Source organism: Pseudomonas sp. Cab53, from assembly GCF_018325965.1.
GTDB classification, from domain to species: Bacteria; Pseudomonadota; Gammaproteobacteria; order Pseudomonadales; family Pseudomonadaceae; genus Aquipseudomonas; species Aquipseudomonas chlororaphis_E.
Genome location: NZ_AP021902.1, coordinates 632,231 through 747,573, shown reverse-complemented (window position 1 = coordinate 747,573; position 115,343 = coordinate 632,231). Strand labels below are relative to the sequence as shown.

96 protein-coding genes and 3 pseudogenes (2 of these 99 running past the window's edge) are annotated in these 115,343 nt (G+C 64.0%); 53 read left to right on the top strand and 46 right to left on the bottom strand.

What is annotated here, in order from left to right:
• The 4 genes in view from KI241_RS03165 to KI241_RS03150 are tightly spaced (at most 22 nt apart) and all read right to left on the bottom strand, a layout consistent with a single transcriptional unit that may run on beyond the window.
• Positions 1-415: the 5' portion of a DUF4136 domain-containing protein gene (locus KI241_RS03165; protein WP_053147914.1), read on the bottom strand. 143 nt of this gene lie to the left of the window's left edge; 415 of the gene's 558 nt are visible here — the first part of the coding sequence; its start codon is at positions 413-415; the stop codon falls past the left edge of the window.
• 20 nt (positions 416-435) lie between these two features.
• Positions 436-1,056: a DUF4136 domain-containing protein gene (locus KI241_RS03160; protein WP_047736008.1), complete on the bottom strand. Its 621-nt coding sequence runs from the start codon at positions 1,054-1,056 to the stop codon at positions 436-438.
• A 22-nt stretch (positions 1,057-1,078) separates the two neighbouring features.
• Positions 1,079-1,828 (bottom strand): methyltransferase domain-containing protein, encoded by a 750-nt coding sequence (locus KI241_RS03155; protein WP_123579476.1) that lies wholly within the window; start codon positions 1,826-1,828, stop codon positions 1,079-1,081.
• The gene (locus KI241_RS03150; RefSeq protein WP_053147918.1) at positions 1,825-2,130 is read right to left on the bottom strand and encodes a MazG-like family protein; all 306 of its coding nucleotides are present in this window, start codon (positions 2,128-2,130) and stop codon (positions 1,825-1,827) included. The genes KI241_RS03155 and KI241_RS03150 overlap by 4 nt, the downstream gene beginning before the upstream one ends.
• Positions 2,131-2,288: 158 nt before the next feature.
• Between KI241_RS03150 and KI241_RS03145 the strand changes: the two genes are divergently transcribed.
• Together KI241_RS03145 and KI241_RS03140 are read left to right on the top strand one after the other, a co-directional pair.
• Positions 2,289-2,582, top strand: a complete 294-nt coding sequence (locus tag KI241_RS03145) for a hypothetical protein (protein ID WP_042732630.1) — start codon at positions 2,289-2,291, stop codon at positions 2,580-2,582.
• A 255-nt stretch (positions 2,583-2,837) separates the two neighbouring features.
• Positions 2,838-4,187 carry an MATE family efflux transporter gene (locus KI241_RS03140; RefSeq protein ID WP_047736011.1) on the top strand — a complete coding sequence of 450 codons (1,350 nt, stop codon included), beginning with the start codon at positions 2,838-2,840 and terminating at the stop codon, positions 4,185-4,187.
• 4 nt (positions 4,188-4,191) lie between these two features.
• Here the strand turns inward: KI241_RS03140 and KI241_RS03135 are convergent, their stop codons facing one another.
• From KI241_RS03135 to KI241_RS03110, 6 genes and pseudogenes are all read right to left on the bottom strand, one after another.
• Positions 4,192-4,983, bottom strand: a complete 792-nt coding sequence (locus tag KI241_RS03135) for a DUF4123 domain-containing protein (RefSeq protein WP_042732632.1) — start codon at positions 4,981-4,983, stop codon at positions 4,192-4,194.
• Positions 4,980-6,293: a contractile injection system protein, VgrG/Pvc8 family gene (locus KI241_RS03130; protein WP_212803353.1), complete on the bottom strand. Its 1,314-nt coding sequence runs from the start codon at positions 6,291-6,293 to the stop codon at positions 4,980-4,982. Before KI241_RS03130 ends, KI241_RS03135 begins: the two co-directional genes overlap by 4 nt.
• A 412-nt stretch (positions 6,294-6,705) precedes the next feature.
• Positions 6,706-8,618, bottom strand: a pseudogene (gene speA / locus KI241_RS03125) (arginine decarboxylase).
• Positions 8,619-8,971: 353 nt separating this feature from the next.
• Positions 8,972-9,343 (bottom strand): translation initiation factor Sui1, encoded by a 372-nt coding sequence (locus KI241_RS03120; RefSeq protein ID WP_024781395.1) that lies wholly within the window; start codon positions 9,341-9,343, stop codon positions 8,972-8,974.
• Positions 9,344-9,511: 168 nt separating this feature from the next.
• Positions 9,512-10,069: an NUDIX hydrolase gene (locus tag KI241_RS03115; protein ID WP_212803352.1), complete on the bottom strand. Its 558-nt coding sequence runs from the start codon at positions 10,067-10,069 to the stop codon at positions 9,512-9,514.
• Between the two features lie 3 nt (positions 10,070-10,072).
• On the bottom strand, positions 10,073-11,140 hold the full coding sequence (locus tag KI241_RS03110) for a DUF2333 family protein (protein ID WP_212803351.1): 1,068 nt from the start codon (positions 11,138-11,140) through the stop codon (positions 10,073-10,075).
• A gap of 286 nt (positions 11,141-11,426) precedes the next feature.
• On the opposite strand from KI241_RS03110, the gene KI241_RS03105 reads away from it, so the two are divergent.
• From KI241_RS03105 to accC, 5 genes are all read left to right on the top strand, one after another.
• Positions 11,427-13,088, top strand: a complete 1,662-nt coding sequence (locus KI241_RS03105; RefSeq protein WP_047736014.1) for a PleD family two-component system response regulator — start codon at positions 11,427-11,429, stop codon at positions 13,086-13,088.
• Positions 13,089-13,140: 52 nt separating this feature from the next.
• Positions 13,141-15,087 (top strand): methyl-accepting chemotaxis protein, encoded by a 1,947-nt coding sequence (locus tag KI241_RS03100; protein WP_042729009.1) that lies wholly within the window; start codon positions 13,141-13,143, stop codon positions 15,085-15,087.
• 591 nt (positions 15,088-15,678) lie between these two features.
• Positions 15,679-16,134, top strand: a complete 456-nt coding sequence (gene aroQ / locus KI241_RS03095) for a type II 3-dehydroquinate dehydratase (RefSeq protein WP_042729010.1) — start codon at positions 15,679-15,681, stop codon at positions 16,132-16,134.
• A gap of 24 nt (positions 16,135-16,158) precedes the next feature.
• Positions 16,159-16,626: an acetyl-CoA carboxylase biotin carboxyl carrier protein gene (accB, locus tag KI241_RS03090; RefSeq protein ID WP_042729011.1), complete on the top strand. Its 468-nt coding sequence runs from the start codon at positions 16,159-16,161 to the stop codon at positions 16,624-16,626.
• Positions 16,627-16,643: 17 nt separating this feature from the next.
• Positions 16,644-17,999 carry an acetyl-CoA carboxylase biotin carboxylase subunit gene (gene accC / locus KI241_RS03085; RefSeq protein WP_042729012.1) on the top strand — a complete coding sequence of 452 codons (1,356 nt, stop codon included), beginning with the start codon at positions 16,644-16,646 and terminating at the stop codon, positions 17,997-17,999.
• A 63-nt stretch (positions 18,000-18,062) separates the two neighbouring features.
• Here the strand turns inward: accC and KI241_RS03080 are convergent, their stop codons facing one another.
• Positions 18,063-22,013: a DUF6543 domain-containing protein gene (locus KI241_RS03080; protein ID WP_212803350.1), complete on the bottom strand. Its 3,951-nt coding sequence runs from the start codon at positions 22,011-22,013 to the stop codon at positions 18,063-18,065.
• 191 nt (positions 22,014-22,204) lie between these two features.
• Between KI241_RS03080 and prmA the strand changes: the two genes are divergently transcribed.
• The 8 genes from prmA to KI241_RS03040 all read left to right on the top strand — a co-directional run bounded on the left by prmA (position 22,205) and on the right by KI241_RS03040 (position 32,549).
• Positions 22,205-23,083, top strand: coding sequence for a 50S ribosomal protein L11 methyltransferase (prmA, locus tag KI241_RS03075; protein WP_042729014.1), 879 nt, complete (start codon positions 22,205-22,207; stop codon positions 23,081-23,083).
• 30 nt (positions 23,084-23,113) lie between these two features.
• Positions 23,114-24,364, top strand: coding sequence for a DUF3426 domain-containing protein (locus tag KI241_RS03070; RefSeq protein WP_212803349.1), 1,251 nt, complete (start codon positions 23,114-23,116; stop codon positions 24,362-24,364).
• A gap of 186 nt (positions 24,365-24,550) precedes the next feature.
• A complete protein-coding gene (gene dusB / locus KI241_RS03065; RefSeq protein ID WP_042729016.1) occupies positions 24,551-25,558 on the top strand; it encodes a tRNA dihydrouridine synthase DusB in 1,008 nt (335 codons plus the stop codon).
• On the top strand, positions 25,555-25,875 hold the full coding sequence (gene fis / locus KI241_RS03060) for a DNA-binding transcriptional regulator Fis (RefSeq protein ID WP_003186237.1): 321 nt from the start codon (positions 25,555-25,557) through the stop codon (positions 25,873-25,875). The genes dusB and fis overlap by 4 nt, the downstream gene beginning before the upstream one ends.
• 83 nt (positions 25,876-25,958) lie before the next feature.
• Positions 25,959-27,566, top strand: a complete 1,608-nt coding sequence (gene purH / locus KI241_RS03055) for a bifunctional phosphoribosylaminoimidazolecarboxamide formyltransferase/IMP cyclohydrolase (RefSeq protein ID WP_212803348.1) — start codon at positions 25,959-25,961, stop codon at positions 27,564-27,566.
• A 155-nt stretch (positions 27,567-27,721) separates the two neighbouring features.
• On the top strand, positions 27,722-29,017 hold the full coding sequence (gene purD, locus KI241_RS03050; RefSeq protein ID WP_212803347.1) for a phosphoribosylamine--glycine ligase: 1,296 nt from the start codon (positions 27,722-27,724) through the stop codon (positions 29,015-29,017).
• Between the two features lie 99 nt (positions 29,018-29,116).
• On the top strand, positions 29,117-31,891 hold the full coding sequence (locus KI241_RS03045) for a hybrid sensor histidine kinase/response regulator (RefSeq protein WP_042729019.1): 2,775 nt from the start codon (positions 29,117-29,119) through the stop codon (positions 31,889-31,891).
• A gap of 61 nt (positions 31,892-31,952) precedes the next feature.
• Positions 31,953-32,549: a MarC family protein gene (locus tag KI241_RS03040; RefSeq protein WP_014336378.1), complete on the top strand. Its 597-nt coding sequence runs from the start codon at positions 31,953-31,955 to the stop codon at positions 32,547-32,549.
• A gap of 21 nt (positions 32,550-32,570) precedes the next feature.
• Here the strand turns inward: KI241_RS03040 and KI241_RS03035 are convergent, their stop codons facing one another.
• Complete coding sequence (locus tag KI241_RS03035; RefSeq protein ID WP_212803346.1) at positions 32,571-39,650, bottom strand: TcdA/TcdB pore-forming domain-containing protein; 7,080 nt, start codon at positions 39,648-39,650, stop codon at positions 32,571-32,573.
• 119 nt (positions 39,651-39,769) lie between these two features.
• Positions 39,770-40,594, bottom strand: coding sequence for a hypothetical protein (locus KI241_RS03030; protein ID WP_042730477.1), 825 nt, complete (start codon positions 40,592-40,594; stop codon positions 39,770-39,772).
• Between the two features lie 231 nt (positions 40,595-40,825).
• On the opposite strand from KI241_RS03030, the gene KI241_RS03025 reads away from it, so the two are divergent.
• Positions 40,826-41,476 carry a hypothetical protein gene (locus KI241_RS03025; protein WP_047736022.1) on the top strand — a complete coding sequence of 217 codons (651 nt, stop codon included), beginning with the start codon at positions 40,826-40,828 and terminating at the stop codon, positions 41,474-41,476.
• Between the two features lie 37 nt (positions 41,477-41,513).
• Here the strand turns inward: KI241_RS03025 and cobJ are convergent, their stop codons facing one another.
• The 4 genes from cobJ to cobG are packed head-to-tail and all read right to left on the bottom strand — an operon-like array spanning position 41,514 to position 45,877.
• The gene (gene cobJ, locus KI241_RS03020) at positions 41,514-43,208 is read right to left on the bottom strand and encodes a precorrin-3B C(17)-methyltransferase (RefSeq protein ID WP_212803345.1); all 1,695 of its coding nucleotides are present in this window, start codon (positions 43,206-43,208) and stop codon (positions 41,514-41,516) included.
• A complete protein-coding gene (locus KI241_RS03015) occupies positions 43,208-43,942 on the bottom strand; it encodes a precorrin-2 C(20)-methyltransferase (protein ID WP_185057686.1) in 735 nt (244 codons plus the stop codon). Before KI241_RS03015 ends, cobJ begins: the two co-directional genes overlap by 1 nt.
• The gene (locus KI241_RS03010) at positions 43,939-44,565 is read right to left on the bottom strand and encodes a precorrin-8X methylmutase (RefSeq protein ID WP_042730474.1); all 627 of its coding nucleotides are present in this window, start codon (positions 44,563-44,565) and stop codon (positions 43,939-43,941) included. Before KI241_RS03010 ends, KI241_RS03015 begins: the two co-directional genes overlap by 4 nt.
• Entirely contained in the window at positions 44,558-45,877 is a 1,320-nt protein-coding gene (gene cobG, locus KI241_RS03005; protein ID WP_280529455.1) for a precorrin-3B synthase, read from the bottom strand. Before cobG ends, KI241_RS03010 begins: the two co-directional genes overlap by 8 nt.
• Positions 45,878-46,406: 529 nt before the next feature.
• Between cobG and cbiE the strand changes: the two genes are divergently transcribed.
• From cbiE to ureC, 23 genes and pseudogenes are all read left to right on the top strand, one after another.
• Positions 46,407-47,618, top strand: coding sequence for a precorrin-6y C5,15-methyltransferase (decarboxylating) subunit CbiE (gene cbiE, locus KI241_RS03000; RefSeq protein WP_212803344.1), 1,212 nt, complete (start codon positions 46,407-46,409; stop codon positions 47,616-47,618).
• Positions 47,611-48,708, top strand: coding sequence for a cobalt-precorrin-5B (C(1))-methyltransferase (locus tag KI241_RS02995; protein ID WP_042730471.1), 1,098 nt, complete (start codon positions 47,611-47,613; stop codon positions 48,706-48,708). The genes cbiE and KI241_RS02995 overlap by 8 nt, the downstream gene beginning before the upstream one ends.
• Positions 48,705-49,433: a cobalt-precorrin-6A reductase gene (locus tag KI241_RS02990; protein WP_212803343.1), complete on the top strand. Its 729-nt coding sequence runs from the start codon at positions 48,705-48,707 to the stop codon at positions 49,431-49,433. Before KI241_RS02995 ends, KI241_RS02990 begins: the two co-directional genes overlap by 4 nt.
• Positions 49,417-49,550, top strand: a pseudogene (locus KI241_RS27670) (addiction module antidote protein); the annotation flags it as partial. The gene KI241_RS02990 and the pseudogene KI241_RS27670, both read left to right, overlap by 17 nt.
• Positions 49,551-49,836: 286 nt before the next feature.
• Positions 49,837-50,235: a DUF2946 domain-containing protein gene (locus KI241_RS02985; RefSeq protein WP_123579462.1), complete on the top strand. Its 399-nt coding sequence runs from the start codon at positions 49,837-49,839 to the stop codon at positions 50,233-50,235.
• A gap of 48 nt (positions 50,236-50,283) precedes the next feature.
• The gene (locus tag KI241_RS02980) at positions 50,284-50,763 is read left to right on the top strand and encodes a copper chaperone PCu(A)C (RefSeq protein ID WP_042730024.1); all 480 of its coding nucleotides are present in this window, start codon (positions 50,284-50,286) and stop codon (positions 50,761-50,763) included.
• Between the two features lie 56 nt (positions 50,764-50,819).
• Positions 50,820-51,212, top strand: a complete 393-nt coding sequence (locus KI241_RS02975) for a DUF2946 domain-containing protein (RefSeq protein WP_047736028.1) — start codon at positions 50,820-50,822, stop codon at positions 51,210-51,212.
• 80 nt (positions 51,213-51,292) lie between these two features.
• Positions 51,293-53,419 carry a TonB-dependent copper receptor gene (locus KI241_RS02970; protein ID WP_042730022.1) on the top strand — a complete coding sequence of 709 codons (2,127 nt, stop codon included), beginning with the start codon at positions 51,293-51,295 and terminating at the stop codon, positions 53,417-53,419.
• A gap of 191 nt (positions 53,420-53,610) precedes the next feature.
• Positions 53,611-54,990, top strand: a complete 1,380-nt coding sequence (locus KI241_RS02965; protein ID WP_212803342.1) for a PepSY domain-containing protein — start codon at positions 53,611-53,613, stop codon at positions 54,988-54,990.
• A 200-nt stretch (positions 54,991-55,190) separates the two neighbouring features.
• Positions 55,191-55,979 (top strand): ABC transporter ATP-binding protein, encoded by a 789-nt coding sequence (locus KI241_RS02960; RefSeq protein ID WP_123579461.1) that lies wholly within the window; start codon positions 55,191-55,193, stop codon positions 55,977-55,979.
• Positions 55,976-56,923 carry an ABC transporter substrate-binding protein gene (locus KI241_RS02955; RefSeq protein ID WP_212803341.1) on the top strand — a complete coding sequence of 316 codons (948 nt, stop codon included), beginning with the start codon at positions 55,976-55,978 and terminating at the stop codon, positions 56,921-56,923. Before KI241_RS02960 ends, KI241_RS02955 begins: the two co-directional genes overlap by 4 nt.
• Positions 56,920-57,930: an iron ABC transporter permease gene (locus KI241_RS02950; protein WP_123579459.1), complete on the top strand. Its 1,011-nt coding sequence runs from the start codon at positions 56,920-56,922 to the stop codon at positions 57,928-57,930. The genes KI241_RS02955 and KI241_RS02950 overlap by 4 nt, the downstream gene beginning before the upstream one ends.
• Positions 57,931-58,257: 327 nt before the next feature.
• Positions 58,258-59,523 carry an urea ABC transporter substrate-binding protein gene (gene urtA / locus KI241_RS02945; protein ID WP_212803340.1) on the top strand — a complete coding sequence of 422 codons (1,266 nt, stop codon included), beginning with the start codon at positions 58,258-58,260 and terminating at the stop codon, positions 59,521-59,523.
• Positions 59,524-59,681: 158 nt separating this feature from the next.
• Positions 59,682-61,184: an urea ABC transporter permease subunit UrtB gene (urtB, locus tag KI241_RS02940; protein ID WP_212803339.1), complete on the top strand. Its 1,503-nt coding sequence runs from the start codon at positions 59,682-59,684 to the stop codon at positions 61,182-61,184.
• A complete protein-coding gene (urtC, locus tag KI241_RS02935; RefSeq protein ID WP_212803338.1) occupies positions 61,184-62,263 on the top strand; it encodes an urea ABC transporter permease subunit UrtC in 1,080 nt (359 codons plus the stop codon). Before urtB ends, urtC begins: the two co-directional genes overlap by 1 nt.
• The gene (gene urtD / locus KI241_RS02930; RefSeq protein ID WP_212803337.1) at positions 62,260-63,132 is read left to right on the top strand and encodes an urea ABC transporter ATP-binding protein UrtD; all 873 of its coding nucleotides are present in this window, start codon (positions 62,260-62,262) and stop codon (positions 63,130-63,132) included. The genes urtC and urtD overlap by 4 nt, the downstream gene beginning before the upstream one ends.
• Positions 63,133-63,254: 122 nt before the next feature.
• Positions 63,255-63,953, top strand: coding sequence for an urea ABC transporter ATP-binding subunit UrtE (urtE, locus tag KI241_RS02925; RefSeq protein ID WP_212803336.1), 699 nt, complete (start codon positions 63,255-63,257; stop codon positions 63,951-63,953).
• A 30-nt stretch (positions 63,954-63,983) separates the two neighbouring features.
• Positions 63,984-64,826, top strand: a complete 843-nt coding sequence (locus tag KI241_RS02920; protein WP_212803335.1) for an urease accessory protein UreD — start codon at positions 63,984-63,986, stop codon at positions 64,824-64,826.
• 145 nt (positions 64,827-64,971) lie between these two features.
• Complete coding sequence (ureA, locus tag KI241_RS02915; RefSeq protein ID WP_042730011.1) at positions 64,972-65,274, top strand: urease subunit gamma; 303 nt, start codon at positions 64,972-64,974, stop codon at positions 65,272-65,274.
• A gap of 8 nt (positions 65,275-65,282) precedes the next feature.
• Positions 65,283-65,816: a GNAT family N-acetyltransferase gene (locus KI241_RS02910; protein ID WP_042730010.1), complete on the top strand. Its 534-nt coding sequence runs from the start codon at positions 65,283-65,285 to the stop codon at positions 65,814-65,816.
• A gap of 6 nt (positions 65,817-65,822) precedes the next feature.
• Positions 65,823-66,356 carry a GNAT family N-acetyltransferase gene (locus KI241_RS02905; protein WP_212803334.1) on the top strand — a complete coding sequence of 178 codons (534 nt, stop codon included), beginning with the start codon at positions 65,823-65,825 and terminating at the stop codon, positions 66,354-66,356.
• Positions 66,353-66,658: an urease subunit beta gene (locus tag KI241_RS02900; RefSeq protein WP_042730008.1), complete on the top strand. Its 306-nt coding sequence runs from the start codon at positions 66,353-66,355 to the stop codon at positions 66,656-66,658. Before KI241_RS02905 ends, KI241_RS02900 begins: the two co-directional genes overlap by 4 nt.
• A 124-nt stretch (positions 66,659-66,782) precedes the next feature.
• Positions 66,783-68,483: an urease subunit alpha gene (gene ureC / locus KI241_RS02895; RefSeq protein ID WP_042730007.1), complete on the top strand. Its 1,701-nt coding sequence runs from the start codon at positions 66,783-66,785 to the stop codon at positions 68,481-68,483.
• Positions 68,484-68,632: 149 nt separating this feature from the next.
• Here the strand turns inward: ureC and KI241_RS02890 are convergent, their stop codons facing one another.
• Together KI241_RS02890 and KI241_RS02885 are read right to left on the bottom strand one after the other, a co-directional pair.
• Positions 68,633-68,932, bottom strand: coding sequence for a chaperone modulator CbpM (locus tag KI241_RS02890; protein ID WP_042731803.1), 300 nt, complete (start codon positions 68,930-68,932; stop codon positions 68,633-68,635).
• 107 nt (positions 68,933-69,039) lie between these two features.
• Entirely contained in the window at positions 69,040-69,978 is a 939-nt protein-coding gene (locus tag KI241_RS02885; RefSeq protein ID WP_042731804.1) for a DnaJ C-terminal domain-containing protein, read from the bottom strand.
• A gap of 295 nt (positions 69,979-70,273) precedes the next feature.
• Here KI241_RS02885 and KI241_RS02880 point away from each other — a divergent pair, with 295 nt between their 5' ends.
• The gene (locus tag KI241_RS02880; RefSeq protein WP_042731805.1) at positions 70,274-71,539 is read left to right on the top strand and encodes an Hsp70 family protein; all 1,266 of its coding nucleotides are present in this window, start codon (positions 70,274-70,276) and stop codon (positions 71,537-71,539) included.
• Between the two features lie 109 nt (positions 71,540-71,648).
• Here KI241_RS02880 and KI241_RS02875 read toward each other — a convergent pair whose 3' ends face one another.
• From KI241_RS02875 to KI241_RS02865, 3 genes are all read right to left on the bottom strand, one after another.
• Positions 71,649-72,662 carry an AI-2E family transporter gene (locus tag KI241_RS02875; RefSeq protein WP_042731806.1) on the bottom strand — a complete coding sequence of 338 codons (1,014 nt, stop codon included), beginning with the start codon at positions 72,660-72,662 and terminating at the stop codon, positions 71,649-71,651.
• Between the two features lie 219 nt (positions 72,663-72,881).
• Positions 72,882-73,163: a PsiF family protein gene (locus KI241_RS02870; RefSeq protein ID WP_042731807.1), complete on the bottom strand. Its 282-nt coding sequence runs from the start codon at positions 73,161-73,163 to the stop codon at positions 72,882-72,884.
• A 65-nt stretch (positions 73,164-73,228) separates the two neighbouring features.
• Positions 73,229-74,119 (bottom strand): triacylglycerol lipase, encoded by an 891-nt coding sequence (locus KI241_RS02865; RefSeq protein WP_212803333.1) that lies wholly within the window; start codon positions 74,117-74,119, stop codon positions 73,229-73,231.
• A 190-nt stretch (positions 74,120-74,309) separates the two neighbouring features.
• Here KI241_RS02865 and KI241_RS02860 point away from each other — a divergent pair, with 190 nt between their 5' ends.
• Positions 74,310-74,840, top strand: coding sequence for a ferritin-like domain-containing protein (locus KI241_RS02860; RefSeq protein ID WP_042731809.1), 531 nt, complete (start codon positions 74,310-74,312; stop codon positions 74,838-74,840).
• 129 nt (positions 74,841-74,969) lie between these two features.
• Here KI241_RS02860 and KI241_RS02855 read toward each other — a convergent pair whose 3' ends face one another.
• Complete coding sequence (locus KI241_RS02855) at positions 74,970-77,045, bottom strand: AsmA family protein (RefSeq protein WP_212803332.1); 2,076 nt, start codon at positions 77,043-77,045, stop codon at positions 74,970-74,972.
• Positions 77,046-77,430: 385 nt separating this feature from the next.
• Between KI241_RS02855 and KI241_RS02850 the strand changes: the two genes are divergently transcribed.
• The 7 genes from KI241_RS02850 to KI241_RS02820 all read left to right on the top strand — a co-directional run bounded on the left by KI241_RS02850 (position 77,431) and on the right by KI241_RS02820 (position 82,550).
• Positions 77,431-77,856 carry a hypothetical protein gene (locus KI241_RS02850; protein ID WP_212803331.1) on the top strand — a complete coding sequence of 142 codons (426 nt, stop codon included), beginning with the start codon at positions 77,431-77,433 and terminating at the stop codon, positions 77,854-77,856.
• A gap of 155 nt (positions 77,857-78,011) precedes the next feature.
• Positions 78,012-78,644, top strand: coding sequence for a TetR family transcriptional regulator (locus tag KI241_RS02845; protein ID WP_042732582.1), 633 nt, complete (start codon positions 78,012-78,014; stop codon positions 78,642-78,644).
• A gap of 270 nt (positions 78,645-78,914) precedes the next feature.
• Positions 78,915-79,415 carry an urease accessory protein UreE gene (gene ureE / locus KI241_RS02840; protein ID WP_212803330.1) on the top strand — a complete coding sequence of 167 codons (501 nt, stop codon included), beginning with the start codon at positions 78,915-78,917 and terminating at the stop codon, positions 79,413-79,415.
• On the top strand, positions 79,412-80,086 hold the full coding sequence (locus KI241_RS02835) for an urease accessory protein UreF (RefSeq protein ID WP_042732584.1): 675 nt from the start codon (positions 79,412-79,414) through the stop codon (positions 80,084-80,086). The genes ureE and KI241_RS02835 overlap by 4 nt, the downstream gene beginning before the upstream one ends.
• A 9-nt stretch (positions 80,087-80,095) precedes the next feature.
• On the top strand, positions 80,096-80,710 hold the full coding sequence (ureG, locus tag KI241_RS02830) for an urease accessory protein UreG (RefSeq protein ID WP_042732585.1): 615 nt from the start codon (positions 80,096-80,098) through the stop codon (positions 80,708-80,710).
• A gap of 31 nt (positions 80,711-80,741) precedes the next feature.
• Entirely contained in the window at positions 80,742-81,314 is a 573-nt protein-coding gene (locus tag KI241_RS02825) for a HupE/UreJ family protein (RefSeq protein WP_047736045.1), read from the top strand.
• A gap of 102 nt (positions 81,315-81,416) precedes the next feature.
• Positions 81,417-82,550 carry an AGE family epimerase/isomerase gene (locus KI241_RS02820; protein WP_042732587.1) on the top strand — a complete coding sequence of 378 codons (1,134 nt, stop codon included), beginning with the start codon at positions 81,417-81,419 and terminating at the stop codon, positions 82,548-82,550.
• Between the two features lie 133 nt (positions 82,551-82,683).
• Here the strand turns inward: KI241_RS02820 and KI241_RS02815 are convergent, their stop codons facing one another.
• The 8 genes from KI241_RS02815 to KI241_RS02780 form a co-directional block, all read right to left on the bottom strand.
• Complete coding sequence (locus tag KI241_RS02815; protein WP_212803329.1) at positions 82,684-83,448, bottom strand: SDR family oxidoreductase; 765 nt, start codon at positions 83,446-83,448, stop codon at positions 82,684-82,686.
• A gap of 855 nt (positions 83,449-84,303) precedes the next feature.
• Positions 84,304-85,020, bottom strand: coding sequence for an ABC transporter ATP-binding protein (locus KI241_RS02810; protein ID WP_042732179.1), 717 nt, complete (start codon positions 85,018-85,020; stop codon positions 84,304-84,306).
• On the bottom strand, positions 85,017-85,889 hold the full coding sequence (locus KI241_RS02805) for an ATP-binding cassette domain-containing protein (protein WP_042732180.1): 873 nt from the start codon (positions 85,887-85,889) through the stop codon (positions 85,017-85,019). Before KI241_RS02805 ends, KI241_RS02810 begins: the two co-directional genes overlap by 4 nt.
• Positions 85,886-87,166: a high-affinity branched-chain amino acid ABC transporter permease LivM gene (livM, locus tag KI241_RS02800; RefSeq protein ID WP_042732181.1), complete on the bottom strand. Its 1,281-nt coding sequence runs from the start codon at positions 87,164-87,166 to the stop codon at positions 85,886-85,888. Before livM ends, KI241_RS02805 begins: the two co-directional genes overlap by 4 nt.
• 2 nt (positions 87,167-87,168) lie before the next feature.
• Positions 87,169-88,083 (bottom strand): branched-chain amino acid ABC transporter permease, encoded by a 915-nt coding sequence (locus KI241_RS02795; RefSeq protein WP_042732182.1) that lies wholly within the window; start codon positions 88,081-88,083, stop codon positions 87,169-87,171.
• Positions 88,084-88,263: 180 nt separating this feature from the next.
• On the bottom strand, positions 88,264-89,400 hold the full coding sequence (locus KI241_RS02790; protein ID WP_047736046.1) for a branched-chain amino acid ABC transporter substrate-binding protein: 1,137 nt from the start codon (positions 89,398-89,400) through the stop codon (positions 88,264-88,266).
• A gap of 386 nt (positions 89,401-89,786) precedes the next feature.
• Positions 89,787-91,070, bottom strand: coding sequence for an FAD-binding oxidoreductase (locus KI241_RS02785; RefSeq protein WP_123579452.1), 1,284 nt, complete (start codon positions 91,068-91,070; stop codon positions 89,787-89,789).
• A 165-nt stretch (positions 91,071-91,235) separates the two neighbouring features.
• Positions 91,236-92,726: an aldehyde dehydrogenase family protein gene (locus KI241_RS02780; RefSeq protein ID WP_280529454.1), complete on the bottom strand. Its 1,491-nt coding sequence runs from the start codon at positions 92,724-92,726 to the stop codon at positions 91,236-91,238.
• A 166-nt stretch (positions 92,727-92,892) separates the two neighbouring features.
• On the opposite strand from KI241_RS02780, the gene gcvA reads away from it, so the two are divergent.
• The 3 genes from gcvA to nadE all read left to right on the top strand — a co-directional run bounded on the left by gcvA (position 92,893) and on the right by nadE (position 95,993).
• Positions 92,893-93,801, top strand: coding sequence for a LysR family transcriptional regulator (gcvA, locus tag KI241_RS02775; RefSeq protein WP_042732627.1), 909 nt, complete (start codon positions 92,893-92,895; stop codon positions 93,799-93,801).
• A 133-nt stretch (positions 93,802-93,934) separates the two neighbouring features.
• Entirely contained in the window at positions 93,935-95,161 is a 1,227-nt protein-coding gene (gene pncB, locus KI241_RS02770) for a nicotinate phosphoribosyltransferase (protein ID WP_042731285.1), read from the top strand.
• Between the two features lie 4 nt (positions 95,162-95,165).
• Positions 95,166-95,993, top strand: a complete 828-nt coding sequence (nadE, locus tag KI241_RS02765) for an ammonia-dependent NAD(+) synthetase (protein ID WP_042731286.1) — start codon at positions 95,166-95,168, stop codon at positions 95,991-95,993.
• 230 nt (positions 95,994-96,223) lie between these two features.
• Here nadE and azu read toward each other — a convergent pair whose 3' ends face one another.
• A complete protein-coding gene (azu, locus tag KI241_RS02760) occupies positions 96,224-96,670 on the bottom strand; it encodes an azurin (RefSeq protein WP_042731287.1) in 447 nt (148 codons plus the stop codon).
• Positions 96,671-97,020: 350 nt separating this feature from the next.
• Here azu and KI241_RS02755 point away from each other — a divergent pair, with 350 nt between their 5' ends.
• The gene (locus KI241_RS02755; protein ID WP_042731288.1) at positions 97,021-97,608 is read left to right on the top strand and encodes a TIGR00730 family Rossman fold protein; all 588 of its coding nucleotides are present in this window, start codon (positions 97,021-97,023) and stop codon (positions 97,606-97,608) included.
• A 67-nt stretch (positions 97,609-97,675) separates the two neighbouring features.
• On the top strand, positions 97,676-97,858 hold the full coding sequence (locus tag KI241_RS02750) for a hypothetical protein (RefSeq protein WP_042731289.1): 183 nt from the start codon (positions 97,676-97,678) through the stop codon (positions 97,856-97,858).
• Positions 97,859-97,911: 53 nt separating this feature from the next.
• Here the strand turns inward: KI241_RS02750 and KI241_RS02745 are convergent, their stop codons facing one another.
• The 14 genes and pseudogenes from KI241_RS02745 to rnr all read right to left on the bottom strand — a co-directional run.
• The gene (locus tag KI241_RS02745; RefSeq protein WP_042731290.1) at positions 97,912-98,289 is read right to left on the bottom strand and encodes an NUDIX domain-containing protein; all 378 of its coding nucleotides are present in this window, start codon (positions 98,287-98,289) and stop codon (positions 97,912-97,914) included.
• A gap of 130 nt (positions 98,290-98,419) precedes the next feature.
• Positions 98,420-99,313, bottom strand: a complete 894-nt coding sequence (locus KI241_RS02740) for a transglutaminase family protein (RefSeq protein WP_042731291.1) — start codon at positions 99,311-99,313, stop codon at positions 98,420-98,422.
• On the bottom strand, positions 99,313-101,799 hold the full coding sequence (locus KI241_RS02735) for a circularly permuted type 2 ATP-grasp protein (RefSeq protein ID WP_042731292.1): 2,487 nt from the start codon (positions 101,797-101,799) through the stop codon (positions 99,313-99,315). The genes KI241_RS02740 and KI241_RS02735 overlap by 1 nt, the downstream gene beginning before the upstream one ends.
• 225 nt (positions 101,800-102,024) lie before the next feature.
• A complete protein-coding gene (locus tag KI241_RS02730) occupies positions 102,025-105,318 on the bottom strand; it encodes a transglutaminase family protein (RefSeq protein WP_212803327.1) in 3,294 nt (1,097 codons plus the stop codon).
• 167 nt (positions 105,319-105,485) lie between these two features.
• Positions 105,486-105,947, bottom strand: a complete 462-nt coding sequence (locus tag KI241_RS02725) for a hypothetical protein (protein ID WP_047736050.1) — start codon at positions 105,945-105,947, stop codon at positions 105,486-105,488.
• Positions 105,944-106,872, bottom strand: a pseudogene (locus KI241_RS02720) (NAD synthetase). Before KI241_RS02720 ends, KI241_RS02725 begins: the two are co-directional and overlap by 4 nt.
• Before the next feature lie 202 nt (positions 106,873-107,074).
• Positions 107,075-109,375, bottom strand: coding sequence for a YgiQ family radical SAM protein (locus tag KI241_RS02715; RefSeq protein WP_047736052.1), 2,301 nt, complete (start codon positions 109,373-109,375; stop codon positions 107,075-107,077).
• Positions 109,376-109,607: 232 nt separating this feature from the next.
• Entirely contained in the window at positions 109,608-111,005 is a 1,398-nt protein-coding gene (dnaB, locus tag KI241_RS02710) for a replicative DNA helicase (RefSeq protein WP_042729524.1), read from the bottom strand.
• A 133-nt stretch (positions 111,006-111,138) separates the two neighbouring features.
• On the bottom strand, positions 111,139-111,585 hold the full coding sequence (gene rplI / locus KI241_RS02705; protein WP_003186385.1) for a 50S ribosomal protein L9: 447 nt from the start codon (positions 111,583-111,585) through the stop codon (positions 111,139-111,141).
• Positions 111,586-111,603: 18 nt separating this feature from the next.
• Positions 111,604-112,494: a hypothetical protein gene (locus tag KI241_RS02700; RefSeq protein WP_042729523.1), complete on the bottom strand. Its 891-nt coding sequence runs from the start codon at positions 112,492-112,494 to the stop codon at positions 111,604-111,606.
• Between the two features lie 37 nt (positions 112,495-112,531).
• The gene (gene rpsR / locus KI241_RS02695) at positions 112,532-112,762 is read right to left on the bottom strand and encodes a 30S ribosomal protein S18 (protein ID WP_002551829.1); all 231 of its coding nucleotides are present in this window, start codon (positions 112,760-112,762) and stop codon (positions 112,532-112,534) included.
• 28 nt (positions 112,763-112,790) lie between these two features.
• The gene (gene rpsF / locus KI241_RS02690) at positions 112,791-113,219 is read right to left on the bottom strand and encodes a 30S ribosomal protein S6 (protein WP_003186395.1); all 429 of its coding nucleotides are present in this window, start codon (positions 113,217-113,219) and stop codon (positions 112,791-112,793) included.
• Positions 113,220-113,510: 291 nt separating this feature from the next.
• Entirely contained in the window at positions 113,511-114,272 is a 762-nt protein-coding gene (rlmB, locus tag KI241_RS02685) for a 23S rRNA (guanosine(2251)-2'-O)-methyltransferase RlmB (RefSeq protein WP_042729522.1), read from the bottom strand.
• Positions 114,269-115,343 carry the 3' end of a ribonuclease R gene (rnr, locus tag KI241_RS02680; protein ID WP_212803326.1) on the bottom strand. The gene runs 1,535 nt beyond the window's last position, so only the last 1,075 of its 2,610 coding nucleotides appear in the window; its start codon lies beyond the right edge, outside the window; the stop codon is at positions 114,269-114,271. The genes rlmB and rnr overlap by 4 nt, the downstream gene beginning before the upstream one ends.

Below are 115,343 nucleotides of genomic sequence, written 5' to 3'. Positions count from 1 at the left end.
CGATCTGCACGGTGCCGACCTTGTAGCTGATGTTGCGGGTTTCGTTGTACATCGGCCCGCCCCAATAGCCGTTCCAGGGGCCGCCCCAACCACCGCCATAGTTCGTGGTCACCTGCTGCTGGCGATCCTCGACGATCAGGTAAGCCTGGACCAACACATCCGCCCGACCACCTGCCGCCACCGGGCGCAGGCCGCGCTGGTCGAGTTGATCGGCAACGGCCTGACGGATGCGTTGTTCGGTCAGGTCGCTCTTGATGCGCGGGTCATCGGGGCGGTATTGCAGCGCCGGCTCTTTCCAACTCCAACTGCGGTACGCCGCGAAATCGCGGCTGGTGTCGAAGTCGTGATTGACCTGGTTGGAGGCACAGGCGCCCAGCAGCAGGGCAAAAGACAGTAAGGCAAGACGGCGCAACATGGTTTTTCTCCGTTGCAGGATCAACTGGGCGGATACGCCGACATGGCTTTTTCCACCGCTTCGCGGATAGCGTCCGTGCGTGCACCCTGGCTGCCGCGCTGGCTGGTTTCGGCGCTGGCGCTCCAGACCGGCTGGCCATTGCGCGCGTCGAACAGCTCGACACGCACGACCACCACCTGCTCCTGGTACGTGCGCACCACCGGCACCGTGTGATACATGCCGTACCCAGGGCCATAGCCGGGGCCGTAGCGGTTGTAGCCGCCGTAGTAGCCGGTGTCGTAGTCATCGCGTACCTGGCGCAGGCGGGTTTCCAGGCGCAGGTCGGCGCTGACGAAGAGGTCGGCCGGCCGATTGTCATGCAGCGGGCGCAGGCCGCGCTGGTCCAGCGCGTTACTCACTGCCTCGGCCACCTGGGCCGAGTCCGCCCACGCAGTGCCCGGCGGCAGTTGCCCGTTGCGCCAGGCCCAGCTGCGGTAGCGCCCGTAGTCCCGAGGCGGCGCGGGGTACGCACTGCGGTCGAACACCTGGGCGGCTTCCGGTGGTGCCGGCGGCAGCGGGTTGGAAGTGGCGACATACGGGTTGCTGCCCTGGCAGGCCGCCAGCCCCAGGCACAGCACCAATACCCCTGAACGACCTTTCATGTTGCTCTCCAGTGCCGCTGGATCAGCGCGGACGGCAGATCCAGTGCAGATAACGTCCCAATCCGGCAAACGCGGGATGGCGACGGTGGGCCAGCTCCATTTCCAACAACTGCGCCAGCTCCACGCGCCCTTGGAATTCCACGGGCATGTAGTCATGGAAAACCCGCACGCCACTCTGGTTTTCGACCTGCCACAGGCCTTCAAGTTGCGCCGCCAACGCGCGCGGATCAAGGGGTTGTTGCGGTGTCAGGCTCTGTTTTTCGCCGGCCATGTCATTTTTGCGCAACTTGCGGAAATGCCCCTTGAGCAGGTTGCGATAGACCAGCGCATCGCGGTTGTAGAACGCCAGGGACAACCAGCCGTCCGGCGCCGTGAGCTGATGCAGCACCGGCAGGATGGCATGGGGCTCGGCCAGCCATTCGAGCACCGCATGGCACAGCACCAGGTCGTAGGGCTCGGTGAGCTGGCCAAGCAGATCCTGCCACGGCGCCTGGATGAACGTTGCCTGCTGCCCCGCCACGGCGAAGCGTTGGCGGGCACCTTCGAGCATGGGCTCGGCCGGCTCGGCGAGGGTCACCTGGTGACCGCGCTCGGCCAGCCACAGCGACATATGGCCCAGACCCGCGCCGATATCCAGCACCCGCAGCGGGCGATCCGACAAGGTTTCCAACAGATCGGCCTGAAGCACCGCCAGGCGGATCGCGCCCTTGGCCCCGCCGTAGATTTTCTCGGCAAACCGCGTGGCCAACTGGTCGAAATGACGGTCGCTCATTGGCCGAACCGCCGCTCGCTGTCGGCCAGCTTGCTGCGCACCACGGCGTCCATGTCCAGGCCCAATTCGCTGCACAACAGCAACAGGTACAACACGATGTCACCGACTTCCTGCCCGGCATGGGCCAGGGTGTCTGCCGGCAACTGGCGGGACTGATCCTCGGTCAGCCACTGGAAAATCTCCACCAGCTCGGCCATTTCCACGCTGGCGGCCATGGCGAGGTTCTTCGGGCTGTGGAAGCGCCGCCAATCGTTACGGTCACGAATGGCGTGCAGGCGTTCGGTCAGTTCAACAAGGTTCATCGGGCTCTCCTGAATGCGCATAGCTTCGGGGGGATGACCGGGGAAGGCAAGCCTCTCGGTGCGCGTGGCAATTTGCCCCATAATCGAACCATCGCGACGCCAACAGCTCCTACAATCAGACACAGTTCAACCCGGATCCCCCTCATCAGGATGCACACATGCAGGTAGAAAGCTTTTTCGAATGGCTCGGCCAAGCGCTCGGTTCGGTGATCCGCTTCATCGTCGACCTGCTCAGCGGCCTGTTCAACACCCTGGCCCACGCAGGCGGCAACTTCGTCGACGGCCTGGCGCGCACCTTGGGCATGGACACCTCGATCATCAGCATCATCGCGCTGATCATCGGGTTGATGATGCTGTATTCGGCGATCCGCGCCTTTATGCGGGCCTCGATCATCATGGGGATTATCTGGTTGGTATTGGGGTTGTGGTTGTTGAGTTGGATCATTCACTGAGGTCGCACGAGCCTATGCAGGAGCACAGTTGTGGCGAGGGGATTTATCCCCGCTGGGCTGCGCAGCAGCCCCAAACCCAGGCCATGCGGTACATCAGGTGAACCGCGTTAGTCGGATTTACGACTGCTTCGCAGCCGAACGGGGATAAATCCCCTCGCCACAAAAAACGGGCCTGCGAAGTGCGGCGTGCTTCGCAGGGACTGGAAACGATCATCCAGAGAACTCGCTACAATTGCGCTCCATCAAGGAGCCCGCATGTCCCACCTGATCACCGACTGGCGCGACCGCCTTACCCATCGCCGGGTCTGGGCGCTGGCGGCGCCGATGATTCTCTCGAACATTTCCGTGCCGCTGGTGGCGCTGGTGGACAGTACGGTCATCGGCCATTTGCCCCATGCCCATCAGCTGGGCGCGGTGGCGGTCGGGGCGAGTCTGTATACCGTGCTGGCGTGGGCCATGGGTTTCCTGCGCATGGGCTCCACCGGGTTCGCCGCCCAGGCCGCCGGACGTGGCGATGGCGCGGCGCTGCGGCAGGTGCTGGTGCAAGGCCTGTTGCTGGCGATGGGGCTGGCGGTGGTGCTCGGCGCCGTCGGCGTACCGCTGAGTGGCGTGGCGTTGCACTTCATGCAGCCATCGGCCGAACTCGACCAATTGACCCGCGACTTTTTCCACACCCGGCTCTTCGGCCTACCGGCGGCGCTGGCCAGCTATGCATTGGTGGGCTGGTTCCTCGGTGCCCAGAATGCCCGAGCGCCGCTGGCGATCCTGCTGGTGACCAACCTGGTGAACATCGCCCTGAACCTGTGGTTCGTGATCGGCCTGGACTGGGGCGTGGCCGGTTCGGCCCGGGCCTCGGTGATTGCCGAGTGGACCGGTGCGCTGGTCGGCCTGGCCCTGGCACGCAAGACTCTGCGGGCCTGGCCCGGACAGGTGGCCTGGGCAGCCTTGGGGCGGTGGCAGAGCTGGCGCCCACTGCTGGCGGTGAACCGGGACATTTTCATTCGCAGCCTGGCGCTGCAAGCGGTGTTCTTCCTGATCACCGTGCAAGGCGCGCGGCTAGGGGACGCGACCGTGGCAGCCAATGCCCTGCTGCTCAACGGCCTGCTGCTGACCGCCCACGCCCTGGACGGCCTCGCCCACGCGGTGGAAGCTTTGTGCGGGCATGCCATCGGCGCCCGCGATCGCCTCGCCCTGCGCCGTTCGCTGGTGGTGGCCTGCGGCTGGTCGCTGATTGCAAGCCTTGGGTTCGCGCTGCTGTTCCTGCTCGCCGGCCACCTGTTCATCGCGATGCAAACCGACATTCCCGACGTGCGCGCCACCGCCGACCAGTATCTGCCTTACCTGGCGGCCCTGCCGCTGATTGCGGTCTGGAGCTACCTGCTCGACGGGCTGTTCATCGGCGCCACCCGCGCCCGGGAAATGCGCAACGGCATGCTGCTGACGCTGTTGCTGGTACTGCCTGTCGCCTGGGCGCTGCAAGGCTTGGGCAACCACGGGTTGTGGATCACCTTCCTGCTGTTCATGGCCTTGCGCAGCCTGACCCTCGGGGCCATCGCCTGGCATCTGCAACGGCGCGATCAATGGCTGGGCAGCCCCAGCCCATGACATCTCACCCCGGACCGCCCTGCCATGCCCGGCGTAGCTGATCGAGGTATTCCCGTGGCGACCGGCCTTCCAACTTCGGCACCGGCCGGGCATCGGGGTGTTGCAGGCGAAGCCACAACCAGTCATCGAGCAACGCCTGTTCGGTGAACCCCAGCCCCAGCCCCTCCTGAAAGCGCTTCCAGAGCAAGTGATAATCACGCCCGATGGCGCGCGACCAGCGCCAGGCGTGGCGCTCCAGCAGGCATTGCTGGAGTTGGCGTTGCTGCCGATCACTGAGGCTGTGTTCGTTCTCCAGCGCCGTCACCGGCAACCCGGGATTGGTCAGTTGCTGCCAGCCCAGGCTGCCGATGGCGCGGTCGGCCCAGGTGCCACCGAACCAACGCACCTGGCTGATGGGCCCCAGCCAGCAACTGAGTTCCTGCGGGTCGCAACCGTCGAAAAAATAGCTGGCGGTGTGCGGGTTGTAATAGTTCAGCAACGCTTTGTGGTGCAGGCCCAAGGTCACCGTCAGCATCCGCCGCAGATGCGCCAGCAGTTGTTCCGCCGACGCACTGCTGATCAACACCAGCCCCGGCCAGGCCTGCGGATCCAGATGACAGAGACTGACCAACCCACCCGCTCGCCGAAGATCCAGCAACAGTGGGCTGTGCTCCCCGAGGCCGTGCAACTCGGTGTCGTCGAACAGCACCTCAGCCTGAACCCCCGCGAACTGTTCTTGCAGGCGCCACGTCGCGTCGGGCGCACTCGGTACGTCGAGCAGCAACCAATGGGACCCGGCCAGGGCGCCGGCGCTCACGGCGCGATACCCGCGCCGGGCTGGGTGAGCAACCGGCAGGTGCACAACGCCTCTGCGCAATGGCTGAAACTGCCGCCGCCGGGTAGCAGGCACAACAAGACCAGCGGCTCGGCACTGCGGATCGCCGACAGGAGCATCGGGTCGGCAACCGCCGGCCCCGGTGCGCGGTCGGCGATCGGGGCGGCCGCAGGCTCAACCGGCGCAGCCAACGCGGGGCCGTCGAGAAAGGCACTGATCAACGGACGATCCGGATCGCCTTCGATAAAACTCACCAACACCTCGGTGCCCTCGCGCAACTCGTCCGCCCCCGCCAGCAATTCGGGCGCCAACGGCAGCCAACAATGGCTGGGACGGGCGCCCTCGCCCTGGTAGACCCAGTCGAACTGCACCGCCACGCGTCCGGCTTCTTGCATCACCGGCTCATCCACCGCGACCACCCAACCCCGTTGCCGGCTCGCCATGCGCGGCTTCGTCGCCCGCGGGGCTGTCTGCCACGGCGCGCCCTGGGGGATGGCCTTGAACTGGTTGCCATACACCCCCGCCTGGCCGCGGTGCTCGACGCCGGTCAGCAGCCAGCAGCGGTTCCAGCCCTCCAGGGGATGCGCTGCCAGCGTCACCGCTCGGCCAACGTGCAGGTTCTTCAGGTCGCTGCGCCCCCGGGCAACCTGTGCGCCCGGCAGCGTGCTCTGCACACTGAAGGCCCGGACGCCCGGCGCTGGCCGGTGGTCGCCATAAACCGCCTCGCCCACCAACGGGAAACGGTCTGGACTGTCGGTGAAAACCAGGCAATGTCCGTCCGGGGTCTGTTCGAAATGAAAATGGATGCCGGCTTGCGCGCACAGCCGTTGGAGAAATTGCAGGTCCGACTCCCGGTATTGGGTGCAGAAGTCTTGCGCAGGGTAGTCGCCGCTCAGGTCCAGGCACAGGTGCCGGCCGCCGATGCCATGTTCCCGGAGCACCTGGCGCAGGATCTGCGGCACCGAGCGAGCAACGAACACCCGTTGGCTGAAGCGCTGCGCCAGGCAAGCCAGCTTCGGCCCGATACGCACCCGGCAGCCGGCGCCCGGAGGCTGTTCGAGCAGTTCGTGCAATTGCCCATGAATGCCTCGACCCGGCGCGCCGAAGCTCAGCCACACGTTGCGGTACAGCAGCCCGGCCAAGTCCATGGGGGCGTCGGGGAGCAACAATTGCGCCTCATAGGCGAAGGGTTCGCTGATGGCTTCGCTGCCCGTGAAGGCCACGACGACCAAGGGTTCGGGCAGACCGGCTATCTCCAGACGAAAGGCTGACTCGCGGGCTGGATCGGACATCGGCGTTTCTCTACAGGAGGGGCGGCCGAGGATTCTCGCCGAGAGCCATGGCCGAGTAGAGGGCTGAAGTACAAGTTAGGAAAGGGACTACACGAAATTAGGACTACGCCGGTTATGTGCGCCGATGCGCGAAAATAACACCGGCACAAACAAAAATGCCCTTCAGGACTGTCCGAAAACTCCCGCAGTATGCGATGCAGTTTCTGACAGAGCGAAGGGCATTTGCCGTCCAGTTGAAAATGGCGCCGGAGCCCCTGTGGCGAGGGGATTTATCCCCGTTGGGCTGCGAAGCGGCCCCAGAACCCAGTCTGTGGAGCAACAGGCAAATCTCGTTAGCCGGTTTTACGGCTGCTTCGCAGCCGAACGGGGATAAATCCCCTCGCCACAGGTTCGGTGGACGCTCAGGCCCCCATCAAGAAGACAGATACGACGAACGCGTCAGGCCCAGGCGCAAGGCGTCCAGGAACTGGGTGCGCTCGGCAGCGCTGATCCGGGCGCTGGCGCACTTGTCGCGGTAGTGAGTCATCAACTCTTCCGGCGACAGGTGCACGTAGCGCAGCATGTCCTCGATGGTGTCGTGGGTCTCGATACCGGCGTGGTACACACTGCCGTCGGCGTTCTGGTAAATGTTCACCGAGTCGGTGTCACCGAACAGGTTGTGCATGTCGCCCAGGATTTCCTGGTAGGCGCCCACCAGGAAGATGCCCAGCAGGTAGTCTTCGCCCGTGTTGAGGGCATGCACCGGCAGGCTGGTCTCGATGCTCTGCTCGTCGACGTACTGCTTGATCTTGCCATCGGAGTCGCAGGTTAGATCTTGCAGCACGGCACGGCGCATCGGCTCTTCGTCGAGGCGATGCAACGGCAGGATCGGCAATACCTGGCCGATGGCCCAGGTGTCCGGCAGGCTCTGGAACACCGAGAAGTTGCAGATGTACTTGTCGGCCAGCTTGTCGTTGAGTTCGTCCAGCACCTGGCGGTGGGACCGCTGGCGAGCCTTCAGCGAATTGTGCAGGCGCCGGCAAACGGCGAAGTAGCACTGCTCGGCCAGGGCTTTCTCGGCCAGGGTCAACTTGCCGTCGGCGTACTGCGCGGCCACGTCACTCATGTAGTGGGTGGCACGCCAGTAGGTCTCGGTGACCATCTCGATGTCAGTCGGCCCCAACAGGTCCACCAGCCATTGCACGGTTTCCGGCAGCTCCAGCTTGTTGTCGATCACCGGCACGTCGTCGTTGTGCTTCTCGACGTCGGTCACCTGCACCACCAGCATGGCGTGGTGGGCGGTCAGCGACCGGCCGCTTTCGGAGAAAATGTGCGGATGCGGCAGGCCCTGGGCGTCGCAGAACTCCTTGAGCATGCCGACCACGACACCGGCGTAGTCGTCCATGTCGTAGTTGATCGAACTGGCATTGCGCGAGTGGGTGCCGTCGTAGTCCACGCCCAGACCACCGCCCACGTCGATGTGGTCCACCGGCAGGCCAAGGTTGCGCAGCTCGCCGTAGTAGCGGATCGCTTCCTTGAAGCCGTGCTGGTAGTCCGCCAGGTTGGCGATTTGCGAACCCATGTGGAAGTGCAACAGACGGATGCCCTGGTCCAGGCCCGCGGCGCGGAAGCGCTCGACCACCGACAACAGTTGCGCGGCCGACAGGCCGAACTTGGATTTCTCGCCGCCGGTATCGGCCCACTTGCTCGATGCCAGGGACGACAGGCGCACCCGCAGGCCGACCTGTGGCTTGACCTTGAGCGAGGTCGCCTCTTCGATCACCAGGCCGACTTCGGACTCTTTCTCGATGACGATGAAAACGTTGTGGCCCAGTTTCTGGCCCATCAGCGCCAGGCGGATGAACTCACGGTCCTTGTAGCCGTTGCAGACGATAGTCCCGCCCTTCGGCGCCAGCGCCAGCACCGCCAGCAGCTCCGGCTTGGAACCGGCTTCCAGGCCGATGGAAACGTTCTGGGTGGCGATGATGTTCTCGATCACCGCTTCCTGCTGGTTGACCTTGATCGGGTAGAGCGCGGTGTATTGGCTCTGGTATTCCAGACGCGCGATGTTGCTGTCGAACGCACCGGTGAGCTGGCGCACGCGGTCTTGCAGAATGTCGGGGAAGCGCACCAGCAAGGGCAGCGACAGGCCGCTCTGGCGCAGTTGCTCGACTTGCTCGAACAGGTCGATGGGCGAGCTGCCGGGACCGTTCGGACGGACTTCGACGCGACCGGCGTCATTGATCGCGAAATACCCGGCCCCCAATGGCGAATCCCGTAAACACTGCGGCTGTCCGCAACTGTCCATTGGCTGCCATCGTCTTTGCGTGTGCGTCGTACGGACATCGAAGTCCCCTATAAAGAAGTCAAAATGCACCATCCGGTCGGAGGCTGGGGCAGTCTAGAGAGTGAAAATGACGAATTGTCTGTCAGCAGGGTAGACCCTGCTGGCAGCGCTGAGTTTAGGCTCTGTCTGAAAAGCCTTGATACTCGTTCATGCTGCGTTGAAAACCGGCTCGGAATGCTCATTTACTCCAGTAAACTCCGCTTCCTCGCCGGTTTTCGCCTTGCCTGACCTTCGTCTCAAGACTTTTCAAACAGAGCCTGGAAACCCGTTCAGAACAGGCTCTGTGAAAACCATGCGGGCGACCGCGAACCGTACGTTCGGATCAAGCCGAGGGTGGTTTTCACAGAGGCTGCTAGCCGCCGGATTTCTTGGCCTTGAAACCGTGCTTGACCAATTCGGCCAGCAACAGCTCGACGTGATCGCCCTGGATCTCGATGACGCCGTCCTTCAACGCGCCACCGGTGCCACAGCGTTTCTTCAACGTCGTCGCCAATTCCTTGAGCGCGTCTTCGGCCAACGGCACACCGGTGATCGTGGTCACCGTCTTGCCGCCGCGACCCTTGCTTTCGCGGCGCACGCGGGCAATGCCATCACCGGCAGGGATGACGGTCTGTTTGCAGATGCAGGCATCCACCGGTTGACGGCAATCAGGGCAATGACGACCGGCGTCGGTAGAAAATACCAGGCCGCCCAAGGCGGCGAAGGATGCGGCTTTTTTGGCCACCGGCAATCCTCTCGGGAGGACAAAGACTGGTCGAGAGAGCAATGCCTCGACCGCGAAGCCCCACTCAGGCAGGGGCAGCGCTACTGGACCGCAGACGTCGGTTCAGCTTGAAAAGTCGCGCAGTGTAACGGCAAAAAGCCGACTTGCTAAGGGCCAATCGGCGCCAATTTATAGCTTCTTTGCGACGCCATCGCCGTGGGCGCGCAAATAGCGCTCCAACGCCGCCAGCGAGTCCGGGCAGTAAGGCTTGCGGCGGATTTCATCCAGCACCTGGTCGATGGGCATAAACCGCGCTTCGAGCACTTCTTCCGGTTGCAGCACCAGGGGGCCGTCCCACACCGCCGAGAACGCCGAGCACCACAGCCGGCTGCCGGTGTCCTCGAAATAGAAGTGGTCGTGGGCGGTCAGCGCGACGCCGCTCACGCCCAGTTCCTCGGCCAGCTCCCGGGCGGCCGATTCGGTGTAGGTCTCGTGGGCCTGCACCATGCCGCCCGCCGCCACGTCCCAGAACCCCGGGTAGATCGCCTTGCTCAACGTGCGCCGGTGAACACACAGTTCACCGGCCGAGTTGAACAACAGGATGTAGGTGCCGCGCCCGATCAGCCCGCGCTCACGCAGGTCCGAGCGCACCAGGCTGCCCAGCAGGTTGTCGTGTTCATCGACCCAGGCGATCAGCTCGGCATCCGAGGCCGCTCGGTGGGCGACCTCCCGGGCGCTTTCGCTCATCGATCAGCCCTGGTTCAGCAGTTGCCGCAGGTCGATGACCGCTGCGTTGGCCCGGGAAATGTAGTTGGCCATCACCAGCGAATGGTTCGCCAACACGCCGAAGCCGCTGCCATTGAGGATCATCGGGCTCCAGACCGGTTCCTGGGACGCTTCCAGTTCACGAATGATCTGCCGGACGCTGACGGTGGCGTTCTTCTTCGCCAGCACGTCGGCGAAGTCCACCTCGATGGCCCGCAGCAAATGCGACAGCGCCCATGCCTGGCCGCGCGCCTCGTAGAACACGTTGTCGATTTGCATCCATGGGGTCTCGACGACTTCTTCATCCACCTGCGGCACCTGGCCCGGCGCCGGAATTTCGGTTTTCAGCGACGTGTTGAGCTTGACCCGGCCCACGCTGGCCGACAGGCGCTGGGACAACGAACCCAGGCGAGTGCCGACATCCCCCAGCCAGTTGTTCAGGTTGTCGGCACGGGCGTAGAACAGCGCGCTCTTCTGGGCCGGATCGGACAGGCGTGCCTGGTAGCGGCTCAGGGAATTGATGCCTTCCTGGTACTCCGACTCACTGGAGGGCAGCACCCAACTGCGGTTATCGAAGTTGAAGCGCGGCTCGGCCTTGGCCAGATCGGCGTCTTCGGCGGACTGTGACTGGGAACGGGCGAAGTCCTTGCGCAAGGCGCGGCTCAGGTCGCGAACCTGCACCAGCACGCCGTATTCCCAGCTCGGCATGTTGTCCATCCACAGGCCCGGCGGGAAACGGTCGTTGGAAGTGTAGCCGCCCGGTTTGGTCAGCAAGGTGCCGGCCACGGTCTTGAGGGTCTCGACGGTGGTGTAGCCCACCACCATTTGCCGGCCGTCCCGCTCGGCTGCCGCCTGGGCGTTCTGCTGCACCGGGAACAGCGCCGGCTCCTGGCTCCAATACCAACCCAGGGCGATGGTCACCAGCAAGTACAGGCCGACCAGCGTCGCCAATGCCCGACTGAACAACAGCCCACCCAGGTAGCTGCGGGTGTCCGATTTCGGTTCGGCGGCACGTTCAGGCGCGCTGCCCGCGCGGTTTTTCCAGTCCAGCATGGCGATATCCCTTCAATCACTTGAGTTCTCGGTTCGACCACAACCCTACGCCATCGTGCCTGATTTGAAACGCGATAATGTGGCGGCCAATCAGGCCTGCCCTGGCAGGGTCGTCGAGCAGCCACTATAAATGAAGCGCCGCCGTCGGTCTTCGAAACTGGCCGGTCATTAACTGAATGTCGCGGTTGGACAGATTATTGACGTATGACACTGATGCAAGGGAAAAGAGGTGCTAGCATAGAGCCACCAGTCGACCTCAGCATGCAGCCTAACTAGTAGTCAGGATATGACCGAGCCAGAAGACCCCAGCCGCGAGCGCCTCAAGCATCACTTTGCCCAGCGGGTAATTCACCAGGCTCGTCAGATCCTGGAGATCTGGCAGCGCCTGCAGCGCAGCGAGTGGTCCAGCACCGATCTTTCCGAGCTCAGCGAAGCCAATCTGCGGCTGCTGCGTTTTGCCGAACGCTTCGAACAACCCGAACACACCCAGCTCGCCCAAGGCATCAGTCAGTCGTTGCAGGCAGTGGACGCCAACCGCGGACGCCTGAGCAGCCACCTGATCACCGAAATCAACCGCCTGATGCAGCGCCTGTCGCGCACCGGCCTGCGCCATGGCGACCAACTCGAACAGACCTTCCTGCCGCCGCTGCGCAAACCCATCTATGTACTGCTGCAAGACCACGACCGCGCCGAGCGCCTGGCCAAGCAATTGGAATTCTTCGGTCTCAGTGCCCAGGCCCTGGACAGCGTCGCGGCATTTCGGGCGACGATGGTCGAGCGCCTGCCGGCGGCGATTGTCATGGACGTGGATTTCAGCGGCCCCGGCGCCGGCCTGAAACTGGCCGCCGAAGCCCAGGAAGGCCTGGACCAGCCGCTGCCGCTGCTGTTCTTCAGTTTGCTGGAAACCGACACGCCGACACGCCTGGCGGCCGTGCGGGCCGGCGGGCAGGAGTTCCTCACCGGCACGCTCGAAGCCTCGAGCCTGCTGGAAAAAATCGAAGTGCTGACCTGCGTCGCCCAGTACGAGCCCTACAAAGTGCTGATCATCGATGACTCCCGCGCCCAGGCCCTGCACACCGAGCGCCTGCTCAACAGTGCCGGCATCGTCACCCGCACGCTGATCGAGCCGATCCAGGCCATGGCCGAGCTGGCGGACTTCCAGCCCGACCTGATCATCCTCGACATGTACATGCCCGCCTGCACCGGCACCGAGTTGGCCAAGGTGATCCGCCACAACGACCGCTACGTCAGCGTGCCGATCATCTACCTGTCCGCCGAAGACGACCTGGACAAGCAGCTCGATGCCATGAGCGAAGGCGGCGACGACTTCCTGACCAAACCGATCAAGCCCCGCCACCTGATCACCACCGTGCGCAACCGCGCGGCACGGGCGCGCAACCTCAAGGCGCGGATGGTGCGCGACAGCCTCACCGGGCTGTACAACCACACGCACATCCTGCAGTTGCTCGAAGATTGCAGTTTCCGCGCCCGCCGGGAAGGCAAGCCGCTGAGTTTCGCCATGCTCGACATCGACCACTTCAAGCGGGTCAATGACAGCCATGGCCACCCCATGGGTGACCGGGTGATCAAGAGCCTGGCGCTGTTTCTCAAGCAGCGTCTGCGCAAGACCGATTTCATCGGCCGCTACGGGGGCGAAGAGTTCGCCATCGTCATGCCCGACACCGACATCGAGGCGGCCTGCAAGGTGCTGGATGAAATCCGCCAGCGCTTTGCCGAAATCCACTACCCGGCCCAGCCCCATGACTTGTGGTGCACCTTCAGCGCCGGCGTGGTGGAGATGAGCGATGACTCCGACAGCCTGATGATGGCGAGCCAGGCGGACGAGGCGCTGTACCGGGCCAAGCACGCCGGACGCAACCGCGTGCAGGCGGCCAGGCAAAGTGCCACTTTTTCATCGGAATCCACCGATTCAGTCATAAACCTGTAACTCAAACGCAATAACTTCAGGCACTTACGATTCTGCCCTTGGTAGACCCTTGATGCGCCTGAAGCTGCTGACCAATCTCAATACCCTTCTTTTAGTTGCCGTGTGCCTGGGCCTGGGTGCCACGTTGTGGTGGTCGCAGATCGCCCTGGAACGCCCCTATCTGTTGATGGAACGCTACCTGGGCCTGTCGCGGCAGTTTCAGGGCGAGGTGACACGCAATATCGAGGAGTACCTGAACAGCGGCGATGCCTTGCGCCTGAGCGCCGCGACCCAGGCCTTGGAAACCCTGCAAAAGGAACTCGATGCGTTCCCGCCGGAGCTGGCCCAGACCCTGCGCCCGAGCCTGTCCAACCTCGACAGCTTCAGCAAGACCGACCTGCTGGGCGCCGGCAAGCTGGCCGGCGACCCCCAGGCCCTGTTGCTCCAGGCCGAACGTGAATTGAGCGCCAACCTCGACCAGCTCGCCCAATACGCCCAAGGCGCGCCGGCCTACCTGCCACCGCTGTTCGCCGCGTCGCAGCACCTGGGCCGGCTGTCCCTCACCCGGGACAAGCTGGTCAGCAGCGGTCGCAGTGAAATGGCCGCCGACGTCGAACGGGAACTGCAGAGCATCCGCACCCAGGCCGCCCAGCTCGATGGCTTGCCACTGCTCGGCGTGACGGCCAGTAGCGAAACCGCCGGCGATGATTTCGCTGCGCTGATGGGCCTGGAAACCCAGGAAAAAACCGCCGCCGAAGATGCCGGCATCGCTCTCAAACGCGAACTCAACAGCCTGCTTGGCCGCTACCCAGCGGAGCTGTCGCGCACTCGGGAACTGATCCAGAAACGCACCGAGTTGAGCAACGCCACGCACCTCAAGACCGCTGACGTGCAGCAGGCCATCGATGCCATGGAGCCTGCGGTGCGGGCCCAACACGGGCGGATCCAGGGCGAGGTGCGCTTGATCCAGGGCGTGATGATCGGCCTGATCCTGCTGATCGCGTTGCTCATCGACACCTTGCAGCGACGTCTCGCCCGGACCCTGACCCACCTGGCGCCCGCCTTGTCGACCTGGGCGGAGGGCGATTTCAGCCGCGACATCCGGGTGGGCGCCAGCAACCGCGAACTGCAGGACATCGAAGCGTCGCTCAATCGCCTGCGCGCCTACCTGGTGGATCTGGTGGGCACCATTCGCGTGAACGCCGAACAAGTGGCCGGCAGCAGCCGGACCCTGGCGGAACTGAGCGGCGAGCTGCACAGCGGCGCCGAGGACCAGGCCGACGACACGGCGCTGATCCGAGACTCCCTCAGCGAATTGGAGGCGACGATCCAGCAAGTCGCTGGCGACGCTAGCCAGGCCGCCGACGCCAGCCGTAGCGCCGGCCACGCGGTGGAACAAGGACAGAAAGTCATCGGCCTGAGCCTTACCGGTTTGCATGCACTGGTGGGGGAAGTGCAGGACAACGCGCAAATGATCGAGCAACTGGCCGAGGAGTCGGCCACCATCGGCGGCGTGCTGACGGTGATTCGCTCCATCGCCGACCAGACCAACCTGCTGGCCCTCAACGCCGCAATCGAAGCGGCCCGCGCCGGGGAAATGGGCCGCGGCTTCGCAGTGGTGGCCGAAGAGGTTCGCTCCCTGGCCCAACGCACGGCCGGCGCCACCGCCGAGATCCAGACGCTGATCGCCCGCCTGCAACAGGCCGCGCGCCAGTCGGTGGACGGCATGCGCGCCCAGGTCGAACATGCCGAAGCCACCGCCAACCAGGCCCAGGCCGCCGACGGTGCGCTGGATGAAATCGTCGGCGCCATCCAGACCATCGCCGACACCGCCGTGCGCATCGCTGACGTCACCGCCCAACAGAGCGGCGCCGTCAGCGAAATCCGCGACCACAGCGAACGCATCCACCAACTGGGCGGCGACAACCTGCTGCGCATCGGCCAGGGCCGGGAACAAGGCGACAACCTGCTGGTACTGGGCGGACGCCTGCACACGGCGGTGCAAGCATTCCGGGTCTAACCCCCTATCCCACAATCATTCAGGTTGGCCCCAGAATTAACGTCCGCCACCAACCCACTGTGGGAGCGGGCTTGCCCGCGAAAGCGCTGGGTCAGCTTGCAACGATGTCGGATGTACCGCGCCCTTCGCGGGCAAGCCCGCTCCCACAATCATTCGGGTTGGTCGCAGGATTAACATTCACCACAACACCCACTGTGGGAGCGGGCTTGCCCGCGAAAGCGCTGGGTCAGCTTGCAACGATGTCGGATGTACCGCCCCCTTCGCGGGCAAGCCCGCTCCCACAATCATTCGGGTTGGTCGCAGGATTAACATCCACCACAACACCCACTGTGGGAGCGGGCTTGCCCGCGAAAGCGCTGGGTCAGCTTGCGACGATATTGGATGTACCGGCCCCTTCGCGGGCAAGCCCGCTCCCACAAGGTTCAGTGCGGGCTTTCCGGCTGCAGATGACCGGATCCTGGGGCATGGTCATAAATTTCGCGCAAACATCGGTCATCGTGCTGGCTATTGCAGAGAACTGGACAGTCATTAAGGCTTTGCGGCATAGTCGCCGGGTTCTGACACCTGCGCACGGATAACAAGGAACAGCAGATGGCAACCCTTTTGGTCCTGCACGGACCCAACCTGAACCTGCTTGGCACCCGCGAACCTGGCGTCTACGGCGCCGTGACACTGGCGCAGATCAACCAGGACCTGGAGCAGCGGGCCCGCGCCGCCGGCCATCATCTGCTCTACCTGCAAAGCAATGCCGAATATGAATTGATCGATCGCATCCATGCCGCGCGTGGCGAAGGCGTGGACTTCATTCTGATCAATCCAGCAGCTTTTACACACACAAGTGTCGCATTACGTGACGCGCTGCTGGCGGTGAGCATCCCATTCATCGAAGTGCATTTGTCCAACGTGCATAAACGCGAACCTTTCCGCCATCACTCTTACTTCTCCGATGTAGCGGTGGGAGTGATCTGCGGCCTTGGCGCCAGCGGTTACCGATTGGCCCTGGAGGCTGCCCTGGAGCAGCTTGAACAACAAGCTACACGCCCCTGACCGACCCTTGGGAGTTGATGATTCATGGATATCCGTAAAGTTAAGAAACTGATCGAATTGCTGGAAGAGTCCGGCATCGACGAGCTGGAGATCAAGGAAGGCGAAGAGTCCGTACGCATCAGCCGCCACAGCAAGACGCCAGCCCAGCAGTTCTATGCCCCGGCACCGATGCAAGCACCCGCAGCCGCCCCTGCGCCAGCCGCACCGGCAGCCGCCACCGCCGCTGCTCCAGCCGCTGCCGCCGCTCCGGCACTCAACGGCACCGTCGCTCGTTCGCCCATGGTAGGCACGTTCTACCGCAAGTCTTCGCCAACCTCGCCGTCCTTCGTTGAAGTGGGCCAGACCGTGAAGAAAGGCGACACCCTGTGCATCGTCGAAGCCATGAAGATGATGAACCACATCGAAGCTGAAACCAGCGGTGTGATCGAGTCCATCCTCGTCGAAGACGGCCAGCCGGTTGAGTACGACCAACCGCTGTTCACCATCGTTTGAACCGCGGAGAGCCTTTGATGACTGCGAAGTTGGAAAAAGTCCTGATCGCAAACCGCGGTGAGATCGCCCTGCGGATTCTGCGAGCCTGCAAGGAGATGGGCATCAAGACCGTCGCCGTTTACTCCAAGGCCGACAAAGAACTGATGCACCTGGGCCTGGCAGACGAATCCGTCTGCATCGGTCCGGCGTCGGCTGCGCACTCCTACCTGCACATCCCGGCGATCATCGCCGCTGCCGAAGTGACCGGCGCCACCGCCATTCACCCAGGCTACGGCTTCCTGGCGGAAAACGCCGACTTCGCCGAACAGGTCGAGAACTCCGGTTTTGCCTTCATCGGTCCGAAAGCCGACACCATCCGCCTGATGGGCGACAAGGTATCGGCCAAGCACGCCATGATCGCTGCCGGCGTACCGACCGTTCCGGGTTCCGACGGCCCGTTGCCTGAAGACGAAGAAACCGCTCTGCGCATCGGTCGTGAAGTGGGCTACCCGGTGATCATCAAGGCCGCTGGCGGCGGCGGTGGTCGCGGCATGCGCGTGGTACACAAGGAAGAAGACCTGATTTCCTCGGCGAAACTGACCCGCTCCGAAGCCGGCGCGGCGTTCGGCAACCCGATGGTCTACCTGGAAAAATTCCTCACCAACCCACGCCACGTCGAAGTCCAGGTGTTGTCCGACGGCCAAGGCCAGGCCATCCACCTGGGGGACCGCGATTGCTCGCTGCAACGTCGTCACCAGAAGGTACTCGAAGAAGCGCCAGCACCAGGCATCGACGAGCAGGCGCGCCAGGAAGTCCTGGCCCGTTGCGTCAAGGCCTGCATCGACATCGGCTACCGCGGCGCCGGCACCTTCGAGTTCCTCTACGAGAACGGTCGTTTCTACTTCATCGAAATGAACACCCGTGTTCAGGTGGAGCACCCGGTTTCGGAGATGGTCACCGGTATCGACATCGTCAAGGAAATGCTCAGCATTGCCGCCGGCAACAAGCTGTCGTTCACCCAGGATGACGTGGTCATCCGCGGTCACGCACTGGAATGCCGGATCAACGCCGAAGACCCGAAAACCTTCATGCCAAGCCCAGGCACGGTCAAGCATTTCCACGCCCCGGGCGGCAATGGCGTTCGCGTCGACTCGCACCTGTACAGCGGTTATGCCGTTCCGCCGAACTACGATTCGTTGATCGGTAAGCTGATCACCTACGGTGCGACCCGCGACGAAGCCATGGCGCGCATGCGCAATGCCCTGGACGAAATCGTGGTGGACGGGATCAAGACCAACATCCCGCTGCACCGTGATCTGGTCCGTGACGAAGGCTTCTGCGAAGGCGGCGTCAACATCCATTACCTGGAACACAAGCTGGCCCACCAGGCTTGATGCTTCGAGTGATGTAAAGGACCCCGGCCCATTGGCCGGGGTCTTTTTTTGCCTGCCGATCGCTCAGCTCAGCAGCACCGTCGCGAAGGCCTGCGCTTCGACTTCCGCCGGCGTCGCCAGCCGCCCCTGCCCCGTGCTGATGGCACCGCTGGGATTGGCGACCAGGGGTTCGTTGCGCACGCGCCGCATGAACCCGCGGGCTCGCGCCGAAACCGGATCGGCGCTCTTCTTCGCCCGCGCCAGCACCGGGATGTAGTAACGCTCGACCTGGCCGCGCGAGGTCTTGAAGACCGATGTCACGCCATTGCGCAGGTCCAGCGCCAGACCGTAAGTGTTGCCAAAACAGGACGAGTACGACCAGTGATCCCACGTCGGTTGCAGGCCTTCGCGCCGCATCGCCGACCGGACCCGCCCGCCAATGTCAGTGCCGGTCAGCCAATCCCCGCCCACCAGGGTGGCACGAACCTCTTGCGCCGTCGTGTCCAGGCGCTGCATGACGTCCCGCAGGCTGCGCTCGATCAGCGCGCGGATGTTGTGATCGAAGTGAATGACGGCTCCGGTCCGGGTGGCCGGGCTGTACAACGCCGCGATCACGCAGGTCTGCGCGTTCAACGAGAACAGATAATTGTCCGCGACCGCCTCGCTGTAGCGCGCCACCAGCGCCTCGCCCTGCAACGCCCCCCTTGAGACATCCGGGAAGACATGACCGGGAAACGCCTCGCGCAAATCCCTCACGTGCCCGAGGACAAGCACCTCATCATTACCCCCACGCAGGCCGACTTCGTTACGTACCCATTTACCGTTCCCCAGCCGTCGGATGGGCACGTTGTACAAGGCGCCGGGGCGGCGGGCGTCCACCAGGCACAAACCGCCGAAATAGGTATTTTCCTTCACCTGGTAGTACCGACCCTGGTGGCGCACGTAGTAGAGGCTGCGCGGCTGCGAGGCGCTGGCCGGACTGCGATAGGTCCCGTTGAAAATTCCCTCCTTGGTCACGTACTCCAGGTGGTCAGGGGCCTTGCCCACCGCCTGTTTCGGCTTGAAGCGGATGGGCTGGAGCACCGGCCCGGCGTCCCTGGCCATCCGCGGGGGCAAGCCCGCCAGGCGCTGGGCGGACAGTGACAGCGGCCTGACCACCCGCTGGAGGCTGCTGGCCGCCCGCCCCAGCAATGCCACCAGGGTTGTAACGCCCAAGGCGGCGAACAAGGCGCCCCAGGAGGCCATCAACCAATGGCCCAACGCCCGTTCCGTATCCCCTTTCCCGTGAGACTCGGCTGCCTGCTTGACGCTGCTGGCGATCACGACTGCATCCAACAGCAAGCCCAAAGGTGGGTACACCAGGCACATAGGCGCCGACACGAACAGTAATCCCTTGATGACCTGTTGCCGGATCACCTCGGCGCGACTGCGGGTGACCGCTTCCACATCGGCGACAGCACGCTCGATGCAGGCATCGAACTCCGTCCGAACATCGCTTACCCGATTGAACTCGCGCAATGTATCCACGCTCACGGTGCCCGCCGCCAACGCCACCAGGGTGCGCCTGACCGCAGCGCGGGCGCCGAGGGCAACCCGCTCCAGCAGGTAATCGTGCAGGCGGGCAACGACGGCACCGGAGAAATCCTGGTAACGACGGAACGCGATACCGTCCGCAGAATCCGGCGTGTACAGCCAATACACGCCCCTTGGCTGGAAATAGGCGAACACATACACGCCGATCACGACCTGCCCGCCGAGGGTAAACCGGATCATCCCCTCCTGCTGCACGGCGGCCCCCGAATACCCCGGACCGACTGCCGGCGCCGGCTCGCCCAGCCGAGTGACCTGCCGGGTGAGCCACCAGAATTGCTCGGCATTCAACTGGGACTGTCCCATGGCGACACGCAGGTCGCGATCCATTCGGGTCAGCAGCAAATTGCGGTAGGCCATGCGGCGGGCGGTGTATTGCGCCGCCTCGGTATCGAGAAACCGGGCGCGGGTGTCCCGCCCATAGTGCTCCCCCACATACGCCCCACGCAGGTAAACCGCCAGGTCCGCGCTGCGCACTTGCCGCAGGTCCTGGCCGACCGATGAGCGCACGCCTTTTCGAGGGTCGTCGATTCCGCCGTTGTCGTCATACCCGTAGATGGCCAGGTCCAGCAGACTGGCGGTTATCGTCGCGCCTGTCAGCCCAGGCCTGTAGTCGATCAGCACCGTGGCCGGATCGACCGGCGCCTGCACGCCCTTGCTGCGCATGTACGGGGCAATCGCCTGGGTGACGACCCGCTTGGCGAAGTCCATGAAGACTTCGTAGCCGGCCATCTGCTCGATGAACACGCGCTGATGAACCCGCAACTCCTGGTTCAAGCTGCTGAGGTTGCGCCGGGAATCGAGCGACATCGCCGCGTACCAACGGGGCGACTCGTCCTGCTCCACCTGGGCCAGGTGGTTGTCCACGCCCCTGGCGACGCTGTCTTGCAGGCATTCGCTGAGACCGCTCACCGCCCGCCTGGGGTCGCGGCTTGAATCCCAGACCGTCGGCTTGTCCATCACGCGGCTGAAATACTCGCGGGCCGCGTCCCGATCCGTCGGGGAGATCCTCTGCAACAGGTACTCTCGGCCGGCCTCGTCGCGCGTCCACGCCCCCACCTCGACGCTCACGGCCCACAGCGAAGGCAGCTCGATCCACTCCTGGCCGTCCGGTTTTCCGGGGGCGTACAACAGCACATCGCCTTGCAGGTCCTGACGATGAAACAAGAGCACATCGTCACACCGCAAGGCATTGGGCAGCACCAGGCCACTCGCCCGCAGGGGGCCGGTCTCGCGGCCCCACAGGGCCTGGACCGCTTCATGGCTGGCCACCTGCAAATGACCGGCACAGCGGGCAACGAACGCACTTTGCTGCAGCCGCGCCAGGACCCAATCGAACAAAGCGTCCTGCAGGTCCCTTCGTCCATGGCGCTCCACCAGCGCTTGCCGATACCCGGCAGGTGCATCGACGTCCGCCAGCAACTGGCTGATGAACGACGGCGTCAGCGCCTGGTTGCGCAGCATCGCGCCGTTCTCCACCAGGAACACCGTGACGGCGTCCGGCCTGATCGGACCCGACGCCAGCAGTTGACTGAGACTGTGGACGCGCACCGGCTGGCCCATCACGCTTCGCCATTGCACCTGCACGCGAATGCTGTCGGGTTCGACCGTCATGTCCAGTTCACGCCTGACGTAATCCTTGGCCAGTCGCCGGGCGAAGGCTTGCAACGAACCCAGTTCATCGAGCAAGCCATCCACCAGCGCCTCGGCCTGGGAGGTCTGCTCCTCAAGCGCCTCCAGTCGCTGACGCTCGTCCTCGCCCAGCCCGCGCAACCACTCCGGCAGTTGCGCACGCGCGAGCGCCTCGAGCGGCTGACGCTGTGTGGCGCTCGCCAACCCGGCCAGCTCGCCGAACCGGCGCCAGTCCTGCTCGAACACTTCGAGCCTTTCGCGCAACGCTTCGATGCCAAGGCCAGCCAACGGCTGCGGTTGCAACAGCGCCTCGACGTCGCTCAGGTGCCCCTCGAGCCGCTGCCTGACCACCGCCACCAAGGGCTCATCGCCCCCGGCCATTGACCAATACCGGCGCAGATAATCCCGATAGTGCGCGATGAAACTCGACGCGACGCTCTCTATCACTTGCGCGATCCGTTCCTGGCGCTCGGCCGAAAATCCTCGGTCGGCCCCACCCGGCCAGCGGTACGGCGCCTCAGCCTCGTCGTCCGGGGCCACGGGCACCACCTCGATCATCCGTCGCAGCACCGTGTCGATCAGGGTGTCGATGAAATGCGGGTCGATATTGCCGTCGTGATAGTGGGTGCGCAGTTGCACCAGCAGGTACTCTTCCAGCACGTCCAGCACGCCCATCCGGGCTTGCAGTCGCGCCTCGATGACGGCCTGCCATTGAGCCAGTCTTTCCAGCACGACATGAGCCGCCGCCTCTGGCGGGGAAGAAAGCGGCCCCGCGCCGATCACAGTGTTTTGTCGCTTGGCGGTGTTGTCCATCACAGACCTCCCTGTTGTGTGGACCGGCACCTTATCCGCCGCACCCGACGCCCAGGGCATACATATATATATCGAAACACCCACCCGACGCTGCTCGACTCGCTTATCCACTTTGGGGGCGACCTGGCGTACACTGCGCGCCTTTGCAGCCCCACGCTGCCCCCTGTATTTTTTTTCCAAAGGTGCCCGCCATGCCTTGGCTGCAAGTACGCCTGGCCATCAGCCCGGAACAAGCCGAAACCTACGAAGACGCGTTTCTCGAAGTAGGCGCCGTATCGGTAACCTTCATGGACGCCGAAGACCAGCCGATCTTCGAGCCGGAACTCAACACCACGCCGCTGTGGTCGCACACCCACCTGCTGGCGTTGTTCGAAGGCGGCACCGAGGCGGCCAGCGTGCTGGCCCACCTCGAACTGCTGACCGGCAGCCCGTTGCCCGAGCATCACAGCGAAGTGATCGAGGACCAGGACTGGGAACGCAGCTGGATGGACAACTTCCAGCCGATGCGCTTCGGCCAGCGCCTGTGGATCGTGCCCAGCTGGCATGCCGCGCCGCAACCGGACGCCGTCAACCTGCTGCTGGACCCGGGCCTGGCGTTCGGTACCGGCACCCACCCAACCACCGCGCTGTGCCTGGAATGGCTCGACGGCCAGGACCTCAAGGGCTGCGACGTGCTCGACTTCGGCTGCGGCTCGGGGATCCTGGCCATTGCCGCGCTGCTGCTGGGCGCCCGTGAGGCGGTCGGTACCGACATCGACGTCCAGGCCCTGGAAGCGTCCCGCGACAACGCCGGGCGCAACCACATTGCCGAAGAACGGTTCCCGCTGTACCTGCCGCAAGACCTGCCGCCAGCGCAGGCCGACGTGCTGGTGGCCAATATCCTGGCCGGACCGCTGGTCTCCCTGGCGCCGCAACTGTCGAGCCTGGTCAAGCCGGGCGGACGCCTGGCACTGTCGGGCATCCTCGCCGAACAGGGCGAAGAAGTCGCTGCCGCCTATGCCGAGGACTTCGACCTCGACCCGATCGCCAATCGCGATGGCTGGGTGCGCATCACCGGACGTCGGCGCTAGAATGGCCGCCTGTATCAACCGGATTGCCGCATGACTGACAGCTTCGTCACCCAGTGTCCGCATTGCCACACCAGCTTTCGCGTCAACCATGCTCAACTGAGCGTGGCCCGCGGGGTGGTTCGCTGTGGCTCGTGCCTGCAAGTGTTCAATGCCGCTCGCCAGTTGCTCGAACAGCGGGCCGCCCGGGAAGCCGCGCCGCCCCTGGTGCCGGTCGCCAGGCCGGCCGCCGAAGCGCCGCCGCGAGCCATCAGCCAGAAACAATGGACCGCCGCCGAGCTCGACCTCGATGACCTGGACAAGGAACTGGCGCGCCTGGAGCGGCGCGACAATCGGGCGCCGGGCACCGCCGGACGCCGTCGCGAAGACAACCTGAGCGCGCAGCGCGAACCGCTGGCCGACGAACAGGCCGACTGGTCCGACAGCCTGTACAGCGATCCGCCCGACGAGCGCGCCGAAGCCGTGCTCCTGACGCCTGCCGAGCCTTTCGAACCCCACGAGCCGGCCCGGCCGCCGCGCACCGAACCGTCGCTGTCCCTGGCGCTGGAACCCCTGGAACCGGACGACGAACCCGTCGCCCCCATGCGCCTGGCGCCGCACGACGAGCCCGAGGAACACCTCGAGCGCCTGTCCGCCACCGACGATCACGATCACGATCACGATCACGATCACGACGAAGAGCCGGCGCAACCGGTCCCGCTGCGCAAGTCGCGCGAACGCCAGGAGCCCGGCATACGCGCCGAAGACCTCCAGGACCTGGACGACGACCCGTTGCAACTGGACTGGCGCAAGCGCCGCTCGCCGTGGGGACGACGCCTGCTGTGGGGCTTGCTGATCCTGCTGGCCGCCGCGGCCCTGGGTGGCCAGTACATCGCCTATCACTTCGAGGAACTGGCCCGCCAGGACCAGTACCGGCCATGGTTCCTGCAAATCTGCCCGACCCTGGGCTGCGACGTTCCGTCCAAGGTCGACATCGCCAAGATCAAGAGCAGCAACCTGGTGGTGCGCAGCCATCCGGAGTTCAGCGGCGCCCTGGTGGTGGACGCGATCATCTACAATCGCGCGCCCTTCTCCCAGCCGTTCCCGCTGCTGGAACTGCGTTTCGCCGACCTGAACGGGCACCTGATCGCCAGTCGCCGCTTCAAGCCGGGGGAATACCTGGGCGGCGATCTCGAAGGCCGCGGCGAAATGCCGCCCCAGACGCCCATCCACATCGCGCTGGACATCCTCGACCCAGGATCCAAGGCGGTGAACTACAGCCTGAGCTTCCATTCCCCCGAGTGAAGCCGCGCCAGGGCCGGCCGATTGACGGCAGCTTTCTGACTCAACCGACCCAGACCAAACCGCTGGCGATAACAAAATAGCTGTTCAGATTTTATCCAATTCGATCTTTATCCAGTCATCGAGAGCGGGTATCATGCCAACCCTTTTTCGAAGTCTCATGATCCGGCCCCACTTCAGGGAAGTCCTATGTCGGCGGTACGCATCGGCCCATATACATTGCAGAACGGCCTGGTTCTCGCCCCGATGGCGGGCGTCACCGACCAGCCCTTTCGTCAGCTGTGCAAGCGACTGGGTGCCGGCCTGGTGGTGTCGGAAATGGTCACCAGCGACATGAGTTTGTGGAACACCCGCAAATCGCGTCTGCGCATGATCCACGAAGGCGATCCCGAGCCCCGCTCGGTACAGATCGCCGGTGGCGACGCTCAGATGCTGGCGGAGGCGGCCCGGGCCAACGTGGCGCTGGGCGCGCAGATCATCGACATCAACATGGGCTGCCCGGCGAAGAAGGTCTGCAACAAGGCCGCCGGTTCCGCGCTGTTGAAGGATGAAGCCCTGGTGACCGAGATCCTGCAGGCCGTTGTCGGCGCAGTCGATGTGCCGGTGACCCTGAAGATCCGTACCGGGTGGGACCGGGACAACAAGAACGGCCTGACGGTGGCGAAGATCGCCGAACAGGCAGGTATCACGGCGCTGGCAGTGCATGGCCGCACACGCGCCGACCTGTACACCGGCGAAGCCGAGTACGACACCATCGCCGCGATCAAGCAGGCGGTGTCGATACCGGTCTTTGCCAATGGCGATGTCGATTCGCCCGAGAAGGCCCGGTACGTGCTGGACGCGACCGGTGCCGATGGCCTGTTGATCGGCCGGGCCGCCCAAGGGCGGCCATGGATTTTTCGTGAGATCGAACACTTCCTGCGCACCGGCGAAAAGCTCGCTGCGCCGCAATTGTCCGAGGTGGAACGTATTCTGCTAGAGCATCTGGCCGCGCTGCATGCCTTCTACGGTGAAGTCATGGGCGTCCGCATCGCTCGCAAGCATGTGGGCTGGTATCTCGCAACCCTGCCGGGCGCCAGGGAGTTTCGCGCCCGCTTCAATCGTTTGGATGGTACGCAAGCACAATGCGCCGACGTTCAGGCTTTCTTCGCTGAGCGTTACAAGAGCCTGACAGGGGACGAAGGGGTGGCCGCATGACGATGATGACCGAGACTTTAGTGAGTGGAACAACACCCGTGAGCGACAACGTGAATTTGAAACAGCACCTGAACACGCCCAGCGAAGAAGGCCAGACCCTTCGCGGAAGTGTCGAGAAGGCGCTGCACAATTATTTCGCCCACCTTGAGGGCGCTGCCGTCACGGATGTGTACAACCTGGTGCTTTCCGAAGTCGAGGCACCGCTGCTCGAAAGCGTGATGAACTACGTCAAGGGCAACCAGACCAAGGCCAGCGAGCTGCTCGGACTGAACCGAGGCACCCTGCGCAAGAAACTCAAGCAGTACGATCTGCTGTAAGCATTCAATCAAACCAGAAAGGCGCCCGCGTAAAAAACGGTCGCCTTTTTTGCTGACTTCCCTTGCTTGTGATGGAAATTGAAATGACCGACCAGACCACCCGCCTGCCGATCCGCCGCGCCTTGATCAGCGTCTCCGACAAGACCGGGATCCTCGAATTCGCCCGCGAGCTGCAACAGCTGGGCGTCGAGATTCTTTCCACCGGCGGGACCTTCAAGCTGCTGCAGGACAACGGCGTCGCTGCAGTGGAAGTCGCGGACTACACCGGTTTTGCGGAAATGATGGACGGTCGCGTCAAGACCCTGCACCCGAAAATCCACGGCGGGATCCTCGGCCGCCGCGGCATCGACGACGCCATCATGAACGAGCACGGCATCAAGCCGATCGACCTGGTGGCGGTCAACCTCTACCCGTTCGAAGCCACCATCAACAAGCCTGGCTGCGACCTGCCGACCGCCATCGAGAACATCGACATCGGCGGCCCGACCATGGTCCGCTCGGCGGCCAAGAACCACAAGGACGTCGCCATCGTCGTCAACGCCAGCGACTACGCCAGCGTCCTGGAAAATCTCAAGGCCGGTGGCCTGACCTACGCCCAGCGTTTCGACCTGATGCTCAAGGCGTTCGAACACACCGCCGCCTACGACGGCATGATCGCCAACTACATGGGCACCGTGAACCAGGCGGCCGAAACTCTTTCGACCGAAGGTCGCAGCGAATTCCCGCGCACCTTCAACATCCAGTTCATCAAGGCCCAGGAAATGCGTTACGGCGAGAACCCGCACCAGAGCGCGGCGTTCTACGTGGAAGCCAAGCCAGCCGAAGTCGGCATCGCCACCGCGACCCAGTTGCAAGGCAAGGAACTGTCGTTCAACAACGTGGCCGACACCGACGCCGCATTGGAATGCGTGAAGAGCTTCGTCAAGCCCGCCTGCGTCATCGTCAAGCACGCCAACCCGTGCGGCGTGGCCGTGAGCCCGGACGCCGAGGGCGGCATCCGCCAGGCCTACGAACTGGCCTACGCCACCGACACCGAGTCGGCCTTCGGCGGCATCATCGCCTTCAACCGCGAACTGGACGCCGAGACGGCCAAGGCCATCGTCGAGCGCCAGTTCGTCGAAGTGATCATCGCCCCGTCGGTGAGCGAGCAAGCACGCGCCATCGTGGCCGCCAAGGCCAACGTACGCCTGCTGGCCTGCGGCCAATGGTCGGCGGATCGCGCCCCGGCCTGGGACTACAAGCGTGTCAACGGCGGCCTGCTGGTGCAAAGCCGTGACATCGGCATGATCGGTAGCGCAGACCTGAAGGTCGTGACCCAGCGCGCGCCGAGCGAACAGGAAATCAACGACCTGATCTTCGCCTGGAAAGTGGCCAAGTACGTCAAGTCCAACGCCATCGTCTACGCCAAGAACCGCCAGACCATCGGTGTCGGCGCCGGCCAGATGAGCCGCGTGAACTCGGCCCGCATCGCCGCGATCAAGGCCGAGCACGCAGGCCTTCAGGTCCAGGGCGCGGTCATGGCCTCCGATGCATTCTTCCCGTTCCGCGACGGCATCGACAACGCGGCCAAGGTCGGTATCACCGCCGTAATCCAGCCGGGTGGCTCGATGCGAGACAACGAAGTGATTGCGGCGGCGGATGAAGCCGGCATCGCCATGGTCTTTACTGGTATGCGCCACTTCCGTCACTGATACACCGATCCACTGTGGGAGCGGGCTTGCTCGCGAATGCAATCTGTCAGTAACGCTGTAGTTGACTGACACATCGCTTTCGCGAGCAAGCCCGCTCCCACAGAAAAGCATCTCTGCGGTGCTCCACAGAATCAGCTTCATCCGAGGTTTTTGAAATGAATGTTTTGATCATCGGCAGCGGTGGCCGTGAACACGCCCTGGCCTGGAAAGTGGCCCAGGATCCCCGCGTGCAGAAGGTGTTCGTGGCGCCGGGCAACGCCGGCACCGCCATCGAAGCCAAGTGCGAAAACGTCGCCATCGACGTGCTGGCCCTGGAACAACTGGCCGATTTCGCCGAGAAGAACGTCGCGCTGACCATCGTCGGCCCGGAAGTGCCACTGGTTGCCGGTGTGGTCGATCTGTTCCGCGCTCGCGGCCTGGATTGCTTCGGCCCGACCGCGGGCGCCGCCCAGCTGGAAGGCTCCAAAGCGTTCACCAAGGATTTCCTGGCGCGTCACAAGATCCCGACCGCCGACTACCAGAACTTCACCGAGATCGAACCGGCCCTGGCGTACCTGCGCGAGAAAGGCGCGCCGATCGTGATCAAGGCCGATGGCCTGGCCGCCGGTAAAGGTGTGATCGTTGCCATGACCCTGGGCGAAGCCGAAGACGCCGTGCGCGACATGCTGGCCGGCAACGCCTTCGGCGACGCCGGTTCCCGCGTGGTGATCGAGGAGTTCCTCGACGGCGAGGAGGCCAGCTTCATCGTCATGGTCGACGGCAAGAACGTCTTGCCGATGGCCACCAGCCAGGACCACAAGCGTGTCGGCGATGGCGACAGCGGCCCGAATACCGGCGGCATGGGCGCCTACTCCCCGGCCCCGGTGGTCACCGCCCAAGTGCACCAGCGCGTCATGGACCAGGTGATCTGGCCGACCGTGCGCGGCATGGCCGAGGAAGGCAATGTCTACACAGGTTTCCTCTATGCCGGCCTGATGATCGACAAGGTTGGTAACCCAAAAGTCATCGAATTCAACTGCCGTTTCGGCGATCCTGAGACCCAACCGGTGATGTTGCGCCTGCAATCGAGCCTGGTGCTGCTGGTCGAAGCCGCGCTGGCCCAGGCGCTGGACAAGGTCGAAGCCCAGTGGGATCCACGCCCGAGCGTGGGTGTCGTGCTGGCCGCCGGCGGTTACCCGGGCGACTACGCCAAGGGCAGCGCCATCCAGGGCCTGGACGCCGCCGCCCGGTTGGAAGGCAAGGTCTTCCACGCCGGCACGGCGCTGAAGGATGGCCAGGTGGTCACCGCCGGCGGTCGCGTCCTGTGCGCCACCGCCATGGGCGCCAGTGTCGACGACGCTCAGCAGCAGGCTTACCGCCTGGCCGCCGAGATCGACTGGGAAGGTTGCTTCTACCGCAAGGACATTGGCTACCGTGCCATTGCCCGCGAGCGTGGCGAAAATCTGGAATAACCCGGCTATTGAGTCCGGCAAGGGTCTGTGGCCCTTGCCGGACTGTTCCGGCGCCGCGCATAGTTATAATCTGGCATCAACCTACGAAGGGATTTCGCCGTGCGCTGGCTCAGGATTGCCATAGGCTTTACCGTCACCCTGCTGACACTGCTCTGCATGCTCCCGGCCCAGGCCGCGCCAGGCAGTGGATGGGCGGTATTGCTCGACGAACAGGGCGACCTCAAGCTGAGCGACATCCGCTCTGCCCGCTACACCAATCAATTCAGTCCCATCGACCTCGACCGCCTCAAGGCCGCCGAAGCCGGCGGGGCATTGTGGCTGCGCTTCCGCCTGGCCCCCGACAAGCACGAACAGATCCTGCGAGTCTTCGCCCCCGACCTGTCGCGCCTCAATCTCTACGTGCTCGACGGCGACACCCTGGTGGACCAACAAACCACCGGCAATGAGCTGCCGCGCAACGAACACCCGGTGCCCAGCAGCGATTTCATGCTGGCGCTGCCCCACAGCGACAAGCCCCTGGACGTCTACCTGCGCCTGGCTTCGCGCCATGAGCTGCGCCCCTACGTCACCCTGCAACCGGCCGTCCTGGCCGCGGCCGACCAGAACCAGACGCTGATCTATGGCTTGCTGTTCGGCTGCATCGCCATGCTGATCCTGCATAACCTCACCCGGTACGCCTACACCCGTTCGCGCAGTTGCCTGTGGCTGGCCGCGTGCGAAGGCCTGCTGATGCTCAGCCTGTTGCTGTTGCTGAACCTGGCCGGGCCGTGGCTGCCGGACTGGCCGGAGGTCCAGACCCCGGGGGCCTACCTGGCCTTGCTGCTGACCGCCCCTTGCGGGCTGATGTTCGCCTACCGGTTCTTCGCCCCATTAGGGCCGCATCCGTTGAATCGGCTGCTGCTGGGCGACATCGTGTTCACCGTGCTGTGCAGCCTGTTGCTGCTGTTCGTCAACACGCTGCCGCTCAATATCATGACCTACGGGCTGGTGGCCCTGGCCGGCCTGAGCATGCTGTTCGTCAGCGCCTGGCACTGGCAGAAGGGCTACCGGCCGGCCCGGCTGTTCGTCGCGGCCATGGTGGTCTTCAACCTGGGCACGCTGATCATCCTCCCGGCGCTGCAAGGGCTCACGGAAGTCCCGCCCCAGGGCCTGATCATCACCCTGCTGGTCTTCATCTGCATCAGCGGCCTGTTGATGAGCGTCGCCCTGGGCGAGCGCCAGCGTTCGATCAACGAAAGCCGCTTCAGCATCAGCCGCGACCTGGCGGCCAGCAACGCCGAGATCAACGCCAAGGCCGAGTTCCTGGCGAAGATCAGCCACGAGATCCGCACGCCCATGAACGGCGTGCTCGGCATGACCGAGCTGCTGCTGGGCACGCCGCTGTCGGTCAAGCAGCGCGACTACGTGCAGACGATCCACAGCGCCGGTAACGAGCTGCTGACCCTGATCAACGAGATCCTCGACATCTCCCGCCTCGAATCCGGGCAAATCGAACTGGATGACGTGCAGTTCGACCTCAACGCGCTGATCGAGGATTGCCTGAGCATCTTCCGCGCCAAGGCCGAACAGCAGAATGTCGAGCTGATCAGCTTCATCCAGCCCCAGGTGCCACGCGTGATCAGCGGCGACCCGACGCGGTTGCGCCAGGCGCTGCTGAGCCTGTTGGAAAACGCCTTGAAAAAGACCGACGAGGGCGAAGTCTTGATCGTCGTGGCCCTCGACGAGCGCAGCGACCAACCGCGCCTGCGCATTGCAGTGCAAGACAGCGGCTCGCCCATGGACGCCCAAGAGCGCGACACGCTGATGCACGCCGAATTGCACAGCAAGAACTTCCTCTCGGCCACGCGCCTGGGCGGCAACCTGGGCCTGGTGATCGCGCGCCAGTTGATCATCCTGATGCACGGCGAGTTCGGCATCAAAAGCGGCAGCAACCAGGGCAGCACCTTGTGGCTGACCTTGCCGCTGGACCCTGATCGCCTCGAACACCCGACGTCCGACCTCGACGGCCCGCTGCAAGGGGCCCGGGTGCTGATCGTCGACGACAACGACACCTGCCGCAAGGTGCTGGTGCAACAGTGCAGCGCCTGGGGCCTGAACGTCAGCGCCGTGCCATCGGGCAAGGAAGCCCTGGCACTGCTGCGCACCAAGGCGCACCTGCGCGACTATTTCGACGTGGTGCTGCTGGACCAGAACATGCCGGGCATGACCGGCATGCAACTGGCGGCCAAGATCAAGGAAGACCCGAGCCTGAACCACGACATCCTGCTGATCATGCTCACCGGCATCAGCAACGCACCGAGCAAGATCGTGGCGCGCAACAGCGGGGTCAAGCGCATCCTCGCCAAACCGGTGGCCGGCTACACCCTCAAGACCACCCTGGCCGACGAACTGAACCAGCGCAACCGGGGCCAGGCGACGCACCCGCCAGCCAACACCGGCCCTACCGCGCCGGTGATCGTACCCAGCGACTTCCGTATCCTGGTGGCCGAGGACAACAGTATTTCCACCAAGGTCATCCGGGGCATGCTCGGCAAGCTCAACCTGCAACCCGACACCGCCAGCAATGGCGAGGAAGCCCTCAAGGCCATGAAGGCGCAGCGCTACGACCTGGTCCTGATGGACTGCGAAATGCCGATCCTCGACGGGTTCTCCGCCACCCAGCAGCTGCGCGCCTGGGAAGTCGGCAACCAGCGGACCCGCACGCCGGTGGTGGCGCTCACCGCGCACATCCTCGCCGAACACAAGGAACGCGCGCGCCAGGCCGGGATGGACGGGCACATGGCCAAGCCGGTGGAACTGTCGCAGTTGCGCGAGTTGATCGAGCACTGGGTGGCCCAGCGCGACCAGCAGAACCGCACGGCGCAGACGACCTGAGCCGACAGACGGCAAAACGCCTGTTAGACTCGCGTCGTCTCCCTTCGCCTGAGCCTCGACCATGCTCCACGTGCTGTTCAGCGTTTACCTGAAGATGCTGGTGCTCTACAGCCCCTTCTTCGTGCTCTCGTGCTTCATCGGCCTGACGCGTGGCTATTCGCGCAAGGAACAGCGGCGCCTGGCCTGGAAGGTCGCGACCGCGACGTTGGTGTCCAGCGTGTTGCTGTACCTGTTCGGGCGAGTGATCTTCAGTGTCTTCGGCATCACCGTGGATGCCTTCCGTATCGGCGCCGGCAGCGTGCTGTTCATCTCGGCGCTGGGCATGGCCCAGGGCAAATCGGCGGTGCAGACCGACAATGTCCAGCAGGACGTGACCATCGTCCCGCTGACCATTCCATTGACCGTCGGCCCCGGCACCATCGGCGCCCTGCTGGTGATGGGCGTGAGCCAGCCGCACTGGGACGACAAACTCATGGCCATCATCAGCATCGCCCTGGCGAGTTTCACCGTCGGCGTCGTGCTTTACCTGTCCAGCCGCATCGAGCGGATCCTCGGCGACCAGGGCCTGCAAATCGTCAGCCGCCTGATGGGCTTGTTCGTTTGTGCGTTGGCCGCGCAGATTATCTTCACCGGCGTCAGGGGCTATCTGGTCCCCTGACGGCCGCGCCCGCGCAAGCGATCAATCCACCGGGTGAGTGGCCACCGCCTTCGAGGCGCTGGCCAGGGCCTTGAGCGTTGCACTGCCCTGGGGGTCCCGCCAGGCGAGCAATACCTGCACCAACGTCGAGACGGCATACCTTCGCGCCTCTGCGAACGCCAGTTGCAGGTTATTGCGCACGGAGGCATCGCGAGCGTTCGCGTCACGCAGGATCACGCTGTGCCCGCTGTCCGGATCAATGATCACCAGGTGTTCCTCGACCAGGCTCAGCATCAGCCTGTCCGGCTCATCCACCTCCCAGACCAGGCTGACGGGACGCTTCGCCGGGGTATCCGGCAAATGCCAGCCGTCGAGGATGACTGACTCGAGTTTCAACCAGAGCGCCTTGGTCAACCGGCAACCGGTCGCCCCCTGCCCCATGCGCAAGACCAGGGTAGTGACATCGTCCGGCAACAGCGGCAAAACCTCATCGACCTTCATCGCCCCCTCGACAACCAACACCTCGGCATTGCGCTGGACATAATCGAGCGGCCCGGCGCTCGCCCGGTCGGGATAGGTCAACAACCGGCGATCCTTGTCTTCGTGCAGCAATACGTTGCGCCGCTGACGAGTGCCCAGCACGGCAAACGACTCGGGTATCGCGGCCCGCGGCACGCGGATCATCCGGCCGGTTTCAACCACCAGCCACTTCAGGCTGTCGTCAGTCTCGATCGACAACAGCGCGGCGTGGGGCTGGCCGTCCACCAATCGCCTGAGGTTTGCGGACAGCTCGCCCACCTGAGTGGCGACCCAGGCCTGGGTGACGCCGCAGATCATCGCCGGCTCCCGGTCACGCAAACGCATCACCACGCCGTCGAATGTGACACCCCGCAACCCCGTTCCCTCGACGGTGAGCCCGGCAAACTGACACGGCGCCCATTCGCGCGTTGCCACGGGCAGCGCGCCCGCCTGCAACAGCTTCGTCCCTTCGGCAAATGCGACCTCCAGGCCCTGCGGGTCGATAAAGCCCTGGCGCTGGACTTCACCACTGGCCACGTCGAATAACCAGGCCGCCTCGCTGTCCGGGGTCATGCCCAACAGGCGCACCTCCCGGCCCGAGCCCAGATCGGCCAGCACCAGCCGACCAGCGAGGTACCAGGCGCACAACGCCGCGTCGCCGCTGGCGTTGCGCAACCCGACGATGGCCAGGCGTTCGGCCGCGTAGTGCCGGGCCAGCGGCGCCAAGGCCTGCCACCAACGCGGGTGGTCCTTGAGCCACGTATCGCTGACACCGCCCAACGCCAGTTGGCCCTGTTCCGTCAGGTTGAAGAACAGGCCCTGCGAGGTCAGCGCCACGTAGCCGCTCTCGACGGCGACGACATGTTCGAGGTTTTCCGGCTGTATCCAGGCCTGCGACCACTGCCCCGTCGCCGAGCGCTGCTGGCGGCACAGCGTCTGGTCGAGCGCGTAGTAGATGACAAACACGTCATCGTCGCCGGCCGGCGTGAGCAGGGTCATGTCGGTCATGTGCTTGATCGAGTCGTTCCAGCCGCGATAGCGGTGCCCGGGGCTCGTCGAGGGACGGATGATCAACCGGTCGCTGCGGCGCACCCAGGCCATGTCGCGCCAATGGGTGCGGATTTTCCAGCACACCGACACGAACGCCGCCGGCTGCCAGTCGACATTCACGAATGCTTGGTCACCGTTGTCCGGCGCGAAGGCGTGATAGCTGCCGAGCACCTGCGACCAGTCGGCCAGCGTGTCACGGGCGCTGAGCAGCGCTTCCAGTTCGTTGTCCCGGTCGCGGATGATCGAGCTCAGCACCAGTTGCCCGTCATGAATCACATAGACCAGCACATCGCTGGCCCGGTCCTGGCGGGTGATTTGCTGCTCCACGTGAATCACCCCCTGGGCGTCAGCCTCGATGCGGGTGATCCGCATGGCGCCGGCGGCCACGCCGGTATTGACCAGCAAACGATACCGGTGGCTGAGCAGCCCGGTCGCGGCATCGACCTGCCATATTAGGAAGTTCTCCGGCTCGTAGAACCAGGCGTAGCCGCCTGCCACCGCGCCCAGCAACGCGTCCTCGGCCTCCAGCACATCCTCGTCGCGGATGTAGAGGAAACGGTCCTGCCCTGCGTCGTACCAGGCCGTGGTGGTGCGCGGTTCGTCGGGTTTCTCGAACGGAATCGGGTAATGGCGCACCTGCGTGTACGGCATCACCAGGCGATGGGCGCGGGCCATGGCCTTGAGGTGCGCCTGCAACGCCTGCCGGTCCATGCCCGGCGGCACGTCCTGTTCCACCAAGGCCAGTTCACGCTCGCCCAGCACAAACTGGAACACCTGGTCGTTGCGCAGTCGCAGCAACGTCTGGTGACGACCGGCCCCGGAGAACGTGACCGATACGCCCCCCACGAACAGTTTCCCGGAAGGCTCGATGCGTACGTCGCTTTCCTCGGCCCAGACTGCCTCGAGCACCCAACTCGAGGTGCGGGCCCCTGGCGACTCGAGGGTCAGGATCACGCCGGGATTGAGCGCCACGGTACACCGCTGGCCGCCCCCCTGGATCCGGTAGGTCACAGTGTCGCGCCAGGCCGGCGGGATGACCGGCACCGCCAGCGAGCGCTCGACGGCGTCGAGCAGCACGTCGATCACCGTAGGCCGGTAGGCCGGCACCGTCAGGCGATGGAGGATGTACTCGCTGGGAAACGAATAGAAGGAAAACAGGAACAGCCATTGCCCCTCAGCGTTCTTTTTCTCCAGGCGCCGCGCCACATCGAACCCGAGGTCATGGCGCAGCGTGGCGAAAGGCAGCGCCTTGTATTCATAGCCGTAGCAAGTTTGCGGCGTGCACGGCAGGACCAGGGCTTGTCCGGCCGGCACCGTGAACGGGACGCGCTCCGGCAGTGCCAGTTCTCGGCGAATGTCGATCGCCCGCGCGTAATCGGCATCAAACGTCGGCACACCGAAATGGTCTCGCAGCGGGTACAGTTTCGGGCCGTCCAGCCTCAGTTCGCCGCTCGCCAGGTCCAGCGCCTGGACGATCAGCGACGCCCGCGGCAGCCAGGCACGGTGGGTCGCCTCGTACCGATAGGCCTGGAGATGGGCCTTCGCCACGTCATCGAAAAACAGCCCGACCTGCCGGGCCTCTTCGGCAATGCCGGCGAAGCCCTGGGCCAGTGCGGCCACGCCCACCGCCAGGCCACCCAGGATGACGGCGGTGCCACCGAGCACCGCGCCAGCGGTGGCACCGGCGGCATAAGCCCCCACCGACAACAGCAGCCCGGCGGAGTCGAACGCCAGTTGCGTGCCGAACTGGGCACGGGCCACCTCGTCCTGGGCGGTGACCAACTGGTAGATGTCGAAGCCGACATTCGCCAGTTGCAGCAGCCCACTGGTCGCTTCACTGATGCTGCCGCCCACGGCGGCCTTGACCACAGGCGCCACGGTGTCGGCGATCAACCGATCCTCGGCCAGTGCCTGCCGGACCAGGCCGACGAGGCCGGCGATGTCAGCCACATTACCGTGCACCAGTTGCGCATAGTTGACATAGGCATGCAGGCGAACCGCCAGGGACAGCGGCCGGTCGGGCCCTTCCTGGGCCCTCAGCGCGTTCATCAGCGCCTGCACGGCGAAGCCGGCGTTCAGGGTGTGGACGCCGCCCACTTCGGTGGGATCGACCGGCACGGCGGGCCGGTTGGCCAGGGAGGTAAAACATTCCGCCAGATACTGTTTGATCCGCGGCAGGCGAGCGTCCTCCGTGCGGACCTGCACCAGGTGCTCGGCGCTCGACGGATCGATGAAACTCATGCGATAGGCGCCCACCGTCGTCACCTCCAGGGTGTCGAACAGCGGCACCAGCCCGGGCGCCAATCGATTGGCCTGCCGCAGGTCGGACGTCACCTGTGCCATCTGCCGCGCCCAGCCGTGACCGTCCAGCGCCAACAGGCAACTGCCCAGGCGCGGGTTGCTCATCAGCGACTGCCCACGGGCCGAGGCCAGCCGCTGCCTGACCGGGGGTTTCGACTGCTCCGGCAAGCCGCCCGGTTGCAGCAGGTCGACGACTCGCACCGCCCCCGGCAATGCCAGCCTGGACACCCGGGCGCCGTCCAGCTCGATCAGGTCGAACGTCGGCAATGCCGCATCGCCATAGGCCGCGTATTGGCCGGCCATGCCCTGTTGGACGAAGAACCGGTTCAACGCCTGCCCGAACCGCGCCGGGTGCTCGAACTCGAACACGCCAAAATTGGGATCGTAGAAGTGATAAGTGCCTTGCTCACCCTCGAAGGTTTTGGCCACCAGCATCGCGTGATTATCGGAATTGAGCATCAACGTGCTGGTGGCGGTGCGGGCCTTGAGGATCCGCACCACCTCGTCCAGGCTCGAACGCGCCAGGGCGCTGCCGACGTCGCCGACCTGTACGTCGCGCAAGGACTCCAGGCTGTTGAGGAAGGTCACCGAGTCGCTGCCCTCGGGTTCGAGCACCCCGAGGTAGAACCGCCCGCGCAAGGTATAGGCCGCCGACGCGCCTTCTGTCAGGGCGGCAGCCATGGCCAGGGCCAAGGGGTAGCACCGCCCGCCCACCCGATCGCCCGAGCCCTGGAGCAGCAGGTCCTGAGGCACGAGCTTGATCGCGGCGTTGTCGAAAACATCGAGGACGTTGCCCAGGCGCTCGGCGATCCGATCGCGATATTCCAGCTTGGCCACCTGCTGGATCCGTGCCGCCAGGCGGCCCCACTGGTGCAACGTCATCGGTTGCTCCAGGGCGTTTTTCTTCAAGTCCAAGGCCGTTTCACCATGGGCCGGCGGATCCACCGGGTGGCCCAGCCCGGCCAGAAATGCCGGCGCCTGGTGCTGGTACAGCAGGCGCTCGATCGTCGCGTAACGGCCGGCGGTGCCCAGTTCGACGAGGCTGTTGGCCAGGTTCTCGACCTGCGGCCGCAGCGCGTCGAAGCTGCGGTTGTCCAGGGATTTGGCCCCCACCAATGCACCGAGCTGCAAGCGTTGCAGCGGGCTCAACTGGGCGAATTCGAAAGCTCCTTTGGCAAACCGCGCCAGCAGTTCGTCGATGGACAACTGGCGGGTCTGCGAATCGCCCAACGAGGCGGGGGGCAATACACCCGCGTCCTGGGCCCGGATCGCCTGGCGCTCATCGAAACTAAGGGGGATGGCCTTGTTGAACGTCACCGCGCCGTCATAGCCCTGGCTCAGCCTGTTCACGAACGGCTCGCCCAGCTCATCGGCCAGGTGCTGCAACAACTCGGTCGATAACACGTGCCGGCCCTCGACCAGCGGCCAGCCATCGTCGAACTCCAGCGTCCGGTGCTGCAGCAGTTGCTTGAGGTCCCCCTGATAGCGGGCCTTGAATCGCCCGTCCTGCCAGCGCTGTTGTTCATCGGCAAGCCATTGCACGGTGTCGTTCTGGTTCTCTTTCCAGGAATGGTCCAGCTCTTCCTCGGTGGCCAGGTTGACCGTGTCGGCGGCGTCGATGGTCATCTGCCTGCGCCACTCCAGGGCCGTTCGCGGGGTCAGGTTAGCTCGCTCGTAGTCCGCCATGCCGTCGCGCATGGCGGCTGGTCCGGTGAGGTAGATCGTCACCTCGCTCTGCGGGCGGAGACCATCGCTGTAGTAGGTGGCGGCGGCGTGAGCCAGGAGCGACACCGCCAACTCATCTTCCGCCGTCAGCTCATGCAAGGGGCCGAACACTTGTGTCGCGACCTGGGTCGCCAGTGCGATCAAGCCCTCGACATCGGTCAGGCCGGTGTTCTGTTCATCGGCCAGGCGCGCGGTGGCCTCGACGATTTCATAGTTGAGCCGGAACCGCTCGATCACCGCTTCGAGCATGGCCGAGCCAGGGTGGGCCATCAGGAACGCATTGCTCAGGGTGTGTCGCTGGGCGACCGCCCGCAGCCCGTCCAGGGGCGCCAGGCGCTCCAGCGGAGCGCGGAACACCTGCTTGAGCTCGGGTCGGCTGGCGGCAAACCGTTCCAGTGCGGCACGGTGCTGCGCCGGAATCTGGTTGGAATAGCCGGTGTAACGATCGCGTATGGCCTGGCGGCCCGGCATCCACTCGGGGTTGCGATCCAGCAACAGTTGCAACACCCCCAGGCGCGCGTCAGTCTTGAACGCCCGGATGTCCACCTCGCCGAGTGAGTCCAGCAGCGGCGGCAGGCTATCGACGTCGGCGTAGCGCCCCCCTTCGATGAACAACGCCTCGACCCGCACGATATCGGAGGCTGCCGCGAAATTGCCGCGCAGGCTGATCTCGCGCTGGTAGAGCCCTTGCAGTTGCAGCGACACCTCACCACTGCCCAGGTCACGCAAGATCACGCCGCTTTCGCCCAAAGCCGCGACACTCTGTTGATTGGCCCGCTTCAAGGCACGCAGTCGTGCTTCATCCTGGCCGTAGGCGCGAACCAGCAAATCGATGCGCGCAGCGTCGGCGCTGCCGCCCTTTGCCACCGCTTGGGTGATATGTGCGTACATCTGCTGCTTGAGGACGATGGCGCGTTCTTCATAGCGATCACCCAGTTTGATCGCATCGGTAATGACGTCCCCACCATCGAGCATGGCATGGGCCTTGGCCGCTTCGACGATGATCCGGTTGGTTTCATAGGCCAGCAGTGCATCGCTGTCGTACCAGAGCCTGAGCGAGTGCCCCTGGGGCGCCATCACCTGCTGCCAGAGGTTGATGTAGTCGCGCTGGATGGCACCGACGCCGCCCCCCAGCCAGGCAAAATGCAGGTGCTTCGGCACCTCGGTGGCGGGCTGTTTCAACTGTTCCAGGCTGCTGTTCAGGCGCGCCTCGAACCCTTCCACACGGCGGTAGATGTGCGTCAGGCTGTCGAGGTTTTCATCCGCGCCCGCCGGCGGCGACGGCTCCGAGGCCCGGCGCTGGCGACGGTTGCCGCCCAACGCGCCCAGCGCCTGCTTGAGCAACCCCAAGGGCTCGAGCATCTGCGGGCTGTCCAGCGAAGCGATGCAACCGGTGTAATAACGCAACACGGCATCATATTGATCGGTGCCCTGGTAGGCCGCCAAGGCATGTTCAAGGTCTTTCAACTTGAACACATTCAGGAAACTGACAAAATCCTCGGCCATTGAATCATTGGCGCCACTCATAAAGTAAATACTTCCCTGTATCGTTCATCCACGGCCAGACGCCATTGAACAACCGCCTGCATGAACAAGCGGTTATTCAAGGCCGACGCAAAACTGTTAGTTATGAAGTGCGAGGATGATCAGGCCAACCGGCGCCGACTGAACCGTTGACGCAAGACTTGCCGACGATGTTCGCCAAGGTACTCTTCGATCTCGCCCCGAAACTCTTCATAGCGGGCCGGATTGAATGTCACGAACGACTTGCCGCGAAAAATATCCCGCGCCGAAGCCTGCCAATTCACAAAAAGAACACCGCCGTTGCTGGAAGTGCCGTGCTGGCGTATCGACGTCGACGAGGCAATGAGCACGCCATTGGCCAATTGTTCGCAGGGGATGACCGACAAGCGCGCGCCTTCGGCGGTCTTGACCTGGCCGTTGTACAAGGCAAGGGTCTTGTCGTCTTTCTTCAGGCCTTCGAGGGTGGTGTCCACCACGGCACCGAGCACCGAGACCGCCGGGACGCTGGCCTTCACGCCATCGATGATGCCCTTGACGATATCGCTGATCACGTAATCGATGTCCACCCGGGTCGAACGCTCGGAGTAGCGGGTATAGCCGTCATCGGCGATGAAGCAGCCGAGGTCGCGCAGGCACTGGATGAAAGCGTCATACCAGGCCAGGGTGTTCTTGCCGGTGGGGACTTCATAGTTGGCTTCCATGATTGCCATGGTCATCAGGTTCTCCATGATCGCCATGTTGTTGAGCGACATGTTGTGGCCATAGCCCAGCAGCGCGTCGCCCAGCATCAGCGCATCCAGCGCCCGGGTCGGGTTGTCATCGTGCTGCACGCCGACGCTGCGACGCATGCGTCGGCTGGTGGAAGCCAGGGGTTTGCGCCGGTTCAAGCGGCCCCTGATCAATTCAATGCTGTGGGCAATGTCGAGTTCACTTTCCAACGTATTCATACAATATCCTTATTGAGTTGATGACCGCTCCTGCGGTTCAGCGACAATCTAGTTCAGTCATTTAAAAAACCACAACTCCAGCTGATTACAACGTATGTAGATCAATTATTATTTTGACCGCTCATATTTACTCTCAAATAAAACCCTCCCATCGATTCAAACAATGCGAAGGCTGCGCTATAAAAAACATCGCAACCTACTCACGTTGTTATTTGTACTGGAGCAAACTTCATGAGCCCTGCAACTTTCTCGGGACTGGTCACAGGCCCGAACTTATTTTCTTATATCGGCGCTTTGCACCTGCAAGAGCACGATGACCTTGCCGACTGCCACAATATCGCGACGAAATCGGCGGACCTGGCCCACCACCGCTATCTCGCCGCCAAAGACTGGTTCGAAGAATACGTGCGCACCCTCTGGTTCCTCGGGTGGTCGCTGTACGGCGACGCCATCAACACCCGCACGGCCCATGTCGTCGCCGGTTCCGTGGCGGACTTCCTGGTACAGAGCGCGGCCGCGATGAAAGATGTACGCCAGGCGAATGCGATGATCGACACGCTGGACAACTTGCAGTCCGATCACGGGGCCCTGTCATCCTTCGATGGCGAAACCCGCCAGGGAGAAACCTTCCAGGTCATCCCGGCGCGATACGACGCACAGGGCCACCTGAACATCGCCCTTTACAAACTCGAACTGAAGGTTGAAACCAGGCGCAGCCGGTTCCTGTTCTGGCAATGGGAGAAACGCTCGGCAACGATCGTCCAGCAACGGGCCTTCCTGCAACTGGACAGGCGCGAATTCGAGGCCAAGCGGACCTTGATGAAAAAGCACCTGGAGGCCCACCGCATGCGCCGGTTTACCTTGAAGAAAACCGCCCCATGAAGCGGCCGGGCATCAAGCGATTGCGCCGGCCATTGGCTCACGCGCCGGGCTTTTCGCCATACCAGCGCGGCGTGTACACCCATTCGCCGCCCCCGCTGCGCGGGAACACACAGGTGGTGGAGGAACCGATCAGCACCATGGTGCGCATGTCCACCTGGTCCGGGGTCAACTGCCCCAGCGTCGTGACCCGCAGGGTCTGGCCCGGGCGGCCGATGTCACGGCCCAGCACCACCGGGGTCTGCGCGGTGCGATGCTGCGCGACGATCTCCAGCGCCCGCCCCAGTTGCCAGGGCCGGGATCGGGAAATCGGGTTGTAGAACGCCAGGGCCAGGTCCGCTTCGGCCGCCAGGTCCAGGCGCTTTTCGATGATCGACCACGGCTTGAGGTTGTCCGACAGCGACATCACGCAGAAGTCATGGCCCAGCGGCGCGCCCGCCTGGGCGGCCGTCGCCAGCGAGGCCGAGACCCCGGGAAGGATCTGCAGGTCGACCGCGTGCCAGCGGGCATCCGTTGCCTCGTGCAACGCTTCGAGGACGGCGGCGGCCATGGCGAACACGCCCGGATCGCCGGAAGAGACCACCACCACGGAACGCCCCTGGGCTGCCAGTTCGAAGGCATGGCGGGCGCGCTGCATTTCTTCGCGGTTGTCGGTGCAGTGCTGCACCTGGTCGGCCCGGAAAGGGCCGGCCATGCGCACGTAGGTTTCGTAGCCCAGCACATCGGTGGCGCGATCGAGCTCGGCGCGCACCGCCGGCACCATCAACTCGGCAGCGCCGGGGCCCAGGCCGATCACCGCCAGACGCCCGCGCGGGCGACCGATTCGCTGCGGGTCGACGGGCTGCTCGGCCACCGCGACGGCACGTTCGCCCCACACCCGGACCGACGCCGGCTGACCGAGGGTTGCCCCCAGCCATGGGCCAATATCGCCCTCGGCCGGCGCAAACCGCAGCGGTACATTCAGGGCTGCCGCCGCGTCATGCAATTCGCCACGGGCCATGTCGCTGTCCGCCGCCAGCAGGCAGGCCAGCGACTGCACCGCCAGGCCAGCCTCCTCCAAGGTCTCGGCGATGGCCGGTGACGCGCCCGCCGCCAGCGCGACCACGACCGTGCGCGGGTAGATGCGCAACTCGTCCGCCGCCGGCATTCCCGCGGCGCTGTCGACGCGAATCGCCAACCGTGCCTGTGGGTGCTGGGGCAACTGTGCCGGGTCCAGCCACGGCGCGGCCCCGTCGATACGCACCGACGCCCCGGCCAGCAGGTCGGACACGAAGCGCTTGCCCTGCTCCAGGTCGCCGAGGTGATAGCCGCTTGGCGGATTGAGCAGGCAGGTGCCGAAACGCAGTTCGCCGCTGGTGGTGATCGCCGGTGCCACTTGCAGCGCCTGGGCGATTTCCCGGGCCATGACATTGACCCCGCCCAGGCCACCCAACAGTGGCACCACGGCACTGCCATCCTCGGCCACCGCCAGCACGGGCGGCTCCTGGCCTTTTTCCAGCAGCAGCGGCGCCAGGGTGCGAATGACGATGCCGGCGGCGCACAGGGCGATGATCGGCGTGCCCTGTTGATAGAACGCGCGCAGGGTCGCGCCGAACTCGGCGTAGGAACGGTCCGCCCCTTCGACCCGCCCGGCCAGGCCATGGATCAGGGCGTGCGGGTAGCACTGCTGCAGACGCCGGGCCGTGGCGAGACTGCCCGGCCCCAGGATGACGATGGCGGGAGCGCTGGACGTCATCAACCCTGCCACCGTTCGCCCGGCACGATGATCAACGAGAAGTACGGCGAGGACATCGGTTCGACGTCATCCAGCGGCACGATCTTCTGGTTGGCCATGGTCGCCCGCTCGACATACAGCGCCCGCCCATCGAGGCCCAGTTCCTGGAGCACCTGGCGGACCTTGGGGAAGTTGCGCCCCAGCTTCATGATCACCGCCGCATCGGCGTCAGCCAGGCGGCGCTTGAGTTCTTCATGGGGCAACACGCCGGAGAGCACCGACAGGCTCTGGTTGCGGTACACCAGCGGCGCGCCGAGCACCGAGGCACCACCCAGCATCGAGCACACGCCCGGAATGACCTCGGCGTCGTAGCGCTCGGCCAGGCGATCGTGCAAGTACATGTAGGAGCCGTAGAAGAACGGATCGCCCTCGCAGATCACCGCCACGTCGCGGCCGGCATCCAAGTGCACGGCCAGCTGTTCAGCGGCGGTGTCGTAGAAGTCGGCGATGACCTGTTCGTAGGACAGCGGCGCCGGCAACGCTTCGGTGGTCACCGGGTAGACCAGCGGCAGTAGGGTTTGCGCGTCCTGCAAATGGGCTTCGATGATGCCGAAGGCGTTGCCTTTCTTGCCCTTGGCGACGAAGTACGCCACCACCGGCGACTCGCGCAGCAGGCGCAGGGCCTTGACGGTAATCAGTTCCGGGTCACCGGGCCCCACGCCGAGGCCGATCAGACGTCCAGGCTGCTGCATCATTCAACCTCCGTGGCGAGGGCGTTGACGGCGGCCGCGGCCATGGCGCTGCCGCCCAGCCGGCCCTGCATGATCACGAACGGTACGCCGCGACTGTTGGCCGCCAGCATTGCCTTGGACTCGGCAGCGCCGACGAAGCCCACCGGGAAGCCCAGGATCAGCGCCGGTTTCGGGGCGCCGGCGTCGAGCATTTCCAGCAGGTAGAACAGCGCGGTCGGCGCATTGCCGATGACCACGACGCTGCCTTCCAGATGTGGCCGCCACAGTTCCAGGGCGGCGGCAGACCGGGTGTTGCCCAGTTCGAGGGCCAGCGCCGGCACGCGTTCGTCACGCAAGGTGCAGATCACCGGGTTGTTGGCGGGCAGGCGGGCACGGGTCACGCCTTCGCTGACCATCCGCGCATCGCAGAGGATCGGCGCACCGGCGGCCAGCGCCTGGCGTCCGGCCGTGCCGGCACCTTCGGAAAACTGCAGACCGTCGACGGCTTCGACCATGCCGCAGGCGTGGATCACCCGCACCGCGAGTTTCTCCAGGTCGGCCGGAATGCGCGCCAGGTTGGCCTCGGCGCGGATGATCGCGAAGGAGTTGCGATAGATCTCCTGACCGTCGCGGATGTAATCAAGCATCAAGGGGGCTCCGGGGGCGAGCGGCGAGCCAGTGGCCGACCGCTTCAATAGTCAGATTGTGTGCCTGCAACGCGCCGAAACCCGGCAGCGTGGCGTCGCGAAGATACAGGTCGTAGCGACCGGGGGCGACCGCCAGCAAGGTGACGGGCGCGGTGTGGGCCGCCGCGCAGGAACGCGGGCACCCGGACAGGTGAACCTTCAAGCCCCGGCCATGGCGTTGCAGCCACCCGGCCAACTGCCGGGCATCGTCCTTGGTGTCGGCCAACGCCTTGCCGCATCCGCTGGAACCGGTGCAGGCGATCAGTTGTGCCAGGGGTTGGTCCACCGCGTTCAGCAGGCCAAACCCTGCGAGACGCGCCAGCACCTCGTCCGCGTCCTGGCGACGGACATTGGGCAGCAGCAGGCTTTGCCAGGGCGTGAAGCGCAGCGTGCCGTCCCCTCGCTCCCGGGCCAATTGCGCCGCGCCGCGCAACATGCCGGCGTCGAGCCGGCCGAGGGGCGCCGCAGCGCCGACATAGCAGCGTTCGTCGTGCTGGGCGTGAATGCCGATGTGCAGGCCATCGCTGGACGCCCCTCGCCGCCAGCCGCTGCACGGGTGCAACGAGATGCGGCGAGCCAGTCGCTGGATGAATTCAGCGTGGGGACATTCGGCCAGCAGATGACGCATGCGTATCTGGTCCGGGCGCGCCAGGTCGAGGAACAGCTCCAGCACCGCCACCACCAGGCCGTGCCCTTCGGCCAGGGGCACGGCGCCGGCCGGTTCGTCCCGGGGCGAACCGGCCAGCCCGAACGCCAGCCAAGGTTCGTCGCCGCGTACCCAGGCCGACAGCCACAGGTCATGGTGGTGATCGAGCATCGCCAGCGCCTCGCCGCCGTCCAGTTGCACGGCGAACTTGGCCGACAGCTCCGGGAAGCGTTCGTGGGTTTGCAGGGTGACGAGAATCTCGGCGGCCAGCGCACGGGTATCGAACAGCGCCTGTCGATCGATGCCGGCCGTGGGGCTGAGCATCAGGTTGCGCACGTCGTCGCCGGCCGGTTTGCGTGGGCCAAGGCCGGCGGCGAGCAAGCACTCGATCAGGGCGGCGTGCTCGGCACCGATTCCGCGGATCTGCAGGTTGGCCCGGTTGGTCGCCTCGATCACCCCACCGGCGAACCGCTCGGCCGCCGCCGCCACGGCCTCGGCCTGGTCGGCCTGGATGGCGCCGCCGTCGAGCTTGATCCGGCAGATCCCACCGTCCAGCGCCTGGACGACGCGCAGCAACCCCGGACAACCCGAGGGACGCATGACGCTGGAGGATGGATGTTCGTTCAAGGGACAACCGGTCAATGAGACACGCCGCATCGGCGAAGGAGCGCCATTATGCCTGCTTTGCCGGGGGGCATGAAAAGCTTGCCGGTCGGATTGTGCGCCGCGGCGTCAAGAATCCGGGCGTTCGGGCTGGGGCATCGCGGTTGAAGGTGCCGCCGTCTTCGCGGGCAAGCCCGCTCCCACAATGTTATTTGGCAGGCTCGATATGTGTGTGTCCGCCACAGATCCCCTGTGGGAGCGGGCTTGCTCGCGAAGAGGGTGGGTCAGTCGATGAAGAGGTTGACTGACCCACCGCCTTCGCGGGCAAGCGCACCCCCACAGTGTTATTTGGCAGACTCGAGATGTATGCCCACCACAGATCCCGTGTGGGAGCGAGCTTGCTCGCGAAGGCGGGCTGGCTGAGACGCTGATGTCGGATGGCAAGCCTTGCTCCCACGGGTTCGCATGCTGATCAGGGCGCGCGGTATGATGGCGGCCCGGTTTGCGGGGGCGAGACCTCGCCGACCCCATCCACCTGATTCGAGGAACAGAGATGACCCCCTGGCTGACCGTAGTGGGCATCGGTGAAGACGGCTTCAAGGGCCTGGGCCGCACGGCTCGCCATGCGCTGCTGCGGGCTTCGCACATTGTCGGCAGCCCTCGCCAGCTGGCGCTGTTGCCGGTGTGCATCCGCGGCGAACGGGCATCGTGGCCCAACCCGTTTTCCCTGGACTCACTGCTGGCGCGACGGGGCGAGCCGGTGTGCGTGCTCGCCAGTGGCGACCCCATGTTCTATGGCGTCGGCGCCAGCCTGTCCAGGCAGGTCCCGGGGGATCAGATGCTGATCATCCCGGCACCGTCTTCCTGCTCACTGGCGGCGGCGCGCATGGGTTGGCCGCTGCAAGAGGTGGTCACCCTGTCGCTGGTGGCGCGGCCCCTGGCGGCGCTCAATGCGCACCTGTCCACCGGCGTCAGGCTGCTGCTGCTGAGCAATGACCGCCACAGCCCCGCCGCCGTGGCGGCCTTGCTGCGCGAACGTGGGTTCGGCGCCAGCCGCATGAGCGTGCTGGAACACCTCGGCGGCACGGCGGAACGCCGCATCGACGCCACTGCCGAGCAATGGCCCGACGCGGCGGTTGCAGACCTCAACCTGATCGCCCTCGAATGCCGGGCCGAGCCGTCGGCGTTGCGCCTGTCGCGCCTGGCCGGGTTGCCGGACAGCGCCTTCGAGCACGACGGCCAGTTGACCAAGCGTGATGTGCGCGCCGTGACCCTGGCACGCCTGGCCCCCACGCCGGGTGAGTTGCTCTGGGATGTCGGCGCCGGCAGCGGTTCCATCGGTATCGAATGGATGCGCGCCCACCCCAGCTGTCGGGCCCTGGCGATTGAAGCCGACGAAGGCCGCCAAGGCTTGATCGAACGCAACCGCGACCGCCTCGGCGTGCCGGGCCTGCACCTGATCCGCGGCCGGGCCCCGCAAGCGCTGGAAGGACTGGAGCGCCCGGACGCGGTGTTCATCGGCGGCGGTGTCACCCGCGAAGGCGTGCTCGATGCCTGCTGGGCGCAACTCAAGCCCGGCGGTCGGCTCGTGGCGAACGCCGTGACGCTGCAAAGCGAGATGACCCTCATGGACTTTCGTGAACGCCACGGCGGCGAACTGACCCGGCTCCACATCGCCCAGGCCCAGCCACTGGGCGAGTTCGACACCTGGCGCCAGGCGTTGCCGATTACCTTGCTGGACCTGACGAAACCCCTCGATGCGTGACGAAACCGCCGAACAACCCGCGCCCCTGCGCAGCGGCCTGACCACCGGCAGTTGCGCCACGGCCACCAGCCTGGCGGCCGCTCGATTACTGCTGCGCGGCACCGAAGCCGATGCCGTGGACATCGTACTGCCCAAAGGCAAGCAGGTGCAGATGCGCCTGGAGTTCTGCCGGCTGACCGAACAAGGCGCCGAAGCCGGGACGATCAAGGACGCCGGCGATGACCCGGACGTGACCCACGGCGCCCTATTGTTTTCCCAGGTGCGCTTGATCGCCGAGCCCGGTGTACGTTTCATCGCCGGCCGCGGCGTCGGCACCGTGACGCGGCCGGGGCTGGTGCTGGCCGTCGGGGAGCCGGCGATCAACCCGGTGCCGCGCAAAATGATCAGCGATCACCTCGGCCGACTGGCCGAAGAGACCGGCTACACCGCCGGTTTCGAAGTCACGGTCAATGTCGAGGGCGGTGAAGCCCTGGCGCTGAAAACCATGAACCCGCGGCTGGGGATCCTGGGCGGCCTGTCGATCCTCGGCACCAGCGGCATCGTCCGGCCGTTCTCCTGCGCGGCCTACATCGCCTCGATCCACCAGGGCATCGACGTGGCGAAGACCAACGGCTACCTGCACATCGCCGCCTGCACCGGCAATGCCAGCGAAGACACCATGCGCCGGGTCTACCAGTTGCCGGAAATCGCCCTGATCGAAATGGGCGATTTCGTCGGCGCGGTGCTCAAGCACGTGCGCAAGGTCCCGGTGGACAGGCTCAGCCTCTGCGGCGGCTTTGGCAAAATCAGCAAGCTCGCCGCCGGCCACATGGACCTGCACAGCCGTCATTCGAGCATCGACCTGCCGCAACTGGCCGGTTGGGCCGCGGCGATCGGTGCCGACGAGGCCTTGCAGCAGGGCATCCGTGCCGCCAACACCAGCCAGCAAGCCCTGGCGATGGCCAGCGCGGCCGGCATCGCCCTTGGCGACGCCGTGTGCGAACACGCCCTGGCCTTCGCCCGCAGCGTGGTGCCGGCGCAGGTTCAAGTCGAAGTCTTTGCCATCGATCGCCAGGGCGGGATCGTCGGCCACGCCGGAGCCTTTACATGAAACGCATCCTGCTGCTGGGCGGCGTCACCGAAGCCCTGGCGATCGCTCGCACCCTCGGCCCGTCCCACATCTACAGCCTGGCGGGCGTGGGTCGCGTGCCCACCGACCTGGCGTGCCAGGTACGCGTCGGCGGCTACGGCGGTGCGCAAGGCCTGGCGCAATTCATCCGCGAGCAAGGTATCGACCTGCTGCTGGATGCGACGCACCCCTACGCCGCGCAAATCAGCCACAACGCCGCCCAGGCGGCACGCACCTGCGCCATTGCGTGCTGGGCCCTGCGCCGTCCGGCCTGGCAACCCCAGGCCGGCGATGACTGGCGCGAAGTGGCCGACTGGGCCGAACTGACCCAGGCCCTGCAACCCTTCCAGCGCCCACTGTTCACCCTCGGCCGCGAACCGCTGCAACATCTGCACGAAATTCCCCCCGGACAATTCTGGACCCTGCGCGCCCTGGACATGTACCCCGGCAACGAACGCTGCGAAGTCATCGGCGCCCGCGGGCCGTTCCACATTCAAGGCGAGCGCGAACTGTTCGAGCGACGGCAGATTGATGTACTGGTCAGCAAGAACAGCGGCAGCACCGCCACCGAACCCAAGCTGGAAGTGGCGCGCGAGCGTGGAGTGCCGGTGCTGGTGTTGAAGCGGCCTGTGTTGCCGGAGGTGGATCGAGTGTTCGAGACGGCAGATCAGGTGCTGCAGGGGCTGCGGCATTTGGTCGGACTATAAACACACAATTGTCGCGCCAAGTGTGATCCGGAGTTCGCGAAAATTCTGCTGGATGAAGCCGCTACTCTATTTTTGAACGGAGAGCAGGAGATGGCGAGGATGATCCTTCGCAATGTCTTCATTGCTATCTGAACCCTGTGGCGAGGGAGCTTGCTCCCGCTGGGCTGCGCAGCAGCCCCAAGCAGGCGAACGTTCTTTTCCTGATAGACCGCGGAGTTCAATTTCAGGGCCGCTTCGCGCCCCAGCGGGAGCAAGCTCCCTCGCCACAACAGCATGCACTTACAAAACTATTGCTACTGTTAATGCAAACCCTGCGACCCTACACCGCACATGGCTTTTTTACTTATCTCCCCCGATCAGGCTAAATACCGCCACCTGATCGCCCAACCGAGCGGATTCGCCCATGTCCCGACAACGGCTTGCATTTGCCTGGATCGCCTGCTTCGCAGTGCTGTTCAACATGCTTGCCATGCCGCTTTCCGGCAATGCGGGGGCGAAAGCGGAGGCCCCGGTCGAGCAGCTGTTGTGGGGCAGCTTCTGCTCCTCCAGCGGCACGAAGATGATGGCGATTTCCCTGGGCAAGCTTGAACAGGGCACACCCCGCAACGATGATCACTCCACCATGCAGCATTGCTGGTGCTGCGCAGGTTCGACGGTCCTGACGGCTCTGAGCGGGCATGTCCCGCAGTTGTACCTGGACGCGCAACCGGCCCACCGCACCGCCTCCCAACGCCCGCTCGACAGCCCCACGCCGCGCCAGCAATGGCCGAACCTCAACCCCCGCGCTTCACCCCTGGTGTGATGGCTGTGCACGACAACACCGTGTCCTGAATCATTCCGGAGAATCACCATGTTGAACCGTCTTATCCTGCTGGCTGCCCTGCTGCTTCCCGTTGGCCTTGCCCAGGCTCATCAATACAAGGCTGGCGAACTCGAGATCGCCCACCCCTGGTCCCAGGAACTGCCGCCCAACGCGCCGACCGTGGCCGCGTATTTCGTGATCCACAACGCAGGCGCAAGCGCGGACACCCTGCTGGGCGTCGACTCGCCGATCGCCGGCAAGGCCGAGCTTCACGAGCATGTGAAGCAAGACGACCTGATGAAGATGCAACCGGTGCCCAGCGTCACCATCGCCCCTGGCGCGACCGTTACGTTCGCCCCGATGGCTTATCACGTGATGCTGCTGGACCTGAAGGACCGCAGCCTGCTGACCGACGGCAAACGCTTTGCCATGACCCTGCATTTCGAGAAAGCCGGGGATGTCACGGTCGACGTGGCGGTGCAGAAGAAAGCCCCGGACGGGACTAAAACCGAAGCCCACACGCACTGATCGCACCGCCCATGCCCTTGTCCCGCGCCAGGCATCCCATGCCCCGTCGTCAGCCCATGAGCCTGACACGCGGCAGCTGGATCAGCCTGTTCGCCATGCTGATGATCTTTATCGGTCCACTGGTTTCCCAGTCGATGCCGATGGATCAGCGCATGCCTTCCTCCATGACCATGAGCATGGACATGGACATGTCGGCGAGCGCCCACGCCGGGCATGAAGCCCCCGCCGCCGAACACTGCCCGCCGCAAAGCGAGCATCACGCGCTGTGGGAGAAATGCGGCTATTGCAACCTGCTGTCCAACTGCCCGGCGCTGCCTGGCGGCCACGGTTTCAGCGTCTTCGACACGCCGCCGGCCCTGACCTTCACCAGCCCGTCCCCCCGCCTGGGCCATGCCCGGCCGTCGTTCTTCCCGGGTGCTCGCACCCGCGCACCACCCCTCGCAGCGTAAGCCCGACACCTCACCAACCGGTCGCACAAGAGCCACAGGCCACCCGACCGTGTCGTCTACGTCTGTTCGATGGAATCATCATGTCCAGGTTTTCTGCCGGCATCGCTTTGGGCTCCGCCCAGGCCAACTGCCCCCCGAATGAGCCACGGGTTCGTTTACCCTCCACAGTCGCCGCCCTGTGCGGCTTGCTACTGACCCCTCACGCCCTGGCCGATGAGCACGATCATCATCAAGGCCAGGTTGAAGAACTGAGCCCGACGGTCATCACCGCCATTGCGCCCAGCTCACCCCTGACCGTCGTCACCAACCCCAAGGACCCACGCCAGCCCGTACCGGCCAGCGACGGCGGTGACTACCTCAAGACCATTCCCGGCTTCGCTCTGGTGCGCAACGGCGGCACCAACGGTGACCCAGTGTTGCGCGGCATGTTCGGCTCACGGCTGAATATCCTCACCAACGGCAGCATGCTGCTGGGGGCCTGCCCCGGTCGGATGGACGCGCCGACGTCCTACATCTCGCCGGAAACCTACGACAAGCTCACAGTGATCAAGGGCCCGCAGACGGTGCTCTGGGGCCCTGGTTCGTCCGCCGGGACCATCCTGTTCGACCGCGAGCCGGAGCAGTTCGGCGAACTGGGCACCCGGGTCAACGCCAGCGTGCTGGCCGGTTCCAACGGTCGCTTCGACAAAGTGCTGGACGCCGCGGCGGGCGGGTCGCTGGGCTACGTACGGGTGATCGGCAACACCGCCCATTCGGACGACTACCGCGATGGCAACAACGACACGGTGCCGTCGCGCTACGACAAGTGGAACGGCGACGTCACCCTGGGCTGGACACCCGACGCCGATACCCTGCTGGAGCTGACCGCCGGCAAGGGCGACGGCGAAGCGCGCTACGCCGGGCGCGGCATGGATGGCTCGCAGTTCAAGCGCGAAAGCCTCGGGCTGCGTTTCGAACGCTCGAACCTGGGCGAGGTGCTGGACAAGGTCGAGGCCCAGGTCTACTACAACTACGCCGACCATGTGATGGACAACTACACGCTGCGCACGCCGTCCGGCACCGGGATGATGGCCGGGCCCATGGCCTCCAACGTCGACCGGCGCACCCTCGGCGCGCGCATCAAGGCCACCTGGCGCTGGGCCGATGTGCAACTGATCAGCGGCCTCGACGCCCAGGTCAACGAACATCGCCAACGCAGCAGCATGGGCGTCGACACCTACAAAGAGCTACCACGCACCAAGGATGCCGACTTCCACAACTACGGCGCGTTCAGCGAGCTGACCTGGTACGCCGCCGACCGCGACAGGTTGGTCACCGGCGCCCGCCTTGACCGGGCCTCGGCCAAGGATTACCGGCAGAGCATCGGCTCCGGCATGATGGCCCGGCCCAATCCCACCGCCGACGACACCCGCGCCGACACCCTGCCCAGCGGCTTCGTCCGCTACGAGCACGACCTGGCGGACAGCCCGACGACGGTTTACGCCGGCCTGGGGCATGCACAGCGTTTCCCGGACTACTGGGAGCTGTTCTCGGCGAACGCCGGCCCCAGCGGTTCACGCAACGCCTTCGACGCGATCAAGCCGGAGAAGACCACCCAACTGGATGTCGGCCTGCAATACAAGACCGAGACCCTCGAAGCCTGGGCCTCGGCGTATGTCGGGCAGGTGCGCGACTACATCCTGTTCGACTACACGCCCGGCATGATGGGCAGCACCTCCCGGGCCGAGAACATCGACGCGCGGATCATGGGCGGTGAGCTCGGCGCGGCCTATCAGTTGACCGAGCGCTGGAAGGCCGATGCGACGCTGGCCTACGCCTGGGGCAAGAACAGCAGCGACGGCAGTGCCTTGGCGCAAATGCCGCCGTTGGATGCCCGCCTGGGCCTGACCTACAGCGCCGACCGCTGGAGCGCCGGTGCGCTGTGGCGCGTGGTGGCGGCGCAGCACCGGGTCGACGAGAACAAGGGCAACGTGGTGGGCAAGGACTACGGCACCAGCTCAGGGTTCGGGGTCTTCTCCCTCAACGGCGCCTATCGCATCAATCAACACTGGAAGGTCAGCAGCGGCGTCGACAACCTGTTCGGCAAAGCCTATGCCGAGCACCTGAACCTGGCCGGCAACGCCGGGTTCGGCTACCCGGCCAGCGACCCGCAAGCCATCAACGAACCGGGGCGCACGCTCTGGACCAAGGTGGATATGAGTTTCTAACCAGCACCGGAGATCTGTCAGCAAGGACACCACTGTGGGAGCGAGCTTGCTCGCGATAGCGAAGGTACATCCAACATCGATGCAAGCTGAACCATTGCTAATCGCGAGCAAGCTCGCTCCCACGGGGTTCGTTTCCACCTTGACTGACCGCCCAACATAACAATCCAATTTGCCCCGCGGAGCGCTTTTTCATGAGCCAACCGAAACCGAATTTCTACAACCTGGCCTGGCGCTGGCATTTCTATGCCGGGCTGTTCGTGGCGCCGTTCATGGTGATGCTGGCCCTGACCGGCATCATTTACCTGTTCAAGCCACAACTCGATCCACTGATGTACGGCAGCCTGTTGAACGTGCCGGCCGGACACCACACCCTGGCGGCGGATGACCTGCTCAAGCAGGTTCGCCAGGCCTACCCCGAGGGCCAGGTCAAACAGTACCTGCCACCGATCAACGCCGAGCGCAGCGCGCAATTCGTGGTGATCGACAAGGGCCGCGAACTGAACGTGTTCATCGACCCTTACCATGGCGACGTCCTCGGCGAACAGGATGCCAAGAACAACCTGCAGGCCATGGCGCGGGCCATTCACGGCGAGTTGCTGATCGGCACCGTCGGTGACCGTCTGGTGGAAATGGCCGCCGGCTGGGGGGTGGTGCTGGTGGTCTCGGGCTTGTTCCTGTGGTGGCCGCGCGGGCAGTCGTCGGCCGGGGTGCTGTGGCCTCGCTGGAACGCCCGCGGCCGCTTGTTCTGGCGCGACCTGCATGTGGTCATCGGTTTCTGGGGCGCGGCCTTGCTGTTGGTGATGCTGCTCAGCGGCATGACCTGGACCGGCTTCTGGGGCAAGCAATACGCCGATCTCTGGAACCGCTTCCCGGCGGCGATGTGGAACGACGTCCCCAAGTCCGACGTCGAGGCGGGCAGCCTCAACAACGCCCACCGCCAGACCGTGCCCTGGGCCATGGAAAACACCCCGATGCCGATGTCCGGCGACCACGCCGAACACATGAACCACGGCGGCGCCCACGAAGGCCCCGCCGCACCGACCGTCAGCCTGCAAGCGGTGCAGGACATCGCCCGCGAGCGCAACGTGGAACCGGGCTACAGCATCACCCTGCCGACCACATCGACCGGCGTGTTCACCATCGCCGTGTTCGCCGATGACCCGCGCAACGACGCGACGCTGCATGTCGACCAATACACCGGCAAGGTCCTGGCCGATGTGCGCTGGGCCCACTACAGCGTGGTCGCCCGCGCCACCGAGACCGGCGTGATGCTGCACGAAGGCAAGATGTTCGGCCCGGTGAACCAGATCCTCGTGCTGCTGATTTGCCTGATGATCCTGCTCAGTGCCGTCAGTGGCCTGGTGATCTGGTGGAAGCGCCGGCCACAGGGCAAGTTCGGCGTGCCGCCCTTGCGTCACGAGCTGCCGACCTGGAAGACCGGGGTCTTCATCATGCTCGCCCTGGCGGTGGTGTTTCCGCTGGTGGGCGCCTCGCTGGTGGCGGTGTGGCTGCTGGATCGGCTGGTGGTGCGCGCCAATCGCCGGGCTGAGGTGGCTTCATCTTCAAGTTGAAGACACCGCGTTAACGGAAGGCGGCGCGAAACCTCTACAATCGCGCCGCCAGTCCAAGCTGAACACAGGTCAACTGTGGGAGCGGGCTTGCTCGCGAAGGCTTTGTGTCTGTCATATCAATGTTGAATGTACCGACGTCTTCGCGAGCAAGCTCGCTCCCACAATGGAACGGTGTCGCCCCCAAAACTTCGAGTGAACAAATGACCTCGCTGACCCTCTCCCACCTCGCCTGGACGCCCCTGGGCCATGGCCACTGCCATCACCAGTTCCAGCTGCGTGACGTCACGTTGCACGTGGCGGCCGGGGAGTTCGTCGGCTTGATCGGGCCCAACGGCAGCGGCAAGACCAGCCTGCTGCGCTGCGCGTATCGCTTCAGTCGGCCGGAACACGGCGAGGTCACGCTGGCGCATCACAACGTCTGGCAGCAATCCTCACGCTGGTGCGCCCAACGCATCGCCGTGGTGCTGCAAGAGTTTCCCGACGCCTTCGGCCTGAGCGTGGCGGAAGTCGTCGCCATGGGCCGCATGCCCCACAAGGGCCTGTTCGACGGCGACAGCCAGGAGGATCGACGCCTGGTCCTCGCCGCGCTGGCCTCGGCGGGGCTCGAAGGCTTCGAGGACCACGGATTCGCCACGCTGTCGGGCGGTGAAAAGCAGCGGGTGATCCTGGCCCGCGCCTTGGCGCAGCAGCCGCAACTGCTGATCCTCGATGAGCCGACCAACCACCTCGACCCACATTACCAACTGCAATTGCTGCAACTGATCAAGGGCCTGGGCATCGGCACCCTCGCCAGCCTCCATGACCTGAACCTGGCCGCCGCGTTCTGCGACCGGCTGTACGTGATCGATCACGGTCGCGTCGTCGCCAGCGGCACACCCGCACAAGTGCTGACCGTGGAGCTGCTGCGCGACGTGTTCGGCATCGACGCCCTGGTGGACGAACACCCCTTGTCCGGCTACCCACGAATCACTTGGATAACCCAACCATGACCTCGCGTTTTCTGCTGTTGCTCGCGCTGCTGCTGGGCAGCGCCCCGGCCCTGGCCGACCCCACCCGCTACCCGTTGACGATCCAGAGTTGCGACCGCCAGGTGGTGTTCAACCAAGCCCCCCGGCATGCCGTCAGCCACGACATCAACATGACCCAGATGATGCTCGCCCTGGGCCTCAAGCCACGCATGGTCGGCTACAGCGGTATCAGCGGCTGGAAGTCGGTGACCCCAGAAATGGCGAAGATCCTCGACGGCCTGCCGGAACTGGCGGCCAAGTACCCGTCGGTGGAAACCCTGCTCAATGCCGACGTGGATTTCTTTTTCGCCGGCTGGGACTACGGCATGCGCGTGGGCGGCGACCTGACGCCGCAGACGCTGCAACCGCTGGGCATCAACGTGTACGAGCTGACCGAGTCCTGCGCCTTCGTGATGAAGCGCCCCGCCGCGTCGTTGGACGACACCTACAACGACCTGCGCAATCTGGGCAGGATCTTCGATGTGCAGGATCGCGCCAACCAATTGATCGCCTCGATGCAGGCCCAGGTGGCCGACATCCGCCAGCACCTGCCCACCCGGCAACCCCGTGTGTTCCTGTACGACAGCGGCGAAGACCGGGCCATGACCTCCGGGCGCCTGGGCATGCCCCAGGCGCTGATCGACGCGGCCGGCGGGCGCAACATCCTCGACGACCTGGAGACCAGTTGGACCCGGGTGAACTGGGAGAACGTGGTCGAGCACAACCCCGAGGTCATCGTGATCGTCGACTACGGCGAAGTCAGCGCGCAGCAGAAGGAACAGTTCCTGCTGAACCACCCGGCCCTGCAATCGGTGGACGCCATCAAGCAGCGGCGCTTCATCGTGATCCCCTACGTCCAGGCCACGCCGGGCATCGATAACGTGCTGGCGGTACGGACCCTGGCGCAGGGCTTTCACGCCCAATGAACAGCCGTCGCTATGGCGCGCTACTGATCGCCCTCGGCGCGCTGCTGCTGGTCTCGTGCGTGGTGTCCCTGGGCTTCGGCCCGGCGCGGGTGCCCGTGGCGGTGGTCTGGGACATCTTGCTGAACAAGGTCTTTGGCGTGGGCAGCGTGCATTGGACCGCTGGCCAGGAACACATCGTCTGGCTGATCCGCGTGCCGCGCCTGCTGCTCGGTGCCCTGGTGGGCGCGGGGCTGGCGTTGATCGGCGCGGTGCTGCAAGCGGTCACGCGCAACCCGCTGGCCGACCCGCACCTGCTGGGTGTCACGTCCGGGGCGACCCTGGGGGCGGTCATCGTCGTGCTGCATGTCGGTGAACTCATCGGCCTGTTGACCTTGCCCCTTGCCGCGTTCATCGGCGCGTTGCTGAGCATGCTGCTGGTGCTGGCGATCGCCAGCCGACAGGGGCGCCTGGAAAGCGATCGCTTGCTGCTGTGCGGCGTGGCCGTGTCCTTCGTGATGATGGCGGCGGCCAATCTGCTGCTGTTCCTGGGTGACCACCGCGCCAGTTCCGCGGTGATGTTCTGGATGCTCGGCGGCCTGGGCCTGGCGCGCTGGGAACTGCTCGCCGTGCCGGCCGCCAGCGTGCTGCTGGGGCTGGTGTTGCTGCTGGGCATGGCCCGACCGCTGAACGCCCTGATGGCCGGCGAACAGACCGCCGTGACCCTGGGCCTGAACGCCGCGAAAGTGCGACTGTGGATCTTCCTGATCGCCTCGCTGATGACCGGGGTGCTGGTGTCCATCAGCGGTTCGATTGGCTTCGTCGGGCTGATGGTCCCGCACATCGCCCGGCGCCTGGTGGGCGCCGAGCATCGCCGCCTGCTGCCCGCTTGCGTGCTGCTGGGCAGCCTGTTCCTGGTGTGGGTGGACGTGGCCGCCCGCACCTTGATCGCCCCCGAGGACCTGCCGATCGGCGTTGCCACCGCGGCCATCGGCGGGCTGTTCTTCATTGGGTTGATGCGCCGGCGCTGAACCCTCCTCCTTCCCCGGCTTGCACAGTGGCCTGTGGGAGCGAGCTTGCTCGCGATGGCGGTGGATCAGCTAGCAGAGATGTGACTGACACTCCGCTATCGCGAGCAAGCTCGCTCCCACAAAGGCTGCAATTCTTCGCCCCAACGTGGCGCATCTGATCGCACCCGCGTCCACACAGCGCTCATTCGTGGTGCGCCCGCTCATTTTTCCCTCTGCACCGCCCCGTATTCCCAAGCCTTTTCCCGACCGGGCACACCCCTTGCAAAAGCACCTTCAGCGTCCGCATCTGCCAACCAAGAAAATCCATAAGTCCACGGAGATCGCACCATGAAGCGTCGTAGCTTGATCAAGGCTTTTACACTCTCGGCAAGCATTGCCGCGATGGGCATGGCCTGGACCGTCCAGGCCGCCGAGACCATCAAGGTCGGCATCCTGCATTCGCTGTCCGGCACCATGGCGATCTCCGAGACGTCCCTCAAGGACATGGCCCTGATGACCATCGACGAGATCAACGCCAAGGGTGGAGTCAACGGCAAGAAGCTTGAGGCGGTGGTGGTAGACCCGGCGTCGAACTGGCCGCTGTTCGCGGAAAAGGGCCGCCAGTTGCTGACCCAGGACAAGGTCGCCGTGGTGTTCGGCTGCTGGACCTCGGTGTCGCGCAAATCGGTGTTGCCGGTGTTCGAGGAACTCAACGGCTTGCTGTTCTACCCCGTGCAGTACGAAGGCGAAGAGATGTCGCCGAACGTGTTCTACACCGGCGCCGCGCCGAACCAGCAGGCGATTCCGGCCGTGGAATACCTGATGAGCGAAGAAGGCGGCAGCGCCAAGCGCTACTTCCTGTTGGGCACCGACTACGTCTACCCGCGCACCACCAACAAGATCCTGCGCGCGTTCCTGCATTCCAAGGGTGTGGCGGACAAGGACATCGAAGAGGTCTACACCCCGTTCGGCCACAGCGACTACCAGACCATCGTCGCCAACATCAAGAAATTCTCGGCCGGCGGCAAGACCGCCGTCATCTCCACGGTCAATGGCGACTCCAACGTGCCCTTCTACAAGGAACTGGCGAACCAGGGCCTGAAGGCCACCGACGTGCCGGTCGTGGCGTTCTCGGTGGGCGAGGAAGAACTGCGCGGCATCGACACCAAGCCGTTGGTGGGCAACCTGGCCGCGTGGAACTACTTCGAATCCGTGGATAACCCGGCGAACAAGAAATTCGTCGAAGCCTGGAAAGCCTACGCCAAGGCCAAGAACCTGCCGGGCGCCGACAAGGCGGTGACCAACGACCCGATGGAAGCCACTTACGTCGGCATTCACATGTGGGCCCAAGCGGTGGAAAAAGCCAAGTCCACCGATGTCGACAAAGTGCGTGAAGCCCTGGCCGGCCAGACCTTCGCCGCCCCGTCGGGCTACACCCTGACCATGGACAAGACCAACCACCACCTGCACAAGCCGGTGATGATCGGCGAGATCCAGGTCGACGGTCAGTTCAACGTGGTCTGGCAGACCGAAGGCCCGATCCGCGCCCAACCGTGGAGTCCGTTCATCCCCGGCAACGACAAGAAGCCCGACTATGCGGTGAAGAGTAACTGAGCCCATGGGTGTCGGCCCCAATCCCCGGACCGACACACAACCCCTGTGGGAGCGAGCTTGCTCGCGATAGCGATGGATCAGCCAGAAGAACAGTGACTGACACACCGCTATCGCGAGCAAGCTCGCTCCCACAAAAAGCACTGCGCAAGGCCTAGCATATGCCCACCGCCCTTTACCGCCTCATCCTCGCCCTGGTGCTGCTGTTGCCAGTGGCCGCCCACGCCGGTGACGCCGAAGACTTCGTCGCCGCCAACCCGACCCAGCAGGCCAGGCTCCTGGAAGACTGGGCCGCACAACCCGCGCCCGGACGCGTCGAGTTGATCAACGCCTTGGCGCAAGGCCAGTTGACGATCGACGGCCTGCCCAAGACCCTGCGCCTGAACAACCGCTTGCGCGGGCTGATCGAAACCGCCCTGGCCAGCCACCAACTGCTGGCCATCGATGCACGCCTGCGCCTGGGCGCCGCCCAACAACTGCAAAAAAGCGCGCGCCCGGCCCAACTGGCGTTTCTCGACCGGCAACTGGCCGGCGAGCAGGACGAAGCGGTGCACGCCGCCCTGAGCCTGGCCCTGGCGAACCTGCAACTGGTGGACACCAACCCGAACGTGCGCCTGGCCGCCGTCCGGTTGCTGGGTGAAACCGGCGACCCGCTGGCCCGCACGCGGCTCGAAGGGCTGCTGGAGCCCGGCGTCGAAACCGATGCCAACGTGCGCACCGCCGCCGAAACCAGCCTGGCCCAGGTCAAGCGCAAGCTGCTGGTGGGCGAGTTGCTGGGCCAGGCGTTCAGCGGCATGTCCCTGGGCTCGATCCTGTTGCTCGCCGCCCTCGGCCTGGCGATCACCTTCGGCCTGCTGGGGGTGATCAACATGGCCCACGGCGAGATGCTGATGCTCGGCGCCTATTCCACCTACGTGGTGCAGATCCTGTTCCAGCGCTTCGCCCCGAATGCCATCGAGTTCTACCCGCTGATCGCCCTGCCGGTGGCGTTCTTCATCACCGCCGCCATCGGCATGGCCCTGGAGCGCACGGTGATCCGCCACCTCTATGGGCGCCCACTGGAGACCCTGCTCGCCACTTGGGGCATTAGCCTGATGCTGATCCAACTGGTGCGCCTGGTGTTCGGCGCGCAGAACGTCGAAGTGGCCAACCCGGCCTGGCTGTCGGGCGGGATCCAGGTGTTGCCGAACCTGGTGCTGCCGTACAACCGCATCGTGATCATCGCCTTCGCGCTGTTCGTGGTGGCGCTGACCTGGCTGCTGTTGAACAAGACACGCCTGGGCCTGAACGTGCGCGCCGTGACCCAGAACCGCAACATGGCCGCTTGCTGCGGCGTGCCCACCGGCCGCGTGGACATGCTCGCCTTTGGCCTCGGCTCGGGCATCGCCGGACTCGGCGGCGTGGCCCTGAGCCAGATCGGCAACGTCGGCCCGGACCTGGGCCAGGGCTACATCATCGACTCGTTCCTGGTGGTGGTGCTCGGCGGTGTCGGCCAGTTGGCCGGTAGCGTATTCGCCGCGTTCGGCCTGGGCATCGCCAACAAGATTCTCGAACCGCAGATCGGCGCCGTGCTCGGCAAGATCCTCATCCTGGCGTTGATCATTCTGTTCATCCAGAAGCGTCCGCAAGGCCTCTTCGCGCTCAAAGGACGGGTAATCGACTGATGAACCAGCCCCTGATGCTCACGGCCGCGCAAAAGGCCGGCCCCAAAGTCACCCTGGCCCTCGGCGCGTTGATCCTCGCGCTCCTGTTGAGCCTGCCGCTGTTATCGCTGCTGGCGGCGGACCACCCGTTGCACGTCTCGGCCTATACCCTGACGCTGGTGGGCAAGATCCTCTGCTACGCCATCGTCGCCCTGGCGCTGGACCTGGTCTGGGGCTACGCCGGCCTGCTGTCCCTGGGCCACGGCCTGTTCTTCGCCCTGGGCGGCTATGCCATGGGCATGTACCTGATGCGCCAGGCCGCCGGCGACGGCTTGCCGGCCTTCATGACGTTCCTGTCGTGGAACGAACTGCCCTGGTACTGGGCCGGCACCGACAGCTTCTTCTGGGCCCTGTGCCTGGTGGTGCTAGCGCCGGGCCTGCTGGCGTTGGTGTTCGGCTTCTTCGCCTTTCGTTCGCGGATCAAGGGCGTGTACTTCTCGATCATGACCCAGGCGCTGACGTTCGCCGGAATGCTGCTGTTTTTCCGCAACGAAACGGGTTTTGGCGGCAACAACGGCTTCACCAACTTTCGCACGATCCTGGGCTTTGGCATCACCGAACCGGGAACCCGGGCAGTGCTATTCCTGGCCACCGTGCTGTTGCTGGTGGCCAGCCTGTTCATCGGCTGGCGCCTGGCCCGCAGCAAGTTCGGCCGGGTGCTGACGGCCCTGCGGGACGCCGAGAACCGCCTGATGTTCTGCGGCTACGATCCCCGCGGCTTCAAGCTGTTCGTCTGGGTGCTGAGCGCGGTGCTGTGCGGCCTGGCCGGTGCGCTGTACGTGCCCCAGGTGGGCATCATCAACCCCAGCGAAATGTCCCCGACCAACTCCATCGAAGCCGCCGTGTGGGTCGCCCTCGGCGGCCGGGGCACGCTGATCGGTCCGTTGCTGGGCGCCGGCGTGGTCAATGGCATGAAGAGCTGGTTCACGGTGGCGTTCCCCGAATACTGGCTGTTCTTCCTCGGTGCGCTGTTCATCCTGGTAACCCTGTATCTGCCCAAGGGCGTAATCGGGTTGCTGAAGAAAAGGGGCGAATCATGAGAATCACACCCACGGCCGAATTCATGCTCGAACCCGTCCTCGACCCCTCGCTCGATGCCAACCGGGACTCGGGCAGCAGCCGCGACGCCATCGGCCTCGGCCAGGCCGCCGGCAAGGGCCTGAACACCCGCCACGGGACGATCCTGACCCTGGAAGACATCAGCGTCAGCTTCGACGGCTTCAAGGCCTTGAACGACCTGAACCTGTACATCGGCGTCGGCGAGTTGCGCTGCATCATCGGTCCCAACGGCGCGGGCAAGACCACGTTGATGGACGTGATCACCGGCAAGACCCGGCCCAGCCACGGCAAGGCCTGGTTCGGCGAAACCCTCGACCTGACCCACATGAGCGAAGTGCAGATCGCCCAAGCCGGCATCGGCCGCAAGTTCCAGAAGCCGACGGTGTTCGAAGCCTTGAGCGTGTTCGAAAACCTGGAGCTGGCCCTCAAGGCCGACAAGTCGGTGTGGGCCAGCCTGCGGGCGACACTCAACGGCGAGCAGCACGACCGCATCCGCGAAGTGCTGGATACCGTTCGCCTCGCCCCGTCGCTGCATCGCGCGGCCGGGTTGCTGTCCCACGGGCAGAAGCAGTTCCTGGAGATCGGCATGTTGCTGGTCCAGGACCCGCAACTGTTGTTGCTGGACGAACCCGTGGCGGGCATGACCGACGCCGAGACCGACTTCACCGCCGAGCTGTTCAAGTCCTTGGCGGGCAAGCACTCGTTGATGGTGGTGGAACACGACATGGGCTTCGTCGGCAGCATCGCCGACCACGTGACGGTATTGCACCAGGGCAGCGTGCTGGCCGAAGGGTCGCTGGCGCAGGTGCAGGCCGATGAACGGGTCGTTGAAGTTTATTTGGGAAGATGAATCGGCCAGCTTCGAGCCGCAAGCTTCAAGCGGCAAGTGAAAGCAAGTCCTACACCGTCCCGCTCTTACTTGAAGCTTGAAGCTTGAAGCTTGCCGCTTGAAGCCCTACGAACGGAGTTCAAATGTTACAGGTCCAACACCTTCACCAGTACTACGGCGGTAGCCACATCCTGCGGGGCCTGTCGTTCGACGTGAAGGTCGGCGAGGTGACGTGCCTGCTGGGACGCAATGGCGTGGGCAAGACCACCCTGCTCAAATGCCTGATGGGCCTGCTCCCGGCCAAGGAAGGCGCGGTGAATTGGGAAGGCAAAACCATCACCGCGTTCAAGCCGCACCAGCGGGTCCATGCCGGCATCGCCTACGTGCCTCAGGGCCGGGAGATTTTCGGCCGGCTGACCGTGGAAGAGAACCTGCTCATGGGCCTGTCGCGCTTTCCCGGCGCCGAGGCCCGGGAAGTGCCGACGTTCATCTATGAGCTGTTTCCGGTGCTGCTGCAAATGAAACACCGCCGTGGCGGCGACCTGTCGGGCGGCCAGCAACAGCAGCTCGCCATCGGCCGGGCCTTGGCCAGCCGGCCGCGCCTGTTGATCCTCGACGAGCCCACCGAAGGCATCCAGCCCTCGGTGATCAAGGAGATCGGCGCGGTCATCAAGAAACTGGCCGCCCGCGGCGACATGGCGATCTTGCTGGTGGAACAGTTCTACGACTTCGCCGCCGAGCTGGCCGATCAGTACCTGGTGATGTCCCGGGGCGAGATCGTGCAGCAGGGCCGCGGAGAAAACATGGAAGCCGAGGGTGTGCGCGGACTGGTTACGATCTAGTCTGTAGCGTCCTGACGATAATCAGAAATCATGAACCTACCCGTATCCGCGCCCGCCCTGTTCACCCCCCATTGGCACGCCGAGCTGGACCTGGGCTATGCCCGCTTCGGCGACAGTACACGCCCGGTGCAACGCCGCCATCACGGCCCGTTGCGGGTGCAGAAGCACCTGTACGCCGAAGGCCCCGAGGTGTGCCAGCACATCATCGTCCACCCGCCCGGCGGCATAGCCGGCGGCGACCGCCTGGACATCCGGGCCCACGTCGGCCCCGGCGCCTGGGCGCAACTGACCAGTCCCGGCGCGGCCAAGTGGTACCGCGCCGCGAGCCCGGCGCACCAGCACCTGGCGCTGAGCGTCGATGCCGGGGCAACGCTGGAATGGTTGCCCCAGGAAACCATCGTATTCAGCGCGGCCCAGGCCGAACTCAGCACCACCGTCGACCTGCAGGGCGACGGGCGCTTGTTCTACTGGGACATGGTTGCCCTCGGCCGACCGGCCAGCGGAGAGCGTTTTGACCTCGGGCATTTTCAATCGCACCTGGACATCCGTCGCGACGGCCGCTTGCTCTGGCACGAGCGCCAGCGCATCGTCGGCGGCGATGGTTTGCTCGACTCGCCCATCGGGCTCGGCGGCGATCCAGTGTTTGCCACGTTGTTGGTGACCGGTGAGATCGATGGCGACTTGCTGGAACAGTGCCGCTCCCTGGGCCACGCCGTGCGTGGCGACCTGACGCAATTGCCTGGGCTGGTCGTGGCGCGGTGCCTGGCGAGCGAGGCGTTGCTGGCGCGGGGCTGGTTGATTGAGCTGTGGCGGTTGCTCAGGCCTGCATTGCTGGGACGAGAAGCCGTACCCCCTCGGATCTGGAGCACATGAGATCCTGTGGGAGCGGGCTTGCTCGCGAAGACGGCGTGTCAGCCAACTCAAATGTTGAATGTGAGTCCGCCTTCGCGAGCAAGCCCGCTCCCACAAGGGATGAGTATCCCGCCCCAAATTATTTATCTGCCCTTATGGATTGCACATGGACCTGACCCCACGCGAAAAAGACAAGTTGCTGATCTTCACCGCCGGCCTCGTCGCCGAACGACGGCTGGCCCGTGGCTTGAAGCTCAACTACCCGGAGGCCATGGCCTACATTTCCGCCGCCCTGCTCGAAGGCGCCCGTGACGGCCAGACCGTGGCCGAACTGATGCATTACGGCACGACGTTGCTGAGCCGCGAGCAGGTGATGGACGGCATTGCAGAGATGATCCCGGAGATCCAGGTCGAAGCGACGTTTCCCGACGGCACCAAGTTGGTCACCGTCCACCAGCCCATCGCCTGAGGCCCGCCATGACTAGCCACGTTCGTGATGCCCAACCCACCGACCTGCCGGCGATCCGCGATATCTACAACGACGCCGTGCTCAACACCACCGCGATCTGGAACGATGCGCCCGTCGACCTGGACAATCGCCAGGCCTGGTTCGCCGCCCGGCACGCCCAGGGCTATCCGGTGCTGGTCGCCGTCGACGGCGAGGCCAATGTGCTCGGCTACGCGTCATTCGGCGACTGGCGGCCGTTCGACGGTTTCCGCCACACCGTGGAGCACTCGGTGTACGTGCGCAGCGACCAGCGCGGCCAAGGCCTGGGCCCGCTGCTGATGAGCGCACTGATCGAGCGCGCAAAGGCCTGCGGCAAGCACATCATGGTCGCCGCCATCGAAAGCGGTAATGGCGCCTCGATCCGCCTGCATGAGCGGGCCGGTTTCGTCATCACCGGGCAAATGCCCCAGGTGGGTACCAAGTTCGGCCACTGGCTGGACCTGACCTTCATGCAGTTGAACCTCAATCCCGGAGCGCCCGCGCCGGCTGCCAACAAGGAGTGAACCCCGATGAACGCCGCCCAGTTGCGTCGAGTCCACGCTGAAAGCTTTGCGCATTATCGCCAGGGCCTGATCGATCTGTTGCTCGACGCCGTCGGCCATGGCGCCAGCGTGGGGTTCATGGCCGACCTGGATGCCGCCCAGGCCCGTGCCTATTTCGATGAGGTCCAGGCCAGCCTCAACCAGGGCAGCCTGCTGCTGTGGGTGGTGGTCAAGAACGAGCAGGTGCAGGCCAGTGTCCAACTGGCCCTGTGCCAGAAACCCAACGGGCTGAACCGCGCCGAGGTGCAGAAGCTGCTCGTGCGCGGCGAGGCCCGTCGCCGCGGCCTCGGCCAGCAGTTGATGAATGCCCTGGAGCTCGGCGCGCGCCAGTGCAAGCGCGGCTTGCTGTACCTCGACACCGCGGCGGGCTCAGAGGCGGAAGCCTTCTACCGCGCCATGGGCTACACCCGCGTCGGCGAGCTGCCCGATTACTGCCAGACCCCGGACGGCACCTATTCGCCGACCGCCATTTACTTCAAGACGTTGGGACAACCGCAATGATTCCAGGCCAATACCAGGTCCAGCCCGGCGACATCGAACTCAACGTCGGCCGCCGCACGCTGACGCTGACCGTCGCCAACAGCGGTGACCGGCCGATCCAGGTCGGCTCGCACTACCATTTTTTCGAAACCAATGACGCCCTGACCTTCGACCGCGCCGCCAGCCGCGGCATGCGCCTGAACATCCCGGCCGGCACCGCCGTGCGCTTCGAGCCGGGGCAGAGTCGGGAAGTCGAGCTTGTCGATCTGGCTGGGTTGCGGCGAGTTTACGGGTTCGCGGGACGAATCATGGGCGACTTGTAGACTTCAGCTGCAAGTCTCTAGCTGCAAGCTGCAAGAAACAGCGGTTTGCGGCGCTCCCCTTCGCTTTGTTTTTACTTGAGGCTTGCAGCTTGAAGCTTGCGGCTCAGTTCCGAGGAACCATGAGATGAAAATAAGTCGTCAGGCATATGCTGACATGTTCGGCCCCACCGTCGGGGACAAGGTCCGCCTGGCCGACACCGAGCTGTGGATCGAAGTGGAGAAAGACTTCACCACCTACGGCGAAGAAGTGAAATTCGGCGGCGGCAAGGTGATTCGTGATGGCATGGGCCAGGGCCAGTTGTTGGCCGCCGATGTCGTGGACACGCTGATCACCAACGCCCTGATCATCGACCACTGGGGCATCGTCAAGGCCGATGTCGGCCTCAAGGACGGGCGCATCGCGGCCATCGGCAAGGCCGGCAACCCGGACATCCAGCCCGACGTGACCATCGCCATCGGCGCCAGCACCGAAGTGATCGCCGGCGAAGGCATGATCCTCACGGCCGGCGGCATCGACACCCACATCCATTTCATCTGCCCACAGCAGATCGAAGAGGCCCTGATGAGCGGCGTCACCACCATGATCGGTGGCGGCACGGGCCCGGCCACCGGGACCAACGCCACCACCTGCACGTCCGGGCCGTGGCATTTGGCGCGCATGCTCCAGGCTGCGGATGCCTTCCCCATGAACATCGGTTTGACCGGCAAGGGCAACGCCAGCCTGCCGGAGCCGTTGATCGAGCAGGTCAAGGCCGGCGCCATCGGCCTGAAGCTGCACGAAGACTGGGGCACCACGCCGGCGTCCATCGACAACTGCCTGAGCGTGGCCGACCAGTACGACGTACAAGTGGCGATCCACACCGACACCCTGAACGAATCGGGCTTCGTCGAAACCACCCTCGGTGCTTTCAAAGGCAGGACCATCCACACCTACCACACCGAAGGCGCTGGCGGCGGTCACGCGCCAGACATCATCAAGGCCTGCGGCTTTGCCAACGTGCTGCCCAGTTCCACCAACCCGACCCGGCCGTTCACCCGCAACACCATCGACGAACACCTGGACATGCTGATGGTCTGCCATCACCTGGACCCGAGCATCGCCGAAGACGTGGCGTTCGCCGAGAGCCGCATTCGCCGCGAGACCATCGCCGCCGAAGACATCCTCCACGACCTCGGCGCGTTCTCGATGATCAGTTCCGACAGCCAGGCCATGGGCCGCGTCGGCGAGGTCATCACCCGCACCTGGCAGACCGCCGACAAGATGAAGCGCCAACGCGGGGCCCTGCCCGGCGACGGTGAAGGCAACGACAACTTCCGTATCAAGCGCTACATCGCCAAGTACACCATCAACCCGGCGATCACCCATGGCATCAGCCATGAAGTGGGCTCCATCGAAGTGGGCAAGTGGGCCGACCTGGTGCTGTGGCGCCCGGCGTTCTTCGGTGTCAAACCGACGCTGATCCTCAAGGGCGGGGCGATCGCCGCCAGCCTGATGGGCGACGCCAACGCCTCGATCCCGACGCCGCAACCGGTGCACTACCGACCGATGTTCGCAAGCTTTGGCGGCTCGCGTCATGCCACCAGCCTGACCTTCCTCAGCCAGGCCGCCGTCGAGGCCGGGTTGCCGGAACAGCTCGGGCTGAAGAAGAAAATCGCCGTGGTCAAAGGCTGCCGCGACGTGCAGAAGACCGATCTGATCCACAACGACTACCTGCCGAACATCGACGTCGACCCGCAGACCTACCAGGTCAAGGCCGACGGCGTGCTGCTGTGGTGCGAGCCGGCGGACGTCCTGCCGATGGCGCAGCGGTATTTTCTGTTTTGACTTGAATGACTGAAGCACCATAACCCTGTGGCGAGGGGATTTATCCCCGTTCGGTTGCGCAGCGACCGCAAAAAATGGGGCTGCTACGCAGCCCAACGGGGATAAATCCCCTCGCCACAAGGTTTACACCTGGCTCAGGAATGTGTGCATCACTCCACCAACCGCCCCAACCGCTGCTTGAGCATGCGGTTTTCGTTGCGCAGCAGTTGCACTTCTTCCAGCAGGTCCAGCGCCAGGGCGACGCCTTCCCATTCCAGTTCCAACTCGCGCCGCAGCTTGGCCGCGCGCCGCGCCAGGACCAGTTCGTAGTCGGTGAAACGCCAGTCGGTCGGTGCCGCGCCGTGAGGTTCGAGGATGCCATGGGCGACGATTTCGATCACATGGACATCCGCCAACGCCGCGGCCTCGCAGAATTCCTTCAGGTTCAGTTCAATGATCGGGTTGTTCATGGTCTGCTTCTCCCAATGCTTCAACTGTCGAGTCTAGCCAGGCTTATGACAAATCTGACTGTGGCGAGGGCGTTTGCTCCCTCGGCACAGGTTTTATATTGAGCCGGTCAGAAATTCTCTCGCGGATCGAACGCGGCCTTTTTCGCCAGCTCCGCCCACAAGGCCTTGACCGCCTCGTCGCTGGCCTTGGGCATCACCGCCTTGAGCTGCACGAACAGGTAGCCGCGCTCGCCGGCCTTGTTGCGCAGGCCGTGGCCCTTGGCGCGCATGCGCTGGCCGTTCTGGCTGCCGGCCGGGACCTTGAGGTTGATCTTGCCGGTGAGGGTCGGGACCGCCACTTCGGTGCCCAGCGCCAGTTCCCACGGGGCCAGGGGCAAGGTGATGATCAAGTCCTGGCCCTCGACGTCGAACTTGGGGTGCGGGGCGAAGCGGATGGTCAGGTACAAATCGCCATTGGCACCGCCGCCGATGCCCGGCGCGCCCTGGCCCTTGAGGCGGATGCGCTCGCCGTCGGTCACCCCCAGCGGAATCTTCACGTTCAGGCTCTTGCTGGTGTTGCTCACGTGCTGGCCCGCCGCGTTGTATTGCGGCACCTGGTAGCTGACTTTCTTCGACTCGGTCGAGAGGGTTTCTTCCAGGAAGATCGGTAATTCCAATTCCACGTCTTGTCCCCGACGGCCGGCGCTGCGACCTGATTGTCCGCCACCGAAACCTGATCCGCGATTACCGAAGATCGAACTGAAGAAGTCCGAGAAATCGCCGGTGTCCTGGCCACCGAAGCCGCCACGGCTCTGCCAGCCTGGCGGGCCCTGGAACGGCTGGCCGTGCTGGCCATAGCGGCGCAGGTCGTCGTATTCCGCGCGCTTGTCGGCGCTTTTCAGCGCTTCATAGGCTTCGGAAACGTCCTTGAACTTGGTCTCGGCGTCCTTTTCCTTGCTCACATCCGGGTGGTACTTGCGCGCCAGCTTGCGGTAGGCGGCCTTGATCGTGGCATCGTCCGCCGTCGGCTCCACACCCAGGATCTTGTAATAGTCTTTGAAGTCCATCTAAGCATCACCATCCGTTATCGATGTCGCACCGCCACGCACAGCCTGCCCGAATGACCGGGCAGCGGATTGACCGATCTCAAGATTGGGACCGGGCGGCGCATCAGAAGTTTATCGGCAGCCGGTGGCGGTTCTTGTACTCGCCCTGTGGCTGCCAGGCCCATGCCAGCAAGTTTGGGGGGATTGCGCGGTCTTTCAAGGCCAGCGTTTGCAAATTAGCGGATAACCGGCCTTCGAATCCGGGCCGCACTGGCATACACTGCGCGGCCGTTTTTTTAGCTGGAACCGCAAAGACATGAAAAACGCATCCCCGGCCCGTGCCTGCGGTATCGACTTCGGCACGTCCAACTCCACCGTCGGCTGGCTGCGCCCCGGCATGGAAACGTTGATCGCGCTGGAGGACGGCAAGATCACCCTGCCGTCGGTGGTCTTTTTCAATCTTGAGGAACGTCGGCCCGTGTATGGCCGCCTGGCCCTGCACGAGTACCTGGAAGGCTACGAAGGCCGGCTGATGCGCTCGCTCAAGAGCCTGCTGGGTTCCAAGCTGATCAAGCACGACACCAGCGTGCTGGGCACGGCCATGCCATTCAAGGACCTGCTGGGGCTGTTCATCGGCCAACTGAAGCAACGCGCCGAAGCCGCCGCGGGTCGGGAATTCGAAGAAGTGGTGCTGGGCCGTCCGGTGTTTTTCGTCGATGACGATGAACTGGCCGACCAGGAAGCCGAGAACACCCTGGCGGACGTCGCGCGGGCGATTGGTTTCAAGGAGGTGTCGTTCCAGTACGAGCCCATCGCGGCCGCCTTCGACTATGAATCGACCATCGCGAAAGAAGAACTGGTGCTGATCGTCGATATCGGCGGCGGTACCTCGGACTTCTCCCTGGTGCGCCTGTCACCGCAGCGGCGTAACCACGACAACCGTCATGCCGACATCCTCGCCACCGGCGGCGTGCACATCGGCGGGACCGACTTCGACAAGCAGTTGAGCTTGCAGGGCCTGATGCCGCTGTTCGGCTACGGCAGCCGGATGAAAAGCGGTGCCTACATGCCCACCAGCCACCACATGAACCTGGCGACCTGGCACACCATCAACGCGGTGTACGCGCAGAAATCCACACTCGCCCTGAACAGCATGCGCTACGACATCGAGGACACCGGCGGCATCGACCGGCTGTTCAAGTTGATCGAACAGCGCGCCGGGCACTGGCTGGCCATGGAAGTCGAGGAAACCAAGATCCAGCTGACCCACACCGACCAACGCCATGTGGCCCTTGACCGGATCGAGCCGGGCCTGAGCGTGGACCTGAGCCGGGCACTGTTCGAATCAGCCATCGACGGGCTGTTGGAGCGGGTGCGCGCCAGCGTCACGCAGCTGCTCGGCGATGCCAACGTCGGCGTCGAGCAGGTCGACACGGTGTTCTTTACCGGCGGCTCCAGCGGCATTCCGGCGCTGCGCAACAGCGTCTCGGCGATGCTGCCCCAGGCCAAGCATGTCGAAGGCAACATCTTCGGCAGCATTGGCAGTGGGTTGGCGATCGAGGCGATGAAGCGTTACGGCTAAAGCCAGTTGCAAGCTTCGAGCTTCAAGCTCCAAGTAACAGCAGTAATGCGGCACGACTGGCTTTTACTTGCAGCTTGCAGCTTGCAGCTTGCAGCTCGTAACTCCTGTCCTAGACCATCCCGATCTGCTTCAACTCGCTCTTGAGGTACGCATAGTAGATCGGCCCCGCCACCACCCCCGGCAGGCCGAACGCGGCTTCGAACACCAGCATCGCCATGAGCAATTCCCAGGACTTGGCGCTGATCTGCCCGCCCACGATCCGGGCGTTGAGAAAGTATTCGAGCTTGTGGATCACGATCAGGTAACCCAGCGCCGCCACGGCGACCCAGATCGACAGCGACAGGCCGACGATGGTGATCAGGGTGTTGGACATCAGGTTGCCGATGACCGGCAGCAGCCCCAGCAGGAAGGTCATCACGATCAGGGTCTTGGTCAGCGGCAGCTTGATGCCGAACAGCGGCAGTACCACCGCCAGGAAGATCCCGGTGAAGAAGGTGTTGAGCAGGGAAATCTTGATCTGGGCGAAAACGATGTTGCGAAACGCCTTGACCAGCAGGTTCAGGCGATCGAACAACGCCGCCGCCAGGGGTTTGCGCTTGGTCAGGTCGGGGATGCGCTGTAAGGCGACGATGGCCCCCAGCACCATGCCGATCAGCAACGTCACGAACATGTGGGCCGCGTCCTTGCCCACCAGCTGCAGCTCGCTCAGGTGCTTGCTCATCCACGCGCCGATCGCTACTCGGAACTCGGCGGCGCTGGCCGGCAGGTAGGCGTCGATGAACGGCGGCAACTGCCCGCGGGCGCGGTCGACCACCGCCATGAACTTGTCCAGGGAGGCGCCCGGGTTTTCCGCTTCATGGAGCAGGAAACTGATGGCCCCGGCGAAAATCAACGTCAGCACGCTGACCACCAGCGTGCCCAGCAACGCCACCGCCAGCCAGCGGGCACGCCGACCCTCGATCAGCCGTTGCAACTGCGGGGTGAGCATGTTGACGAGCTCGAACACCAGCAACCCGGCCAGCAGGCTCGGCAACAGGCGCAGCGGCAGCACCAGCAACAACCCACCGAAGATGATCACCCAACTGATCACCAACAACACATGACGCTGAGAAAACGTTGGCATACAGCCTCAAAGCAAACGGCGTGAAAGGATTGGCAGTCTGCCAGCCTTCCGCCGACAGCACTAGGCATTGTATCGGCCGATTCGGGTCGAGGTTCAGGGGATTTTTTGCTGCGTCTTCGATGGCCCATCGCGAGCAGGCTCGCTCCCCACAATGGGCCACACAACGCAAACCTGCCGGGGAGCGAACCTGCTCGCGAAGAGGCCCCGCAGGCCCCGCGCCTATTTTTTCTTCAGGCAGTCACTCATGAATGCCTTGCGGGCATCGCCCTTCAGGGCCTGGGTGGTGGCCGTGGCGTTGCAGGTTTTCATGCGCTCCTGCGGGGTGCTCGAGTCGGCCTTCAGGCAGGTGCTCATGAACGCCTTGCGCTCGTCACCCTTGAGCGCCTTGGCGCTGGCGTCGGCGTTGCAGGTGGTCATCTTGTTCTGCTGCGCCGTCGCGGCGAAGCCCTGGGAGCACAGCAGCAAACCGATCATCAACAAAGGAACACGCAGCATTTTCATGACGTCTTCTCCTGAATGCCGCACAAGCGTGACGGCGATGCATCCAGTGTAGACAACCCGGGCCGCTAGACACCGGCCGCTTTCAAGCGCTCGGCATGCTCGACGAACAGGCGGATCGGCTCGGCGCCCTTGCCGACCAGCCCCAGCGACTGGTTGACGATGTCGAAGTGGTCCAGCGGGTAGTCATCGCGGATCACCGTGCCCAGGTGCGAACTGTAGCGCCCGACCATGCCGTCGCATTGACCGGCCTCGCGCACGAAGGTGCGGGCGAACAGGCGACAACTGCGGTGGGTACCATCGACCAGGTTGCGCCCCTTGTCGGTCTTGCCCGGTTGCAAGGTGCCCGACCAGGAGTAATAGCGCACCCCGTTGACCTCTTCAGGGCCGTGCCCGCCCCAGGTTGGCGGCAGCCCTTGTGGATAACGCTGGTTGAACAGGGCCACGCCCGCCGTCGTGAGGGAGGCATGGGACGCGTCAATGTCCACCGGCAGCCTGGGTCCGTGGTAGGCGGTTTCCAGCAGGCTCATCAGGGCGTTGACCAGCCGCAGCAGCGCACTGAGCACACGGCCCCTGGCGCTGTCGGCGGGGTAATGCCGTTGCAGGTAATCGGCCAGTTCCGAGCCATGGTTGGCGCCGGCCACCGACGTGACCGAGGCCACCAGGTCCGGGCGCTTGGCGGCGGCGTAGCGGGCCGTGAGGCTGCCCTGACTGTGGCCGATCAGATTGACCTTCTGCGCACCGGTCTGGCGCAGGATTTCATCGATTCGCGCCAGCAGTTGCTCGCCACGCACCTCGGATGAATGCAGCGGCGACACCTTCACCGCGACGACCACGGCCCCTTCGCGGCGCAACGCCGAGACAATCCCGTACCAGTACGGGTACAGCACCAGCCGAATGAACCCGAGCATGCCCGGGACCAGTACCAACGGGTAACGAGTGGCGCAGCGTTGCGACATGGGCGGACATCCTTGTGCTCAGCGATGGAGGGGAAGGTCAGTCTATGCGTGCTTCATGACGCATCACCGTGATTGTAGGCGTTGGCACATTTCATAAAACTTTTTGCCCCGCTCATCACTCCCAAGCCTGTAAGCGATCACGCCCCGAGAGCGTGACGCTCCCAACCGGATCAGCCTCCAGGAGAACGAGATGAGCGACATGCACTTATCCGATGTAACCACCCTGCGCGAACGTGCACGGCAGAACGTAGAGAACGGCGCCGTGACCGAGGGCTACAGCGCCGATCGCCAGCAAGTCATCCGCCTGCTCAACGAGGCGCTGGCCACGGAACTGGTGTGCGTGCTGCGTTACAAGCGCCACTACTACATGGCCACCGGCCTCAAGGCGAGCCTGGCAGCCAGCGAATTCCTCGAACACGCCAACCAGGAAGCCGAACACGCCGACAAGCTGGCCGAACGCATCGTGCAATTGGGCGGCGAACCGGAGTTCAACCCCGACCTGTTGAGCCGCAATTCCCACGCCCAATATGTGGCGGGCAACACCCTCAAGGAGATGGTGTACGAGGACCTGGTGGCCGAGCGCATCGCCATCGACAGCTATCGCGAGATCATCCAGTACATCGGTGAAAAAGACCCTACCACCCGGCGCATCTTCGAAGACATCCTGGCCCAGGAAGAGGAGCACGCCGACGACATGGCCGATATCCTGGCCGATCTGTAAGCCTTACCGGCCCCTTCGCGGGCAAGCCCGCTCCCACATTCGAGCGCATTCCTTCTGAATGAACTCGGTCAACTGTGGGAGCGGGCTTGCCCGCGAAGACGCCCTAGGCCCCACCACAAAAGCCACGGGTTAGCGCGTTGGCTTCACCGTCACCGGCGCCTTGCCCGCCTTCATCTGCTCCAGCAACGGCGCACACTGGTTCGGCTCACCACCGCTGGGAGCCACCAGCGCCAGCAGGCCGGCGGCCGGAGCCGCGATCACGCCCAACGCCACCATCCCGGCACCACGCAACATCAGTGGCACCGCCTTGACGCCGGCCGAAGGCTTGGCGAAAGGGCCGCGCACATACAACGGCGAGCGCAGGGAAATCAGCCGCCAGCCCTTGGACTCCGGCGAAATGGTCAGGTCCAGTTGCTCGGTGGCCATGTTCGCCGTGCCATCGATGTAGATGATCGCGTTCTCGGTGTCGAACACGAACAGGCGGGTGGTCGCCAGGCCGGTCTTGATGTCGAAATCCGCCGCCGCGCAGTTGATCTTCACTTCCTTGTCGCCAAAGATTTTCCCCACCACGTAGTTACCGACGTTCAATCCCGCCAGCTCCATCAACTCGCGACTGATGGCGCCATCGTTGATGAGCATTTTCAGCGTGCCGTTGGCGGTGCCCAGCAACGCCGCCACCGAATTGCCGCGACCGCTGATATCGGCGTCGCCGTTCAACTCGCCGAAGCTGGTTTTCATTGGCTCGAAACCGGGGAACAACTGCTTGAGCTTGAAGCCTCGTGCGGTCAACTTCGCCTGGCCTTCAAGAGGTTGGGTGTGGCCATTGAGACGGATCTGGGCATCGAGTCGACCACCCGCCACGCCGAAGCGCAGCGGTTCGAGGCTCAACTGGCCGTCGTTGAGCACCAGGTGGGTGTAGAGGTCGGTGAACGGCAACTGCGCGCTGTGGACAATGCGTTTACCCGTGAACTCCACGTCGGCGTCCATCGCGCTCCAGCGCTCGGTGCGGAATTCTTCCACCGGCAAGACCTTGTCGGCCGGCTGTTTGCTGGCGCCTCCCCGGGCCTTTTGCTCGGCGTTGGAGTCGGCACCGATCAGCGGCGCCAGGTCGCTGAACAGCAGCTGGTTGGACACCAGCGCGCCGCTGAGCTTGGGCCGTGGCTGGCCGGCGACGTAGGCGAGGTTGCCATGGATGTCGCTGTCGCCGATCTTGCCGTTGAAGTCTTCGTAGCGAAACAGCGGCCCGCCCGGCTCGTGGAGCTTGGCAATCAGGCGACCGTCGGTGGCGTAGGGCGGTGAATCCGGCAGGGTCACGCCGGTCAGTGGATAGAGATGGGCAAGGCTTTTACCGGCCAGTTTCAATCGCAGATCGAGTGCCCCCAGGTTCATCGGGTCAGTCAGCGTGCCGGCCAGCTCGACGCGGGTATCGGCGATCCTGGCCTGGGCCTGCAACGGGAAAGGTCGCGCGGCATCCTGCAACGCCAGCAGGCCGCCGACCTTGCCGGAACCACTGAGCGCCTGCCCGTGATAGTGCCCGTCGACCTTGAAGGCAAACGCGTAGTCCTGCGGCACTGCCCCCTGGTCCTGGGCTTTCCTGGCGGCCTTGTCGCCGACGATCTCGCTGAACGGGATGGGCTTGCCCAACGGATCGATCAACACGTCGAGGCGGGTCTTGAGCGTCTGGTCGTCGAGGGTGACGTGGCCCTTGTCGAAGCCGATGGCGCCGATGTCCACCGCCCAGTTGGACGGCTCGGCGTCCGGGTCCTTCGGGTCGAACTGGAACGTCCAGTTGGCGCGCCCATCGGCCAGGCGCTGCAGGCTGGCATTGGGCTCCGTCAGGTCGATACGCGGAATCACCACCCGCCGGCCCAGCAGCGCCAAGGGTGAAATACGCAATTCCACGCGCTTGAGCGTGGCCATCCGCGGGGTTTTCGACCAGTCCGGGTTACCCAGGCTCAAATCCTCGGCCACCACATGGGGCCACGGCAGCCAGGCGCGCCAGCCGCCTTCCTCCGGCTCACGCTGCCAGACCACCGCCAGGTTGCCGTTGACGGCGAACGGGCGATGCAGTTCCTCGGACACCTTGGCGTTGAGCGTGGGTTTGATCCGGTTCCAATCGAAGAACACGATCACCAGCACCAACACGGCCAGCAGGACGACAAGGCTGGCAATACTCCAGGCAAGGATTTTCGAGGTGCGCGTCATGCACGGGGCTCCTGATACAAGTCGGCGTCCGAACGGTGGCGCCTGAAAAAAAGACCAACCTTAGCCTGTTCGTTATAAAAGGTCAGACTGGCAAAACAGCCAACAGGTTTAACACCGCTGCCTCGGTCGGCCTAAAAAAACCTCGAATTGCTGACCGATCCGTCAGCAAACTGTTACCGCACCCGCCCATTCGTGACGCAGCGATGGGTACAAAATACCCACTGCGGTGCAAAACCGCACCCTGGAAACGCCCGTCCTAGAGCCCTCGCCCAGAACAATCAATTCCGTTGATTATTACCATTGCGTTTATGAACTTTTATATCGACTTATCGAGAGTAGCATTGCCCTCGTACCCACTTTATCGCCCTCCCAAGGAGCAATGATCATGAAACGCCAATTACTGATGAGCTTGTCCCTTTCACTGCTGGCCTCGACTGCTTTTGCACTGCCAGCCTCCGAACAGGCCACTCCGCAAGTCAAGGACAGCCACTCGGTCTATAGCCAGACAGTCGCTGAAGGTGGCCGGGATCGCCTGGAAGAAAAAGGCCTGGTCCAGGACGGTGGCGACCGCACTCCACAAGGTCAGTCCCTGGCAGCCGATGGTTCCGATCGCACTCCACTGGGTGAAAGCCTGGCAGCCGACGGTTCCGACCGCACCCCACTGGGTGAAAGCCTCGCAGCCGATGGCTCCGACCGCACTCCACTGGGTGAAAGCCTGGCAGCCGACGGTTCCGACCGCACCCCACTGGGTGAAGCCCTCGCTTCCGACGGCGGTGACCGTGTGATCGAACGCAACGGCTCCGTGAGCTAAGCCCATGGCGGCCTTGAAAAAAGCCCGATTCCTGCAATCGGGCTTTTGATTTTCAAAGCCCTCGTTTCCCCGCGTTAACCCCTTCTATCGTTCGACGTCGGCAAAGCCGATTTGCTAGAGTGCGTCGCTCCCATGACTCGGAAGTCAGTCCTGCGATGCTGCCCCGCGCCGAACAGAAACAACAGACCCGAATTGCCCTGATGGACGCTGCCCGTCACCTGATGGAGTGCGGCCGGGGATTTGGCAGCCTGAGCCTGCGGGAAGTCGCCAGGACGGCAGGCATCGTGCCCACCGGCTTCTACCGGCACTTCGACGACATGGACCAACTGGGCCTGGCACTGGTCTGCGAAGTCGGCCAGACCTTCCGCGAAACCATTCGCCTGGTGCGCCACAACGAGTTCGTCATGGGCGGCATCATCGACGCGTCGGTGCGAATCTTCCTCGACGTGGTACAAGCCAACCGCTCGCAGTTCCTGTTCCTCGCCCGCGAGCAATATGGCGGCTCCCTGCCCGTGCGCCAGGCCATCGCACGGCTGCGCGAGGACATCAGTTCCGACCTTGCCGCCGACCTGGTGCTCATGCCCAAGCTGCAACACCTGAACACCGCCGCGCTGAGCGTGATGGCCGACCTCATCGTCAAGAGCGTGTTCGCCACCCTGCCGGACATCATCGACCCACCCGTCGAAGCACCACCCGAACACCTCACGCCCCAGGCCAAGATCACCCAGCAATTGCGGTTCATCTTCATCGGCCTCAAGCACTGGCAAGGCTTGGGCAGCACCGAGTAATCCCCATTGTGAGAGCGGGCTTGCTCGCGAAGGCGGTGGTTCAGCTACATGGACGTCGACTGACACGCCGCCTTCGCGAGCAAGCCCGCTCCCACAGGTTTGCCGCTCGCCACAAAATAGTGCGCCCCACTCATGACGCGCACCAATCCGGAACAAAACATCGCCCACGGTAAAGCGTTAGCCCAACGCCCCCGGCTATTTCCTACACCCTCTTCGATTGGCAAGCCCCTTGCTCTAAACACCACATCGCTCATTGCTGGAAGCACACCGATGCTGGTGATTCATCGCAGAATCGACCCTCAACCCCACTGGGACGCCGAGCTGCACCTGACCTATGACGCCCGCAGCAAAAGCCGCCTGCGCTGTTTCAGTGCCGAGGGCGAAGACGTGGGGTTGTTTCTGGAGCGCGGCCAGCCGCCGTTGTACGACGGTGAATGCCTGCAGGCCGAAGACGGGCGCATCGTGCGCGTCTGCGCCCGCCCCGAACAATTGCTGCACGTGACCTGCGCCAACGCCTTTGAACTGACCCGCGCCGCCTATCACCTGGGTAACCGCCATGTCGCACTGCAAGTGGGCGACGGCTGGTTGCGCCTGCTGGACGACTACGTACTCAAGGCGATGCTCGAACAACTGGGCGCCAGCGCCGAAGCCATTGAAGCACCGTTCCAGCCGGAACATGGCGCCTATGGCGGCGGCCATCACCACTCCCGGCATGGCGAAGAAGCGTTCAACTATGCGCCGCGCCTGCATCAGTTCGGCGTGCGCACATGAACCCGGCCTGGGCGCTGCTGCGCCTGGCCAGCCCGCAGTTGCCCATTGGTGGCTACAGCTATTCCCAGGGTCTGGAGATGGCGGTGGATAACGGCCAGGTCGACACGCCCGACGCCGCGCGGCGCTGGATCAGCGACCAATTGCTGCTCAATCTGGCCCGCTTCGAAGCGCCGTTGCTGCTGGCCCACTGCACCGCGGCGGCCGCCGACGACTGGGAGGCCTTGCAGCACCACAGCGGCCAACACCGCGCCAGCCGGGAAACCCGTGAGCTGTATCAAGAGAGCCGGCAGATGGGCTACTCGCTGCAGCAGTTGCTCAACGGCTTGCCGGAACTCGATGACGCCGCGCGGCAATTTCTCGACGCCCACAGTGAACCGCACCTGGCCCTGTGCTGGGCGCTGGCGGCCCGCGCCTGGCACATCGCGCCCCAGGATGCGCTCGCCGCGTGGCTGTGGAGCTGGCTGGAGAACCAACTGGCGGTGCTGATGAAAACCCTGCCGCTGGGCCAGCAAGCCGCCCAGCGCCTGACCAGCGAACTGCTGCCGCTGCTGCAACAGGCCCAGCACACCGCTTCAAGCATCGACCCCGATCACCACGGCAGCGCCGCGTTTGGCCTGTCCCTGGCGTGCATGGCCCATGAGCGCCAGTACAGCCGTCTGTTCCGTTCCTAGGAGACACACATGAATACACAACCTTTGCGCGTCGGCATCGGCGGCCCGGTGGGCTCCGGCAAGACCGCCCTGACCCTGGCCCTGTGCCTGGCGCTGCGCGAGCGCTACAACCTGGCGGTGGTCACCAACGACATCTACACCCGCGAAGACGCCGATTTCCTGGTGCGCAACGAAGCCCTGGCGCCGGAGCGGATCATCGGCGTGGAAACCGGCGGCTGCCCGCACACGGCAATTCGCGAAGACGCCTCGATCAACCTGGAGGCGGTGGACCAGTTGAACCGGCGTTTTCCGGGCCTGGACCTGATCCTGGTGGAATCGGGCGGCGACAACCTCTCGGCGACCTTCAGCCCGGAGCTGTCGGACCTGACCATCTACGTGATCGACGTCTCGGCCGGGGACAAGCTGCCGCGCAAGGGCGGGCCGGGCATCTGCAAATCCGACCTGCTGGTGATCAACAAGATCGACCTGGCGCCGCTGGTGGGCGCATCCCTGGAGATGATGGACAGCGACACTCGGCGGATGCGCAACGGCAACCCCTTTGTGTTCAGCAACCAGAAAACCGGCCAGGGCCTGGACGAAATCATCGCATTCATCGAACGCCAAGGCCTGCTGACCGCCGCCTGATTCTTCGACTTTTCAACAAGGAAGCCGCTTCATGACATTCAAACGCATCCTCGCCACCCTTGCCCTGCTGCTGGCGCCAGCGCTGGCCTTCGCCCACCCCGGCCATGGCGACAATGGCCTGATCGCCGGCCTCGGCCACCCCATTGGCGGCCTCGACCATCTGCTGGCCATGCTGGCGGTCGGTTTGTGGGCGGCCCAACAACAGGGCGCGGCACGCTGGGCACTGCCCTGCACGTTCGTCGGCACGATGCTGATCGGCGGCTTGCTGGGTTTTGAAGGGCTGGAACTGCCGGCCATGGAAAGTGGAATCGCCGCCTCGGTACTGGCCCTCGGGCTGGCGGTGGCCTTGGCAGTGCGCCCACCCCTGAGCCTGGCGATGGCGGCAACGGCGCTGTTTGCGTTGTTCCATGGCGTGGCCCATGGACTGGAGCTGCCAGACATGTCGAGCCCTTGGGCCTACGCGGCAGGGTTCGTCGCAGCCACGGCGGTACTGCATGGCGCCGGTTTCGCGGTGGTGCGTGTATTGCCACGGGCAGCAGCGCCACTGGTGCGGCTGGCCGGAGCCGCTTCGGCGGGGACTGGGGTCTGGCTACTGGCAGGTTGACTGGCTTGCCCGCGAAGGGGCCCTTGAAGGCACTGCATCGCTCGCCCCTGCCACTCTGCTACCATGTCGCGCAATCGCCCCCAGCCGTGACGACGCTCGCCAATGCCTGATGCTTCCCGCCCCGCCCTGCCGCCTGAATTGATCACCCTGTTCGCCACGGTGCGCCGGCATTTTCACGAGGTGATCGTGCCCATGTGGCAAGGCCCGGGCTGGAACAGCGAACTGGCATTGCCTTATGAATCCCTGGACGCCCACCATGTGCCACTGCCGCCCCAGCGCTACCGCGCCATGGCCTGTGCACGCCAGTTGTACGTGTTTGCCAGCCTGATTGGCGAAGTGCCCCAGGCCGAGGAACGGGCCAGCGCGCTGTTTCGTTCGCTGCAGCGGCACTTCCACGATGCCGAGCACGGCGGCTGGTTCTACAGCATCGACCCGCAAGGGGCGCCGCTGGACACCGGCAAGGATCTCTACACCCACGCCTTTATCCTGTTCGCCTGCGCCCACTACTGGGACAAGGTGCGCGAGCCACTGGTGGAGTCGGTGCTCAACGCCGCCCTGGAGGTCATCGCCCGACGCTTTGCCACCGGCGACGGCCTCTACGAAGCCAGCCTCGGGCGCGACTGGTCAACCCTGGAATCGGGCCCGCTGCAAAATCCATTGATGCACTTGGCCGAAGCGTTTCTTGCCACCCTTTCGGTTCGCGAAGACGCCCACGTGCAGCAAGCGTTGTCGAGCCTGTGCGACGGGATGCTCAAGCGCTTCATCGAACCGACGCTGGGCGTGATGATGGAGAAACCGCTCAAGTCTGTGGATAACTGGTTCGAGCCAGGGCACCAGTTCGAATGGTATTACTTACTCGCATCGTCGCCCTTGTTGCGTGACGGCAAGCTGCGCAAGGCCCTTGAACGAAGCTTCGAATACAGCGAGCAACGTGGCGTAGACCGAAAGTCCGGCGCGGTTTGCGCGATGCTGAGCCTAGAGCCGCATGCCGCCCCGCGGGACGCGACCCAGCGCATCTGGGCCCAGGCCGAATACCTGCGCGCACTGACCTTACGTGCGGACGGTCAGCAGGCTTTGCTGCCGCAGCTAAAGGCCCTGCAGCAACACTTCCTGCATGCCAAGGGCTGGAACGAATGCCTGGATGCCGATGGCATCGTCAGCCGGCGGGACATGCCGTCCACCACGCCCTATCACCTCATGACCTGCTATCTCGGGTTGGCCGACTGCCTGGCGTAATGCGTTTGTGGCAAGGGAGCTTGCTCCCGCTCGGCTGCGAAGCAGTCGCAAAATCCTGGGCCTGCTTCGCAGTCCAGCGGGAGCAAGCTCCCTCGCCACAGGTTTCCATCAACCGCCCCCCCCAACTCAGCGGTCAGGCCTTGTTGCGCTCGATGGCAAACCCGGCCCAGGTCTGGCTCACCGGCATCAACTCCAGGCTGTTGATGTTGATGTGCGCCGGCGTGTTGAGCACCCAGTAAATCGTTTCGGCGATATCCTGCGGCTGGATCGGATCGGCCCCGGCGTAGGTGGCGTTATAGCGGTCCTGGTCACCACCGAAGCGCACCAGCGAGAACTCGCTTTCGCACAGGCCCGGCTCGATATTGCTCACCCGCACGCCCGTGCCTTGCAAGTCGCAACGCAGGTTCAGGGAAAACTGTTTGACGAACGCCTTGCTCGCGCCGTACACGTGGCTGCCCGGGTACGGGTAGTTACCGGCGATGGAGCCCAGGTTGATGATTCCGGCGCCACGGCCATGGGCGATCAGGCGCGGCAGCAGCATGCGAGTGCTGTAGAGCAGCCCTTTGACGTTGGTGTCGACCATGGTGTCCCAGTCATCGAGGTCGCACTTGGGGGCCGGGTCGACGCCCAGGGCCAGGCCGGCGTTGTTGATCAGCCCGCGCAGCGTGGCGAACGACGGCGGCAGGTTGGCGATGGCTTCCTCCATGGCCTTGCGGTCTCGTACGTCGAGCACCAGGCCGTGGACCTCGGTCTGCTTCGACAACTCGGCGCAGAGGGCATTGAGGCGTTCTTCACGACGACCGGTCAGCACCAGTTTCCAACCGGCCTCGGCAAAACGACGGGCGCAGGCTTCACCAAAACCGGACGTCGCGCCGGTGATAAACAGGGTGTTGGACATCGTGTTCTCCTTGCTTGGGCTTGAACCGCTCATTGAAATGAAAATCGGCCCACAGCATGCCCGCCCGACATGGCAGGGGCAAGGCTTGTGAAACCCCGTCGACTGCCCCCAACATTGATCATAAAACAACCAACTGGCGCCAAGCCTCGCGGAATAAGGGCTACAGCCGGTTGCCCGCACCTTATCCACAGGCACGTCCACAGTAACCGGGGGCAACTGCACAAGCGCCAGGCCGCTGTGCACAAGGCTTTGCGGGGTGTTTGGAAATTTTTTTCGCTTGACCCCGCAACAACGGTTGTGCAGTTCAGGATCTCTGCTATAAGCCAGCGGCCAACTAGGCGATGGCTCCAAGCCAGTAACTACGGCCCTTCGCGCGGTCTTTCCAGAGTTTAGTCACAGACTTATCCACAGGCTTGCCCAGCGTTTTGCGCAGCCTCGCCCAAGCGCATAAAAGTGTTGACAACTGCCACCGCCGCGCCATCAAAAACACCTGATCGAAAAATGACCACCGCTCTGCAGGCCCCGTAATCAAAGGCTTTCAGCCAGCTACTCCCACGTTACCCACAGCCAGTTCCACAGCAAACGGGGACAAGTCAAAAGTGTGACAAAACAACTGTTTGCGGCGACTTTATGTCGCGGTTTGGCAAGGGTTCAGAATGGTTTTCCACAATTGTGAAAAACATACAAAGCCTCCTGTGGGAGCGAGCTTGCTCGCGATAGCCTTGGTTCAATCAACATCGATGTCGGCTGACCTGCCGCCATCGCGAGCACGCTCGCTCCCACAAGTTGGGTGGTGGTTTGGAGGGATAAAAAAACCGGCGATCTCTCGCCGGTTTTTCCATTACAGCAGCCGCTTCAATGCCCGCCCAGGTACGCGTTGCGCACCTCTTCGTTGGCGAGCAGTTCCTTGCCGGTGCCGGTCAGGCGGATTTCACCGTTGACCATCACGTAGGCCCGGTCCGACAGCTTGAGGGCGTGATTGGCGTTCTGCTCCACCAGGAAGATGGTCATCCCCGTGGACGCCAGCTCCCGCAGGGTGGAGAAGATCTGCTTCACCACGATCGGCGCCAGACCCAGGCTCGGCTCGTCGAGCAGCAACAACTTCGGCCGGCTCATCAGTGCCCGGGCGATGGCGAGCATCTGCTGCTCGCCACCGGACATCGTCATGGCCCGCTGGTTGCGCCGCTCCTTGAGCCGCGGGAACAGCTCGAACATGCGCTGCATGTCTTCGCTGGCGTACTTGTCACCGATGGGAATGGTGCCCATCAGCAGGTTTTCCTCGACGGTCATGTCGGGGAACACCCGGCGCCCCTCCGGCGACTGCGCAATGCCGTTGGACGCGATGTAGTGGGACGACTTGTGGGTAATGTCCACGCCCTGGTAGATGATCTGCCCGCCGGCCGCGCGCGGCTGGCCGAAGATCGACATCAACAGCGTGGACTTGCCGGCACCGTTGGAGCCGATCAGGCTCACGGTCTCGCCTTCGCCAATGTGCATCGAGACTTTCTTCAGGGCCTGGATCGGCCCGTAGAACACGTCCAGTTCCTTGAGTTCGAGGATCGGTGTACTCATACCAATTCCTCTTCATCGGCGCCCAGGTAGGCCGCGATCACCTTCGGATCGTTGCGAATCGCCTCCGGACCGCCCTCGGCGATGACGTTGCCGTGGTCCAGCACCACGATGTGGTCGGAAATGCTCATTACCATGCCCATGTCGTGTTCGATCAGCACCACGGTCAGATCATGCTCGTCGCGCAGCAGCCGGATCATCGCGCTCAGCGCTTCGGTTTCCTGAGGGTTGAGGCCGGCCGCCGGCTCGTCCAGGCAGATGATCTGCGGACGAGTGCACATGGCCCGGGCAATTTCCAGGCGCCGTTGCTGGCCGTAGGAAAGCTCGCCCGCCAGGCGGTTGGCGCAATCCACCAGGTCCACCACTTCCAACCAGTAGAAGGCGTGGTCCAGGGCATCGCTTTCAGCCTTGCGGTAGCCCTTGGTGTTGAGGATGCCGGCCAACAGGCTGCGGTTGACCCACATGTGCTGGGCCACCAGCAGGTTTTCCAGCACCGACATTTCCTTGAACAAGCGGATGTTCTGGAACGTCCGGGCCAGGCCGGCGCGGTTCACCAGGTGGGTCCCGCCGAACATCTTGTAGTACAGCCGGCTGGCGAAGGATTTCGGCGACACGAAGTCGGTCGGCCGGAAGGCCTCGCCCAACAGCTTGATGACGTTGGTCCGCTCGCCACGCACGTTGAGCTCGATCCTGCCGCCCGAAGCTTTGTAGAAGCCGGTCAGGCAGTTGAACACCGTGGTCTTGCCCGCGCCGTTGGGGCCGATCAGGGCGAAGATCGAGTTGCGCTTGACCTGCAGGCTGACGTCGCTGAGGGCCTTGATGCCACCGAACTGCATCATCAGGTTTTCTACGGAAAGTACGACTTCGCTCATGGCGCTACCCCCTTGCGCGGCGTCACACCGGTACGGCTGATACGAATCAGGCCGCGAGGTCGCCAGATCATCATCAACACCATCAACACGCCGAACAGCAGCACCCGGTACTCGGAGAAACTGCGCAGCAACTCCGGCGCCACGGTGAGCACGAACGCCGCGATCACCACGCCCACGGTCGAACCCATGCCACCGAGCACCACGATCGCCAGGATCAGCGCCGACTCGAAGAAGGTGAATGACGAAGGGTTGACGAACCCCTGGTAGCTGGCGAAGAACACCCCGGCCAGGCCGGCCGTGGAGGCGCCAATGGTGAACGCCGAGAGCTTGACCAGCACGTGGTTCAGGCCCATGGAGCGGCAGGCGATTTCATCTTCGCGCAGGGCTTCCCAGGCACGCCCGACCGGCATACGGGTCAGGCGATGCTTGATGTAGAGCACCAGCATCACGACGATGAACAGCACGATGTAGATGAACAGGAATTTCAGGTTCGGGTTGTAATCGATACCGAAGAACTCATGGAACGGCACCCCGCCGTCCTTCGCCCTTCGCCCGAACTCCAGGCCGAAGAACGTCGGCGACGGCACTGGCATGCCGTTGGGCCCGCCCGTGAACGACAACCAGTTGTTGAGCACCAGCCGGATGATCTCGCCGAAGCCCAGGGTCACGATCGCCAGGTAGTCACCGTGCATTCGCAACACCGGGAACCCCAATATGCAGCCGGCCATCGCCGCCGCAATCGCCGCCAGGGGCAGCACCGTCCAGAAACCCAGGCCCAAGTACTGGTAACCCAGCGCCAGGCCATAGGCGCCGATGGCGTAGAACGCCACGTAGCCCAGGTCGAGCAGCCCCGCCAGGCCGACCACGATGTTCAGGCCCAGGCCCAGTAGCACGTAGATCAACCCGAGGATGACCACCGTGAGCACGTATTTGTTGGCGAAGAACGGAAACACGATGGCGATCACGATCAGTGCCGGGATGATCCAGCGCAGGCGCGACTTGTAGTCCGGTGGCAGGACGTGCACGCCGGAGCCGGAGCTTTCGAAACCCTGGAGCACCTTCAGGCCCCGAGGCGTTTGCAGGAACAGGCTCAAGGCAAAGCGCCCGATCATCACGATCGCCACCAGCCAGCCGACGCGGGCCGGTTGCAGGTTGAAGCTGTAGCCGTCGAGCACCACGCCGACAATCGGCCCGAACACGATCAGCGAGATCAGCCCGGCCAGGATCGCGTCGATGACGCTCTGTTTGATATCAATCGGTTTATTGGCAGCAGACATACTTATACCTTCGCCACGAGTGGGCGACCCAACAGGCCTTGGGGACGGAAAATCAGAATCAGCACCAGCAGCGAGAAACTGAACACGTCTTTGTAGTCAGAGTTGATCAGACCGGAGAACAGCGACTCGGAGATCCCGAGGATGATTCCGCCGAGCATCGCCCCAGGCAGGGAGCCAATGCCGCCGAGCACCGCCGCGGTGAACGCCTTGATGCCGATGATGAAGCCGGCATAGAAGTCGAACGTGCCGTAGTTCATGGTGATCAGCACGCCGGCCAGGGCCGCCATGGCGGCACCGATGATGAACACGTAGGAAATCACCCGGTCGGTGTTGATCCCCAGGATCGAGGCCATCTTGCGGTCTTGCTGGGTGGCGCGGCACATGCGCCCCAGCTTGGTGTACTTGATGATGTAGGTCAGCAGGGCCATCCCGGCAAACGCCGCCACCAGGATGAAGATCTTAGTGTAGGTCAGTTGCACGAAACCACTGCCGATGTCGACGCGCATGGCGCCTTCGAGCAGTGTCGGCACGCCCTGCTGGCGGGCGCCCTGGCTGATCTGGGCGTAATTCTGCAGGATCAGCGAGATACCGATGGCACTGATCAGCGGTGCCAGGCGGGTGGAGTTGCGCAGGGGTTTGTAGGCGACGCGTTCGATGACCCAGCCGTAGACCCCGGTGACCACGACTGTGAATACCAGGGTGCCGAGGATCATCAGCGGGAAGGATTCGATACCGAAGTAAGCCAGCAGAGCCAGACTGATTGCCGCGAGGTAAGCGGAAATCATGTAAACCTCGCCGTGGGCGAAGTTGATCATGCCGATGATGCCGTAGACCATTGTGTAGCCGATGGCGATCAGACCATAGACCGACCCGAGGGTCAGGCCGTTGATCAGTTGCTGCAGGAAAATACCATCCATAACGCGATCTCACGCATTTGAAAGGCTGCACGCACAACGCGGCGACGGACCGGGGTTCAGCCGCCGACGCGGCACGATGTGTGCGCAGCTTTCGAGAGAAAAGACAGGTGGGTCTTAGCCCGGGAAGGACGATCGTGGTGAGGGAGCAAGCTCCCTCGCCACAAGCCGTTATCCCTTCAATTATTTCTGTTTTTCCAACTGATGGTATTTGCCGTCCTTGTCCCACTGGTAGACCACGTAGTCGGAGACCTTCAGGTCACCCTTGGCGTCCCACTCTTTCTTGCCCATGACGGTCTGCACCGGATTGGCCTTGAGCCACTTGGCCGCGTCCTCGCCCTTGTTGGACTTGGCACCGTTGAAACCGGCGGCCAGCGCCTGGACCGACGCGTAGGCGTACAGGGTGTAGCCTTCAGGCTCGACGCCCTGGGCCCGGAAAGCGTCCACCACGGCCTTGCTGTCTGGCAGCAGGCGCGGATCGGCGCCGAAGGTCATGTACACGCCATCGACGTATTGCGCGCCGCCGGCGGTGGTGACCAGTTCGTCGGTGACGATGCCATCGTCGGACATGAATTTCACGTCCTTGAGGCCTTGTTCACGCAGTTGGCGAACCAGCGGGCCGGCTTCCGGGTGCAGGCCACCGAAGTAGACCACGTCGGCACCGGCCGCCCGGATCTTGGTGACCACGGCGCTGAAGTCTTTCTCGCCACGGGTCAGGCCTTCATACAGCACGGCCTTCACGCCACGCTTCTCCAGCTGTGCCTTGGTGGCATCCGCCAGGCCCTGGCCGTAGGTGTCCTTGTCGTGCAGCACGACGACTTTCTTGCCCTTGAGCACGTCGACGATGTAGTCGCCGGCCACGATGCCCTGCTGGTCGTCACGCCCGCACATGCGGAACATCGCGCTCAGGCCGCGCTCGGTCACTGCCGGGTTGGTCGAGCCTGGGGTGATGGCGATGACACCCGCCTCGTCATAGACCTCGGAGGCCGGGATGGTGTTGGACGAGCAGAAGTGCCCGACCACGCCAATCACCTTGTCCTGGTCCACCAGGCGGTTGGCCACGGCCACGGCCTGCTTGGGTTCGCAGGCGTCGTCGCCGGCGACCAGGACGATTTTCTCACCGTTGACGCCACCGGCCTTGTTGATGACATCAGCGGCCGCCTGGGCACCTTTCATGTATTGCTCGCCGAAGGCCGCATTGGCCCCCGTCATTGGCCCCGCCACACCGAATTTCACATCAGCCTGCGCAAACGCGGACACACCCAGCGCAGCTGCCACTGCGAGGGCCAGGAAGCCTTTCTTGTAAAACGTCTGGGACATGAGGTGGTGCTCCAAGGTTTTTTTTAGTTGGCACTGCGACTTCATTTCACTGCGACTTCATTTCACTGAGAAGCTCAGAGCAAGGGCCGTGCCATCGGTTTTTTATTCTGAAAAAAGTCGCTGCTTTATTGTTATTTCGACTGTTTCGGGCCCTTTTTCATAGGGCGTGCAACCGTCTAAACCGCACAAGGTGCAACCTTGCATTTATGTGGGTGAAACCCTCCATGAGCCATCATTGCAACCATCGTACGAAACGACGTGCAACCACGCTGTAACATCCTGCGTCACCGAACTGCACACTGGCGGTGCGCAACTGCTACAACCCGCACCATAACAGGCTAGCCGCTGCGCCGGAAAACGCGGCGCGCGGTAACATTTTTCTACACTCAGATGACGATCCGCAGGCACTGGCCCGCGTGATACAGCGAAAAACCCGCCTCGTACAGGCAACTGCGCAACCCCACGCCGGCCAGCGGCTGCATGGGCGCGAAGGGGATCGGCAGCGCCTTCGCGTCGCCCTGGCAAAGGTAGTCGGCGAAGGCCTTGCCGACCACCGTCCCGGTGGTCACCCCGCGCCCGTTGTAGCCCGTCACGGCCACCAGCCCAGGAGCCGGCTCGAACAGGCGCATCAGGTGATCCGGGGTAAAGGCAATGCACCCGGTCCAGGTGCATTCCCACTCCACGGGCTTGAGATAGGGAAAATAGTGGCGCTGTACCCGGTCGGCCCACGCCTTGAGGAACCAGGTCGGCTTGCGGTTGCCATTGCCCAGGCTGCCGAGCAACAAGCGACCGTCCTTGTCCCGGCGAATGCTGCTCAAGACCTGGCGGGTGTCCCACGAACCCTGTCCGCCCGGCAGGATGCGCCGGGCCGCGTCGTCGGTCAGCGGGACCGAGGCGACCTGGTAGTAATAGCCTGGGAAAAAGTTGCGCCGCAGCTCGGTCCAGTCGCCTTCGGTGTAGGCGTTGGACGCGATCACCACCTGCTCGGCCAGCACCGAGCCCTGGGCCGTTTGCACCGACCAGCGCTGGCCTTGGCGCTCCAGGCGGGTGACCGGGGAGTGATCGAACAACTGCCCGCCAAGGTCCCTGGCCGTCTTGGCCAGGCCGCTGGCGTAAGCCATGGGGTTGAGCGTGCCGGCGCGTCGGTCGAGCAAGGCGGCGGCGATTTTCGAGGTGCCCGTGGCCTCGACGCAGGCTTGCCCGGTGAGCAGCTCCACTGGGGCGCCACGGCGCTTCCATTGGGCTTCGCGACTGCGCAGGTCAGCCTCGCCCCGGGCGTTATGGGCCATGTGCAGGGTGCCTTCGCGGCGCAACTGGCAGTCGATGTTGTATTTGTCGACGAGGCTGAACACCAGGGCTGGCGCGGCCCCCAGCATGCGATTGAGCTGGCTGCCCACCGCTTCGCCGAACCCGGCCTCGATCTCGTCCGGCGGGATCCACAGGCCGGCGTTCACCAGCCCGACGTTGCGCCCCGAGCCTCCATGCCCGGCCCGATGGGCCTCCAGCAACGCAACGCGCTTGCCCTGCTCCAGCAAATGCACGGCTGCCGACAGCCCGGTGAAGCCGGCGCCGATCACGCAGACATCGGCTGTAATCTCCCCGGTGAGCGAAGTATTTTCAGGCCTTTGCGGCGTCAGTTTTTCCCACAGACATTCTTCGCGTAACGGCATTGCCAGACTCCGAAAAACCCAACCATCACACTATTCAGCGTGGGAGCGAGCTTGCTCGCGATAGCGGCGGCACATTCAACGACTATGTGACTGACACACCGCTATCGCGAGCAAGCTCGCTCCCACAAAGGATCTCCACGAATTGAAAATCCGCCCCTAACAACCTCAGTCGAAGGTAATCCCTTGGGCCAACGGCAGCGCCAGCGAGTAGTTCACGGTATTAGTCTGGCGGCGCATGTAGCCGCGCCAGGCGTCGGAACCGGATTCGCGACCGCCGCCGGTTTCTTTCTCGCCACCGAAGGCGCCGCCGATTTCCGCGCCACTCGGGCCGATGTTGACGTTGGCGATGCCACAGTCGCTGCCCACCGCCGACATGAACTGTTCGGCTTCACGCACGTCAGTGGTGAAGATGCAGGACGACAGGCCCTGGGGCACGGCGTTGTTCAGGTGCAGGGCCTCGGCGAAGTCCTTGTAGCCGACCACGTACAGGATCGGCGCGAAGGTTTCGTGGCGCACGACGTCGCTCTGCTCCGGCATCTCGACGATGGCGGGCGACACGTAATAGGCATTCGGAAACTGGTCTTCGAGCTGGCGCTTGCCGCCGAACACCCGCCCGCCTTCGCTCAGGGCCTGCTCCAGCGCATCCTGCATGTTGTCGAAGCTGTGCTGGTCGATCAGCGGCCCGACCAGGTTGCCTTCCAGCGGATGGCCGATGCGCACTTTCGAATAGGCGGCCTTGAGGCGGGTGACGACTTCATCCTTCACCGACTCGTGGGCGATCAACCGGCGCAACGTGGTGCAACGCTGGCCGGCGGTGCCGACGGCGCTGAACAGGATCGCGCGCACGGCCATGTCCAGGTCGGCGCTCGGCGCGAGGATCATGGCGTTGTTGCCGCCCAGTTCGAGGATGCTGCGGGCAAAGCGCGCGGCGACTTTCGGCGCGACTTCGCGGCCCATGCGGGTGCTGCCGGTGGCACTGATCAACGCCACGCGTGGATCGTCCACCAACGCTTCACCGGCGTCGCGGCCGCCGATGATCACCTGGCTCAGGTACGGCGGCGCATCGCTGAAGTTCTTCAGCACGCGCTCGAACAGCGCCTGGCAGGCCAGGGCGGTGAGCGGGGTCTTTTCCGAAGGTTTCCAGATCACCGCGTTACCGCACACCAGGGCCAGGGTGGTGTTCCAGGCCCAGACCGCCACCGGGAAGTTGAACGCGCTGATGACCCCGACCACGCCCAGCGGGTGCCAGGATTCACGCATGTGGTGGCCCGGGCGCTCGGAGGCGATGGTCAGGCCGTACAACTGGCGGGACAGGCCGACGGCGAAGTCGCAGATGTCGATCATCTCTTGCACTTCACCCAGGCCTTCCTGGGTGATCTTGCCGGCTTCCCACGACACCAGTTCGCCAAGGTCGGCCTTGTACTGGCGCAACAGGTCGCCGAATTGACGCACCAGTTCGCCACGGCGCGGCGCCGGCACCTGGCGCCACAGGTCAAAGGCATGCTCGGCACGGCTGACCTGCTGCTCGACTTCAGCGGCACCTTCCCAGTTCACGGCGCCGATGCGGCTGCCGTCGATAGGTGAATGCACCGGCTGGGTGCCGTTCTGGTACAGGGCCGAGTCGACACCGAGACGATCAAGCAATGCAGCAACCATGGAAAATTCCTCACGCAAAAGACAATAGGCGGCAACCGGACGAAGACGGCTGATCAGGACTGTAGTTGTAGCTGGCGCGAGACTTGGCAACAAACGACCATTAAGCGAGATATCATTCCGTTTATTCATGCTGCCCAGGCAGAGCGACCGGAAACAAGGCCTCACCATGCTCAACAAACGCTATTTGCCATCGATCACGGCGCTGCAATGCTTCGAAGCGGTGACGCGGCACTTGAGTTTCACCCGCGCCGCCGAAGAACTGCACCTGACCCAGAGCGCCGTCAGCAAGCAGGTCGCGCAACTGGAAGAACTGTTGCAACACTTGCTGTTCCGGCGCGTTCGCCGCCGCCTGCAACTCACGCCGGCCGGCGAGTTGTACCTGGGTGAAGTGCGAAAAATCCTCACGCAGGTGGAGATGTCCACCCATTACCTGCGTTCCTACGGCGGCGACACTGAAGTCCTGCGGGTTTCCACGCCTCCGACCTTCGGTGCTCGCTGGCTGGTCCCGCGCCTGAAGGGCTGGCGGCTGCGCCATCCGACGATTCATCTGGACCTGTGCAGCGAACAGGAAGCCGACGACCTGCTGCAAGGACGCAGCGACCTGGCCTTTTATTTCGGCCAGGGCTCACGACCCGGTTCCGAATCCCTGAAACTGTTCAGCGAAGAACTGGTACCGGTCTGCGCCCCCGGCAGCCTGCCCGAACGGCCCTTCAGCGACCCGACCCAACTGGCCGACCTGGTCCTGCTGCAGAACGCCTCCCGCCCACAGGCCTGGCACGACTGGTTCGACAGCCAGGGCTACCACACCGAACACAGCTATCACGGGCCACGCTTCGAAACCTTCTACATGTGCATCCGCGCCGCCCAGGTCGGCTGCGGTGTGGCGCTGCTGCCGCGTTTTCTGGTGGAAGAAGAACTGGCCGACGGCAAACTGGTCATCCCCTGGCAACACGCGATGCCCAGCACCAGCGCCTATTACCTGGCCTACCCCGAGCACTCGGCGGAGGTGCCCAAGGTGAAGTCGTTTGTGGAATGGATGCTTGAACAGATCGGCAACCCGGATCTGCCACATTAACTGCATCCCTCGCCACAAAGATCTGCGGGACTAAAAAACACTGGCAATACCCATCCAGGTTATGCGCCACTAACCTTTTCAACAAACCGCTGCACCCCGCTGCCCGACGCAGCGACCTGCCTGGAGACCCGCCATGAGCGAGAGTGTATTTGCCGATCGTATCGTGCAGAACCTGCTCGACACCGACTTCTACAAACTGACGATGATGCAGGCGGTGCTGCACAACTACCCCAACGTTGAAGTCGAATGGGAGTTTCGTTGCCGCAACAGCGAAGACTTGCGCCCCTACCTGGCGGAGATCCGCTTCCAGATCGAGCGCCTGGCCGAGTTGAGCCTGAGCGCCGATCAATTGGGGTTCCTGGAACGCATCAGCTTTCTCAAGCCGGACTTCCTGCGCTTCCTGGGCCTGTTTCGCTTTAACCTGCGGTACGTGCACACCGGCATCGACAACGGCGAGCTGTTCATCCGCCTGCGGGGGCCGTGGCTGCACGTGATCCTGTTCGAAGTACCGCTGCTGGCCATCGTCAGCGAAGTGCGCAACCGCTATCGCTACCGGGAAATAGTCCTGGAACAGGCGCGGGAGCAGCTGTACCGCAAGTTCGACTGGCTGACCGCCAATGCCAGCGCCGACGAGTTGTCCGAACTGCAGGTCGCGGACTTCGGCACCCGGCGACGCTTTTCCTACCGCGTCCAGGAAGAAGTGGTGAACGTGCTCAAGCATGATTTCCCCGGACGTTTCGTCGGCACCAGCAACGTGCACCTGTCCCGGGAGCTGGACATGAAACCCTTGGGTACCATGGCCCACGAATGGATCATGGCGCACCAGCAACTGGGCCCGCGGCTGATCGACAGCCAGATCGCCGCCCTCGACTGCTGGGTGCGCGAGTACCGGGGCCTGCTGGGGATCGCGCTGACCGATTGCATCACCATGGACGCATTCCTGGCGGATTTCGACCTGTTCTTCGCCAAGCTGTTCGACGGCCTGCGCCATGACTCCGGCGACCCGGTGATCTGGGCCGAAAAGGCCATCGCCCACTACCACAAGCTGGGCATCGACCCGATGAGCAAGACCCTGGTGTTCTCCGACAGCCTGAACCTGCCCAAATGCCTGGAGATTTTCCGCGCATTGCGTGGTCGCATTAATGTCAGCTTCGGTATTGGCACCAACCTGACCTGCGACATTGCAGGTGTAGAGCCAATGAGCATCGTACTTAAAATGATCAGTTGTGACGGGCAACCCGTGGCCAAGATTTCCGACGAGCCCGGCAAGACCCACTGCAAGGACCCCAATTTCGTCGCCTACATGCGACATGTTTTCCAAGTACCTGCCGACCTTATCGACCCCTCTAGCAAGGAGTGAATTCATGCAAGCCGTACAGCGTGAGATTGCTGAACAACTCAACGTCCAGCCACCGTTCGCCGATGACGCGGCCCTCAAGGCTGAAATCGCACGGCGGGTGGGCTTCATCCAGGATTGCCTGGTCAATTCCGGGCTCAAGTCCCTCGTGCTGGGCATCAGCGGCGGAGTCGATTCGCTGACCGCCGGATTGCTGGCCCAACGGGCGGTGCGTGAACTGCGGGAGAAAACCGGCAACCCGGCCTACAAGTTCATCGCCGTGCGCCTGCCCTACGAAACCCAGTTCGACGAGCACGAAGCACAAGCCTGCGTGGACTTCATCGAACCGGACGAACGCCACACCGTCAACATCGGCCCGGCGGTCAAGGCGCTGGCCAAAGAGGTGCTGGCCTTCGAAGGCAAGGCACCGGGCTCGCGGGATTTCGTGCTGGGCAATACCAAGGCGCGGATGCGCATGGTGGCGCAGTACACCATCGCCGGTGCCGAACATGGCCTGGTGATCGGCACCGACCACGCGGCCGAAGCCGTGATGGGGTTCTTCACCAAGTTCGGTGACGGCGCCTGCGACCTGGCCCCGCTGAGCGGCCTGGTGAAAAACCAGGTCCGGGCCATCGCCCGTGACTTCGGCGCGCCGGAATCGCTGGTGGAGAAAGTCCCCACGGCCGACCTCGAGGACCTCTCCCCCGGCAAACCCGACGAAGCCGCCCACGGCGTGACTTACGGCGAGATCGACGCCTTCCTGCATGGCAAGACCATCCGCGAAGACGCCGCCCGGATCATCTGCGAAACCTACCGCAAGACCGAGCACAAACGGGTTCTGCCGTACGCGCCATGATCGCGTGAAAGCGAGCCTGCTCGTGACAGCGGGCGGTCAGCCAACCACCCGGTGATGGCGCCGCCGTCTTCGCGAGCGAGCTCGCTCCCACATGGAAGCTGCGGCGTGCACAGCATTTGTGTTCACTGCCAATCCCTTGTGGGAGCGGGCTTGCCCGCGAAGGCGGTGTATCTGTGGCATCTATGTTGAATGTCCGGCCGCCTTCGCGAGCAAGCCCGCTCCCACAGAAATTATTTCAGGGTAACAGTACCTTTCATCATCGAAATGTGGCCCGGGAACGAGCAGAAGAAACCATATTTTTCAGCCGCATCGAGCTTCGACACGTCGAAGGTCACCGAGTCTGTTTCACCGGCACCGATCACTTTGGTATGGGCAATGACGCGGGCGTCACCGTCTTTCAGGTAGTTCTTGTCGATGCCAGCCCCCAGGCCATCGGTCGCGATCGGCTGCATGTCGGCTTCCTTGCTCAGGACCCAGTTATGGCCCATGACGTTTTTCGGCAGGCTGCCCGAATGGGTCAGTTCAACGGTGAATGTCTTGCAGCTCTTGTCGATTTCGATGGCCTTGTTGCTGAAGGACATCTGGTCGGTGGAATCGATCGTGGTCTTGCACTCCGCTGCCATCAGTTGGCTGCTGGCCAGCGTCAACAGGGATACCGCAACAAGTTTGGCAAACATCGTGAATCTCCAAGGCATGGTTAGAAAATTCCTTCAAAGGGGAAGACTGCCTTAATTTCAGACAAGTTCCTATGACCTGAATCAAACATTGTATACAACTTAAGGCTATCAGCCTGATGGACACAATCAACCAGCCAGATGCACGAGCCAGCCCTATGATCGGCTCCATCAACCTCTGGAGCGTCCACCATGAACCTCAACAGCCTGTTGTGCAGCTTGCTCGCCGCCTACGCCTGCGGCGCCAGTGGCACCTACGAAAAACCCCAGCGCGAAGGCTAAGACCTTAAGCGCCTTTGCACACCCGTGACGAGGCTTTACTCTGCAACGGTCATCGACCCACGGAGTAAAGCATGTCCATTGCATCTGTTTGTGTATTTTGCGGCGCCAGCACCGGCAGCCATCTCGCCTACCGTGAAGCGGCGCAGGCCCTGGGAAAGGCGTTGGCCGAGCGCAAGCTGACACTGGTCTATGGCGGCGGTGCCGTCGGCCTGATGGGCATCGTTGCCGACGCGGCCCTGGCGGCCGGCGGTGAAGTCATTGGCATCATTCCCCAAAGCCTGAAGGACAAGGAGATCGGCCACGCCGGCCTGACCCGCCTGGAGGTGGTGGACGGCATGCATGCCCGCAAGGCGCGCATGGCCGAACTCAGCGATGCCTTCATCGCCCTGCCCGGCGGCCTCGGCACGCTGGAAGAGTTGTTCGAGGTCTGGACCTGGGGCCAGCTCGGCTATCACGGCAAACCGCTGGGCCTGCTGGAAGTGAACGGGTTCTACAGCAAACTGACCGGTTTCCTCGACCACATCGTCGGCGAAGGCTTCGTCCGGGCGCCGCATCGTGACATGCTGCAAGTGAGCGAATCGGCCCATGACCTGCTCGACGCGCTGGACGAATGGCAACCCTCGGTGCAGCCGAAGTGGGCCGAACAAAAACCCCGCTAACGGCTCGGCCCCGATACAGGGCAGAATACGCGCCGCTCTACCTCCCTTCGACCCCAGAGGAACGCCCATGGCCAAACCCAATTATTCCTTCGCCAAACGTCAGAGAGACCTGGCCAAGGAGCAGAAGAAAGAGGAAAAGCTGCAGCGCAAGAAAGCCTCGGCTGAAGAAGCGGCACTGAGCCACGACGCCGAAAGCGACATGACCACCGACGAAGGTGACGCACCGAAAGACCCGGCGTCTGACGCCTGATCCCTCCTGGCCCGCCGGTCCTGTGTCCTGGGTCGGCAGCCCCGCTGCCGGCCTTACGAACCCAATGCCCGGCCAATCGACTGGCGATAGCCCTGCGGCAGGTTGGCCGGCAACCGGCTCGGCTCGAACAGACCAATCTCCTTGTGTTCATGGCTGATCGTCGGCACGAAACCACCCTGTAGCTGGCAGCGATAGGTGGCGATGAACACGTGCTTGCCGGGAATCACCTCGAACAGGTACGTGTCCAGCGGCTCGCCCACGCTCACATCGACCGCCAGCTCCTCGGCGATCTCCCGCGCCAGGCATTGCGGCGCCGTCTCGCCCAGCTCGATCCGCCCACCGGGCAATTCCCACTCGTCTCGCTCATTGAGCATCAGCACGACCAGGCCTTCGGGGGATTGCAGGACGCCTTTGATGGAAACCGGGAACATGACGCTTTCCTCGCGATTGAATACCTTGCCTGTGGGAGCGGGCTTGCTCGCGAAGGCGGTGTGCCAGCGACCTCGTCATCGACTGACAACCCGCTTGCGCGAGCAAGCCCGCTCCCACACAGTGATCGTCCTATGACTCAACCGGCATCACCGTCACCCGCACCTCGGGATCGTGGTTGCCGCCGCCCAGGATCACCCCGCGCAACGGCGACACATCGGAAAAGTCGCGGCCCCAGGCCAAGGTGATGTGCTCCAGGGCCGGCTGCACATTGTTGGTCGGATCAAAATCCACCCAGCCCAGCACCGGGCAATACACCGACACCCAGGCGTGAGACGCGTCGGCGCCGATCAGGCGGGGCTGGCCGGGTGGCGGCTGGGTCAGCAGGTAGCCACTGACGTAACGCGCCGCCAGCCCGCGTGAGCGCAGACTGGCCAGCATCAGGTGGGCAAAGTCCTGGCACACGCCCCGCCGCCGCTCCAGCACCTCCACCAACGGCGTCGCCACCTGGGTCGCTTCGGCGTCGAAGGTGAATTCCTGGAAAATCTTTTCCATCAACGCCCGGACCCCGAGCATCAACGGCCGGCCCGGCGGGAAACAGCTTGCGGAAAACTCGACGAAACTGCGCTTGAGGTGCACATAGGGCGACTCGAAGCGGTAACGGCACGCCTCCAGCACCGGGGCCGTGAGCGGCCGGCCACTGTAGCTCAGGGCCTGGCAGGTCGACTCCCAGGCCGGGGACATATTGAAATCCAGCTCAGGACGGGCCAGCACTTCGACGCTCAACCGTGCGTTGACCTGTAACTCATCGTGCGGTCGCTCGAAAGCCAGCCGGGTCAGCGGGTTGCCGAACACGTCCTGCTCATCGCGGCGGGTGGTCGGTTCCGGGCTGATCAACAACTGCTGCTCGGTACAACGTTGCCACTCACACGGCCGTGGCCACAGGTGCGCGAGCTGCTGGGCCAGGGAAACCGGACTATCGTAGTGGTAATGGGTGTCGTGGAAAATCTGGTAATGGGCGCTCATCAGACGGACACCGTGCGCTGGCTGACATCATCGACATGGGCAAAGTGACGCAAGGCCAGGCGATCGGACACCTGACCGCTGACATCGGCCACTTCCTGGAGCAGGTCGGCCAACCCGTCGAGCGCCGCGCGCAGGCTGGTTTCGCCGAACAACGGGTTTTCCAGGCAACGCAAATCGAAGCGTGAAAGGCGCGTCACCAGGTCCGGCAAGGCAACGTCACGGGGCGCGCCGAAGTCATCGTTGAGACGCTTGAGGGTGCGGGCCACCAGTTTCAACTGAAAGAGCACCGCATGGGGGTTCTGCTCGTCCAGCAACAGCAGGTCGAGCACCGGGATCAGTTGCGCCACCGCCAAATAGCGCGAGCGGTAGGTGATGCTGCTGTTACCCAACTCCAGCAACCATTCCAGCCCGGCCTGATCGAACACGGCCTCGCCCCGCAGGAATGCCGCCAGGCTGCTGCTGAGAAATTGCAGGCGCTCCAGACGCCGGCCGATCATCAGGAAGCGCCAGCCCTCGTCGCGGGTCATGTCGTCCAGGGCAAAACCGGACAACGCCGCCAGGGACATCACCAGCCGGTTGAGGAAGTCCAGCAGTTCGCCGAAATCCGGCTCGGCGGTGTCCAGTTCCATGGCCTCGCGCTGCAGCTCAACCAGCGCCTGCCAGTTCTCCCGCGACAACTTCCCACGCACCTGGGACGCCGCCCACTGCAAGCGCTGCAGGTTGGAGCGCAGGCTGAACGACCAGTCCTCGCCCAGCAGGGCCGCCAGCAGCCGCTCGGGCAATTGGCCCTCGTCGGGCAGCAACATCAGGCTTTCGCCCAGGGCCACCGCCGACTGCAAGGCCTGCGGATCATCGCCGTCGACGTAGCGCGCGAGCATGATCCGCAACAGCCGCGCGCTGTCGTCGCAGCGCTCGCAGTAGCGGCCGAACCAGAACAGGTTTTCCACCACCCGCGACGGCAGGTACGGGTCACGGCGAACCAGGTCGTGGACGCCTACGGTCCGCTGGGCGGCCCACTGCTCGCCGCCCGGTGCCTGCTCCGCCAGCACCCAGGTGTCCTTGCTGGCGCCACCGCGCTGCATCGACACCACCTCGGCGTCGGCCTCGGCGGCCACGCGCGTCAGGCCACCGGACAGCACCCGATAATCATCCTTCCCGGCCACCGCATACACGCGCATGCCAATGGCCCGGGGCTGGATCTGCCCGTCCTCGGCCTGCCAGACCGGAGCCTGGGACAGTTGCGCCAGCTCCTGGGCGACGTACGCGTAGGGACGCGCCTGCATGCGCGCCGCCAGTTGGCTACGCTGCTGTTCGCTCAGGTCGCGGCCGAACACCGGGTTGAAGCTCTGCGAGGGGAACGCCGGCTTGATCAGCAGTTCAGGCAACTTCTCCAAGGCCTGGGCCAGCACCGGTGGCTCACCGCACCACCAGGTGGCGATCGACGGCAGCAACAACGCTTCGCCGAACAGGTACTGGTTGATTTGCGGCAAAAAGCCCAACAACCCTGGCGACTCCAGCACGCCGCTGCCCAAGGCATTGGCCACCAGCACCCGGCCTTGGCGCACCGCCTCCAGCAACCCCGGCACGCCCAAGGCCGAATCGGTGCGCAGTTCCAGCGGGTCACAGAAATCATCGTCGAGCCGACGCATGATGGCGTGGACCCGGCGCAGGCCGCTGAGGGTCTTGAGGTAGACCGTGGCGTCCCGGACGGTCAGGTCGCTGCCTTCCACCAGCGGATAACCCAGCTGGCGCGCCAGGTACAGGTGTTCGAAATAGCTTTCGTTGAACCGCCCCGGCGTCAGCAGCACCACCAACGGCGCCTCGCCATCGCTGGGCGCCTGGCGTGCCAGGGTTTCCTGCAGGGTCCGGAAGAAGCCGGACAGGTGCCGCACCTTGAGGTCACGGTACAACTCAGGAAACGCGCGGGAAACGATCATGCGGTTTTCCAGCGCATACCCGGCCCCCGACGGCGCCTGGGTCCGATCCGCTGTGACCCACCAGCGGCCATCGGGTGTGCGCGCCAGGTCTACCGCGTACAGGTGCAGGAAGTTGGCGCCCGGCTGGGCAATGCCCTGGCAGGGCCAGAGGAAATTGTTGTGCCCGAACACCAGTTCCGCCGGCAACAGGCCCTCGCTGATCAGCCGCTGTGGCCCGTACAGATCCGCCAGCACGGCGTTGAGCAGGCGGCCGCGCTGGGCGATGCCGGCCGACAGGTGCTTCCACTCCTGGGCATCGATGACGTGCGGCAGCAGGTCCAGTTCCCACGGCCGATCCGCACCCTTGGGGTCCGCGTAGACGTTGTAGGTCACGCCGTTTTCCTGGATCTGCCGCGCCAGCAGGGCCTGGCGCTGGATCAACTGGGCCGGCGTGCTGCGTTGCAATTGGTCGAGCAGCCGTCGCCAGTGCGGGCGCACCGCACCGCTGTCGTCCAGCAATTCGTGATAGGTGCCCGTCGTCAGCGGGTAACGGTCAAGCAGGTCAGGCATGGAAAGCTCGGCAGACGGCAATGAAGGATCAGACTAGCGCAAGCAGATGACGCGCGGATAGATGTGTGTTGCCTTGGGCCTGGCAACCTATTTCAGCCTTGAACCATCGTGGCGAGGGAGCTTGCTCCCGCTTGACCGGGCTGGCGCACCCGTGCGAAGCGCTCACAAAAAAGGGGCTGCTTCGCAGCCAGCGGGAGCAAGCTCCCTCGCCACAGGAGATGTGCGTTACATTTTCGGGGCCCCATGGAAACGCCGCAGATCAAGCGTGAGCGGAAATTCATCATCCACGGCCAGGCTCGGTATCGGAATTTTCCCGGGCGTGTGCCCGAGCCGGAAAAAGCGCGCCATCCGCCGGCTCTCAGCTTCGTTGGCATTGACCGGTAGGCTCTCGTAGTTGCGCCCGCCAGGATGCGCCACGTGATACTGGCAGCCGCCCAGGGAACGCTGCGTCCAGGTGTCGAGCACATCGAAGACCAGCGGCGCCTGCACCGGAATGGTCGGTTGCAGGCAGTTGGCCGGTTGCCAGGCGCGAAAACGCACCCCGGCGACGAACTCGCCGACCCGACCGGTGGGGTGCAGCGGCACCGGCACGCCGTTGCAGGTCAACACATAACGTTGCGGTGCCAGGCCATTGAGCTTGACCTGCAAGCGCTCCAGGGAGGAATCCACATAACGCACAGTGCCGCCCGCCGCGCCCTCCTCCCCGAGCACATGCCAGGGTTCGAGGGCCTGGCGCAACTGCAACTCGATGCCATTGACCGCGTAATCGCCAACCTTGGGGAAACGGAACTCCAGGTGAGCGGCGAACCACTCGGCGCGCAACGGGTAGCCGGCAGCGTTCAGCTCATTGATGACGTCGGCAAAATCCTGCTCGATGAAGTGCGGCAACAGGAATCGGTCATGCAGTTCGGTGCCCCAGCGCGCCAATTTCGCCGGCGCATAGGGCTCGCGCCAGAACCGCGCCACCAATGCCCGCAGCAACAGTTGCTGGACCAGGCTCATGCGGGCGTGAGGCGGCATCTCGAAAGCGCGCAGTTCCAGCAGGCCGAGACGGCCGGTGGCACCGTCCGGGGAATAGAGCTTGTCGATGCAGAATTCGGCGCGGTGGGTATTGCCAGTCACGTCGACCAACAGGTTGCGCAACAACCGGTCAACCAGCCAGGGCGGGCATTCCTCCCCCGGCTGGGGCATCTGCGCAAAAGCGATTTCCAACTCGTACAACGCGTCGTTGCGCGCCTCGTCCACCCGCGGCGCCTGGGACGTCGGGCCGATGAACAATCCGGAAAACAAGTAGGACAACGACGGGTGGTTATGCCAGTAGCTGATCAGGCTGCGCAGCAGATCAGGACGCCGTAGGAAAGGTGAGTCAGCCGGTGTCGCACCGCCCAGTACGAAATGGTTACCGCCACCAGTGCCGGTGTGCCGGCCGTCGATCATGAATTTCTCGGTGGTCAGGCGGGTCTGTCGCGCTTGCTCATAGAGGAACTCGGTGCGCTCGACCAACTCGTCCCAGGTGGCCGAGGGTTGCACGTTGACCTCGATCACGCCCGGGTCGGGGGTGATGCGCAAATTGCCCAGGCGCGGGTCGCTCGGCGGCTCATAGCCTTCCAGCAGCACCGGGCAGTGCAGTGCCTGCGCCGTCGCCTCGATGGCGCTGACCAGCTCCAGGTAATCCTCGGCCCGCTCCAGCGGTGGCATGAACAGGTACAGCCGGCCGTCGCGGGCCTCGGCACAGAGGGCGGTACGGGTCAGCCAATCGGCCGAGACATCGACCGGCGGCGCACGATCCGGTTCGACGGCCGCTTTGCCGTGCAGCGCCAACCGTTCGGTGTCGGGCAACTCAGGAAAATCCTGGTTCGGATCGGTGGGGTGGATGAACGGGAACTCGGCCGCCGTGACCCAGGGCTGCGACGCCAACGGCAAGCGATAGCCCAGGGGCGAATCCCCCGGCACCAGCCGGCAGTGCTCATCCCGCAGGTACCAGCGGCCGCTTTGCCATTGATCGCCCTTGGCGGTACGGGCCAACGGCAGAACCTGACCGATCACCTTGTCCAGGCCCTGGCTGAAGACCTTGCGCAGCCGCGCGCGCTCCAAAGGGTCTTCCAGGCGTGGGTCCTGGGCCGTGACATTCGAAGGCAGCGCGCCTTCGCGCCACAGGTAATAAAAATTGTCTTCGTAGGCTGGGAACACGAATCGCGCGGGAATGTTCAGGCGCTCGGCGACGCGGGTCAGGAAGTGCCCCGCCAGCTCGCCGTCAGCCTGGTAGTCCTGCTGCTCGTCGGCGATCAGTGCGCTGTTGTGCCAGATCGGCACACCGTCACGGCGCCAATAGCAATTGAGCGACCAGCGCGGCAGTTGTTCGCCGGGGTACCACTTGCCCTGGCCGAAATGCACCAGGCCCTTGGGGGCATAGTGGTCGCGCATCCGAGCGAACAGCTCGGCAGACAGCCTGCGCTTGTCCGGCCCGAGCGCCGCGGTGTTCCACTCGGCGCCATCCGGGTCGTCGATGGACACGAACGTTGGCTCGCCGCCCATGGTCAGGCGCACATCGCCCTCCAGCAGATCCACGTCAATCTGCCGGCCCAGGGCCTGGATCGCCAGCCATTGCGCGTCGGTGTACGGCTTGGTCACCCGCGGCGCTTCCCAGACGCGCTCGACCGACATGGTGTGGCTGAACGCGCACTCGCACGGTTCCACCAGGCCACTGATCGGTGCCGCCGAGGACGGATCGGGGCTGCACGCCAGCGGGATATGCCCTTCGCCAGCGAACAACCCCGACGTCGCATCCAGGCCGATCCAGCCCGCGCCCGGCAGGTAGACCTCGCACCAGGCATGCAGGTCGGTGAAGTCCACCTCGGTCCCGGACGGGCCGTCGAGGCTCTTCACATCGGCCGTCAACTGGATCAGGTAACCGGACACGAACCGCGCCGCCAGGCCGAGGTTGCGCAACAGTTGCACCAGCAACCAGGCCGAGTCGCGGCAAGAACCGGAGGCCTGCTCCAGGGTGTGCTCCGGAGTCTGGACGCCGGGCTCCATGCGGATCAGGTAGTTGATGTCTTCGCTCAGGCGCTGGTTGAGCGCCACCAGGAAATCCACCGCCGGCAGCGGCGTGCGGTCGATACCCTCCAGGTAAGCCTGCAACCGCGGCGTCAGCGGCAGGGTTTCCAGGTACGGGGCCAGCTCCTTGCGCTCATCGGCGGCGTAGCTGAAGGGGATCTTCTCGGCATAAGGCTCGAGGAAAAAGTCGAAGGGGTTGAACACCGCCATTTCCGCCAGCAGGTCGACTTCGATCCGCAGTTCCTCGGTTTTCTCGGGAAACACCAGTCGCGCCAGGTAATTGCCCTGGGGGTCCTGCTGCCAGTTGATGAAGTGCTGGTCGGGCGAGACCTTCAGCGCATAGGAAAGAATCCGCGTACGGCTATGGGGCGCCGGGCGCAGGCGAACGATCTGCGGCCCGAGCTCGACGGCGCGGTCGTAGCGGTAATGCGTGACGTGGTGCAAAGCAACATGGATCGACACGGCGTGTCTCCTGCGAGCCTGGGCGTTATCGAAAGCGGCGCAAGACTTATGCCATGCAGGCAGGCCGGACACTTTCTTCGTCTACTCAAGGCAGTAGAGCACTAAAACCGAACGTTGCCCGCTTTCTCGCGCAAAGGGCCGCACATAAATGTGGCGAGGACGTGGGCTCAGCGGCGGGAGCGCGGGCCCTTGGCGGCCTGGATGATCAACTCGCGCTGGCGGCGAATCTCCACCAGCTTGCGGCGCATTTCCCGGTGGCGCTGGCTGTTGAGCAACAACAACCCCAGTAGAGGCAGTAGCACGGCGAACAGGTAGACGCCTTGGTGCGGCCGGTAGGCAAACATCGGCAGCACGGCGGCCAGGCACGCCAGGAAATACCCCGCGACCCCCCAGACGGCCCAGGCCCGCCCACGTACGATCAGGAGATTGGCCCCCACCAGGACGAGCACCAGGGCCAATGTCCCGAACCCGACATAGTCAGCCCTGGTGGAGGGTTCCAAGGCCCGCCAGTAGGTCGTCCCGGCCAGCGAGAGCAGCATCGACCCGCAAAAGCAGCCCAGCAAAAGGGTGCCCATGAACACCGGGAAGTACCGGGCCAGGAAGCCCTTCAGCGATCCGCCGCCGATCATTCGGTGAACTCCTCGTACAGGCCGACAGCCACGGTTTTCACATGGCCGTCGCTGGTGTAACTCCCGATGACACCCAAGGCCCCCCCAAGGCGTCCTTGATCTGGGTCAGCGTCGCGTGTCTGATTTCGGCGGACGAATAGCGTTTGGGCAGGGCTCCGGCCCGCTGCTGTAACTTGAGCAGCTTGGCGGTCAGGCTCGGGTCCTTGAGCGTCAGCAACTCCTTGGTCAATTTGCTGCGTTCCTGCCGGCTCAACCCCTTGAGCAACTGGTACCAGCTCTTTCCGGTAGCGGCTGCCTTGTTGGCCTTGAGCAGGCGAACCGTGGTCAGGGCCGAGCCACCCACGCCCACCAGGGACACCGCATCCAGGATCGGCGAGACGATGTTGTACCAGTCGGCGTCGTTCATCTCATCATTGCCGGTGGGGTTGTTCAGTTCGTTGGCGACCCGCGCGCCGCCAATCACACATTGAGCGGTACTCGCCGTCGCGGCAGCTACGCCCAGAGCCACCACCCAGGCACTGGCTCCAGCGGTAAAGGGCACGGCGACGCTGCCACTGAACACCACCACCCAACCGATGACGGCGGCGACGCAGGACAAGCCGGCATTGGTCGCCTCCACCCCGAGCTTCGACTCCCGCGGGCTGCTTTTCACCTGGTCGATGAACTGCTGCGGGGCGATGTACTTCTTGGCCTCGCGCAAAATCACGCGCTTGGGCGCGATGCTGCAGATCGGCTTGAACTCGCGCAGGGTCACCACGTTGTACTCAGAGTCGATATACACCACCCCTGCGCCGGCGATATTGGGGTCCGCATCGATGGCCGCGAACAGGCGCGGCAGGTTGATCTGGGCTTCGATGCGTTGGCGGGCCATGTACTGGGAGAACGTGAAGTCCATGCCAATGGCGGGGGTTGAGGGGCTGCTCATGGGAATCGTCCTTGAGGATCGGAGGGGGAGCGCCTTATCGACACAGCCTCTGTGCAAGATCGGCACAGACCTTGTGGCGCGGCGCATCACCCGGCTTCATGGCCCGGAACAGGGGCGGCGGCCACGATAGCAAATGGGCAGCACAGCCGCTAGAAAGCAAAACGCCAGCACTTAGGCTGGCGTTTGCGGTGCAACGTGGCGATCAGCGTGGCACGACCGGCTTGCGTGCCGGCTTCGGCCCCTTGCCCTTGGCCGCGTCCTTGCGCTCCTTGGCGGCCTGCTGGTTGCGGGCGAACGCGGCGGCCTTGGCTTGCTCGCGCTTGTCCCACGAGTTGCCGCCGTCGCTGGCGCGCGGTGGCAGGCCGGTGTGCTGGGTCAGGATCCGGGTGGTGTCCTTGCCCACCTTGTGGCTGCCGGCCGGCGTCGAGTTCTTGCGACGGGCGCTCTGGTAGCTGTCGGTGGCCGGCTGGTGCAGCGGGATCAACTGATGCTTGCCCGGCCCGATCAGGTCCGCCCGACCCATGCGCGTCAGCGCTTCGCGCAGCATCGGCCAGCCCTTGGGGTCGTGGTAGCGCAGGAACGCCTTGTGCAAACGGCGCTGCTCTTCGCTCTTGACGATGGTCACCCCGTCACTCTTGTAGGTGACCTTGCGCAGCGGGTTCTTGCCCGAGTGATACATGGCCGTGGCGGTGGCCATCGGCGACGGGTAGAACGCCTGCACCTGGTCGGCCCGGAAGCCGTTGCCCTTGAGCCACAGCGCCAGGTTCATCATGTCTTCGTCGGTGGTGCCCGGGTGGGCGGCGATGAAGTACGGAATCAGGTACTGCTCTTTCCCGGCTTCCTTGGTGTACTTCTCGAACATCCGCTTGAACCGGTCATAGGTGCCGATGCCCGGCTTCATCATCTGGTTGAGCGGCCCTTCCTCGGTGTGCTCCGGGGCGATCTTCAGGTAACCGCCGACGTGGTGGGTCACCAGCTCCTTGACGTACTCCGGCGACTCGACCGCCAGGTCGTAGCGCAGGCCGGAAGCGATCAGGATCTTCTTCACCCCAGGCAATGCCCGCGCGCTACGGTACAGCTGGATCAGCGAGGAATGGTCGGTGTTCAGGTTCGGGCAGATGCCGGGGAACACGCAGGACGGCTTGCGGCAGGCGGATTCGATCTCCGGGCTCTTGCAGGCAATGCGGTACATGTTCGCGGTCGGCCCGCCGAGGTCGGAGATCACCCCGGTAAAGCCCGGGACCTTGTCGCGGATCTCTTCGATCTCGCGAATGATCGACTCTTCGGAACGGTTCTGGATGATCCGGCCTTCGTGCTCGGTGATCGAGCAGAACGTGCAGCCGCCGAAGCAGCCGCGCATGATGTTCACCGAGAACCGGATCATCTCGTAGGCCGGAATTTTTTCCTTGCCGTAGGCCGGGTGCGGGACACGTGCGTAGGGCATGCCGAACACGTAGTCCATTTCCTCGGTGGTCATCGGAATGGGCGGCGGGTTGAACCAGACATCGACGTCGCCGTGCTTCTGCACCAGGGCGCGGGCATTGCCCGGGTTGGTTTCCAGGTGAAGCACGCGGTTGGCGTGGGCATAGAGCACCGCGTCGTTGCGCACCTTCTCCACCGAAGGCAGGCGGATCACGGTCTTGTCGCGGGTCATCTTCGGACTGGCCAGGATCTGTACGACCTTGGCTTCGCTGGGGTCCTCAACCGGCCCCTTCTCCTGCTCGATGGCGCAGGCCGCAGTGTCCTGGGTGTTCACGTACGGGTTGATGATCTTGTCGATCTTGCCGGGACGGTCGATGCGCGTGGAATCGACTTCGTACCAGTCCTTGGGCGTGTCACGGCGAATGAACGCAGTGCCGCGCACATCGGTGATGTCTTCGATCTTGTGGCCATAGGACAGGCGCTGGGCGACCTCGACGATGGCCCGCTCGGCGTTGCCGTAGAGCAGGATGTCGGCGCTGGCGTCGATCAGGATCGAGTTGCGCACCCGGTCCTGCCAGTAATCGTAATGAGCAATGCGTCGCAGGGACGCTTCGATGCCGCCGAGCACGATGGGCACATGCTTATAGGCTTCCTTGCAGCGCTGGCTGTAGACCAGGCTCGCACGGTCCGGACGCTTGCCCGCCAGGCCGCCGGGGGTATAGGCGTCATCGGAACGGATCTTCTTGTCGGCGGTGTAGCGGTTGATCATCGAGTCCATGTTGCCGGCCGCGACGCCGAAGAACAGGTTGGGCTCGCCGAGCTTCATGAAGTCGTCTTTGGACTGCCAGTTCGGCTGGGCAATGATCCCCACGCGAAAGCCCTGGGCTTCCAGCAAACGGCCGATGATCGCCATGCCGAACGACGGGTGGTCGACGTAGGCATCACCGGTCACGATGATGATGTCGCACGAATCCCAGCCGAGCTGATCCATCTCCTCCCTGCTCATGGGCAGGAATGGCGCCGGGCCGAAACATTCGGCCCAGTACTTGGGATAGTCAAATAACGGCTTGGCTGCTTGCATGTCGATGACCGGTATAAAAGGTGAAAAATCGCGGGGGCGAAATATAGCACAAAAAATGATCAAGTCCGACGGCTATGGTCGGAAATGGTCGGGCTTATCGCAAAACCAATGTGGGAGCGGGCTTGCTCGCGAAAGCGGACGGACATTCAGCATCAATGTCTCCTGAGCCACCGCTTTCGCGAGCAAGCCCGCTCCCACAAGGAGTATTGCAGCCCTTCAAAAAAAGAAGGTCTTACTCATCATCGTCGAAGTTATAGCTACCCGGCGCCAGGTTCTCGAACCGGGTGTATTTACCGATGAACGCCAGGCGGATGAAGCCGATCGGGCCGTTCCGCTGCTTGCCGATGATGATCTCGGCGATGCCCTTGTGCTCCGTCTCGGGGTGATACACCTCGTCCCGGTACACGAACATGATGACGTCGGCGTCCTGCTCGATCGCTCCGGATTCCCGCAAGTCGGAGTTCACCGGGCGCTTGTTGGGACGCTGTTCCAGGGAGCGGTTCAACTGGGAGAGCGCCACCACCGGGCAGTTGAACTCCTTGGCCAGGGCCTTGAGGGAGCGGGAGATCTCGGAAATCTCGTTGGTCCGGTTGTCGCCGCTGGAGCCGGGAATCTGCATCAATTGCAGGTAGTCGATCATGATCAGCGCAATGTCACCGTGCTCGCGTACCAGGCGACGGGTCCGGGCGCGCATTTCCGACGGGCTGATGCCGGCGGTGTCGTCGATGAACAGCTTGCGGTCATTGAGCAGGTTGACCGCCGACGTCAGGCGCGGCCAGTCGTCATCTTCCAGTTGGCCGGAACGGACCTTGGTCTGGTCGATGCGCCCCAGGGACGACAGCATACGCATGATCAGCGATTCGCCTGGCATCTCGAGGGAATACACCAGCACCGCCTTGTCGCTGCGCAACACGGCGTTTTCCACCAGGTTCATCGCGAAGGTGGTCTTACCCATGGACGGACGGCCGGCGACGATGATCAGGTCGGACGGCTGCAAGCCGCTGGTCTTCTCGTCGAGGTCGGTGTAGCCGGTGGACAGCCCGGTGATGGCGTTGTCGGTGTTGAACAGGGTATCGATCCGGTCGATGGCCTTGGTCAGCAAGTCGTTGACGCTGACCGGACCGCCGGTCTTTGGCCGCGCCTCGGCGATCTGGAAGATCTGCCGTTCGGCTTCATCGAGGATCTCTTCGGCGGTACGCCCTTCCGGGTTGAAGGCGCTGTCGGCGATCTCGTTGCTGATGCCGATCAGTTGGCGCAGGGTCGCGCGCTGGCGGACGATCTGCGCATAGGCCTTGATGTTGGCGACAGACGGCGTGTTTTTCGCCAGTTCGCCGAGGTAACCGAGGCCGCCCACCTGGGACGTCTGCCCTTCCTTGTCCAGTTGTTCGGCCAGGGTCACGACGTCGATCGGCATGTTCTGATCGGCCAGCTTGGCGATCGCCCGGAAAATCAGGCGGTGGTCATGCCGGTAGAAATCGCCGTCGGAGACTTGATCGAGCACGCGTTCCCAGGCGTTGTTGTCCAGCATCAAGCCACCGAGCACGGCCTGTTCGGCCTCGATGGAGTGCGGCGGCACCTTCAGGGCAGCGGTTTGCAGATCGTATTGCTCGGGAGCGGTGATTTCGTTCATGGCCACTTGATTCTTTGGAAACGCAGGGGTGATGAAAATCGGACTTGCAGAAAGACAAAGGGCACGACCTGTAGACAGGATCGTGCCCGATGTTACCGGCTAGTACCCAAGGGTGCCAGCCGAGAGGTACTGCTTAAGCTGCTACCACGACAACGCGTACGGTGGCTTCAACTTCAGCGTGCAGGTGCACGGCGACGTCGAATTCACCCACGTTGCGGATGGTGCCGTTCGGCAGACGAACTTCGCTTTTCGCGACTTCAACGCCGGAGGCGGTCAGTGCGTCAGCGATGTCGTGAGTACCGATCGAACCGAACAGCTTGCCTTCGTCGCCAGCGGTGGCAGTGATGGTCACTTCCAGCTCGGCCAGTTGGGCAGCACGGCTTTCAGCCGATGCCTTACGGTCTGCGGCGGCTTTTTCCAGCTCAGCGCGACGCTCTTCGAACGCAGCCAGGTTGGCAGCGGTCGCAGCGGTGGCTTTGCCGAAAGGCAGCAGGTAGTTACGACCGTAGCCGGCCTTAACGTTTACTTTGTCGCCCAGGTTGCCCAGGTTGGCGATTTTTTCCAGAAGGATCAGTTGCATGTGAAAATCCTCTAACTTTTAACCTTCACCGTTCGCGTTGTCGGCGTCTTTCGACGCCATCCGACCGCGAAAATCAATCAGGCTGTCAACGATGGCCAGGACCACGAGCAACGGACCGAGCAAGTGCATGAAAGGAAACAACGTCACGTACATCCCCACCAGCCAGAAACTGGCCAGTCGTTTCTGCGCCACCAGCCCATGAACCAGAGCCAGACCGGCGAAGATCAGCGGCACACTGCACAACGGCAACAGGATCAGTGCATGCAGCCCGAAGAACGGAGCCACACACATGACGGCCAGCAGTGACAGCGCCACGCTTTTGGGGAATCGGACGGCGCGAAACTCGCGACCGAAACCACCGGGGTTGTACAACGAAGCTTGCCAGTAGCGCCCAAGCATCAGGCACAGCACGCTAAAGATCTGCAACGAAGACGCTATCGAAATGATCATCAGCGGAGCAGTCATGGCGGTGACAAACGCCTTTTGGTCTGCCGAGAATGTCTCGTAGACCCCACCCATCGCCAGCGGCAACACGTCCTTGAACGTCTGCGCCAGCGATTCGATGATGGAACTGAACACAGTCCCCAGGCTCACCGCACACAACAACCCCACGGCCACGCTGCACAGCAGCACGCGGTTCCAGGTATGCCCGGCGCGCAAAATCAACGCCAGGCTGCAAGCCCCGATCAACACCAGGAGCGTTGTCGGGTCCTTCAGGAAATGCCAGCTCACCAACGCCGACAACAACCCGATACCCAGGACGCTCAAGGCGTCCGAACCGCGCCGCAGGAGCACAAGGCATCCGGCGGCGGCACTCAACCAGAACAACAGCGGCAATGCCGCGGATCCGGCCACGACCAGCGTGGCCTGCACACGTCCCCGCATGATGAAGTCAGCTAAGGCGCGCATGCATTCAATCCCTTACTACTCGTCGACGAACCTGGTCTCAGCGGCCGTGGCTGTCGGTGTAGGCCAGCAGGGCCAGGAAGCGGGCGCGCTTGATAGCGGTGGCCAGCTGACGCTGATAACGAGCTTTGGTACCGGTGATACGGCTTGGAACGATTTTGCCGGTCTCGGATACGTAGGCTTTCAGGGTGTTGAGATCTTTGTAGTCGATCTCTTTCACGTCTTCAGCGGTGAAGCGGCAGAATTTACGACGACGGAAGAAACGTGCCATGTGATTGGCTCCTTAAAAGGTCCGTGGATTACTCGTCAGCGTTATCGCTGTTGTCGCTGTCGCTATCGCTGTCATCGCCATCGGCGCTGTCAGAGTGCTCAGGACGGTCGCGACGCTCACGGCGCTCACTGCGGTTTTCTTCAGCCTTGAGCATCTCGGATTGGCCGGTAACGGCTTCTTCGCGACGGATGACCAGGTTACGGATCACTGCATCGTTGTAGCGGAAGTTGTCTTCCAGCTCGGCCAGGGCCTTGCCGGTGCACTCAACGTTCAGCATCACGTAGTGAGCCTTGTGAACATTGTTGATTGCGTAGGCCAGTTGACGACGGCCCCAGTCTTCCAGACGGTGGATTTTGCCGCCGTCTTCTTCGATCAGCTTGGTGTAACGCTCAACCATGCCGCCGACTTGCTCGCTTTGATCCGGGTGGACCAAAAAGATGATTTCGTAATGACGCATGAATGCTCCTTACGGGTTGTAGCCTGCCGCTCAAAAACGGTCAGACAAGGAGTGAATGACACTTATGGACTTGTGGACGCTAGACACATAAGTGCCTGCCATCACAGCAAGGGGCGCAATTGTAGAGAAGGGTCGAGGGCGGCGCAAGGCAATTGGTGATTATTTGAACAACACCGCAAAACCAATGTGGGAGCGGGCTTGCTCGCGAAGCGGTGTCGCTGACACATCACTGTCGACTGTCAGACCGCATTCGCGAGCAAGCCCGCTCCCACATTCAGGCTCGGGTTTGAATCAAGACTTCTTAGCAGCCGCCTTGACGCTACGCTGGCGCAGCGCCTCGAACAGGCAGACCCCGGTGGCGACCGAGACGTTGAGGCTGCTGACGCTACCGGCCATCGGCAATTTCACCAGGTAGTCGCAATGCTCGCGGGTCAGGCGACGCATGCCCTTGCCTTCGGCGCCCATGATGAGGATCGTCGGGCCGGTCAGGTCCTGCTGGTAGAGGTCCTGCTCGGCCTCGCCCGCCGTGCCGACCACCCACAGGCCGCGCTGCTGGAGTTTCTCCAGGGTGCGCGCCAGGTTGGTCACGGCCACCAGAGGAATCACCTCCGCGGCGCCGCAGGCGACTTTTCGGACCGCCGGGGTCAATGTAGCCGACTTGTCCTTGGGCACGATCACCGCCAGCGCGCCGGCGGCATCCGCCGAACGCAGGCAGGCGCCCAGGTTATGCGGGTCGGTCACGCCGTCCAGTACCAGCAACAGTGGCGCGCCTTCGGTGCGATCGAGCAGCTCTTCGAGCATGGCCTCACCCCAGACCTGGCTCGGGCTGACCTCGGCCACGACGCCCTGGTGAACGCCTTCCACCCAGGCGTCCATCTCGCGCCGCTCGGCCTGGCCGACTGCCACGCGGTTTTCGTTGGCCAGCTCGACCAGGGTTTGCACCCGAGGCTCGCTGCGGCTTTCCGCCAGCCAGATCTGCTTGACCCGCTTGGGGTGATGACGCAACAGCGCTTCCACGGCATGCACGCCGTAGATTTTTTCCAACTGACTCATGACTTGGCCTTGGGTTTACGCGCCCCGCCACTCTTGGCCGGGGCCGAGCCCGCTTTTGGCGGGCCTTTACGGTGTTTGCTCGGTTTGCTGGCGGCCTTGTCCGGTGCCGAACGCCCAGCCTTACCCGACGCTCCTTTGCCACCGTTCTTGGCTTCAGCCAGCAACGCCTGCTTCATTTCACGGCTTTTGCGCACTTCGGCGTTTTTCGCCGCCGCATCGCTCGGACGATAGGCCTCGCTGGCTTTTTCCTTGGCCGACCCGCGCCCGGAGCGGGACGATGCCGGCTCGGCGGCCTTGGCAGCAGGCGCGGAGGTTTCGGCACCGCGTTTCTTGCGGCCAATCGGCGCGCTGATGGTCTTTTCCGCCATCTCGAAGTCGATCTTGCGCTCGTCGAGGTCGACGCGCATGACCCGCACTTCAACGGTATCACCCAGGCGGAAGCTGCGACCGGTGCGCTCGCCCGCCAGGCGGTGATGCACGGGGTCGAAGTGATAGTAGTCCGCCGGCAGCGCAGTGACGTGCACCAGGCCCTCGACGTAGATATCGGTCAGCTCGACGAACAGGCCGAAACCGGTCACGGCCGTGATCACGCCCGGGAACGACTCACCGACGCGATCCTTCATGTATTCGCACTTGAGCCAGTTCACCACGTCACGGGTCGCTTCGTCGGCACGACGCTCGCTCATCGAGCATTGTTCGCCGAGCTGCTCGAGGGCGGCTTCGTCGTACGGGTAGATGCGCGCCTTCGGAATCGTCATCGCACCGGCACGCTTGACGTGCGGAGTGTTCATCTTCGAATGGATCACGCTGCGAATGGCCCGGTGCGTGAGCAGGTCGGGGTAACGGCGGATCGGCGACGTGAAGTGGGTGTAGGCTTCGTAATTCAGGCCGAAGTGGCCTTGGTTATCGGCGCTGTACACCGCCTGGCTCAACGAACGCAGCATCACGGTCTGGATCAGATGGAAATCCGGGCGATCCTTGATGCTGGCCAGCAGGGCCTGGTAATCCTTGGGTGTCGGACCTTCCTTGCCTTTGTGCAAGGAAAGGCCGAGCTCGCCGAGGAACGCCCGC

Bases quoted from the DNA above. Each gene is read 5' to 3' on its own strand.
- KI241_RS03160 (WP_047736008.1), bottom strand. From the start codon at position 1,056: ATGAAAGGTCGTTCAGGGGTATTGGTGCTGTGCCTGGGGCTGGCGGCC.
- KI241_RS03155 (WP_123579476.1), bottom strand. From the start codon at position 1,828: ATGAGCGACCGTCATTTCGACCAGTTGGCCACGCGGTTTGCCGAGAAA.
- KI241_RS03150 (WP_053147918.1), bottom strand. From the start codon at position 2,130: ATGAACCTTGTTGAACTGACCGAACGCCTGCACGCCATTCGTGACCGT.
- KI241_RS03145 (WP_042732630.1), top strand. From the start codon at position 2,289: ATGCAGGTAGAAAGCTTTTTCGAATGGCTCGGCCAAGCGCTCGGTTCG.
- KI241_RS03140 (WP_047736011.1), top strand. From the start codon at position 2,838: ATGTCCCACCTGATCACCGACTGGCGCGACCGCCTTACCCATCGCCGG.
- KI241_RS03130 (WP_212803353.1), bottom strand. From the start codon at position 6,293: ATGTCCGATCCAGCCCGCGAGTCAGCCTTTCGTCTGGAGATAGCCGGT.
- KI241_RS03115 (WP_212803352.1), bottom strand. From the start codon at position 10,069: ATGAGCGAAAGCGCCCGGGAGGTCGCCCACCGAGCGGCCTCGGATGCC.
- KI241_RS03110 (WP_212803351.1), bottom strand. From the start codon at position 11,140: ATGCTGGACTGGAAAAACCGCGCGGGCAGCGCGCCTGAACGTGCCGCC.
- KI241_RS03105 (WP_047736014.1), top strand. From the start codon at position 11,427: ATGACCGAGCCAGAAGACCCCAGCCGCGAGCGCCTCAAGCATCACTTT.
- KI241_RS03100 (WP_042729009.1), top strand. From the start codon at position 13,141: ATGCGCCTGAAGCTGCTGACCAATCTCAATACCCTTCTTTTAGTTGCC.
- aroQ (WP_042729010.1), top strand. From the start codon at position 15,679: ATGGCAACCCTTTTGGTCCTGCACGGACCCAACCTGAACCTGCTTGGC.
- accB (WP_042729011.1), top strand. From the start codon at position 16,159: ATGGATATCCGTAAAGTTAAGAAACTGATCGAATTGCTGGAAGAGTCC.
- accC (WP_042729012.1), top strand. From the start codon at position 16,644: ATGACTGCGAAGTTGGAAAAAGTCCTGATCGCAAACCGCGGTGAGATC.
- KI241_RS03080 (WP_212803350.1), bottom strand. From the start codon at position 22,013: ATGGACAACACCGCCAAGCGACAAAACACTGTGATCGGCGCGGGGCCG.
- prmA (WP_042729014.1), top strand. From the start codon at position 22,205: ATGCCTTGGCTGCAAGTACGCCTGGCCATCAGCCCGGAACAAGCCGAA.
- KI241_RS03070 (WP_212803349.1), top strand. From the start codon at position 23,114: ATGACTGACAGCTTCGTCACCCAGTGTCCGCATTGCCACACCAGCTTT.
- dusB (WP_042729016.1), top strand. From the start codon at position 24,551: ATGTCGGCGGTACGCATCGGCCCATATACATTGCAGAACGGCCTGGTT.
- fis (WP_003186237.1), top strand. From the start codon at position 25,555: ATGACGATGATGACCGAGACTTTAGTGAGTGGAACAACACCCGTGAGC.
- purH (WP_212803348.1), top strand. From the start codon at position 25,959: ATGACCGACCAGACCACCCGCCTGCCGATCCGCCGCGCCTTGATCAGC.
- purD (WP_212803347.1), top strand. From the start codon at position 27,722: ATGAATGTTTTGATCATCGGCAGCGGTGGCCGTGAACACGCCCTGGCC.
- KI241_RS03040 (WP_014336378.1), top strand. From the start codon at position 31,953: ATGCTCCACGTGCTGTTCAGCGTTTACCTGAAGATGCTGGTGCTCTAC.
- KI241_RS03035 (WP_212803346.1), bottom strand. From the start codon at position 39,650: ATGAGTGGCGCCAATGATTCAATGGCCGAGGATTTTGTCAGTTTCCTG.
- KI241_RS03030 (WP_042730477.1), bottom strand. From the start codon at position 40,594: ATGAATACGTTGGAAAGTGAACTCGACATTGCCCACAGCATTGAATTG.
- KI241_RS03025 (WP_047736022.1), top strand. From the start codon at position 40,826: ATGAGCCCTGCAACTTTCTCGGGACTGGTCACAGGCCCGAACTTATTT.
- cobJ (WP_212803345.1), bottom strand. From the start codon at position 43,208: ATGACGTCCAGCGCTCCCGCCATCGTCATCCTGGGGCCGGGCAGTCTC.
- KI241_RS03015 (WP_185057686.1), bottom strand. From the start codon at position 43,942: ATGATGCAGCAGCCTGGACGTCTGATCGGCCTCGGCGTGGGGCCCGGT.
- KI241_RS03010 (WP_042730474.1), bottom strand. From the start codon at position 44,565: ATGCTTGATTACATCCGCGACGGTCAGGAGATCTATCGCAACTCCTTC.
- cbiE (WP_212803344.1), top strand. From the start codon at position 46,407: ATGACCCCCTGGCTGACCGTAGTGGGCATCGGTGAAGACGGCTTCAAG.
- KI241_RS02995 (WP_042730471.1), top strand. From the start codon at position 47,611: ATGCGTGACGAAACCGCCGAACAACCCGCGCCCCTGCGCAGCGGCCTG.
- KI241_RS02990 (WP_212803343.1), top strand. From the start codon at position 48,705: ATGAAACGCATCCTGCTGCTGGGCGGCGTCACCGAAGCCCTGGCGATC.
- KI241_RS02985 (WP_123579462.1), top strand. From the start codon at position 49,837: ATGTCCCGACAACGGCTTGCATTTGCCTGGATCGCCTGCTTCGCAGTG.
- KI241_RS02980 (WP_042730024.1), top strand. From the start codon at position 50,284: ATGTTGAACCGTCTTATCCTGCTGGCTGCCCTGCTGCTTCCCGTTGGC.
- KI241_RS02975 (WP_047736028.1), top strand. From the start codon at position 50,820: ATGAGCCTGACACGCGGCAGCTGGATCAGCCTGTTCGCCATGCTGATG.
- KI241_RS02970 (WP_042730022.1), top strand. From the start codon at position 51,293: ATGTCCAGGTTTTCTGCCGGCATCGCTTTGGGCTCCGCCCAGGCCAAC.
- KI241_RS02965 (WP_212803342.1), top strand. From the start codon at position 53,611: ATGAGCCAACCGAAACCGAATTTCTACAACCTGGCCTGGCGCTGGCAT.
- KI241_RS02960 (WP_123579461.1), top strand. From the start codon at position 55,191: ATGACCTCGCTGACCCTCTCCCACCTCGCCTGGACGCCCCTGGGCCAT.
- KI241_RS02955 (WP_212803341.1), top strand. From the start codon at position 55,976: ATGACCTCGCGTTTTCTGCTGTTGCTCGCGCTGCTGCTGGGCAGCGCC.
- KI241_RS02950 (WP_123579459.1), top strand. From the start codon at position 56,920: ATGAACAGCCGTCGCTATGGCGCGCTACTGATCGCCCTCGGCGCGCTG.
- urtA (WP_212803340.1), top strand. From the start codon at position 58,258: ATGAAGCGTCGTAGCTTGATCAAGGCTTTTACACTCTCGGCAAGCATT.
- urtB (WP_212803339.1), top strand. From the start codon at position 59,682: ATGCCCACCGCCCTTTACCGCCTCATCCTCGCCCTGGTGCTGCTGTTG.
- urtC (WP_212803338.1), top strand. From the start codon at position 61,184: ATGAACCAGCCCCTGATGCTCACGGCCGCGCAAAAGGCCGGCCCCAAA.
- urtD (WP_212803337.1), top strand. From the start codon at position 62,260: ATGAGAATCACACCCACGGCCGAATTCATGCTCGAACCCGTCCTCGAC.
- urtE (WP_212803336.1), top strand. From the start codon at position 63,255: ATGTTACAGGTCCAACACCTTCACCAGTACTACGGCGGTAGCCACATC.
- KI241_RS02920 (WP_212803335.1), top strand. From the start codon at position 63,984: ATGAACCTACCCGTATCCGCGCCCGCCCTGTTCACCCCCCATTGGCAC.
- ureA (WP_042730011.1), top strand. From the start codon at position 64,972: ATGGACCTGACCCCACGCGAAAAAGACAAGTTGCTGATCTTCACCGCC.
- KI241_RS02910 (WP_042730010.1), top strand. From the start codon at position 65,283: ATGACTAGCCACGTTCGTGATGCCCAACCCACCGACCTGCCGGCGATC.
- KI241_RS02905 (WP_212803334.1), top strand. From the start codon at position 65,823: ATGAACGCCGCCCAGTTGCGTCGAGTCCACGCTGAAAGCTTTGCGCAT.
- KI241_RS02900 (WP_042730008.1), top strand. From the start codon at position 66,353: ATGATTCCAGGCCAATACCAGGTCCAGCCCGGCGACATCGAACTCAAC.
- ureC (WP_042730007.1), top strand. From the start codon at position 66,783: ATGAAAATAAGTCGTCAGGCATATGCTGACATGTTCGGCCCCACCGTC.
- KI241_RS02890 (WP_042731803.1), bottom strand. From the start codon at position 68,932: ATGAACAACCCGATCATTGAACTGAACCTGAAGGAATTCTGCGAGGCC.
- KI241_RS02885 (WP_042731804.1), bottom strand. From the start codon at position 69,978: ATGGACTTCAAAGACTATTACAAGATCCTGGGTGTGGAGCCGACGGCG.
- KI241_RS02880 (WP_042731805.1), top strand. From the start codon at position 70,274: ATGAAAAACGCATCCCCGGCCCGTGCCTGCGGTATCGACTTCGGCACG.
- KI241_RS02875 (WP_042731806.1), bottom strand. From the start codon at position 72,662: ATGCCAACGTTTTCTCAGCGTCATGTGTTGTTGGTGATCAGTTGGGTG.
- KI241_RS02870 (WP_042731807.1), bottom strand. From the start codon at position 73,163: ATGAAAATGCTGCGTGTTCCTTTGTTGATGATCGGTTTGCTGCTGTGC.
- KI241_RS02865 (WP_212803333.1), bottom strand. From the start codon at position 74,119: ATGTCGCAACGCTGCGCCACTCGTTACCCGTTGGTACTGGTCCCGGGC.
- KI241_RS02860 (WP_042731809.1), top strand. From the start codon at position 74,310: ATGAGCGACATGCACTTATCCGATGTAACCACCCTGCGCGAACGTGCA.
- KI241_RS02855 (WP_212803332.1), bottom strand. From the start codon at position 77,045: ATGACGCGCACCTCGAAAATCCTTGCCTGGAGTATTGCCAGCCTTGTC.
- KI241_RS02850 (WP_212803331.1), top strand. From the start codon at position 77,431: ATGAAACGCCAATTACTGATGAGCTTGTCCCTTTCACTGCTGGCCTCG.
- KI241_RS02845 (WP_042732582.1), top strand. From the start codon at position 78,012: ATGCTGCCCCGCGCCGAACAGAAACAACAGACCCGAATTGCCCTGATG.
- ureE (WP_212803330.1), top strand. From the start codon at position 78,915: ATGCTGGTGATTCATCGCAGAATCGACCCTCAACCCCACTGGGACGCC.
- KI241_RS02835 (WP_042732584.1), top strand. From the start codon at position 79,412: ATGAACCCGGCCTGGGCGCTGCTGCGCCTGGCCAGCCCGCAGTTGCCC.
- ureG (WP_042732585.1), top strand. From the start codon at position 80,096: ATGAATACACAACCTTTGCGCGTCGGCATCGGCGGCCCGGTGGGCTCC.
- KI241_RS02825 (WP_047736045.1), top strand. From the start codon at position 80,742: ATGACATTCAAACGCATCCTCGCCACCCTTGCCCTGCTGCTGGCGCCA.
- KI241_RS02820 (WP_042732587.1), top strand. From the start codon at position 81,417: ATGCCTGATGCTTCCCGCCCCGCCCTGCCGCCTGAATTGATCACCCTG.
- KI241_RS02815 (WP_212803329.1), bottom strand. From the start codon at position 83,448: ATGTCCAACACCCTGTTTATCACCGGCGCGACGTCCGGTTTTGGTGAA.
- KI241_RS02810 (WP_042732179.1), bottom strand. From the start codon at position 85,020: ATGAGTACACCGATCCTCGAACTCAAGGAACTGGACGTGTTCTACGGG.
- KI241_RS02805 (WP_042732180.1), bottom strand. From the start codon at position 85,889: ATGAGCGAAGTCGTACTTTCCGTAGAAAACCTGATGATGCAGTTCGGT.
- livM (WP_042732181.1), bottom strand. From the start codon at position 87,166: ATGTCTGCTGCCAATAAACCGATTGATATCAAACAGAGCGTCATCGAC.
- KI241_RS02795 (WP_042732182.1), bottom strand. From the start codon at position 88,083: ATGGATGGTATTTTCCTGCAGCAACTGATCAACGGCCTGACCCTCGGG.
- KI241_RS02790 (WP_047736046.1), bottom strand. From the start codon at position 89,400: ATGTCCCAGACGTTTTACAAGAAAGGCTTCCTGGCCCTCGCAGTGGCA.
- KI241_RS02785 (WP_123579452.1), bottom strand. From the start codon at position 91,070: ATGCCGTTACGCGAAGAATGTCTGTGGGAAAAACTGACGCCGCAAAGG.
- KI241_RS02780 (WP_280529454.1), bottom strand. From the start codon at position 92,726: ATGGTTGCTGCATTGCTTGATCGTCTCGGTGTCGACTCGGCCCTGTAC.
- gcvA (WP_042732627.1), top strand. From the start codon at position 92,893: ATGCTCAACAAACGCTATTTGCCATCGATCACGGCGCTGCAATGCTTC.
- pncB (WP_042731285.1), top strand. From the start codon at position 93,935: ATGAGCGAGAGTGTATTTGCCGATCGTATCGTGCAGAACCTGCTCGAC.
- nadE (WP_042731286.1), top strand. From the start codon at position 95,166: ATGCAAGCCGTACAGCGTGAGATTGCTGAACAACTCAACGTCCAGCCA.
- azu (WP_042731287.1), bottom strand. From the start codon at position 96,670: ATGTTTGCCAAACTTGTTGCGGTATCCCTGTTGACGCTGGCCAGCAGC.
- KI241_RS02755 (WP_042731288.1), top strand. From the start codon at position 97,021: ATGTCCATTGCATCTGTTTGTGTATTTTGCGGCGCCAGCACCGGCAGC.
- KI241_RS02750 (WP_042731289.1), top strand. From the start codon at position 97,676: ATGGCCAAACCCAATTATTCCTTCGCCAAACGTCAGAGAGACCTGGCC.
- KI241_RS02745 (WP_042731290.1), bottom strand. From the start codon at position 98,289: ATGTTCCCGGTTTCCATCAAAGGCGTCCTGCAATCCCCCGAAGGCCTG.
- KI241_RS02740 (WP_042731291.1), bottom strand. From the start codon at position 99,313: ATGAGCGCCCATTACCAGATTTTCCACGACACCCATTACCACTACGAT.
- KI241_RS02735 (WP_042731292.1), bottom strand. From the start codon at position 101,799: ATGCCTGACCTGCTTGACCGTTACCCGCTGACGACGGGCACCTATCAC.
- KI241_RS02725 (WP_047736050.1), bottom strand. From the start codon at position 105,947: ATGATCGGCGGCGGATCGCTGAAGGGCTTCCTGGCCCGGTACTTCCCG.
- KI241_RS02715 (WP_047736052.1), bottom strand. From the start codon at position 109,375: ATGCAAGCAGCCAAGCCGTTATTTGACTATCCCAAGTACTGGGCCGAA.
- dnaB (WP_042729524.1), bottom strand. From the start codon at position 111,005: ATGAACGAAATCACCGCTCCCGAGCAATACGATCTGCAAACCGCTGCC.
- rplI (WP_003186385.1), bottom strand. From the start codon at position 111,585: ATGCAACTGATCCTTCTGGAAAAAATCGCCAACCTGGGCAACCTGGGC.
- KI241_RS02700 (WP_042729523.1), bottom strand. From the start codon at position 112,494: ATGCGCGCCTTAGCTGACTTCATCATGCGGGGACGTGTGCAGGCCACG.
- rpsR (WP_002551829.1), bottom strand. From the start codon at position 112,762: ATGGCACGTTTCTTCCGTCGTCGTAAATTCTGCCGCTTCACCGCTGAA.
- rpsF (WP_003186395.1), bottom strand. From the start codon at position 113,219: ATGCGTCATTACGAAATCATCTTTTTGGTCCACCCGGATCAAAGCGAG.
- rlmB (WP_042729522.1), bottom strand. From the start codon at position 114,272: ATGAGTCAGTTGGAAAAAATCTACGGCGTGCATGCCGTGGAAGCGCTG.